Source organism: Pseudomonas sp. NPDC089395, from assembly GCF_044749525.1.
GTDB lineage: Bacteria > Pseudomonadota > Gammaproteobacteria > Pseudomonadales > Pseudomonadaceae > Aquipseudomonas.
The window spans coordinates 1-85,622 of sequence record NZ_JBIVID010000017.1; the positions used below are offsets into that span (position 1 = coordinate 1).

Sequence of the window (85,622 nt, forward strand, 5' to 3'; positions counted from 1 at the left end):
CACTCCGGTCTTGCTCCCGGGAGGACCGCGCTGCAGGCCCCATCCTGGGGCCCAGCGCTCGACGGGCATCCATGCCCGTCGCCTCCCTCCGCAAGCCCTCCGTTCGGCCTCCTGAAGTCGCACTCTGCGGCGCCTGGACTATCGCGCGCTTAGAAGCAAAAGCCGAAGCAAAAGCCGAAGCAAGAGCTGGAGCTGGAGCTGGAGCTGGAGCTGGAGCTAAAACACTGATTCAGGAGTCAGGGTTGCGATGCAATCGCCTTTTCGATCGCCGACCGGAACTCCGGATCATCAGGCTTGGTCAGGCTGGAGAAGTTGCCGATCACCTTGCCCTTGCGATCCACCACATACTTGTAGAAATTCCACTTCGGCGCGCTGCTTTGCTGCGCCAGCTCCACAAACAGCGGAATCGCATCCTTGCCCCTCACCGCCTGCGTCTTGGTCATGGTGAACGTCACACCATAATTGGCATAACAGACCTTGGCAGTCTTCTCCGCGTCAGCATCTTCCTGCTTGAAGTCATTCGAAGGCACGCCGAGCATTTCCAAACCCTGCTCGTGATATTCCTTGTACGTCGCCTCAAGCCCCTCGAACTGCGGCGCAAAACCGCAATAGCTGGCCGTGTTGACCACCACCAACGGCTTGCCGGCAAAGCGCTGGCACAGGTCGACCTGCTCCTTGCCGCGCAGCTCGGGCAAGCTACCCTGCAACAGCGCCGGGCAATCGGCGGCCCAGCTCGAAGTGGCGGTAAGCAAAACCAGCAATGGCATCGTCAACCAGTGGGTACGCATCAAAGGTTTCTCCTGCAAGACAGTCCTTGAACTTGCAGGGTAGCGCTTAACAAACACCCATGCCCAGCTGCATCAACGCCAACCCACCCCGGTGCCAGCCCCACCCCACAAGCACCAAGGCCATCACCGCGGCCGCCAGCAGCAGCCCGCGGGCCAGGTAGCGGTTCATGCGGCTTGCGCCTGCAGGCGAGCGACCGGGCGCTCGCGCACCGGCCAGTTGAGGGCAGCAGCCAGTAGACTGAGCAGGATCGAGATCTGCCAGACCAGGTCGTAGTTGCCGGCCTGGTCATACACCACACCACCCAGCCAGCCGCCCAGGAAGGCGCCCAACTGGTGGAACAGGAACACGATGCCACCCAGCATGGACAAGTTGCGCACGCCAAATACCGTGGCCACCGTGCCGTTGGTCAAAGGCACGGTCGACAGCCACAGCAGGCCCATCGCAATGCCGAAGAGGTAGGCACTGACCTCACTCACCGGTGCCCACAAGAACAAGCCGATCACCACCGCCCGCAGCAGGTACAAGGCGGTCAGCAGGCGGGGCTTGGACATCCGCCCGCCCAGCCAACCGGCGGTGTAGGTGCCAACGATGTTGAACAGCCCGACCAGCGCCAGCACCGTGGTGCCGGTGGTCGCCGGCAAATGCTGGTCGACCAGGTAGGCCGGCAGGTGTACGCCGATGAACACCACCTGAAAACCACAGACGAAGAAGCCCAGGGCCAGCAGCCAGAAGCCGGAATGCGAACAGGCCTCGCGCAGGGCCTGGCCCAGCGTCTGCTCGGCACCGTGGCTCGGCAGTGGGCGATCACGCAGCAGGCCGACAAAAGGTACGATCAACGCCACCATCAGACCCAGCACCAGCAACGCGGCCGACCAACCCAGCCATTCGATCAGTCCGAGGGTGCCTGGCAGCATGGCGAACTGGCCAAACGAACCGGCGGCGCTGGCGATGCCCATGGCCATGCTGCGTTTTTCTGCCGGTACGGCGCGGCCGACCACACCCAGAATGACCGAGAACGACGTGCCGGACAGGCCAATACCAATCAGCAGGCCTGCACTGAGCGACAGCGACCAGGCCGAATCGGCCGTACTCATCAACAACAAGCCAGCGGCATAGAGGATGCCACCGATGATGACCACCCGCGCCGCACCAAGGCGATCGGCCAGGGCGCCGGCAAAGGGTTGAGCCAGGCCCCAGATCAGGTTCTGCAGGGCAATGGCGAAGGCGAACACCTCGCGGCCCCAGCCAAAATCGGCGCTCATCGGCGCCAGAAAGAGGCCGAAGCCGTGCCGGACACCCAGTGACAGCGCCAGGATCAATGCCGCCCCTACCAGAATCCACCCGCTGGTTCGCCACACCGAAGTCATTGTCGTTATCTCCAGCACATCGCAAGGTTATGCGGGTATATACCCGCGTTCAATCGAAGCCGATCAGGCCAACCGCTCCAGCAAGCGCACCAATTCATCCCGCTGCCCTTCGCCCAAGTGCTCCACCAACGACGCCTGCGCGTGCTCCCATGCCGGATGGGCGAGCCGCAGGCGCGCCGCCCCCGCCTCGGTCAACAGCACCACGCGGTTACGCTGGTCGTCACCGTCAGCCAAGGCCACCAAGCCCTCCGCCTCCAGCACCCGCAGGTTGCGGCCCAGGGTGCTGCGCTCCAGGCCCATGGCCTCGGCCAGCGTGGTGATACTGGGGCGATCGAGCCGCTGTAGATGGCGCAACAGGGAAAACTGGGCAACGTTGATGCCGAAGCCCGACAGGGCCTCGTCGTAGTGTCGGCTCACCCCGCGGGCGGCGCGACGCAAATGGGTGCAGATGCATTCACTGGTCAACATGATTACGTGTATATACCCGTAACCTGGGTGTTGCAAGAAATTTCATGGTGCCAACCGCTGCCGAATAGGCTCGAACTCCGCCGTGGCGCGCCGGGGCAAAGTGTCCGGGATGCCCTGCTCGATGGCCTGCCAATAACGCCACGGCACCTTTGCCGAGCCGAGTTCGTAATCCATGCCGTCCCAGCTGTCTTCACGAAAGCTGTAGAAGGCCCAATGCAGCCGGTTACGCTCCAGTACCGTGAGGACGTCTTCCAGGTACTGCCGACACCCTGGCAAGCGCCGCATGCACCCGAACTCGCCGACAACCAGTCGTGAGCGTGGCACCTTCATCGCCTCCACCCATGCCAGCGGCTGGGCAAGGTAATGCGCGACACGCTGGCCATCCCAGTGCTGACGCTCCCCCGCGAATGGCGCCGGGCCAGGATAGGCAAGCGGCTGCTTGCGCGCCATGTTCGGCGCACTGGTGGCAGCATAGGGCTCGTACATGTGTACGCTGTAGAGCACGCGCTCGTCCGGCAGCGGTTCAGGCCAATAGCTGAAAGCATCGGCGCCCGCATACCAACCCGCGTCGACCATGACAGGCGTGCGCGCATCCACTTCGCGGATGGCCGCGAGCAGTTCGCGATACAGCGCTGGCAGGTCACGTGCGCCGCCTTTTGCCTGCGCATACCACTGCTGCATCTGCTGCGCAGGGGCATGCTCGGCCAGGCCGCCCTGCTTCTCCGGGGCCGGTTCATTGATGAGGTTGTAGGCGGCAATGGCCGGATGGTCCTTCAACTCGCGGGCCAGGTCTCGCCAGAACGCGGCGGCCTGAGTCCAGAAGCGTTTGTTCTGCCACAAGCGGTCGTCGAACTGGCCTTGGTTGTTCTGCGACCAGCGCATGCCCGGCAATGACAGCGGCGTGATGACTACCTTGAGCCCGGCCTGATGGGCGCGATCAAGGGTGGCACGCAGGCGATCCAGGTCCGCTTCGGGCAGGCCCTGGTAGTGGTCGGCATCGCCCAGCAGAAAGTCGCGCTGCGCCGGCTGCCATTTATCGTAGGAAAGCCGCACCCAAGTGGCGCCATAGCCGCGCAAGGCCTCGAAGTAGGGCTGATCGGGCGGCAGGCGATTGAAACTGTTGCCGCCGTGGCGGGGGACATTCCAGAAGTCGATGAGGTCGGCGGCGGTGGCGAGCGGAGCAAACAACGCCAGCAGGCTGGCAAGGATCCAGCGATACATGGAAGGCCTCCCTGGCCGATTGGACAGGAGGCCGAAGATACTCCGCCTGAGTGAGAAAAGTGGTGCTCATACGTTGCTGGAAATGACTGCCCATCGGACCGGCCCGTTCCTGGTCCAGCCCCGCTTCAAAACGTGAGCGCCAGCCCCAACAGCACCGTGAGCTCCAGCAACTCCAGCAGAGCCCCGGCGGTGTCCCCGGTCGTCCCGCCCAAGCGTTGGCACATCAGCCGTCGCAACCAGCAGAACACCCCAAGCGCCGCCAGCATCGCCCAGACCGAGCCCCACCCAGCAAAGACAAGGCACCCCAACACGCTGGCCAGCAGCACCCAAGCGCCTGCATGCCGTGGCAGGTGCTCGGCCAAGGCCTGCCCCAGGCCGCCCGGGCGCACGTAGGGCGTGCAAAGGAACAAGCCTAGCATCGCCGCCCGCCCCACCACCGGAGCCAGCACCAGCAATGCACCTGCGTCGCGCTCGACCAGCACCCACAAGGCGCAGAATTTCAGCAGCAACACCAGCACCAGGGTGACCACGGCAATCGGCCCGCTGCGTGGGTCTTTCATGATCTGCAGCGTGCGTTCCCGGTCGCCGAACCCGCCCAGCCAGGCATCGGCGCTGTCAGCCAGACCATCCAGGTGCAAGGCCCCACTGAGCAATACCCACAGCGTCAGCAGCAAGGCCGCCTGCAGCGGCGCCGGCGCCCCCTGCAGCAGGTGACTGGCGAACCACAGCAGCAGGCCGAACAGCAGCCCCACCAAGGGGTAGTACAGCAACGAGCGCCCCATTTGTTGCGGCTCGGGCATACCCGGCAAACGTACCGGCAGGCTGCTGAGGAACTGCAAGGCGATCCAGAAAGGCAGCATCTCAGCACACCTCCAGCAGCAGGTCGCCCGTCAAATCCAGCTGCACCAGCGCCCCATGCCCAACCTCGACCTGCAACAGCTGCTCCTTGGGCAAACCCCGGGCCCTCGCCAGCAACAGGCGCATGACGCCGCCATGGGTGACCAGCAACACGCGCTTGCCTGAATGCTCCCGGCGCAGGCGTTCGATGCCCGCCAGGACACGCTCGGCGAACGCGCTGACCGGCTCGCCAGCAGGCGGCGTATAAGCATAAGGGTCAGCCCAGAAACGCCCGAGCTCATCTGCCTGGGTTTCCATGATCTGCAGGGCGCTGCGCCCTTCCCACTCGCCGAAATGCAGCTCTTGCAAGTCAGCTTCACGCTGCACCGGCAGGCCCAGGCGCGCGCCCAGCTCGTCGGCAAAGCGTGCACAGCGCTGCAACGGCGAGCTGACCAGCACTTGCCAAGGCCCACCCGCGACCACCGCCGCGCGCATCTGCGCCCAGCCTTTATCGGTCAGGGCATCGTCGAGGCTGCCGCGCAGGCCGCCTTGCTCGGTTTCACCGTGGCGCAGCAGGTCGAGGATCATGCCGGGCGGTCCGCCACCGCCGCTTCGGCGAAGGTCGCCATCTGCCCGTGCAGGGCGCAGGCCAGGCGCAGCAGTGGCACGGCCAGCGCCGCACCGCTGCCCTCGCCCAGGCGCAGGCCCAGGGCCAGCAGCGGTTCGGCGTCCAGTGCGGCAAGCAGGGCCTTGTGCCCAGGCTCGGCGCCTTGGTGGGCGAACAGCAGCCAGGCACGACATTGCGGGTTGAGGTGCACCGCCACCAGCGCAGCGACACTGCAGATGAAACCGTCCACCAGCACCGCGATGCCCTGCTGCGCGCAGGCCAGGTAAGCACCGGCCAACGCGGCGATCTCGAAGCCACCGACGCAGGCCAGGGCCTCCAGGGGCTGGTCGGCGCGCAAGCCATGCAGCACCAGGGCACGCTCGATCACTTCGGCCTTGTGCCGCACGCCGGCGGTGTCCAGTCCGGTGCCTGGGCCGCTGAGGTCACGGGCCGGGCAGCCCAGCAGGATGCAGGCCAGGGCCGCAGCGGCCGTGGTGTTGCCGATGCCCATCTCGCCGCCGATGAACAGTTGCGCGCCGTTTTCAGCCGCGCGTCGGGCGCTGTCACGGCCCGCCTGCAGGGCCGCCTGCAACTGGCCATCGGTCATCGCCGGCTGGCGCGCGAAGTTGGCCGTGCTGGCGCCCAGGCGCAGGTGGCGTACCCCCGCCAGCTCCAGGTGCGGGTCGACCGTCCCCAGGTCGATCACTTCAAGGCTGGCTTGCAGCTGGCGCGCCAATACGCTGATCGCCGCGCCACCGCCCACAAAGTTGCGCAGCATCTGCCCGGTCACCGCCTGCGGGTAGGCCGAAATGCCCTCCTCGACCACGCCATGGTCACCGGCAAAGATCGTGATCGCGACCCGCTCCAGGGTCGGCCGCTCACGCCCTTGCAAACCGGCCAGCGTCACCGCGAGCCCTTCCAGCTGGCCGAGCGAACCGGTGGGTTTGGTCAGTTGCTGCTGGCGGGCGCGGGCCTGCTCCATGGCGGCGTTGTCGAGCGGTTGGCAGGCGTCACGCCACCAGGGTTGGTTCATAGTGCAGGTCCTTTGAGCATGAGAGGCAGGCCGGCGACGGTCAGTACCACGCGCTGGCAACGTTCGGCCACGGCCTGATGCAGCCAACCGGCCAGATCGACGTAGCGTCGTGTGAGTTCGCCCATGGGCACGACGCCCAGGCCCGTTTCGTTACTGACCAGAATGAGCGTGCCGGGCAACTGCGCCAGGCAGTCGAGCAGTGCATCTCGCTCTTCGGCCAGGCGTTGCTCGTCTTCGAGCATCAGCAGGTTGGTCAGCCACAGGGTCAGGCAATCCACCAGCAGGCAGCGCCCTTCGGCGGCTTCGGCACGCAGCACGGCGGCCAGCGCCAGCGGCTCTTCGATCAGCCCCCACTCGGCAGGCCGGCGTTGTCGGTGCAGTTGCACCCGCTCATTCATTTCGCCGTCCAGCGCCTGGCTGGTGGCGATGTAGGTCACTGGCAGGCCGCTGTCGCTCGCTAGCTGTTCGGCCAGGCGGCTCTTGCCTGAGCGGGCACCGCCAAGGATGAGATTGAGCATGTCAGGCGACTCCACACAATTGGCGCAGCCGGGCGTTATTCAGATGCTGTTCCACCAGGTCGGCCAGGCGCTCGATGTCGCGTTCGCGCAGGGCTTCGTAATCGATGGTCTGCACCGCTTCAAGACCGGCCCAGCGCAGCAGTGCGGCGCACGACTGGCTGCCTTCGAACAGGCCATGCAGATAGGTGGCGAGGATTTGCCCGTCGGCACTGACAGCACCGTCACTGCGGCCATCGGCAAGCTGCACGGCGGGCTGTTGCAGCGCTGCGCCTGTGGTGACACCGGCATGAATCTCATAGCCTGCCACCGGCGAGCCTTCGAGGTTCAAGGTGCCAGCCACATTGCGCAGCTGCTTCTCGGCTTCAAGCACCGTGGCGTAGTCGAGCAGCCCCAGCCCCGGACTTGAGCCGGCCGGCCCTTCCAGACCAAGCGGGTCGTGCACTTCGCGGCCGAGCATCTGCAGGCCGCCGCAAATCCCGATCAGCTTGCCGCCGTAGCGCAGGTGCCGGGCGATGGCCGTGTCCCAGCCGCGCTCGCGCAGGTGCGCCAGGTCGCTGCGCACGCTCTTGGAGCCGGGCAGGATGATCAGGTCCGCCGGCGGAATCGGTTGGCCGGGGCCGATGAATTGCAGGTCCACCTGCGGGTGCAGGCGCAGCGGGTCGAGATCGGTGTGGTTACTGATGCGCGGCAGCACCGGGACGATCACCTTGAGCACGCGCGCTTGCTTGCTGCCCTGGCGCACGTCGATGCCGTCTTCCGCCTCCAGGTGCAGGTCGGTGACGTACGGCAGCACGCCCAGCACCGGTTTGCCGGTGCGCGCCTCCAGCCAGTCCAGGCCGGGCTGCAGCAGGGCAATGTCACCGCGGAAGCGGTTGATGACGAAGCCCTTGATTCGCGCCTGTTCGCTGGGCGACAGCAGCTCCAGGGTGCCGACCAGGTGGGCGAAGACGCCGCCGCGATTGATGTCGGCGATCAGGATCACCGGGCAGTCGACCGCTTCGGCAAAGCCCATGTTGGCGATGTCGCCGGCGCGCAGGTTGATTTCGGCTGGCGAACCCGCCCCTTCCACCATCACCACCGGATAGGCCGCCTTCAGCCGCTGGTGCGAGGCCAGCACCGCCTGCATGGCAACGACTTTGTAGTCGTGATAGGCCACCGCATTCATGCTGGTGACCGCGCGGCCATGGATGATTACCTGGGCGCCGGTGTCGCTGTTGGGCTTGAGCAGCACCGGGTTCATGTCGGTGTGAGGCGCCAACCGACAAGCCTGGGCCTGAACCGCCTGGGCCCGGCCGATCTCGCCACCGTCGGCGGTCACCGCGCTGTTGAGCGCCATGTTCTGGGGTTTGAACGGCACCACACCGATGCCCTGGCGCAGCAGCCAGCGGCACAGGGCGGTGACCAGCGTGCTTTTGCCGGCATCGGAGGTGGTGCCTTGCACCATGAGCGTGGTCATGCCGTTTCCTTCTGATAAGCGGCCAGCGCCTGGGCCAGGCGCTGTTCATCGGCTTCGCCGGCAGGCAGGCCCAGGCGCACGGCAGCAGGCTGCTCGAACAGACGGACCAGAATGCCGCGGCGGGCGAGAAAATCGTAAAAGTGCGAAGCACGTTCGCTACGCACGTACTGGAACAGGTCGCAGCCGCCGCTGGGCGCCAGGCCGCAGTGCTTGAGTAGCGTGGCCAAGCGTTGGCTGGCCTGGGCGCAGCGCTCGATCTGCGCCTGATGCGCGGCCTCATCGGCGAAGCACGCCTGGGCCAGCACGCGAGTCGGGCCGCTGACGGTCCACGGCCCAAGGCTGTCGGCCAGGCGCTGCAACAGCGGCAGCTCGGCTGCCACGCAGCCCAGCCGCACCCCGGCCAGGCCGAAGAACTTGCCAAACGAGCGCAGCACGATCAGGCCGGGGCGCTCGGCGCAGTCGACCACGCTGTGCGCGGGGGTGTTGTCCATGAAGGCCTCGTCGACCAGCAGCCAGCTGCCGCGCGCGGCCAGGCGGGCGTGCCAGTGCAGCAGGCGCTCGCGGGGCACGCGCTGGCCGGTCGGGTTGTTGGGGTTGACCAGCACCAGCACGTCAAGGCTGTCGAGGGTCGCCTCGACCTGGTCCTGTTGCAGTTCGATCAGCGTATGCCCGGCGCGTTGCCAGGCGTGCGGATGCTCGGCGTAGCACGGCGACAGCACACCGACGCGCCCGCGCGGGCGCAAGTGTGGCAAGGCCTGGATCGCCGCCTGCGAACCGGCCACCGCCAGCACCTGGTGTGCGCCGTAGTAACGGCATGCCGCGGCCTCAAGGCCGTCGTCCGTTTCCGGCAAACGCGCCCAGGCATCCTTCGGGATCACCGGGATCGGATAAGGCCAGGGCGCGATCCCACTGGACAGGTCGAGCCAGTCTTCACGCGCAATCCCGTATTGGCGTATCGCCCGCAACAGGCGGCCACCATGTTCAAGCATCGAGGTACGCTCCCAGGCAAATCAGCAGCAGCCATAGCCACACGCCGCGCTGTACCAGGCTCCAGCCGCGCTCGATGGCGTCGGCATCGGCCATTGGACCTTCACCCAGGCGGGGCCGCTCATGCAGCTCGCCGTGGTACACCGCCGGGCCACCGAGCTCGACCGCCAGGGCCCCGGCGCCGGCCGCCATGACCGGGCCAGCATTAGGGCTATCCCACAAAGGGGCTTGCTTGCGCCAGCAGGCCAGCGCCAGACGGGTCTTGCCAAGCAGTGCGTAGGTCAAGGCCACCAACCTGGCAGGAATATAGTTGAGCCCGTCGTCGATGCGCGCCGCGCACCAGCCAAAACGCTCGAAGCGTTCGTTGCGATAGCCCCACATCGCATCCAGGGTATTGCTCAGGCGATACAGCACCACCCCGGGCGCGCCGGCGACGATGAACCAGAACAACGCGGCGAATACCGCATCGCTGCCGTTCTCCAGCACCGACTCAGTGGCCGCCCGGGCCACAGCCGGCTCATCCAGCTCGCGCGTCTCGCGGCTGACCAGGTAGCCAACACGCCGCCGCGCCTCCTCCAGGTCGCCCTGGCGCAAGGCACTGGCCACCGGCAGCACATGCTCGCCAAGGCTGCGCAGGCCCAGCGCGCAATACAGCGCCAGCACATCCACCAGCCAGCCGATATAGGGCAGCCAGGACAGAATCAACGCCACCAGGGTCAGTGGCACCACGGCCAGGAACCAGGCGCTCACGCCATGGCTGCGCCAGCCGCGGCCCCCCGCATTCAGGCGCTGCTCAAGGCTCGACGCCAGGTTACCGAAGGCCACCAGCGGGTGGCGCCGCTGCGGCTCGCCCAGCAAGGCATCCAGGGCCACGCCGGCCACGGTCAGCAAGGCCACGCTCATGGGCGCTCTCCCCATTGGTTCTCAAAGAGCATTTCACTCAACGGCTGTTCCTCGGCCCAGTGTTCCAGGGCCAGCATGGGTGCCGGGTAGAACGCGGTCACCGGCCCCAGGCACAGCACCGCCACTGGCTTCGCCCCAGCGGGCATGCTCAGTAGCTCGGCCAGCGCCTGCGGATCGAACAGCGACACCCAACCCATGCCCAGGCCCTCGGCCCGGGCCGCCAGCCAGAGGTTCTGGATGGCGCAGGCCAGCGAGGCCAGGTCCATCTCGGGCAGGGTGCGGCGGCCGAAAACATGGGGCTCGCGATTGTCCATCAAGGCGGCCACCAGCACTTCGGCACAGTCATTGATGCCTTCGACCTTGAGCTTCATGAAATCGTCGGCACGTTCGCCCAAGGCCTCGGCCGTGCGCACCCGCTCCTGCTCGACCAGTGCCTGAATGCGTTGGCGCAGGGCACGCTGGCTGATACGGATGAAGCGCCAGGGCTGCATCAGGCCGACACTGGGCGCCTGATGCGCGGCAGCGAGCAAGCGGCCAAGCAGTTCAGGGGCTACGGTGCCGCCAGCGAAGTGGCGCATGTCACGGCGTTCACCGATCGCCCGGTAGATCGCGGCGCGCTCGGCGGCGCTGTATGCGTGTTCGCTCATGGTTGCAAGAGCGCCGCCGTCGCATCAGGGTTGGAGGGGAAATAGAAGTGTACGTAAGAGGCCGTCAGGCGGCCCAGGCGATACACCGCTTCGTTGCCGCGCCCGCCATTGGGGCTCAGGCCACGGGCAATCGGCTCGAGTTCGGTGCTGGTCAGCGAATGATGGTAGGTGTGGCCGCGCAGGGTCCCTTCCGGCAATTCCACTGATTGCAGGGCCAGGGCCGCCAGACGCTTCTGCATGGTCGCTTCGCCCGGCAGCAGGCCGAGCAACTCGGCGCGTTCGCCCGCCACATCGGTCAAGGCATCGAGCAGGTAAAGCATGCCGCCACATTCGGCCAGCAAGGGCTTGCCGGCGCCATGGTGGGCACGGATCGCCTCGCACATCGGTGTGTTGGCAGCCAGCGCGTGGTGGTGCAGCTCCGGATAACCGCCTGGCAGGTACAGGCTGTCCACCTCCGGCAGCTCACGGTCGTGCAGGGGCGAGAAGAATTCGAGCTGCGCGCCAAGCGTGCGCAGCAAATCGAGGTTGGCACCGTAGGTGAAGGCAAACGCTTCATCCTGCGCCACGCCGATGCGCACGCCGGCCAGCGATGCAGCGCACGCTAGCGGCTCGGGCTCGGCGAAGGCCACCGGCGGTGGCAAGGCGGCGTCGCAGCTGGCGCCCAAGGCTTCGGCGGCGGCGTCCAGGCGCGCATCCAGGTCATTCAGTTCGCTGGCCTGCACCAGGCCCAGGTGGCGGCTGGGCAGCTCGATGCCGCGCTCGCGCGAAAGGCCGCCATACCAGCGCAGGCCCTCGGTCAAGCTGCCTTCCAGCAGCTGTGCGTGGCGTAGGCTACCGACCCGGTTGGCCAACACGCCGGCGAATGGCAGGTCCGCCTGGTAACGCGCCAGGCCCAGGGCCAGGGCACCAAAGGTCTGGGCCATGGCCGTACCATCGATCACGGCCAGTACCGGCACGCCGAAGTGGCGCGCCAGGTCGGCGCTCGAGGGCGTGCCGTCGAACAGGCCCATCACCCCTTCGATGAGGATCAGGTCGGCCTCGCCTGCCGCTTCCCACAGCAGGCGGCGGCTTTCCTGCGCACCGATCATCCACAGGTCGAGCTGGTACACCGGCGCACCGCTGGCCCGGTCGAGGATCATCGGGTCGAGAAAGTCTGGCCCGCACTTGAACACCCGTACCTTGCGCCCGAGGTTGCGGTGCAGGCGTGCCAAGGCGGCGGTGACAGTGGTCTTGCCCTGGCCAGAGGCGGGTGCCGCGATCAATACGGCCGGGCAATGGCGGCTCTGACTCACAGTTCCACGCCCTTCTGGGCGCGGATACCGGCCTGGAAGGCGTGCTTGAGCATGCCCATCTCGGTGACGGTATCGGCCAGTTCGATCATTTCGGGCTTGGCCGCGCGGCCGGTGACGATCACGTGCTGCATCGGTGGCCGGGCCTGGATGTCGCCGAGCACCTGATCAAGGTCGAGGTAGCCATGCTTGAGGGCGATGTTCAGCTCATCGAGCACGACGAACTGCACCGACGGGTCCTGCAGCAACTGGCGGGAAACAGCCCAGGCCGCTTCGGCCGCGGCGATGTCGCGCTGGCGGTCCTGGGTTTCCCAGGTGAAGCCCTCGCCCATCACGTGGTAGCGCACCTGCTCGGGGAAGCGCCGGAAGAACAGCTCCTCTCCGGTGCTGTTGCGGCCCTTGATGAACTGCACCACGCCACACTGCATGCCGTGGCCAAGAGCGCGGGCGAGCATGCCGAAGGCCGAGCTGCTCTTGCCCTTGCCATTGCCGGTCAGCACCAGCAGCAGGCCGCATTCGTTAGGGGAATTGGCGATGCGCTCGTCGATGATCGCCTTCTTGCGCTGCATGCGCGCGAGGTGGCGTTCGTCGCGGTCGGTGGGTTCGCTCATCAGGGTTCTCCGCAGGCTGACGCCACGAAAGAGCGGCGACAGGTCGATAGACAGGCAGACGGAGAACGCGCAGGGGCCGTGGCCGGACGCCACAGTGCACCGCGCATCACCCTCCGTGATGCCGTTGGCAGTGACAGGCCGGTCTCCGGGCTCGTGAGCGGGCCTTGGCCCAAGCCTGCGCGCCTTCCCGGATGCTGGCATCCAGTGGCCCTGCGCGGCCTGCTACTCACTTACCGTTGCGGGGGCAGCGCCGGAATCGCGCCTTGCTGGCGCCCACCGGCTTCCCAGTTTCACCCTGCCCAGTCGAGGCTGGCAGGGCACCTGAAACACGCCGCGAAGGTTAGAGGGTTGCACCGGGAGCGTCAATCGACCGGGACGATTTGCTCATGGGCGCCTGCAGCCTCGCCCGAATGAACCACCGGCAACGGGGCAAGCTCAGAATAGTCATGGACCAAACTCCGAGGGTGGTGACCATGAAGCGCATGTACATAGTCTTACCGTGGGTGCTCGGCGCCTGCCTGGCAGGTTGTGGCGACACCGCCCACCTGGAGGTAATCGACGGCACAGGCCCTGCGCCGCAGCTGCCCGCCCCCAACAAGACGCTGATCCCGACCGTCAACATCGCCCCCGCCATCGGCTGGCCGGAAGGACGCAAACCCATGGCGGCAACGGGCACACAGGTCACCGCGTTCGCCGACGGGCTCGATCATCCTCGCTGGCTTTACGTATTGCCCAATGGCGACGTGCTCGTGGCCGAAACCAACGCCCCGCCCAAGCCGGAAGACGGCAAGGGCATCCGTGGTTGGGTCATGGGCAAGGCGATGAAACGTGCAGGCGCGGCCGTGCCCAGCCCCAACCGCATCACCCTGCTGCGCGATGCCGACCACGACGGTGTCGCGGAAATGCGCAGCACGTTCATAGAGGGCCTCAATTCACCCTTTGGCATGGTGCTGGTGGGCAGGGATTTCTACGTTGCCGACACCGATCAGCTGCTGCGTTTCCATTACGAACCCGGCGCCATGAAGATCCGCGAGCAAGGCCAGAAGGTCATCGACCTGCCGGGTGGCCCGCTCAACCACCACTGGACCAAGAATGTGATCGCCAACCCTGCTGGCACCAAGCTGTACGTCACCGTCGGGTCGAACAGCAACGTCGGTGAGAACGGCATGGATCAGGAGCAAGGCCGCGCAGCGATCTGGGAAGTGGACCCGGCCAGCGGCCAGCACCGGATCTATGCCTCAGGGCTGCGCAACCCCAATGGTTTGGCCTGGGAGCCCCACAGCGGCGCCTTGTGGACGGCAGTCAACGAGCGAGACGAGATCGGCAGCGACCTGGTGCCTGACTACATCACATCGGTCAAGGACGGTGGTTTCTATGGCTGGCCGTACAGCTACTACGGGCAGCACGTGGACGAGCGGGTAAAGCCTCAGGATCCGCAAAAGGTCGCGCAGGCCCTGGCGCCGGACTATGCCGTGGGGCCGCACACCGCGTCACTGGGGCTGATGTTCATCGAGCCGGGAGCCCTGCCATCGCCCTTTGGGCAAGGCGCGATCATTGGCCAGCATGGGTCGTGGAACCGCAAGCCGCACAGTGGCTACAAGGTGATCTTCGTGCCGTTTGACAGCACCGGGAAGCCGGCAGGCAAACCGCAAGACTTGCTGAGCGGCTTCCTCGATGACCAGGGCAAGGCCATGGGGCGGCCGGTCGGGGTGGCCAGCGATCAGCACGGTGGGGTGCTGGTGGCTGATGATGTGGGCAATGTGGTCTGGCGGGTGAGCAAAGTGCGATAGCCACCCGCTACGGTCAAGGGTTCTGCGCCAGGTGCCCCGGTGGAATCACTCGCTTGGCTTGCAGGTAGGCCTTGGCCCAGTAGCTGTTGGACAGGTAGTCCAGACGCACCGTGCCACCTGCCGAAGGCGCATGAACGAAGCGCCCCTCACCCACGTAGATGCCCGCATGGCTGACCTGCGAACCACCACCGGTGGCGAAGAACACCAGGTCGCCCGATTGCAGCGCATTGGATGCAACGGTGGGCGCTCGCATGACGATCATCTCGCGGGTCGTGCGCGGCAGGCTGATGGCCGCGGCATCGCGGTAGACATAGCCGATCAGACCACTGCAATCGAAACCGGAATCGGGGGTATTGCCGCCCCAGCGATAAGGGGTGCCCACCAGGCCAATGGCGCGGATGAGCACGTCATCGGCTATCGGCGAGGTGGCGGCAGGGGCGTAGGTGACCTGTGGCTTGGCCACGGGGACCGGTGCCGGGGCACGGCTGGAACAGGCAGCAAGCAATGCCACCAGGGAAAAGAATGCGAAGCGCGCCATTATCGCCATGGCCAGAACATCCTGTCTGAGACCGCAGGGCCGCAGCCGAAAAGTGTTGAGAATTTAGATTAGACGCTTTTTGTAAACGCGCACGGCGGCGAGCTTTTAAGCATCGCCGCCGTGGCAGGATATAGCATTTTGATATCAGTTGCGCGCGATATTGCTGGCCGGCGCCATGGCCAAGGCACGCTTGGCTTCGATGAAGGTCTTGCTCCAGTAGCGGTCACCGAGATTATCGATGCGCACGCCACCGCTGCGGCGGCTGCTGGAGTGGATGAACTGATTGTCACCCAGGTAGATGCCGGCGTGGCTGACGCGCCCACGGCCATTGGTGCTGAAGAACAGCAGGTCGCCTGGCTTGAGCTTGTTGCGGGCTACCTTGGGCGCGTCGACGTTGATCATTTCGCGGGTCGAACGTGGCAGGTTCATGCCAGCTTCTTCGCGGAACAGGTAGCCGATGAAACCGCTGCAATCGAAACCGGCCTCGGTGGTGCCGCCGAAGCGGTAGCGGGTGCCGATCAGCGACATGCCGCGTTCGAGGATGCTGTCGGCCAGGACCGGCAGTTGGTAAGGCTTGCTGCTGGAGAAGGCCTCCAGGTCATCTTCGGTAGCCTGCATCTCTTCACCGAATACCGACGAAGGAGAAGCCTTGGCATCGATCGCCGCTTGGCGGGCGATCGAGGTGTGATCCTGTGGCTGGGAAACTGGGGCTTGGGCCGCGCAGCCAATCAGCAGGGTCACGAGTGCGAGTGGCACGAGGGGTGCAAAGCGCTTGAGCATGGGCACGACCGTGTCTGTAATCCTTTAGAAGGGGGAAACTATGCCTTCTATCGGGACCATTTGCAAATTTTATCGAAAAACATGTGACTTTTTTGTTTTTCGCTCGCAGCCCAGCAAACACGGGGCTTACCAGCCGAGGGTCTCTTTCAGGAACGGGATCGTCAGCTTGCGTTGCGCCTGCAACGAGGCCTGATCGAGGCGTTCGAGCAGGTCGAAAAGCGCACTCATGCTGCGGGTGCCGCGGGTGAGGATGAAATGGCCGACCTCATCGGTCAGGTGCAGGCCACGGCGAGAAGCACGCAGCTGCAGGGCTCGCAGCTTGTCTTCATCGGAAAGACCGCGCATCTGGAACACCAGGGCCAAGGTCAGGCGCGACTTGAGGTCAGGCAGCTTGATCGGCAGTTCCCGGGGCGAAGCCGACGCCGCCAGCAGCAGGCGCCGACCGCTGTCGCGCAGGCGATTGAACAGATGGAACATCGCCTCTTCCCAGTCCGCCTTGCCAGCGATCACATGCAGGTCATCGATGCACACCAGCTCGTACTGGGCCAGGTAGTCGAGCAGCTCCACGCCACGGTCGAGCAATTGTGCCAGCGGCAAGTACACGGCAGGTTCGCCGCGCTGCTGGAAACGGTGGGTGGCGGCCTGCAACAGGTGGCTGCGGCCAACGCCCTGCTTACCCCACAGGTAGATGAGGCTTTCGGTCCAGCCGGCGTCGGCTTCGCATAACCGCTCGACATAGCCCAATGCCGCGGCATTGGCGCCCGGGTAATAGTTGATGAAGGTGGCGTCATCACGCAGACGCACACCCAAGGGCAACTGGATCGGTGGTTTCATGCTGGCGGGCGGTCGAGAGGACCACAGGGGGCCTTAAATGAACGGTGTGCAAAGTCTATACCCGCAACGCGGGGGGCACAATCGCCCAGGCAAATAGCATAAGCAAAATCAACAAGTTGCACTGTCTGGGGCTGCTGTTCAGCCCTTTCGCCGGCAAGCCGGCTTGCGCAGTGGGAGCACCACTGTACCCTGCGGGAGCCAGCTTGCCGGCGAAAGGGCCGCAGCGCGGCCCTGCTGTCACAACTCAGGATCGATGTCACCGGCATACATGCCCGACTCTTTGTAGACATCATGCACATGCCGTAACAGCACCATGATCACCGCCGCGACGGGCAATGCCAGCAACACTCCCGTGAACCCGAACAGCTCGCCGCCGGCGAGAATGGCGAAGATTACTGCCACCGGATGCAGGCCAATCCTGTCGCCAACCAGCAGCGGCGTCAGCACCATGCCTTCCAGCGCCTGTCCGACCATGAACACCGCGACGATACCCAGCATCGGGTACAGATCGCCGCCAAACTGGAACAACCCGGCGACCAGTGCCGCACCGATACCGATGATGAAGCCCATGTACGGGACGATGGCTGCCAAGCCTGCCAGCATGCCGATCAGCAGCCCCAGCTCCAGCCCCACCAACATCAAGCCTGCGGAATAGATGACCCCCAGGGCCAGCATCACCATCAATTGGCCTCGCACGAACGCCCCCAGCACTTCATGGCATTCCGCCGCCAGCCCCACCACCTGCGACTCACGCTGACGCGGCAGCAGGCCGCGCAGCTTGGCCATCATCACGTCCCAGTCGCGCAGCAGGTAGAAGCCCACTACCGGGATCAGCACCAGGTTGGCCAGCCAGGCCAGCAGCGCCAGGCTCGACGCGGTGGCCTGGGACAGCAGGACGCCGACGATATCGGTGGTCTGGCCCATGTGTTCGCCAATCGCCGCCTTGATCTTGTCGAACTTCCAGAAGCCATCGGCCAGTCCCAGGCGGTGCTGTACCCAGGGCAGCGCCTCGTGCTGCAACCAGTCGAGCATCTGTGGCGCCAGCTCATAGAGGCGCAACAGCTGCTTGGCCAGCATGGGCACCAGGACCAAGAGCAAGGCCAGCAGGATGAGGGTGAACAGGCTGAACACCACCACCACGCCCCAAGTGCGTGAAAGCCCCAGACGCTCCAGGCGGTCGACCAGAGGGTCAGCCAGGTAGGCCAGCAGAATGCCCACCAAAAACGGCGAGAGAATGTTGTGCAAGCTATATAGAAGCACGGCGATCAGCAGGGCCGCGCCCAGCCAGATCCAGCGACGGGTATCGAGCATCTTTGCCTCTCCTTACCAGCGGAAGCGCAAGCCGTCGAACGGCTTGGCTACAGGCGGGCTGGCGGCGGGCTGGCCCGTCGGTGAGGTTGTGTCAGGTGCGGGCGCTGGCGGCGTGACGGGTGCCTGCTCGGCCGGCAATTCCTGCAGCTTGACCAGGCCGAGCTGGGCGCGCAGTTGCTCGCGGTCGGCGGTAACGACGTAGGTCAGGGTCTTGCCATCGGCCATCTTCAGCCGTGGTCCGTAGGGTTCGAGCACACGGCCCAGTTCGGCATAGCGCTGCAGGTTCATGCCCTGCACCTGCAGCTGCATTCGGCTGCTGGCGCCAGGCCGGGTCACGTAGCGCGGTGCCAGGCGGCTGCTGACCGCCAGCATCACCGCGTCGGCCAGGGCGGCCTCGTCGGCACCTTCGGCGCTGCCTTGCTCGTGTTGCTTGCCCAGCCACAGCTGCCACTTGCCTTGCCATTTACCGTCGGCTTCCTGGGCGTGCACCGCCAGCAGGGCATCGGCGCCGTAGCGCTCGGCGGCCTGGAGCAGCGGCGCGGGGTCGTTGCCTTCCAGTTGCTTGGCATTGGCCACCAGTTGCTCCTGCAGGTCGGCCAGCGGCAGGCGCAGCGGCAGGCCACGGTGCTGGGCTGCACGGCGCAGGGGCTGGGCGCTGGCCTGGCCATCGCCCACCAGATTGCTGCCCTCGGCACTGTCGTTGAGCCACCAACCGAGCATCGAAGGCCGGTTGCTGCCCCACAGCGCCAGTCCGGCCTTGCGCAGGGCCCGCTCAGTGCTGCCTGGGTCGAACTCGACCATCACCGACTCGGGCGGGCCCGCCTCGCTGCCGACCTGGTTGATGATTTGTTGCGGGTCCTTGCGCAGCTCGGCCAGCGCCGGGCTCTGCGCCGCCTTGGGGTCGCCGGTCAGGCGCTGCACCAAGGTATCGAGGGCTTTGACGGTGGCGGCGGCACGGGCCTCGGCGCCCTGCCCTTCGACCGGCTCACGCACCTGATACAGGCTGGAGACGGTTTCGGCCTGCGTGGTGAGCGAGACCAGCGCCAGGCAGGTGGCGGCCAGAATGTAGGAAAGACGCATGGGGGATTCCTGTCCAGATAACACAGAGCAACGTGAGCGTAGCGCAGGGTGGGACCATTGCTGAGGGCAAAGTGCTCCCTTTACTTTATATAGGCTTGGGCGTGGCCCCTACAAACCCTGTAGCGCCGATGAGACCGCTTGCGCGATCCGTGTGGGAGCCGGCTTGCCGGCGCCCACAGAGTGCTCGGCTTTGCCATGATTTTCACCATTTCCTGCCCTGCCCGTCGGCCTGAGGATGGCCGCTGCCCGGCAACCCTGATAAAATCGCGCGCCTTCACAGACCTCTGACGTTTCAGGCAGCCGTGCCTCCCAGCCGGCCTTGGCCGTCACGGTCGTTTTTACGAATCCCTCCCTCTTAAAGGCCTGGATCAATGAGCAAGCAACCCTCCCTGAGCTACAAGGACGCCGGTGTAGACATCGACGCCGGCGAAGCACTGGTCGAACGCATCAAGGGCGTGGCAAAACGCACCGCACGCCCTGAAGTCATGGGTGGCCTGGGTGGCTTCGGCGCCCTCTGCGAGATCCCGGCCGGCTACAAACAGCCTGTGCTGGTCTCCGGCACCGACGGCGTCGGCACCAAGCTGCGCCTGGCGCTGAACCTGAACAAGCATGACAGCATCGGCCAGGACCTGGTCGCCATGTGCGTCAACGACCTGGTGGTCTGCGGCGCCGAGCCGCTGTTCTTCCTCGACTACTACGCCACCGGCAAGCTCAACGTCGACGTGGCCGCCACCGTGGTCACCGGCATCGGCGCCGGCTGTGAACTGGCTGGCTGCTCCCTGGTCGGCGGCGAAACCGCCGAAATGCCAGGCATGTACGAAGGCGAAGACTACGACCTGGCCGGCTTCTGCGTCGGCGTAGTGGAAAAAGCCGAGATCATCGACGGCTCCAAAGTCGCCACAGGCGATGCGCTGATCGCCCTGCCCTCTTCCGGCCCGCACTCCAACGGTTACTCGCTGATCCGCAAGATCCTCGAAGTGTCCGGCACCGACATCGAGAACACCCAGCTCGACGGCAAGCCGCTGACCGACCTGCTGATGGCGCCGACCCGCATCTACGTCAAGCCGCTGCTGCAACTGATCAAGCAGACCGGCGCGGTCAAGGCCATGGCCCACATCACCGGTGGCGGCCTGCTGGACAACATCCCGCGTGTCCTGCCGAAAAACGCCCAGGCCGTGGTTGACGTGGCCAGCTGGCAGCGCCCGGTAGTGTTCGACTTCCTGCAGGAAAAAGGCAACGTCGATGAACACGAAATGCACCGCGTGCTGAACTGCGGTGTCGGCATGGTCATCTGCGTAGCCCAGGACCAGGTCGAAGCCGCCCTCAACGTCCTGCGCGCCGAAGGCGAGCAGCCGTGGGTCATCGGCCGTATCGAACAGGCCGCCGAAGGCGCTGCCCAGGTCGAGCTGCTGAACCTCAAGGCACACTGATGCCAAGTTCGCCCTGCAATGTCGTGGTACTGCTGTCGGGTTCCGGCAGCAACCTGCAAGCCCTGATCGACAGCTGCCGCGGTGAAACCAGCCCAGTACGCATCGCCGCGGTGATTTCCAACCGCGCCGATGCCTACGGCCTGCAACGGGCTGCGGCGGCCGGCATCGCCACCGCCGTGCTGGACCACACCGCTTTCGACGGCCGCGAAGCCTTCGATGATGCACTGATGGCGCGCATCGACGGTTTCGCCCCGGACCTGGTGGTACTGGCCGGTTTCATGCGCATCCTCAGTGGTGGCTTCGCGCGCCACTACCAAGGCCGCCTGCTCAATATCCACCCGTCGCTGCTGCCCAAGTACAAGGGCCTGCATACCCACCGACGGGCGCTGGAAGCGGGCGACACCGAGCATGGCTGCAGCGTACACTTCGTCACCGAGGAACTCGATGGCGGCCCTCTGGTCGTACAGGCAGTGGTACCGGTCGCGCCAGCTGATACAGCTGAAAGCCTGGCACAACGGGTACACCACCAGGAACACCAGATCTACCCGCTGGCAGTGCACTGGTTTGCCGAGGGGCGCTTGCGCCTGGGTGAACAGGGTGCATTACTGGATGGCCAGCCCCTGCCGGCCAGTGGTCATTTGATTCGACCCTAGGAGAAATTATGCGTCGCGCCCTGCTCTTGGCTCTCGCCGTGCTTGCCCTGCCACTCCAGGCAGCTGACCTGAAGCCTTTCTCGGCCAGCTACACCGCCGACTGGAAGCAATTGCCCATGAGCGGGACTGCCGAGCGCAGCCTGGTCAAAAACGCCAACGGCACCTGGGACCTTAACTTCAAGGCTTCCATGATGATCGCCAGCCTGACCGAGCAAAGCACCCTGCGCCTGGACAACGACACCCTGCTGCCGCAGAAGTATCACTTCGAACGCGGTGGCCTGGGCAAGGCCAAGAAGGTCGACCTGAACTTCGACTGGGACGCCAAGAAAGTGACCGGCAGCGACCGCGGCGACGCCGTCAGCCTGCCGCTCAACCGTGGCGTGCTGGACAAGTCCTCCTACCAGCTGGCACTGCAGCATGACGTGGCCGCTGGCAAGAAAAGCATGACCTACCAGGTGGTCGACGGTGACGAGATCGACACCTATGACTTCCGCGTCCTGGGCACCGAGAAAGTCACCACCAAGACCGGCCAGGTCGATGCCGTGAAGGTCGAGCGCGTGCGCGACCCGAGCCAGAGCAAGCGCATCACCGAACTGTGGTTCGCCAAGGAATGGGACTACCTGCTGGTGCAATTGCGTCAGGTCGAAACCGATGGCAAGGAGTATGTGATCGTGCTGCAGGATGGCACGGTCGACGGCAAGTCGGTGAAAGGCAACTGATCCGCTGCAGCCTATTTTGCTCGAAACCCCGCCTTGTGCGGGGTTTCTTTTTAATGGGCACCCGGTGCTTGTAGGAGCGGCCTTGTGTCGCGAAAGGGTGCGCAGCGCCCCGGGATCTCAGTCATGCCGCGATGTTGCAGGGGCTGCTGCGCAGCCCTTTCGCGACACAAGGCCGCTCCTACAGGCGCTCGCGACCATACATGAAACTTGTTTCATGGCAGTTTTATTTACTTAGCCTGCTAACAAACTCTATAAAAGGGGTGTGCGACACAGTGTCGCAACCAACCAAGAAGTGGAGTTTACCGATGACAGTCCAAGTAACCGAACGCGACGAATCGAGAATGTCCCACGAAGGCCTGGCCGCTGGCGTGCGGATCTGGGATGTGCACCAGCAGGGTCAACTGGTGGGCATGTTCCACCATGAACATGAAGCTCACCAGTACCGTGTTGAGCTCGAAGAGCTGGAAATCCAGCGCGACACGCAGTGACCCGTCTTCCATGAAAAAGCCCCGCCTAGGCGGGGCTTTTCAGTCTTACCACATCAGATCGTCCGGGATCTTGTAGGCCGCATACGGATCATCCTCGTCCGCTTCCTCCACATGGGTATTGAGCAGCAGGATGCGGTTAGGGTCGCGCTCCTGGATCTTCACCGCCGCTTCGCGCGGAATCACTTCGTAACCACCACCATGGGCAACGATCGCCAGCGCGCCGTTGCTCAGCTTGCTGCGCATCAAGGCGTTGACGGCAATGCGCTTGACCTTCTTGTCATCGACGAAGTTGTAGTAATCCTCGGTGTTCAGCTTGGGCAGGCGGGTCGCTTCGATCAACTGCTTGACCTGTGCGGCACGGGCTTTCTGCTCGGCCTTCTCCTGCTGCTGGCGGTTCAGTTCCTGGTCACGCTTGGCCTTCTCGGCCATGGCTTCCTTGGCCATGCGCTGCTGACTGTCGTCAACTTCGACCTGGCCCTTGTGCTCCAGGCGTTTCTGTTTCTTTTCAGCCTTGTTGGCCTGGGAGACCTGTTTCTGGTTGACCAGACCGGCCTTGAGCAATTGATCGCGAAGGGAAATACTCATGGATGTTCACTCACTTATGCAGCCACTCAGCCGCAGCTGGGCAGGTTCTTTTCCTGACGCTTGGCTTCTCCCCAAAGGGCGTCCAGTTCGTCAAGGTTACAATCTTCGATGGGTCGACCGCTGTCGCGCAATGCCTGTTCGATGAAGCGGAAACGCCGTTCGAACTTGCGGTTGGCGCGGCGCAGGGCGTTTTCCGGGTCTTGCTTGAGGTGGCGGGCCAGGTTGACGGCGGCAAACAGCAGGTCACCTACTTCGTTTTCCAGGGCCTGGGCATCACCATCGGCCATGGCCTGCAGCACTTCGTCGAGCTCCTCGCGGACCTTGTCGAGCACTGGCAAGGCATCGGGCCAGTCGAAACCGACAGTGGCCGCACGCTTCTGCAGTTTGGCCGCCCGTGACAGGGCCGGCAAGGCTGCAGGCACGTCATCGAGCAACGACAGTTGTTGCGGGTCACTCTTCTCGGCGCGTTCCTCGGCCTTGATCTCCTCCCAGCGCGACTTGACCTGGGCCTCGCTCAGGCTGGGGGTATCCAGCGGCGCGTAGAGCTCGCCGGTGGGGAAGACATGGGGATGACGACGGATGAGCTTGCGGGTGATGGCATCGACCACGCCGTCGAACTCGAAACGCCCCTCCTCCCGGGCCAACTGGCTGTAGTAGACCACCTGGAACAGCAGGTCGCCGAGCTCGCCCTGCAGGTGCTCGAAGTCGCCACGTTCGATGGTGTCGGCGACCTCGTAGGCTTCTTCGATCGTATGCGGAACGATGCTGGCGTAGTTCTGCTTGAGGTCCCATGGGCAACCGTACTGCGGGTCGCGCAGGCGGGCCATGAGGTGCAGCAGGTCTTCGAGGGTGTAGGTCATTTAAGCAGGTCCTTCAGTGGCGCCTGTATCGCGGATAAATCCGCTCCTACCGGGTAGGAGCGGATTTATCCGCGATACAGGCACCGCAGCCTCAAGGGGTACGATTACGCCGCGTCTCGATGATGTTCGGCAACTGCGAGATCCTGCCCAGCAGGCGCCCCAGCGCATCCAGGCCAGGAATCTCGATGGTCAGCGACATCAGCGCAGTATTGTCTTCCTTGTTCGAGCGGGTGTTCACCGCCAGCACGTTGATCTTCTCGTTGAGCAGCACCTGCGACACGTCGCGCAGCAAGCCCGGCCGGTCGTAGGCACGGATGACGATATCGACCGGGTAGGTCTGTACCGGTATCGGCCCCCAACTCACCTGGATCATCCGCTCCGGCTCACGCCCGGCCAGCTGCAGCACCGAGGCGCAGTCCTGGCGGTGAATGCTCACGCCGCGGCCCTGGGTGATGTAGCCGACGATGGCATCGCCCGGCAGCGGCTGGCAGCAGCCGGCCATCTGCGTCAGCAGGTTGCCCACGCCCTGGATCTGGATATCACCACGCTTGCCGGTACGCGGCCCGGTAGGCTTGCGCGGCACCAGCTCGATCTGTTCGATGCGATCGGGTTCGAGCAACTGCTGAGCGGCGTTGACCAGGTGTGCCAGGCGCAGGTCGCCGGCACCGAGCGAGGCGAACATGTCCTCGGCGGTCTTGACGTTGGTTTTCTCGGCCAGGCGCTCGAAGTCCACCTGGGGCAGGCCCAGACGGCTGAGTTCGCGTTCGAGCAGGGTCTTGCCGGCGGCGACGTTCTGGTCGCGCGCCTGCAGCTTGAACCAGTGGACGATCTTGGCCCGCGCCCGCGAGGTGGTGACATAGCCGAGGTTGGAGTTCAGCCAGTCGCGGCTCGGGTTGCCGTGCTTGCTGGTGATGATCTCCACCTGCTCGCCGGTCTGCAGGCTGTAGTTGAGCGGCACGATGCGCCCGTTGATCTTGGCGCCTCGGCAGTTGTGGCCGATCTCGGTGTGTACGCGGTAGGCGAAGTCTAGCGGGGTGGCGCCCTTGGGCAGGTCGATGGCATGGCCGTCCGGGGTGAATACATAGACCCGGTCCGGTTCGATATCGACCCGCAGCTGCTCGGCCAGACCACCGATGTCGCCCAGCTCTTCGTGCCATTCGAGCACCTGGCGCAGCCAGGAGATCTTCTCTTCGTAGTGGTTGGAGCTGGGCTTGACGTCGGTGCCCTTGTAACGCCAGTGGGCGCACACGCCGAGCTCGGCCTCCTCGTGCATGCCGTGGGTACGGATCTGCACTTCCAGCACTTTGCCCTCGGGGCCGATCACCGCCGTGTGCAGCGAGCGGTAGCCGTTTTCCTTGGGGTTGGCGATGTAGTCGTCGAACTCCTTGGGGATGTGCCGCCAGAGGGTGTGCACGATACCCAGCGCGGTGTAGCAGTCGCGCACCTCGGGCACCAGCACGCGCACCGCGCGCACGTCGTAGATCTGGCTGAACTCCAGGCCTTTGCGCTGCATCTTGCGCCAGATCGAATAGATGTGTTTCGCCCGGCCGCTGATATCGGCATTGACGCCAGTGGCCAGCAGTTCGTTCTGCAGTTGGTTCATCACATCGCTGATGAAGCGCTCGCGGTCCAGCCGGCGCTCATGCAGCAGCTTGGCGATCTGTTTGTACTGATCGGGTTCGAGGTAGCGGAAGGACAGATCTTCCAGCTCCCACTTGATATGGCCGATGCCCAGGCGGTGGGCCAGCGGCGCATAGATGTCGAACACTTCGCGGGCCACGCGCAGGCGCTTTTCGTCATCGGCGGATTTCACTGCACGGATCGCGCAGGTGCGCTCGGCCAGCTTGATCAGTGCCACGCGCACGTCGTCGACCATCGCCACGAGCATCTTGCGCAGGTTCTCGACCTGCGCCTGGGAACCGAGCACCAGCGATTGGCGCGGGCTGAGGCTGGCGCTGATGGCGGCCATGCGCAGCACGCCGTCGATCAGCTTGGACACTACCGGGCCGAAACGCTGGCCGACTTCAGCCAGGGTCACCTTGCCCTCACGCACCGAACGATAGATGACTGCCGCCACCAGGGAATCCTGGTCGAGCTTGAGGTCGGCGAGGATTTCGGCGATCTCAAGACCTGCCTGGAAACTGGAGGTACCATCGGCCCATGAATGCTTGGCCGGGTTGCCCTTCTTCTCGATTTCCTGGGCGAACTCGCAGGCCTCTTTGAGTGCCACGCGATCCAATGCCGAATCGACGCTCACCACATGATCCAGCCATGCTTCGAGATTGATACTGCCGTCGGTGTTGACCGGCTGGTGCACTCTCACCTGTACCATCTTTCTTTTACCTTTCCATACAGCGCACCCCATGGGTGCACTGGCTATCACCGTGCGACCCCCAGTCCATGGAGGCCGCACCAAGGGGCCAGTTCGCTAGCCCGCTTCGAATAACGCCATGGCTTCGACATGCGCCGTCTGAGGAAACATGTCGAGAATCCCGGCCCTTTTTAACCGGTACCCCTGGCCGACCAGCACCTGGGCGTCTCGCGCCAGCGTGGCCGGGTTGCACGATACGTAGACCAGCCGTCTGGCCTTGAGGCGGGCGATGCCTTGCACCACCTCGAACGCACCGTCGCGCGGTGGATCCAAGAGTACCGCAGAAAAGCCCTCGGCGGCCCATCCGGCGCCTGCCAAAGGCTGCGATAAATCGGCCTGAAAAAACCGTGCGTTATGCACATTGTTGTTTCGGGCATTGGCCGCGGCACGGTCGACCATGGCCTGTACACCTTCCACCGCCACCACTTCACGTGCCTGACGGGCCAGCGGCAAGGCGAAGTTGCCCAGGCCGCAGAACAGGTCCAGCACACGCTCGTCGGCCTGCGGCGCGAGCCAGGCCAGCGCTTGCTCGATCATGGCCGTGTTGACCTGGGCATTGACCTGGACAAAATCGCCCGGGCGCCATGCCAGCTCAAGCTGCCAGGGCTCCAGGGCAAAGCCCAGTTTCGCCTCGGCATCCACCGGCGCCGGCTCACCTTCGCCTTGCAGCCAGAGCTGCGCGTTGGCTTCGCTGCAGAATGCCTGCAGTCGCGTCAGGTCTTCCGCCGACAACGGCGCCACATGTCGAACCAGTACAGCTTCGGCGGTGCCGCTGAACAACTCCACATGGCCGATCGACTGTGGCTTGCTCAGCGAGCGCAGCACGGTCGGTAAGTGACGAAGAATAGATTGCAAAGGCTGTACCAGCACTGCGCAGTCATCTATGGAGACAATTTCCTGACTGGCTTCGGCGCGAAAGCCTACATCCAGCTGGCGCGCTTTCACATCCCAGCGCACCGCTACCCGCGCCCGCCGCCGGTAGCCGAACTCCGGGCCGCTCAAGGGTTCAGCCCACGCTTCGGGCTGTACGCCGGCAACCCGCTGCAACTGTTCGGCCAGGGTGCGCTGCTTGAGCGCCAGTTGGGCGTCGTGCGGCAGGTGCTGCAGGTTGCAGCCACCGCAGCGTTGGTAGTGACGGCACGGTGCCTGGCGTCGCTCCGGGCTGGCTTGCAGTACCCGCTCCAGGCGCGCTTCGACCACCTTGCCGCGGGCATTGAGTACCCGCGCCTCGACCGCTTCACCGGCCAGGGCGCCACTGACGAACCAGGTGCGCCCATCAAGGAAGGCGATGCCGCGGCCGTCACCGGCCAGGCGCTCGATTTCCAGGCGCTGCTTCTTGCCCACGGGGACCTGAGGGGTACGGTTGCCGCCGGCCGGCTGGAAGCGCAGGCCGCTGTTGCTTTTCTTTCTGGACATTTAGCTCGGGTCGAACAGGCCGGTGGACAGGTAACGGTCGCCGCGGTCACAGATGATCGCAACCATCACCGCGTTTTCCACTTCTTGGGACAGGCGCAGCATGGCTGCCACCGCACCACCGGAAGACACGCCGCAGAAAATGCCCTCTTCGCGGGCAAGGCGGCGAGTGGTTTCCTCGGCTTCCTGCTGGGACATGTCGACCACGCGGTCGACGCGGGTGGCGTCGAAGATTTTCGGCAGGTACTCCTCGGGCCAGCGGCGAATGCCCGGGATCGCCGAGCCTTCCATCGGTTGCAGGCCAACGATCTGCACCGCCGGGTTCTGCTCCTTGAGGTACTGCGAGCAGCCCATGATGGTACCGGTGGTGCCCATGGAGCTGACGAAATGGGTGATGGTGCCTTGGGTCTGCTGCCAGATCTCCGGGCCGGTGCTGGTGTAATGGGCGATCGGGTTGTCGCCATTGGCGAACTGGTCGAGGACCAGGCCGCGGCCTTCGGCCTGCAGCTTCTCGGCCAGGTCGCGGGCGCCTTCCATGCCCTCTTCCTTGGTCACCAGAATCAGCTCGGCGCCGTAGGCGGTCATGGCAGCCTTGCGCTCGGCGGTGGAGTTGTCGGGCATGATCAGGATCATCTTGTAACCCTTGATCGCCGCCGCCATGGCCAAGGCGATGCCGGTGTTGCCGGAGGTGGCTTCGATCAGGGTATCGCCGGGCTTGATCTGGCCGCGCAATTCGGCGCGGGTGATCATCGACAGTGCCGGGCGGTCCTTCACGGAACCGGCGGGATTGTTACCTTCGAGCTTGAGCAGGAGCGTGTTGCTGGTTTCTCCAGCGATGCGCTGCAGGCGAACCAGGGGCGTATTGCCGACGCAATCGGCGATGGTTGGGTACTGCAAGGTCATGGTGTATTTCACAATCCGGACGGCAGGGGTGCCTATCATACCGGCAAACCCTTCGCCGCCATATCACGCAATCTGTGGTCGGTATAGCTACAAGCTATATGGCCTTGTGTTGTCCGTGCGGGCCCCATCGCCGGCAAGCCGGCTCCCACAGGGTTAGTGCTGTACCTGTGGGAGCCGGCTTGCCGGCGATGGGGCCTGTGCAGCCGGCACATGAACCGGCAGGCGCATGCACAAGCGCAGCCCGCGCTTGCCATTCTCCGCCCACAAGGTACCGCCCTGACGCTGGATCGCGCTGCGGGCAATGCTCAACCCCAGACCGAACCCACCATCCCCCGGGCGCGAGCCGTCGAGGCGGGAAAACGGCGCGAAGATCCGCTCCAGGTCGCCCTCGGCCACACCACCGCCCTCATCTCCCAGCCACAACCGCCAATAGCTCCCCTCACGCTGCCCACCCAAACGCACCAGGCCGTTTTCCGGCGAATGGCGGATGGCATTGCGCAGCATGTTTTCGACGGCCTGGGCCAGGTGGTTGAGGTTGCCCTGCACCCAGCAATGGGGCGGCAGCTCGCAACGCAAGCGCTCAGGCGACCAACCGCTTTCATAACAGGCATCCTCGACCAACAGCTCCCACAACGCCTGCACCTGGATCGGCTCAAGGTTCATCGGTGCCCGTTCGGCGTCCTGCCAGGCCAGCTGCAGCGTGTCCTCGACCAGCTGCTGCATGCAGTCCACTTCACGGTCCAGCCGCTCGCGCAAGCGCTCAAGGTCGGTTTCACCGTCACAGGCCACGCGCAACCGGCTCAGTGGCGTGCGCATCTCGTGGGACAAATCGCGCAGCAGTTGCTGCTGCATGGCCACCGTGCCCTGCAGCCGCTCTGCCATCTGGTCGAAGGCACGGGCCAGTTCGCCCAGCTCGTCATGCCGGGCGATGGTGCGTGAGTCCAGACGTGCCGAGAGCTGGTCGGCGCGCCAGGCATTGGCCTGCTCGCGCAGCTGGTTGAGCGGCACGATCAGCATGCGGTACAGGCCGATGCACAGCAGCAAGGTGAACAGGCCAGGAATGATGCCGTTGGTGACGACGCGCCAGGCCATCTGGTACTGACCGGGGGTGAAGCGTGTCGGCAACTCGATCACCAGCATGCCTTGCTCCGGCGCCCCAGGGAACGGAATGCGCAGCCAGGGCTGGTCGATGCTGCGCCGGCTCATGGGCCAGTCGACCCCGCGCAGACGAGTCAGGCGTTGCATGATCTCCGGGCCCAGGGTGGCACTGTTCAAGGGCCGCAGTTGGGTGTCGAGCACGCCGAGCCAGCCCTGCTCGCGCTGCTGCATGGCCGCGACCCATTGGTCCAGCCCGGCCTGCCCGCCGCTGCGCCAGGCCTGCTCGGCCTCGCTGGCATAGCCGCGCAACACCTGGCGGGCGGGCTCGTCGAGAAAGGCATTCTGGGTTTCCATGTGGCGGCCCCAAGTGTAGCTCAGGCCGATCATCAGCAGGCAGAAACCCACCAGCAGGATAGCCAGCTTCCAGAACAGCGAATGACGGTCGAGCATCGCTCACTCCGCCTCGCCGACACTGAGCACGTAGCCCTTGCCCCAGACGGTGCGGATCTGCCGCTCGTGGTAGCCGATACCCTTGAGCTTGCGGCGAATCTGGCTGACATGCATGTCCAGGCTGCGGTCGTGGCGCGAATAGCCGCGCTGCAACACCTGCTGATAAAGGAAGGGCTTGCTCAGCACCTCGTCGAAGTTGCGGTTGAGGATGTCGAACAGGCGGTACTCGCTGGGGGTGAGGCCCGCATGTTGGCCGCCCAGGCTGACATCGCACAGGCCATCGTCGAAGCGAAGCTCGCCCGTGGCGAGTTCCTGCGCTGGCTGGTGGCGACGTTCGAGGGCGACGCGGCGCAGGATCGCCTCGATGCGCACCTGCAACTCGGCCATGCTGAAAGGTTTGGGGAGATAGTCGTCGGCCCCTCGCTGGAAGCCACAGATACGATCGGCTTCAGCGCCCAGTGCCGACATCAGGATCACCGGCGTGGCGCTGCGCCGACGCAACTGAGCCAAGGCGTCCAGGCCGTTCAGCCCTGGCAGGAGGATATCCAGCAGTACCACGTCGAAGGCCTGCCGACTGGCCGTTTCCAGGCCTTCGAGCCCGTTACGGCACCAGGTCACCTGAAAACCACCACGCTGCAATTCCTCATGCAGGTAGGCGCCCAGTACCGGATCGTCCTCGATGGCCAGGATGCTGGATGAGTGAATAGCTACGGGATTCATTGGCAACTGCCATGCATTCTCAATTGCGTGCAATTATTGAGCATGCTACCGATCTAGGCAACCGCCCCGCGACCAATGCGGTGACAGGCCAGCGAAAACATCGCAAAGAGGTGCATTCATGCGGCAGGCAGAGTAACTTTCCGCTTTGGCTCGCGGCTCCGGCCGCGGCGTACAGGCACATGACAGGAGGCTGGTGTGCTCGATCGTTTGGGAATCCGCAGCCGGGTTCTGCTACTGGCACTGTTACCGGCCAGCCTGATGGCCTTGGTGCTGGGCTGCTACTTCACCTGGTTGCAGCAAAATGAGTTGCGCACCCAACTGCTGCAGCGCGGCAAGATGATCGCCGAGCAACTGGCTCCGCTGGCCGCCCCTGCCCTGGCCCGACTAACGCCCGCGCAGCTTGAACGCATCGCTGCGCAAACCCTGGAACAGGCCGATGTGCGCGCCGTGGCGTTCCTTGCCCCGGACCGTAGCCGCCTGGCCCATGCCGGCCCCAGCATGATCAACCAGGCGCCCAGCGGCGGCACCGGCACCCAGCTGCTGGAGCGCAGCGGCAACGACGCCACCCGCTACTTGATGCCGGTGTTCGGTCATCACCGCGACCTGGCCACCGATGCCGTCCCTGCCGAAGCCGAGCGTCTGCTGGGCTGGGTCGAAATTGAACTGTCCCACGACGGCACACTGCTGCGTGGCTACCGCAATCTGTTCACTACCGTGCTGCTGATCCTGGCCTGCCTTGGCCTCAGTGGCCTGCTGGCGATGCGCATGAGCCGCACCATCAATGACCCTATCGCGCGCATCAAGCATGCGGTCAACCAGCTCAAGGACGGCCATCTCGAAGAGCGCCTGCCCGCCATGGGCAGCCACGAGCTGGACGAACTGGCACGCGGTATCAACCGCATGGCCGAGACCCTGCACAGCGCCCACGAAGAGCTGCAGCACAGCATCGACCAGGCCACCGAGGACGTGCGCCAGAACCTGGAAACCATCGAAATCCAGAACATCGAGTTGGACATGGCGCGCAAGGAGGCCCTGGAGGCCAGCCGCATCAAGTCGGAGTTCCTGGCCAACATGAGCCACGAGATCCGCACGCCGCTCAACGGTATACTCGGGTTCACCCACCTGCTGCAGAAAAGCGAGCTGACCCCGCGCCAGCTGGATTACCTGAGCACCATCGAAAAGTCTGCCGACAACCTGCTGGGGATCATCAACGAGATCCTCGACTTCTCCAAGATCGAGGCTGGCAAACTGGTGCTCGACAGCATCCCGTTCAACCTGCGCGACCTGATTCAGGACACCCTGACCATCCTCGCCCCCGCCGCCCACGCCAAGCAGCTCGAACTGCTCAGCCTGATCTACCGCGACACACCGTCGTCGCTGGTCGGTGACCCGTTGCGGCTCAAGCAGATCCTCACCAACCTGGTGAGCAACGCGATCAAGTTCACCCGCGAAGGCACCATCGTCGTGCGGGCCATGCTCGAAGACGAACACGAAGACAGCGCGCAACTGCGCATCAGCGTGCAGGACACCGGTATCGGCCTGTCGCCCCAGGACGTGCGCACGCTGTTCCAGGCATTCAGCCAGGCGGACAACTCGCTGGCACGGCAACCGGGCGGCACCGGCCTGGGCCTGGTGATCTCCAAGCGCCTGATCGAACAGATGGGTGGCGAGATCGGGGTCGACAGCACGCCGGGCGAAGGTTCGCAGTTCTGGATCAGCCTGAGCCTGCCCAAGGCGCACGACGACATGGAGGAGCAGCCGCTGCAACCACTGCTGGGCCGTCGCGCGGCGATCGTCGATGGCCATGAGCTGGCGCGCCAGGCCCTCGAACACCAGTTGGAGGACTGTGGCCTGAGCGTGAGCCTGTTCGCCTCCTACGATCATCTGCTGCAGGGTGTGCAGGCTGCGCACCAGGCCGGCCTGCCGTTCGAATTCGCCGTACTGGGCGCCAACCTGGGCAGTTTGTCGCCCGAGCAACTGGGCCACTACCACCAGCAACTGGAACGTTTCCAGTGCCTGTGCGTGGTGTTGTGCCCGACCACCGAACAGGCGCTTTACCACCCGTTCCTGCCCAATGGCCACGGTCAGCTGCTGTCCAAGCCAACCTGCACGCGCAAGCTGCGCCGCCTGCTGCTGGAGCTGCTGCAACCGCGTCGCCCATTCGCCGAAGCGAACGCGGGCAACCGCGCCGAGCGCCGGGCAAAGATCCTCTGTGTCGACGACAATCCCGCCAACCTGCTGCTGGTGCAGACCCTGCTCGAAGACCTGGGGGCCGATGTGCTGGCGGTCGACAACGGTCAGGCCGCACTGCAGGCGGTGCAGAGCGAAACCTTCGACCTGGTGCTGATGGACGTACAGATGCCCGGCATGGATGGGCGTGCCTGCACCGAGCAGATCCGCCTGTGGGAAAACACCCAGAGTGGCAGTCCGCTGCCGGTCGTCGCCCTCACCGCCCATGCCATGGCCAACGAAAAACGCGCCTTGCTGCACAGCGGCATGGACGACTACCTGACCAAACCGATCAGCGAACGCCAGCTGGTCCAGGTCGTGATGAAGTGGACCGGGTTGAGCCTGGGCGCCGCGCCTCTGGAGCGCCTGGATGAGCCGCAGGCCGATAGCCGTGACCTGCGCGTGCTCGACCCTGACGAAGGCCTGCGCCTGGCAGCCGGCAAGCCGGACCTGGCCGCCGACATGCTGACCATGCTGCTGGCATCGCTGGACAGCGACCGCGAAGCGATCCGCGCCGCGCGCGAGGCCGAGGACCACACCGCGCTGATCGAGCAGGTGCATCGACTCAATGGGGCATCGCGTTATTGCGGCGTGCCGCAGCTGCGCGCGGCGTGCCAACGCAGTGAGACCTTGCTCAAGCAGAATCATCCGCAGGCGCAGCAGGCACTGGATGAGCTGGACGGGGCGATCTGCCGGCTGGCGGCGCAGGCGCGGCTCAGCGCCTGAACTCAGGGGCCCTATCGCCGGCAAGCCGGCTCCCACCCTGTCCGCGTTGCCACCGACGCCTGTGGGAGCTGGCTTGCCGGCGATAGGGCCGGTGCAGATCAACACTTCTGCCCTGGCAGCTGGCTACAATCCCCACTACCTCGAAATAGGAAGCCCGACCATGCGCGCCCTGTTGTTCAGCAGCCAGCACTATGACCAGGAAAGCTTCACCCAGGCCAGCCAAAACCTGCCCCTGGAGCTGCACTTCCAGCCCGCCCGCCTGACCCTCGACACCGCCGCCCTGGCCCAGGGCTTTGATGTGGTGTGCGCCTTCATCAACGATGAACTCGACGCCCAGGTGCTGCAGCGACTGGCCGCCGGCGGCACGCGCCTGATCGCCCTGCGTTCGGCCGGCTACAACCATGTCGACCTGGCCGCCGCCCAGCGCCTGGGCCTGGCGGTGGTGCGTGTGCCGGCCTACTCGCCGCATGCGGTGGCCGAACATGCCGTCGCGCTGATCCTGGCGCTGAATCGCCGCCTGCACCGTGCCTACAACCGCACCCGCGAAGGCGACTTCACCCTGCACGGCCTGACCGGCTTCGACCTGCACGGCAAGACCGTCGGCGTGGTCGGCACCGGCCAGATCGGCGCTGCCTTCGCCCGCATCATGGCCGGTTTCGGCTGCCAGCTGCTGGCCTACGACCCCTACCCCAACCCCGAGCTGCTGGCGCTGGGGGCCCGCTACCTGGAGCTGCCCGAACTGCTGCGCGAGGCGCGAATCATCAGCCTGCACTGCCCGTTGACCGAGCACACCAAACACCTGATCAACTCCCAGAGCCTGGCCCAGCTGCAGCCCGGCGCCATGCTGATCAACACCGGCCGTGGCGCGCTGGTGGACACGCCGGCCCTGATCGATGCACTGAAAAGCGGCCAGCTCGGCTACCTGGGCCTGGACGTGTATGAAGAGGAAGCACAGCTGTTCTTCGAGGACCGCTCGGACCTGCCGCTGCAGGACGATGTACTGGCGCGCCTGCTGACCTTCCCCAACGTGATCGTCACCGCGCACCAGGCCTTCCTGACCCGCGAAGCCCTGGACGCCATCGCCGCGACCACGCTGGACAACATCATCCGCTGGGCGGCTGGCAAACCGCAGAATCAGGTCACAGGTTAATGCTAGGATACGCGGCATTTCTGGAGGACCCATGGTCGAGCACGATTTCCGCTACACCCTTTTCAACCCGCAACACACCCTGATCGAATGCCGCGCCCTGGTACCTGGCCGTTACCAGGTGACCGGCAACGGTGGTTCGATGCACAAAGGCGACACCCTGCTGGTCACCCTCAAGGGCAGCAAGGACCTGGCCATGCGCCTGACAGTGGAAAGCGTGCGTCACCTGATCAACCCGCGCGGCCAGTGGGTTGCCGTGACCAGCGGCCCGGTGTTCAACGAGCTGGAGATCCTCACCTGGCAGGTCGAGTGCGACAGCTGCGACGCGGTGCTGGACTTCGAGTTCGCCGTGGACGCCAAGCTGGGCAAGAAAGCCCGCCAGCCGGCCGCCACCGCGCGCGTCACCGAGCTGGGCTGGGCCAGCCGTGGCGACAAGCACCTGTGCCCGAAATGCCAGGAGAGCGCCGCGTGAAGAATGTGCTGACCGGCGTGCTGGTTGCCAGCGGCCTGCTTGGCTGCGCCGCCGAACCGTCGAAGCTGCAGCAGGAACGCAGCTATGTGCTGGAGTGGATCGGTGAACGCCCGCTGATCGACTACAGCCACCTGACCCTGACCCTGGCCAGCGATGGCCGCGCCTATGGCAATGCCGGCTGCAACCATTGGTTCGCGCCGTATACCCTGGACGGCGAGCACCTGAGCTTTGGCAAGGTCGGCAAGACCCGCAAGCTTTGCGCGCCGGCTTTGATGGAGCAGGAAAAGCGCTTTTTGCAGGCGCTGGAGACGGTGCAGCGCTGGGATGTGTCGCCGGTCGAGCAGATGCGGTTCTGGCCGGCTGAGGGGAAGCCTTTGCGCTTCTGGCCTGAGGAAGGCTGAAGATTGTTGGGGCCGCTTTGCGGCCCTTTCGCGACACAAGGCCGCTCCTACAGGGAATCGCGTAACCCCTGTAGGAGCGGCCTTGTGTCGCGAAAGGGCTGCAAAGCAGCCCCAGAACATCAAGCGCCTTTCAGGGCCTTGATCTTGGCCTGCAGCCCTTCCAGGGTCTGCTCGCCCAGCAGCTGCTCGCGCACCTTGCCCTTGTCATCGATGATGTAGGTCACCGGCAGCGCCTCGCTGCGCGGCAGGTCATAGCGCTCGGCCGGATCCTGGGCCAGCACGGTGAAGCCAATACCCAAGGTATCGGTCGCCTGTTTCAATTCCTGCCCCTGCAAGCCGTCGAAGTTCACCCCGACCACCTTGATACCGTCGGCCGCCCACTGCTTGGCCGCTGTGTTCAGTTCTGGAATCTCGGTACGGCACGGGCCGCACCATTCGGCCCAGTAGTTGAGCACCAGCCAGTGCCCGTCGAGCTGCTCGGCCTTTACCGTATTACCGTGTTGGTCCACGCCGTAGTCGGCACCGCAACCACCGAGCAACAGGCTCGCGGTGATGGCCAGTACTGCTGCCAAACGCCTTGCCATGGGTCAATCCTTCTCAAGTTTTCGAGCAAATGGGTCAGTCGCTGCGGTTAGAATAGCCGCCACACCCAGCTGGATGCGACCCGACATGACTGACCTGACGCTCTATCATAACCCGCGCTGCTCGAAATCCCGCGGCGCGCTGGAACTGCTCGAACAACGGGGCCTGGCACCGACCATCGTACGTTACCTGGAAACCCCGCCAGATGCTGCCACCCTCAAGGCCCTGCTCGGCAAGCTGGGCATTGCCCCGCGCCAGCTGCTGCGTACCGGCGAAGACGAATACAAGGCACTCGACCTGGCCAACCCGGCCCTGAGCGACGCGCAACTGATCGACGCCATGACCCAGCACCCCAAGCTGATCGAACGGCCGATCCTGATCGCCGGTGACAAGGCGGTGATCGGCCGTCCACCGGAGAAGGTGCTGGAGATTCTGCCGTGAGTGCGCCGTTTATCCTGGTGCTCTATTACAGCCGCCACGGCTCGACCAGCGAAATGGCCCGGCACATTGCCCGCGGCATCGAGCTGGCCGGCATGGAGGCACGCCTGCGCACGGTGCCGGCGATTTCCACCGAATGCGAAGCCGTGGCCCCGGACATTCCGGCCAGCGGCGCGCTGTACGCCACCCTCGACGACCTGCGCCACTGCGCAGGCCTGGTGCTGGGCAGCCCGACCCGCTTTGGCAACATGGCCGCGCCGTTGAAGTACTTCCTCGATGGCACCAGCAGCCTGTGGCTGGGGGGCGAACTGGTCGGCAAGCCCGCCGCGGTGTTCACCTCCACCGCCAGCCTGCACGGCGGCCAGGAAACCACCTTGCTGTCGATGATGCTGCCGCTGATGCACCACGGCATGCTGGTGATGGGCCTGCCCTACAGCGAATCGGCACTGCTGGAGACCCGCGGTGGCGGCACGCCTTACGGCGCCAGCCACCATGCCGGTGCCGATGGCAAGCGTGAACTCGATCAGCACGAGATCACCCTGTGCCGCGCCCTTGGCCAACGCCTGGCGACCACGGCCAAGGCACTGGAGGCCGCGCGTGGCTAGAAAGCCCAAGGTGTTGCCGTCGCTGGCATGGCTGGCACCGCGTGTGCGCCTGACGCGGGCGCTGAGCCTGGCCTTCTTTTTTGGCCTGATCGCCTTGCTGGTGGTGAACAACCTGTGGTTCGCCAACCTGCATGGGGCGCGGGTCGGGGTGATTCTGGCGATCGAGCTGGTGCCACTGCTGTTGCTGGTGCCGGGCATGCTGATGGGCAGTGCCCGGGCGCATGCCTGGACCTGCTTTGTGGTGAATATCTATTTCATCAAGGGCGTGCTGGCGGCGTTCGACCCGGCGCGGGCGGTGTTTGGCTGGGTTGAGGTGCTGGTAAGCCTGGGGTTATTTGTCAGTGGGCTGCTTTTTGTGCGCTGGAAGTTTCAGCAGGAGCGGCGCTTGGCGGGCGAAGGGAGTTGAAGTCTGGGGCTGCTTTGCAGCCCTTTCGCGACACAAGGCCGCTCCTACAGGGGAATGCGTATCCCTGTAGGAGCGGCCTTGTGTCGCGAAAGGGCCGCTAAGCGGCCCCGACGGTCTCAATGATTGACGGTATGCGCCAGCATCACCGACAACTGGCACAGCGGCCGCCCGCTCTCTTCGTGCCATTGATTGAACGCTTGCTGCACCAGCGCCAGATCCCGCTGGCTGGTCGGCGCCTTGTCGATGATCTTCTGGGCAATCAGCGCAGCCGCCATGTCATCGGTCGGGATGAACGTGTCCTTGCCGACCATGCGCAGGAAGCGCGGCGCCGATAGCCCGCCCATCTGGTTGCCCTGCTTGGCCAAGTACTTCCACAAGCCGACGATATCGGTCACCGGCCAGTCGGCGATGAATGCGCCGAAACTGCCCTTCTCCTTCGCCACGTCGAGGATCATCTGCGCATTGCGCGGCACGCTCTTGAGCTTGCCGAGATGGCGGATGATGCGCTCGTCGTGCATCAGTCGCTCCAGGTGCTCAGCCCCCATCAGCACCACTTTCTCCGGGTCGAAGCCGAAGAACACCTGCTCGAACGCCGGCCACTTGGCGTCCACCAGACTGTGCTTGAGGCCCGCGCGGAACACGCGCAGGGCCAGGGTCGACAGGTAGCGGTCATCGCTGATGTCGCGCAGCTGCGCTGGCGTGCGCGGCTGCGGCAGGAAGGCTTCGAGGGCCTGGGCCGAGCCGAAGCGGTTCAGGCTGTATTCGTGCAGCCACTGGTAATCGCGCATGGGCTCAGATGTTCAGCACATCAAGGAAGCGCGGGGTGGCGCTCTCGTCGATCTTCAGGCTGGTGAAATCGAACAGGTTGCGGTCGGCCAGCTGCGACGGGGCAACGTTCTGCAGGGCGCGGAAGATGCTCTCGGTACGGCCCGGGTGCTTGCGCTCCCACTCCACCAGCATGTCCTTGACCACCTGGCGCTGCAGGTTCTCCTGGGAACCGCACAGGTTGCACGGAATGATCGGGAATTCCTTCATGTCCGAGTAGGCCTGGATGTCTTTCTCGTTGCAGTAGGCCAGCGGGCGGATCACCACGTTGCGCCCGTCATCGGCGCGCAGCTTCGGCGGCATGCCCTTGAGCGCGCCGTTGAAGAACATGTTGAGGAAGAAGGTTTCGACGATGTCGTCGCGGTGGTGCCCCAGGGCCATCTTGGTCGCGCCGATCTCGTCGGCGAAGGTGTACAAGGTGCCACGGCGCAGGCGCGAGCACAGCGAGCAGGTGGTCTTGCCCTCGGGCACCAGCTCCTTGACCACCGAGTAGGTGTCTTTCTCGACGATGTGGTACTCGACGCCCAGTTCCTTGAGGTAGGCCGGCAGCACATGCTCGGGGAAGCCCGGCTGCTTCTGGTCCATGTTCACCGCGACGATCTCGAACGTGATCGGTGCCACCTTCTGCAGGTGCAACAGAACGTCGAGCATGGTGTAGCTGTCCTTGCCGCCAGACAGGCAGACCATGACCTTGTCGCCATCCTCGATCATGTTGTAGTCGGTGATGGCTTCGCCAGCGAGGCGACGCAGGCGTTTTTGCAGTTTGTTCTGGTTGACCGAGAGGGTGCCCATAGCGCTTGAATCCGCGAGGTGTGACAAAAGGCGGCTATTTTACGCACAAACCTGACGCGGCTGTAGGGCTAACCGATAAAGACTTCAATGTAATCAGCAGCACTACCGACAGCGCAATTTGCTCTAAAAAGCCGGTTTTATGCTGACAACGGCTTCCTATACTGCGACATAAGGCCACATTACCGCTTGCATCGGTTGTCTTGGCCTCGGGCCGCTTGCGCTCCACCTGGGGGGCGGTTGGCAACATAGAGAGGAGTGACCGGCATGATTCATCACGTTGTGGGCCTTTTTACCCATCCTGATCAGGAATGGCGCGAGATTCGCGGGGAAGAAGAAAGCATCAGTCACATGTACCTGACACACACGCTGATCCTGGCGGCAATCCCCGCCATTTCGGCATTCATCGGCACCACCCAGGTCGGCTGGGTGATCGGTGGCCGTCCGGCGGTCATGTTGACCGTGGAAAGCGCGCTATGGATGAGCATCATGTCCTACCTGGCGATGCTCGCCGGGGTAGCGGTGATGGGCGCGTTCATTCACTGGATGGCTCGCACCTACGATGCCAACCCGTCCCTGGCCCAGTGCATCGCATTTGCCACCTACACTGCCACCCCACTGTTCCTCGGCGGCCTGGTGGCGCTCTACCCGCACCTGTGGCTGGGCATGCTGGTGGGCACTGCCGCCATCTGCTACACCGTGTACCTGCTCTATGTCGGCTTGCCGACGTTCATGAACATTCCATCGGATGAAGGCTTCCTGTTCTCCAGCTCGGTGCTGGCAGTGGGCCTGGTGGTACTGGTGGCGATCATGGCTGCTACCGTGATCATCTGGGGCCTGGGCGTAGGGCCCGTCTATACCAACTAGATCCAACCAACACTGGGGCATCAAGCCAGGGGCCGCCGCAAGGCGGCCTTTGTCTGCCTGCTGACCAGTGGGCTCGGCACCTTCACCGCGCTGCGGCATAATGACCGGTCAGGAGAATTACCCCGCCATGCCCGAGCTGCTCAAACAACGCGTCGAAACCTGTTACCAGCAAGCCGAAGCCTTCTTCAAACGCCCTTTCCCGCGCCCACACGTGAGCTTCAAGCTGCGCGGCCAGAAGGCCGGCGTCGCCCACCTGCACGAGAACCTGCTGCGCTTCAACCTGCAGCTGTACCGCGAAAACCAGCAAGACTTCCTGCGTCAGACCGTCGCCCATGAGGTGGCGCACCTGGTTGCCCATCAACTGTTCGGTGAGCGCATTCAGGCCCATGGCGAGGAGTGGCAGCTGATCATGCGCGGGGTCTATGAGCTGCCGCCGAACCGTTGCCACAACTATGAGGTGCAGCGACGGGTGGTGACCCGGTACATCTATCGGTGCCCTTGTCCGGAGAGTGATTTTCCGTTTACTGCGCAGCGGCACAGGCTGGTGCATCAGGGGCGGCGGTATCTGTGTCGGCGGTGTAGAGAGATTCTGATTTACAGCGGCGAGACGCGTGTTGAATGAACCGGCCCTTTCGCGGGATAAGCCCGCTCCCACAGGATTCCCGCTGATTCAGAAATCTGTGGGGTACTTGTGGGAGCGGGCTTGTCCCGCGAAAGGGCCGGCAATGACGCAGCTGAAACAGCAGACACAAAAAAGGCGACCCTAGGGTCGCCTTCTTCATGACTGCATCACACTCAGCGAGCCGGGCCTTCCGCTACGCCCAGGTCGTCGGTCGGGCGAGTGTCGATCAGCGGTGCACCACCGGAAGCCAGTTCCGACGCCAGCTTGTCGTTGTCCATTTCATTGACCCACTTGGCCACCACCACAGTGGCAACGGCGTTGCCGATCAGGTTGGTCAGGGCGCGGGCTTCGGACATGAAGCGGTCGATACCGAGGATCAGCGCCAGGCCGGCAACCGGCAGGTGGCCAACGGCGGAGAGGGTGGCGGCGAGGACGATGAAGCCCGAACCGGTCACGCCTGCGGCACCTTTGGACGCTACCAGCAACACCAGCAGCAGGGTGATCTGGTGGGTGATGTCCATGTGGGTGTCGGTGGCCTGGGCGATGAACACGGCGGCCATGGTCAGGTAGATCGAGGTGCCGTCCAGGTTGAACGAGTAGCCGGTCGGGATCACCAGGCCAACCACCGATTTCTTCGCGCCCAGGCGCTCCATCTTGGCCAGCATGCGTGGCAGCGCCGACTCCGAGGAGGAGGTGCCCAGCACGATCAGCAGCTCTTCACGAATGTAGCGGATCAGCTTGAGGACACTGAAGCCGTGGGCGCGGCAGATACCGCCGAGGACGATGAGGATGAACGCCAGGCAGGTGATGTAGAAGCAGGCCATCAGGTAGCCCAGCTGCACCAGCGAACCGACGCCGTACTGGCCGATGGTGAACGCCATGGCGCCAAAGGCACCGACCGGCGCGAGCTTCATGATCATGTTGATGATATTGAACATGACATGGGCGAAGCGGTCGATCAGGTCCAGCACTGGCTTGCCATAGCTGCCCAGGCGGTGCAGGGCGAAACCGAACAGCACCGAGAACATCAACACCTGCAGGATATCGCCGTTGGCGAAGGCGCCGACGATGGTGTTGGGAATGATGTTGAGCAGGAAGCCGACAGTGGTCTGCTGCGCGCCGGCGGCGGCGTAGGCGGCCACGCTGCTGGCGTTCAGGGTGCTGACGTCGATGTGCATGCCAGCGCCCGGCTTGACCACGTTGACCACCACCAGGCCAATGATCAGGGCGATGGTGGAGACGACTTCGAAGTACATCAGCGCGTAGCCGCCGGTCTTGCCGACCGACTTCATGCTCTGCATGCCAGCGATGCCGCTGACCACGGTACAGAAGATGATCGGGGCGATGACCATCTTGATCAGTTTGACGAAGCCATCACCCAAGGGTTTGAGGGCAACGCCGGTTTCCGGGTAGAAGTGGCCGAGCAGGATGCCGATGGTGATGGCGATGATCACCTGGACATACAGGGATTTGTACAGCGGCTGACGTGTCGTCATGGCTCATTTTCCTCAAGTGTGCTGGCTTCACCCTTCCCAGGGTGGTTGGGCACCTGAATCGCTAACCCTCCTGCACCTGGAGGGATTTGTCGTTGTGTTCGAGCTGCCTGGGCAGGCCTCTGCCAACGGAGATAGCAAGGGCGATGCCAAAATGCTCGCGAACTGTGCGAAGGCCGCAATTGCTTGAGGAAAATGCCCAGCGACGGGGCGAAATGGCGGATAAGAAGTGGCGGATTTCCGCCCGGTGGCGGAATTTGAACAGGGAGGATGGCGGGAATCCGCCCGCAGATCACTGGCCTCATCGCCGGCAAGCCGGCTCCCACACGGGAGCGGTGAAGTATCTGTGGGAGCCGGCTTGCCGGCGATGAGGCCGGTACTGCCTGCCCTTCACTCCAGGTGAAAGGTGAGCCTGAAAGCCGCCCCACCCAACGGCGAATCCTCCAGGCTCAACGCCGCGTCATAGCTGTCGACGATGTCCTTGACCACCGCCAGGCCAATCCCCTGCCCGGGATGCTGCCGGTCCAGCCGCTCGCCACGCTCGAGAATTCGCTCCCGCTGGTCTGCCGGCACCCCAGGGCCATCATCCTCGACGCACAAGGTCAGCTGCCCAGGCGCCTCCTGCAGGCTCACCCGTATCAGGCCCAGGCTCAGCCGGTAGGCGTTCTCCAGCAGGTTGCCGAGCAACTCCAGCAAGGCGCCCTGCTCCATCGGCACCTCTGCCTGCGCCGACACATCGAGCATGACCTCGACACGCTTGTCGCGGTAGACCTTGTCCAGGGTGCTGCACAGGCTTTCCAGCACCGGTCGCAGTTGCACACGGTGACGCACCAGGCCGCTCTTGCGCAGGCTGGCACGCTGCAGTTGATAGTCGATCTGCTGGCTCATGCGCTCGACCTGGCTCTGCAGCACCCGCGCCTGCTCACGTTCGCCGGTGCGCTGCTGCAGGTTTTCGCCTACGCCCTGCAGCACCGCCAGTGGGGTTTTCAGGCTGTGCGCCAAATCGCCCAGCGAATCGCGGTAGCGCTGGCGCTGTTCACGTTCGCTGCGCAGCAAGCGGTTCAGCGAACCGGTCAGGCGCAGCAGCTCACGGGGGTGTTCGGCGCTCAGTCCGTCGCGTGCGCCGGACTCCACTTCGTCCAACTCACGGCTCAACCGCCGCAGCGACCGCAGGCCCCAGGTCAGGCCGGCCCACAGCAAGGCCAACAAGGCCAGCAAGGCAGCGCCAAAACCGAGGTAGAGCTTTTCACGCAGGCCAGCCAGGGTTTGCTGGTACTCGCGCACCGGCTGCAAGGCGACGATGCTGTACGCCGCGCTCTGCCCACCGAGCAGCTTGATCTCGACGTCATAGACGAAGAACTCTTCGCCATCGTTCTGGTGGATGCGGGCAAATTCGTTGCCACGCCCATCGTAGCGCGGCTGATAGTTGATGTTCTGGTCGGCGGTGGCCCGCGAGCGCCAGACCAGTTGGCCGTCGCGGTCGAAGATGTAGCCGAGCAAGCCGGTGTACGGCAGGTTGAAGCGTTCGTCCGGCAGCAACTCTGGCATCTGCAGCCGGCCATGTTCGATGCGTGCCGCCGAGATCAACGTGGTGACGTCGGAGGCCAGACGCTGCTCGATCGACTCCTGCAGCGCCAGGCTGAAGGCCTTCTGCAAGGCCGGCAGCAGCGCCAGCATGAACAGCAACGCCAGCACGGCCGCCGCCAGCATCAACCGCACCCGCAGCGAGCGGATCACCGGCAGCGCTCGGTGAACAGGTAGCCCAGGCCACGTACCGTGTCGATCGGCTTGAACCCGTGTTCGCCTTCAAGCTTGCGGCGCAGGCGGCCGACCAGCACTTCGATGACGTTGGGGTCACGCTCTTCGTCGCCCGGGTAGAGCTGCTCCATCAACCGCTCCTTGGCCACTACCTGCTGGTGATGGCGCATGAGGTATTCGAGGATGCGGTACTCGTAGGCGGTCAAGGCCAGGGGCTGCTCATCCAGGGTCGCCTGCTTGCGGTTGAGGTCAAGCACCAGCGGGCCTGCGGCGATGGTCGACTGGGTAAAGCCGCTGGAGCGACGCAGCAGGGCATTGAGCCGTGCTTCAAGCTCTTCGAACTGGAAAGGTTTGACCAGGTAATCATCGGCACCGGCGGCCAGGCCTTCGACCTTGTCCTGCCAGTTGCCACGCGCGGTGAGGATGAGGATGGGGAAGGCCTTGGCCTGGCTGCGCAGCCGACCGATCAGCTCCAGCCCGCTCATGCCCGGAAGACCGAGGTCGATAATGGCCAGGTCGAAATGGAACTGTTCGGTCTGGTACAGCGCTTCTTCGGCATTGGCAACGGCTTCGACCACATGGCCGCTTTCGCCCAGGCGGGTATTGAGGTGGTGCCTCAGCAGGGCTTCGTCCTCGACCACCAGAAGTTTCATCTAGCTCTCCTTTTTCGTCTGTTGCCTGCCCCGGCCCTTTCGCGGGACAAGCCCGCTCCCACAAGTAACGCCAGGATACCTGTGGGAGCGGGCTTGTCCCGCGAAAGGGCCGGTACAGGATAACGCGAGTCCTCAGAACTTGTAGTTCGCCGACAGGTAAGTCTGTGCACTGCTGGTCAGACGCAGGGTACCCGCCTTAGGCCCACCGCTGGGCGCCACTTCGGTCGAGGCGTTGCTTTGCAGGTAACGGTAGCCCAGCTCTACCGAAGCCTTGTCGGTCAGCTCCTGGATCACGCCCGCCTGCAGCCCTACCGCGTAGCCATAATCGCTGTCACGACTTGCCCCCGGCGAATCCTGGGTCAACTTGGTCACGCCGAGGCTGCCGCCGCCGAACAGCTTGGTGGTATCCCCTACCGGAAGGAACAGGTCATAGCTGCCCAGCAGGTTCTCCTGGCGCAGCTTGAGGCCGCTGTGATCGCCCGAGACGTTGTCGTAGGTCACGTAGTAGCGGCCCTGGTCATTGATGCGGCCCAGGCGCACACCCCAGGTATTGTCCTTGCCGATGATGCCGTCGGCGTTGAGGTTGTCGGTATTGCTTTGCAACAGGCCAGACTTGCGAACCTTGTCGCTGGTCTGGCCGTAGGTGAGGCTGGCGAAGTTTTCATCGGCGGCCTGGGCGGTGGTCATGCCAGCGGCACACACGGCGATGGCGGCGAGCAGGGTGTTGAAGGTTTTCATGGCTTCTTGCTCCAGTTGAAGGCGCTGTTTCGGTCTGGAAGCTAGAGTAAGCAGGGTGCCCTGAACCGCGGCTGAACCTTGGCTGAACCTCGGCTGAACGAACCGTTTGCCAAACAAGGAGTAGTGAACATGCGTGCTCTGCTGGCCTTGACCCTGATGTGCAGTGCCGTGCTTGCCCAAGCGGCAGTAGTGACCCGTGAAATCCCTTACCAGGACGCCGAGGGCAAACGCTTGATCGGCTACTACGCCTATGACGATGCCAGCAAGAAAGAACGCCCGGGCATCGTCGTGGTGCATGAGTGGTGGGGGCTGAATGACTACGCCAAGCGCCGCGCGCGTGATCTCGCAGCCCTTGGCTACAGCGCGCTGGCCATCGACATGTATGGTGATGGCAAGCACACCGAGCATCCGCAGGACGCCCAGGCATTCATGGCCGAAGCCATGAAAGACCCGGATGAGGCGGCCAAACGTTTTGATGCCGGCTTGAAATTGCTGGCACGACAACCCTACACCGACAAGAGCAGCCTGGGCGCCGTCGGTTACTGCTTCGGCGGCAAGGTGGTGCTCGATGCGGCACGGCGCGGCGTGAGAAAGCTCGATGCCGTGGTGAGCTTCCATGGCGCGCTGGCGACACAGACACCGGCCAAACCCGGCGAGGTGAAGGCCTACGTACTGGTCGAGCACGGTGCCGACGACAGCATGGTCACCCAGGAGCAGGTCGCGGCGTTCAAGGCGGAGATGGATGCCGCCAAGGTCAACTACCAGTTCGTCAGTATTCCCGGGGCCAAGCATGGTTTCACCAACCCGGATGCGGATCGGTTGAGCCATGGCGAGCATGGTGGTCCGGACATCGGCTACAACAAGGCGGCGGATGAAAGTTCGTGGGCGGATATGCAAGCGTTCTTCAAGCAAGTGTTCAAGTAGAGGGCCCAATCGCCGGCAAGCCGGCTCCCACAGGTATTCCACCGTTCTCAGGCTCTGCGGGGTACCTGTGGGAGCCGGCTTGCCGGCGATAGGGCTGCAAAGCAGCCCATCTCCCACACAACGCCGTCGGCTGGCACAATACCTGCCATGAACACATTGCCTTCCTGCTGCGCCCCGCTCCAGTACCACTGGCCCTTGCCCCGCCCACTCCCTGGCGCGGTACTGGTCAGCTGCGCCTTCGACCCGGCCCTGCTGGCCGCCGAAGACTTCCTGCGCGCCGGTATCGTGCCCAGCGCCAGCCTGCAACGCTCGGTGGCCAAGCGCCAGGCCGAGTACCTGGCCGGTCGCGTCTGCGCGCGGGCCGCACTGCAGCGTCTGGATGGCCGCGATCATGTGCCGGGCAGCCACGAAGATCGCTCGCCGATCTGGCCTACCGGGATCCATGGCTCGATCACCCACGGCAAAGGCTGGGCGGCCGCGGTGGTTGCCGCCGATGCCGCCTGTCGAGGCGTCGGCCTGGATCAGGAAGCGCTGCTCGACGACGACCGCGCTGAACGGCTGATGGGCGAAATTCTCACACCGGCGGAGCTCGAGCGCCTGGACCGCAGCCAACTTGGCCTGGCGGTCACCCTGACCTTCTCGCTCAAGGAAAGCCTGTTCAAGACCCTCTACCCGTTGACCCGCCAGCGTTTCTACTTCGAGCACGCCGAGGTGCTGGAATGGTCAAACGATGGCTTGGCCCGCCTGCGCCTGCTCACTGACCTGTCGTCAGACTGGCAGCACGGCTGCGAGCTTGAAGGGCAGTTCTGCCTGCAAGACGGGCACCTGCTCAGCCTGATCAGCGTCTGACCCCTACTGCGGCGCCTGCTCACGCGGCCAGTTGAGGCTGAAGCATGCCCCACCCAGCGCCTCGCTGCGCCCCACCGTAGCGCGGCCTGCATGCCAGTAGATGATCCGCCGCACGATCGACAGGCCCAGGCCATGCCCGCCTGAAGCCCGGGTACGGCTGTCGTCGAGCCGGGTGAAGGGGGTGAAGATGCGGTCCCAAAAGCCTTCGGGAATGCCGGGGCCATCATCCTCCACATCGATACGGCAGCGCTGCTGGCCCAGCTGGTAGCTCAAACGCACCTCGCCAGCGGCATGGCGCAGGGCATTGCCGACCAGATTCTGCAGGGCGCGGTGCAGGTAGCGCGGCTCGGCTTCGACCCAGGCGCCGTCGGTGTCATGCACCTGGCACACGCCGCGCACCAGCCTCACTTGAGCGTTCAGTGGCGCCAGTTCCTCGATCACCCGGTCGAGCAAGGCATCCAGGTCGACCCGTTGGAACTTGAGCGCCGGCGCCCCCTGCTCCAGTCGTGCATAGGTCAGCATCTCGTCGACCAGCTTGTCAAGGTCCTGGATGTCGCCATCCATACCGGCCAGGTGCTTGGCGCGCGCTTGCTCGGTCGGCGCACTTTCGATCATTTCCAGGCCGAAGCGCAGGCGCGCCACCGGCGTGCGCAATTCGTGGGATACCGCGCGCACCAATTCACGCTGCATGTTCAGCGAGCGCTGCAGGTGCTCGGCCATGCCGTTGAAGGCCGCCGCCAGACGCCCTACCGAGTCGGCATCGCCCGCCGGTACGCGGGTCTCCAGACTGCCCTGGGCGATGTGCGTGGCGGCCATTTCCAGGCCCGACACGCGCCGCTCCAACTGGCGCACCAGCAAGTAGACCACCAGGCCGATAAGGCACAAGCCGAGGAAGGTGATCAGCACCAGCAACTGCGGTGGATAGGGGTTGAGCTGGTACAGCGGGCCGATTTCCAGCACCCAGGGCGAACCCGGCAGGCCGGCGAACACGCGGATCGAATCACCATCACTGCCCAGCGCCATGACCGTGTCACCCTCTTCCACCCGCCGCCGCTGGTCATCGTCGAGACCGACCCGCTCCAGGCGCTGCAGGGCGACACCGAAACCAAAGCCCTTGCTCTGCTTGAGCTCCGCCAGGCGCTGCTGCTGCTCGGTCACCGGATAGCGCACCAGTTCATCGGTCAGCAGATAAAGGGTGGCCCGGGCCAGCTGTTCGCTGACCTGCTTGACCTCGGCCACCAGCAGCAGGTCCTCCCGGCCGACCTTGCGCAGCACCTGCGCGGCATGTGGCCCGGTCTTGTTCACCACCACCAGGCCGCGATACAGGCGCGCGCGCTGGCCACCATCCAGCGTGCGTGCCGACATCGGCTGCAGCGCCAGTGGTACGCCAAGCAGGCGTTCCCACATCAGTAGCGAACGCTTGCGTTCGGTTTCGTTCTGTTGCGCCAGGTTGTCGGCCATCAGGCTGAACGTGCCCTGGGCCAGGCCCTCGCGGTGCTGGGCAGCGCGCACTTCGTTGACCAGGTGCAGGCTGAGCACGCCAAGCAAGGCGACCAGCACCAGCACGGCAAGCATGCCTCCGTAGATACGGAGGAAAATCGAGTTGTTCATGGCGCATCGCCAACGAACAGGTAGCCCTTGCTGCGCAGGGTCTTGATCAGCCGTGGCTGGATCGGGTCGTCGCCGATCTTGGGACGGATCTTGGAGATACGCACATCGATGGAGCGGTCCTGGCCGTCATAGCCGACGCCCCGTAGCGCCGTGAAGATCTGTTCGCGCGTCAGTACCCGTCCGGCGTTGCTGGCCAACAGCCAGAGCAGGTCGAATTCGGCGCCGGTAAGCTCGATCAACTGTTCGCCAAGCCTGGCTTCGCGCAAGCGGTTGTCGATGCGCAGCTTGCCGAAGGCCAGCTCCTGGCTCTTGTTCAGGGTCGGTTCGCTACGCCGCAGCAGCGCCTGGATGCGCGCCAGCAACAGGCGGGGGCGTACCGGCTTGCAGACATAGTCGTCGGCGCCCAGGTCCAGGCCCTGTACCTGGTCGAGTTCGTCGCTGCGGGCGGTGAGCATGAGGATCGGGCCGGGGTACTGGCTGCGTACCCGCCGGCAAATGCTCAGGCCATCCTCGCCGGGCAGCATCAGGTCGAGGATCACCAGGTCTGGCTGGCTGTCGACGATGCGCCGTGCAGCACGGGCGCCATCGCCCTCCACGGCGACCTCGTAGCCGTTGGCCTGGAGGTATTCGGCGGTGAGCTCGGCGAGGCGCTGGTCGTCCTCGACGATCAGGATGCGGTGTACGGGTTGGTCCATGGCCTTGCCTTCGATTGTTGTTGTTTTTTTTGCCAGCGCCAAACCTGTGGGAGCCGGCTTGCCGGCGATGAGGCCGGAACTGTCACCGTTTAACCAAAAGGCAACATCAGCCCCGGATACTACGTCCCGCACCAGGCACTGCCAACCTCAGCCAGAGCGCCCTCGACTGAACCGTTTTTTGTGCTAGTGTTCGCCCCCGAAAAATTCCACCTTGGGGCAGCAGGACGCAGAAAAATAGTGCAAACCTCTTGGCACAAGGCCTACAGCGAATACCCACTATTCACACACAAAGTACGCACAAGTTATCCACAGGCGCTCGCCTTGCAAAGACCCCCAGACCGCATTATCTTGTATCCCCATTGCAGCAAACCACTAGATATTGGGTTTGAGCCGAAATCTCAAACACAACTCGGCCCGGAAATTCAAGCGCTTTTTCCTGCTGAACTTACGGTGGTTTCACCAGCCAAACCGCTCCAGCGGAAGATTGGAGAACAACAGCTTTCGGGCCTGCTTGCCGGCATGGCCCTATAGCCTTTGACTTCGGCCAGGGAGCGGCAAGCTTATTGCCCCCATTTCCTGAGTCTGTCCCGAAGTCGGTACCCCCGAGCGGTCGGATGCGCGCGCATGACGCATCCCCAGTCGGGTCATCGAACACGTGGACGGAACGGTGGGCGCCCCAAAGGCGCCTGAACAATATAGAAACTGTGGAGACACCCACCCATGCAAACCGACACAACTCGCGAGAACCCGCAGGCCATGGCGCCGCAGGCCGATTCCAACCAGGATCTGGCTGCCACCGCTCCGGGCCAACTGCGTGTGATCAAGCGTAACGGCACTGTCGTCCCCTACACCGACGACAAGATCACCGTGGCCATCACCAAGGCGTTCCTCGCAGTTGAAGGCGGCACTGCCGCCGCTTCGTCGCGCATCCACGACACCGTCGCGCGCCTGACCGAGCAGGTCACCGCCACGTTCAAGCGTCGCATGCCATCGGGTGGCACCATCCACATCGAAGAAATCCAGGACCAGGTCGAACTGGCCCTGATGCGTGCAGGCGAACAGAAAGTCGCCCGTGACTACGTGATCTACCGCGACCAGCGCGCGAAAGAGCGTGCCACCCGCGCCAACACCGACGCCGTGGTCGAGCCGCACCCAAGCATCCGCATCACCCTGGCCGACGGCAGCCTGGCGCCGCTGGACATGGCGCGCCTGAACACCATCATCAGCGAAGCTTGCGAAGGCCTGGCCGAAGTCGATGGCGACCTGATCCAGCGTGAGACCCTGAAGAACCTGTACGACGGCGTGGCCATCAAGGACGTCAACACCGCCCTGGTGATGACCGCCCGTACCCTGGTCGAGCGTGAGCCGAACTACTCGTTCGTCACCGCCCGCCTGCTGATGGATACCCTGCGCGCCGAAGGCCTGGGCTTCCTCAACGTAGCCGACAGCGCCACCCACCACGAGATGGCCGACCTGTACGCCAAAGCCCTGCCGGCCTATGTCGCCAAAGGCATCGAGTTCGAACTGCTGAACCCGGCCCTGGCCGACTTCGACCTGGAAAAACTGGGCAAGGCGATCAACCACGAGCGCGACCAGCAGTTCACCTACCTGGGCCTGCAGACCCTGTACGACCGCTACTTCATCCACAAGGATGGCGTGCGCTTCGAGCTGCCGCAGGTGTTCTTCATGCGTGTGGCCATGGGCCTGGCGCTGGAAGAGAAAGACAAGGAAGCCCGCGCGATTGAGTTCTACAACCTGTTGTCGTCCTTCGACTACATGGCCTCGACCCCGACCCTGTTCAACGCCGGTACCCTGCGCCCGCAGCTGTCGAGCTGCTACCTGACCACCGTGCCGGACGACCTGTCGGGCATCTACCACGCGATCCACGACAACGCCATGCTGTCGAAATTCGCCGGTGGCCTGGGTAACGACTGGACCCCTGTGCGTGCACTGGGCTCCTACATCAAGGGCACCAACGGCAAGTCCCAGGGCGTCGTACCCTTCCTGAAAGTGGTCAACGACACCGCCGTCGCGGTCAACCAGGGCGGCAAGCGCAAGGGCGCGGTCTGCGCCTACCTGGAAACCTGGCACCTGGACATCGAAGAGTTCATCGAGCTGCGCAAGAACACCGGTGATGACCGTCGTCGTACCCACGACATGAACACCGCCAACTGGATCCCTGACCTGTTCATGAAGCGCGTCTTCGATGACGGCAAGTGGACCCTGTTCTCGCCTTCGGAAGTGCCTGATCTGCACGACCTGACCGGCAAGGCCTTCGAAGAGCGCTACGAGTACTACGAAGCCCTGACCGAGTACAACAAGATCAAGGTCTTCAAGACCATCCAGGCCAAAGACCTGTGGCGCAAGATGCTGTCGATGCTGTTCGAGACCGGCCACCCGTGGCTGACCTTCAAGGACCCGTGCAACCTGCGTTCGCCGCAGCAGCACGTGGGCGTGGTCCACAGCTCGAACCTGTGCACCGAGATCACCTTGAACACCAACAAGGACGAGATCGCCGTCTGCAACCTGGGCTCGATCAACCTGCCGAACCACATCAATGATGGCAAGCTGGACACCGCCAAGCTGCAACGCACCGTGAACACCGCCGTGCGCATGCTCGACAACGTGATCGACATCAACTACTACTCGGTGCCGCAAGCGCGCAACTCGAACTTCAAGCACCGTCCGGTCGGCCTGGGCATCATGGGCTTCCAGGACGCGCTGTACCTGCAGCACATCCCGTACGGCTCCGATGCCGCCGTGGAGTTCGCCGACAAGTCGATGGAAGCGGTCAGCTACTTCGCCATCCAGGCTTCCTGTGACCTGGCCGACGAGCGTGGCGCCTACGAGACCTTCCAGGGCTCGCTGTGGTCCAAAGGCATCCTGCCGCTGGATTCGCAACAGATCCTGATCGAAGCCCGTGGCCAGAAGTACATCGACGTCGACCTGAACGAAACCCTGGACTGGGCACCGGTACGTGCTCGCGTACAGAAAGGTATTCGTAACTCGAACATCATGGCCATCGCGCCGACCGCGACCATCGCCAACATCACCGGCGTGTCGCAGTCCATCGAGCCGACCTACCAGAACCTGTACGTGAAATCGAACCTGTCGGGCGAGTTCACCGTGATCAACCCGTACCTGGTCCGCGACCTGAAGGCCCGCGGCCTGTGGGACTCGGTCATGATCAACGACCTGAAGTACTACGACGGCTCCGTCCAGCAGATCGAGCGTATCCCGCAAGAGCTGAAGGACCTGTACGCCACTGCGTTCGAAGTCGAGACCAAGTGGATCGTCGATGCCGCCTCCCGTCGCCAGAAGTGGATCGACCAGGCCCAGTCGCTGAACCTGTACATCGCCGGCGCTTCGGGCAAGAAGCTGGACGTGACCTACCGCATGGCCTGGTACCGTGGTCTGAAGACCACCTACTACCTCCGTGCCCTGGCCGCGACCAGCACCGAGAAGTCGACCATCAACACCGGCAAGCTCAACGCCGTGTCCAGCGGTGGCGACAGCGCTCCGGTGCAGGCCGCAGGCCCAGCGCCGGTGCCGAAGGCTTGCGCCATCGACGAGCCGGATTGCGAAGCCTGCCAGTAACCTTGATATACCTTAAAACGTATACTTTGTGACAACCAGAGCCCTCCAACCCCCTGAATCATAAGGGGTTGGAGGGTTTACTTCGTGTATACCCCCTCCTATACTCGCCGCCCTATCCAGCTCATAGGTCGGAATCGTATACATTGCTTAGTTTCTCTATCAGATCCTTCACTGCGTCAGACGGCCTACCTATGGCGGTGCTCGTTGACCAAGAGGGTCGCCCTCCTTTCCTTCCAAATGTCTACGCCACCCTTCGTTACCGCGATACTGGCTTCGCCGTAGCCACCATTGAAAAGGTGCTTCGCTCAATCGGCATGACGTACCTGTGGGCGTCTACCAGAGGGCTCGATCTAGACCGGGCGTTGCGATCCGAGTCTTTCCTATCGGTTGAACAGTGCGAAGACCTTGCGTTTTTCCTACGCCTTGACCGTGGCTCACAAGATCAGATCATTCGAGAATCGTTGAGTGCTAGGCAAAGAAAGGTGGTGCGACTAGAGCAGGTTCGCTGCCCTGGCACGCCTCATCCTTCCAGAACGCTGATATCTGCAACGGAAGGCGGATACCGCATCCGCACTGTCGCGAACTTTCTGGAGTTCAACCACCAGCGCATTAGCCCAAAGGCATCAGAGAAGCCCCGCCCTGACCTCACCAAAGCGCGAGAGAGGGCGCTATCAGCGCTGAGAGCTCAAGAGCCCAGGGCAATCGCTGCGGACGAGGGGGATGCGCCTGAGGGGCTTGCTGAAGACGTGATGGACGCTCTTGACGAGGCATTCAAGCCGGGATCAGCAAACAATCCTTTCCAATCGGATTTTCATCAGTTTCGCAACCATCTGATGTATAGAATTTTCACTGAAACAGCGGTGAGGCGCAGTGAGCTTCGATATTTGAAAGTTGAGGATATTGATCACGCGAGCCGTCGCGTCAAGGTGCGGGTTTCAAAGACCATTGCGCGTACCCTCCCGATCTCCGAGAAAACGGCATATGAGTTCCATACTTTCGTCATCGACCACTGGGCGAAAATCCCTCCCAGAGCACGAAAGCATGGATACCTGTTCACCACGACCACTGGTGACCATCTATCTGTAGACGCTATCAATCTAGCGTTCAGAGAACTTCGCCGGAAAAACAGCCTACCAACAAGTGTTGCCCCTCATGCGCTTCGCCGGACTTGGAATGATCGATTGAGCAGGAAGATTGACAGCCTTCCCCCTGAGCAGCGAATGAAGCCTGACGAAGAACGCCAGGTGCGGAACCGCCTGAACGGCTGGTCGAAAAAATCAAAAATGGAAGAACGCTATGCCAGGCGACACATTCGCGAGAAAGCAGACAAAATTGCTGAGGATCTGGCGAATGGATTGAGAGATGGCAAAAATGATTAAAGTCAATCCTACGCAAGACTTCAGTCAGAATGGGAATGTTAGTAGCAGAACAGTTCGCGAAATCGTACTGCTAGACGGTCGCATACGACAGATAGAAATAGGTACATCGCTGAGTATTCAAGACCTTGATGGCAATACTACGCCCATCGCACTTGGAAACTTAGACCGAGAAAATAGCTTTCATCGGTGTATTTTCTCTTGCTTGGCTACCACGCTGTCGACCCATAGCCTTCGTTACAACTCAACTGTTTGCTATGCAGTCCAAAAATGGCTTTCGGTCGCCGAAATTGCGAACAAGGACTTTATTGGAATTCCAGAGATCAATGGCATATCTCAAATCCCCGTGAGCTATCGCCCTTTTATCATGCCACTTCTTCGCCGCATTAAAGAATCAGATGCGAAAGTCTTCAGTGACGAAGTCTTAGATTTCCTGGATAACACTCACAGCTGGGAAGAGAAATCAAACGGCTCATACTACAACCTGATAACAAACGATCCTGAAAAAGGCGCATTGACCGAACAGGAAATTCACAATGCGAATGCAGAGCTAAACAAAGCATATGCCAGAGGTCTCGTAAATCAGACCCTGTTCACCCTCTGCTGGTTCTTTGTTGGAACTGGCGTGCGTCCAGTACAAGCTCGACGCATGAGGAAAAAAGATGTAGTAATACATGACCGAGAAGGTCTTGATGTAACTTTGAGAATACCTTTGGTGAAAGGGGAAAAAAGCGCGACCGATGAATACTGGATTCGACGCGCTCCGACCGTCCTAGCGGAATGTCTCATCACATACCTTGACTCACCTATGATGGCTGAGCTTGCAGAGGACGACCCCCTATTTCCAGCTCGCTCCACACGTGAACTAAGCATGAAGTTGATGATAACTTTCATGAGCCTTGATACATATTCCGAGAGGCTGGGTGGTCAAATTCCAATCACGCCTTATAGATTCAGATATACACTCGCTACAAGAGCCTTGGCCCAAGGTGCTTCTGATTACGAAGTAGCACGCCTGCTGACACACCGGAGCACCTCTTGCATTCAATTCTACCGAGCATCCATGCCAGAGCTTCAGAGGCCCATCCGTGATGCACTTGGAAAGGAGATGGACTACTTCGCAAGGGCATTTCAAGGAAAGGCAATCACCGGCCTCCATGAGGCGACTAGGGCGGGCGATCCCGACGCCGTGATTAGCGACTTTCTGCGCCTCATGGGCAAGACTGTGGGGGCGTGTGGAACGGGTGCGGAATGCCACCAGAATGCGCCTATCGCCTGCCTCGCGGGCTGCGCTCACTTCGAGCCATTGCTGAGCGCCCCTTGGGAGATGCTGATGAAGTCGCTGGTTGAGGATCAGGAAGCTGAAACTGAGCCAAGGATTCGTCAGATCAATCACAACGCGATGTCAGCCATTACTCAAATCATCGCGATTCGAGATAAGTCGGAAGAAGAACTCTAATGGGCGACATCATCCACTTCGTTGGCAGGAATGAATTGAGCGCCCGAGAAAATCTTGGGCTGTTTATTTCGCATGCCAGAGCAAACCTTCCTTTCGCGGACGTCAACTGGGAAGATAACAGTTGGGATATCTCAACATTTCAAATTGGGCGTGCTCAAGGCAAAATTAAAAAAGTAGCCCACTTCAAATCCATGCGCGACCCTTCTGCCAACAAGCCAATTGTTCAGATTCCGTTCGAAGGCGAATTTCTGGATTTTGCAAAAGCAACATTCAGCGAGGTGATGCGTCGCCTTCGACTCTCTGAATTCAAACGACACCTTTATGCATTACAAGCAATCGAACAGGCATTGGTTAACTTCAAACTAAAGCCTTGCATTACCCAGGTCACACCTATTGTTCTTGATGCCGCAGCCGATATCTTAAAGAGCCGTTTTGCGGACGCTTGGTCATGCTCAAGGGTTCTTGAACGAGTTGTCACGGAAATTGTAAATCCAGCTAAATTAACTCCAAATTTCCTGGAGTGGACAAGCCCGATTCGATATACACAGCCAGTCAGAAACGACCGTGTTGCAGTCAAAGAGTCGGAAGCCAAAATCGCTAGATTACCGTCACTAGAATCAATCCTGGCGCTTGCAGATATCCACCACAAAAGTAATGGTTACGCGGATCGAATTACCACTTCATTCGTCTCTCTGGCCATGTATGCACCAAGCAGGGCCTCTGAAATATTGTCACTGCCTGTCGACTGCATCCGTACAGCTGATTCCGTCGACGGCCCCGTCTTGGGTATAGCGTGGGCTCCGGCCAAAGGCGCGGGAGTTCTGACAAAGTTTTCAGTCTCGGATGAGTTTGAGGCTGTAGTGGTAGACACCGTAAAGTATCTTACCGACCTTGGCGCGTCAGCCAGAAAGGCTGCTGCCTGGTATGCTGTGAACCCTGCAGAAGTTTACCTGCCTCCTGGTACAGAGCACTTACGAAATCAGCCAATCACGCTATATGAAGCGGCAATCATTCTAGGAAAGACCACTCCAATTAAGGGGTGTCACTCCCCTCGATACAAATTGGTCAAACGCACAGATCGCACTACAGATCGGTCTCGCATGGGGCCTGACTCCCAGCAAGCTCACTGGGTCGCACTGTATGAATTTTCATCACTCGAACGCTTCATTTTGGCCAAGCTTCCCAAGGTATTTCCGATTTTGGATGGCCACACCGGACTTAGGTGGCATGAAGCGCTATTCATGTTCCCGGAAAACATCTTGAATCCGAGGGCTGAGCCGCTATGGCACGTCCCGTCACCAATGACGACGAATCAGTTCAATAATCAACTAGGTGCGAACCCTGGCGGAGTAACAGTCTTCAGTAGAAACGAAAAGACAAACCCTGACGGGAGCTCGATTGCGATTACAACTCATGACTTTCGCCACCTGTTAAATACTCTTGCTCAGAGCAAGCACCTCAGCGAAGCTCTCATCGCATTTTGGTCTGGGCGGAAGAGCGCTAGGCAGAACGAATGGTATGACCATGTTCCTCAGGAAGCATTCATTGATGCTTACCTCAAGCTAGGCGTCAAGGAGCGTCCTCTCAACGTTGAAGGGCAGCTGGAAGCCAAGGTTGACTCGATAGCAATCACTCACGGTCTCACCCGAGAACAAGCTCTTAGGATTGAGCTTGGTGCGACTCATCGCACCAGATTTGGTATATGCCGCCATGATCATGCACTCACTCCTTGTCCTAAGGATAAGGACTGCGTGAGTTGTGGCGAGCATACGTTTGTAAAAGGAGATCAGCGCCATCAGGATGAAGCCGAGTTTCAGTTCAAGCTGCATGAGAAAGCAGTCGCAGACGCCCAGGCAGCGCTTGCTAGAGGTGAAGCTGGCGCATCTCGGTGGCTCAAGCTCAACGTACCTAAGGCTGAACGGTGGCGATTGGTTCTTGAAAAACTGAATGACCCAACAATTGCTAAGGGAACCCTCATCACCTTGCCCCCTCCCGAACACCCGCAATCAAAAGCTGGCTTGGCTGAGGCTGTGAGAATCATTGACCAGATAGGTCGGCATGCTGAGGCGTCGAAGGCCCTCAGTGATGAGGGTGCTGACGAGGATGAGAAACTGCTACTGGACATGGGATTTTTCTAAATGGGTGCGCCAAAACTCGCAGATAGTGGGATTGAGAAAGCCGTAAGACTCCTAGACGGCTGGGCCGGAAAACTGACCTGGGAGCGCTATCTGGCGATGCTGGAGGTTGAGATCGGGCACAAGTACACGAAAGCAGCGATGCTCAGGCATCCTCGTATCAAGGCGGCCTGGGATCATGCGAAAGAGCTGGCTCGCGATGGAGATACTGCTGGGAGCTCTCGCAGCGCCATAGAGACAGAGAAGGCGATTGAGCGGGTACGCCTCCTAGAAGCGCGTGTTGAGCGCCTGACACGTGAAAACAACGCACTGCTGGAGCAATTCGTCCGCTGGAGCCATAACGCTGTGCGGCGGGGCCTGACCATCGATGACCTCGACCATCCACTGCCTTATGCCAAACCGAAGGAGATCAGCTAGCGCCCCTTTTTCTGACATGGGCGAAGCCTGCTAGACGGGTCGCCCAGAGCCAAAATTGCACCAGAACACAGAAATTTTGGGGTCGTAATCTCGTCTAACTAGCGTATACTTCCGCCACTCCGAAGCAGGCTAAATCCTGCAAATGTATACGTTTTTTGGCATTGGCCTAGCTTGAAATTCTGCGAAGCCCTTATGTATACGGCGCGGTATCGATGTATACGCCCCTATATATAAAGCTTTTGCCAGTAAGGCACTGATGCCGCAAAGGGGTGCCCTCGGGTTCCCCTTTTGCGGCATTTTTGTATCCGCGCCACTGAGAAGCCCCGACCTTTGTCCACCGCTCGCGCGGCTTGGTACACAGACAGGACCTCTCAACAGGGACCTAGCCCATGGCACGGAAAAAAGTGATCACTCGCAAGATTGGCCGCAATGCGGAAACCGGCCGCTTCACTTCGGTGGAAGAAGCCCGCAAGCATCCCAAGACCCATGTGGTCGAGACGCTGCGCAAGCGGTGCGGTTAGTGGCCGCCTGAGCGGGCCTGATCGCCGGCAAGCCGGCTCCCACAGGTACTGCACCAGCGCGGTCTCTGTGGGAGCCGGCTTGCCTGCGATCAGGCCCGTTCAACCAACACAGCGCCTAACGGCCAAACCCATCAAAACCCCACATGATGTGCCTGAAAATTTAAACTGGCACAACATATAGGTTGGCGCTACACTCTCCCCCCATGCAAGACCACCCGAACCAGCTGAACGGAAGCGCACAGAACCGGTCGAAATATTACCTTCGCCCGCAGGACTCCTGCCCCCGATCGATAGCGAATTCCGGTATACTTCGCCCCCTCTGAAAAGGGCACACCCTTCAAGTCCCTGGCCCCTCCCCCGAGGCCTGGCCAGGCACGAATCCAGATGTAACGAGAGTCAGCCTCTCGAGCTGTCCATTCGCCGTAACGGCCTTGCGTCAGGCATCACATTCTTAAAATCCAACGGGTTGCCCCAGGGCAACCCTCAAGCAGGAGCCAATCACCATGCTGAGCTGGGACGAATTCGACAAGGAAGACGGTGAAGTCGCCGCCAAAGGCGCCACCCCTGCACAGGCCAACGCCGCTGCAACCCTGGACAAACTGGACAGCGCTGGCGGTGCCGCCGCCTTGGAAGCCCGTGCTGCCACCGCTTCCGACTCCGAAGCCGTGAAACGTGCCAAGGCCGCCCTCGACGCCCTGGACATCGCCGAAGGCCTGGCCGAGCTGGAAGGCTCCTCGGCCCGCGTCGCGGTCGACGAAAAGCGCATGATCAACTGCCGCGCCGACCTCAACCAGCTGGTACCGTTCAAGTACGACTGGGCCTGGCAGAAGTACCTCGACGGCTGCGCCAACCACTGGATGCCGCAAGAGGTCAACATGACCGCCGACATCGCCCTGTGGAAGAGCCAAGACGGCCTGACCGAAGACGAGCGTCGCATCGTGATGCGCAACCTCGGCTTCTTCTCCACCGCCGACTCGCTGGTTGCCAACAACCTGGCCCTGGCCGTGTACCGCCTGATCACCAACCCGGAGTGCCGCCAGTACATCCTGCGCCAGGCCTTCGAAGAGGCGATCCACACCCACGCCTACCAGTACTGCATCGAGTCGCTGGGCATGGATGAAGGCGAGATCTTCAACATGTACCACGAGATCCCGTCGGTCGCGAAGAAAGCCGCCTGGGGCCTGAAGTACACCCGCGCCATCTCCGACCCGGAATTCAACACCGGCACCGTCGAGACCGACAAAGAGCTGCTGCGCAACCTGATCGCCTACTACTGCGTACTGGAAGGCATCTTCTTCTACTGCGGCTTCACCCAGATCCTGTCCATGGGCCGCCGCAACAAGATGACCGGCGTCGCCGAGCAGTTCCAGTACATCCTGCGTGACGAGTCGATGCACCTGAACTTCGGTATCGACGTGATCAACCAGATCAAGATCGAGAACCCACACCTGTGGGACGCCGCGATGAAGGAAGAAGCGACCCAGATGATCCTGCAAGGGACCCAGCTGGAGATCGAATACGCACGCGACACCATGCCACGCGGCGTATTGGGCATGAACGCGGCGATGATGGAGGATTACCTCAAGTTCATTGCCAACCGTCGTCTGACTCAGATTGGTCTGAAGGAAGAGTATCCAGGGACTACCAACCCGTTCCCTTGGATGAGCGAGATCATGGACTTGAAGAAGGAGAAGAACTTCTTCGAGACGCGAGTGATCGAGTACCAGACTGGTGGGGCTTTGAGCTGGGACTGATGGTCCGGGCTATTGTCGAGAAGGCTGCCGATTGGCAGCCTTTTTTATTGGCAAGTAACCTGTGGGAGCCGGCTTGCCGGCGATAGGGCTCGAACAGGCAATTCAAGTCGAGCGTCTTTTGCCTGCTGCGGCCACATCGCCGGCAAGCCGGCTCCCACAGGGGGCGCTCAAGGCCTTTGGATTTTGAGCAAGACTGTCGCTTTCGCAGGAAATGCGCCGCGCATGCCGCTTTAACCAGACTGTATTGAAAATCCCCCAAACGCTGTATCTATTCCAGCAGATGCCCAAGCTTCACCCTTCACCTCACCCTTGAATGGTTGAAGGATCCCGCATCATGGCTGCCCTGCTCCTGCAAATCTCCCCCCTCGGCCTTGTGATCACGCTGATCCTTTTGCTGCGCCGCCCACCCGTGCAAGCAGCCCTTGCCGGCGTGGCCGGCGTTCTGCTGCTGTGGGGCCTCGGCGCTGCGCAGCCGCTGTCGGGCGCAGTGTCGGCGGCGATCGTGCAGGATACGGTGATCCTTTTCCTCAACACGGGCAGCGTCATCGCTCCGGGCCTGGCCTTCGCCATCCTGGTCGAGCGCGCCGGCGCGCCGCAGGCGATCGGGGCGTGGGTGCGGGAGCTGGGGTGGACGCCGCCGATGCAGGTGATCTTCATCGTGCTGGGCCTGGCGCCGATGCTGGAGGCCATGACCGGGTTCGGGGTGTCGCTGATCGCGACCGTGCCGTTGCTGATGGGGCTGTTTTCGCGTCAGCAGGGCATGAAGATGGCCTTGGCTGGGATGGTAGTGATGCCTTGGGGCACGCTGGGGCTGGCCACGGTGATCGGCGCGCTGCTGGCCCATGTGCCTGCACAGGACTTGGGCAGCCATTCGGCACTGGTCAGTGCACCCGTATTTCTCTGCCTGGCCTGCGTGGCGCTGGCCGTGGCAGGGGTTCGCAGCCTTCGGGCGTGGTTGGGGCTGGCGCTGACCTCGCTGCTGTTCAGCGCGGTGCTGTATGCGATCAACCGCTGGACCGGGCCGGAGGCTTCCGGCGTGCTGGCGGGGCTGGCGGTGGCCTGCGTGGGGCTGGGGATCTCCTGGGCGCGGCGGGGGGCGCTGATGCGTTGGCCGCAGGCAGCGTGGCCGTACCTGGCGCTGCTGGTGGTGATCATTGCATCGCGGGGGCTGTTTCTGTTGACTGGCTGGGATGGGCTGTGGGTGGTGCAAGGGTTGAGTGTGTCATGGAAGCCGCTGGCGTCGCCGGGACTGGCATTGCTGCTGGTGGTGCTGTTGATGGTCGGGCGTCAGGGCACAGGTTTTCCGTGGCGGGCGCTGTTGCTCCGAGCGCGGTTCCCTTTGGCCACGGTGTTCCTGTTCCTGCTGCTGTCCCAGGTGATGGTCAAGGCGGGCTTCCTGGTCGAGGCACAGCGGGCATTGCAGGCGCTGTCCGGGGTATCGCTGGCGGCGATGGTTTCGCTGCTGGCCGGGCTGGCCGGGTATGTCACCAGCTCCAACGTCGGCGGCACCACGCTGGTCATGCCCTCCATCGCCGCGCTGTCCGGCACCCATGGCCCTTGGCTGGCCGCCATGGCCAACAGCGCGGCAGGGCATGGGGCGTTGGGCTCGCTGTCGATCCTGTCACTGGTCATCGGGCTGGCCGGGGCCAACCGTGAGGAAGAGCACGGGCTGATCCGCTTCGGCTTTGCCCTGGTGCTGCTGAACATCGTCATCGTGGCTGCAACCGGGGTGATTTTGCTCTACCTTTCGGGAGCCTCCGCCTGACTCGACACAAGGCCCCCATGGATCTGAACCGCAAGCCCGACAAACGCTGGCAAACCGTCTACGCCTGGCTGCTGCGCCAGATCGACAGCGGCGAGTGGCCCAATGGCACGCAACTGCCCTCGGTGCGCGAACTGGCGCGGCTGTTCGACAGCAGCATCGCCACCGTGCAACGGGGCCTGGCCGAGCTCGAGGCCAACGCCTTTGTTCAGGCCACGCCACGTGTGGGCTATTTCGTGGCCAACGGCGCGGCCCAGGTGCAAGGCTTCGACCTGGCCAGCGTCAGTGTCAACGTCGACCATGCGGTGGTCGCCATGCTCGCCCAGGCGGCCAGCACCACCCATCTGTCGTTGAGTTCGGCAGTGCTGCATGACGAGCTCGCGCCCCAGGTGCTGCTGAGCAAATGCCTGGCGACACTGGCCAGCAAGGCCGATCAGCCATTGGCCGGGTTGATCGCCCCGCCCGGCCTGGCCTCGTTGCGCCGGCGTATCGCCGGGCTGATGCTGCAACGCGGCGTGGCATGCAGCCCGGACGATATCCTGGTGACTTCGGGCGACACCGTGGCCCTGGAGCTGGCTCTCGAAGCCGTTGCAACGCCAGGTGCAACCGTGGCCATCGAGACGCCCACCTACTACGGCATCCTGCAAACCATCGAACGCCTGGGGATGCGTGCCCTGCCCATCCGTACCCAGGCCGGCAGCGGCATAGACCTCGAGCACCTGGAATGGGCGCTCAGGCAGGAAAAGGTCGATGTGATCTTCCTCAACCCGACGTTGCAAAACCCGCAGGGCTTCACAATGCCCGATACAGCGCGGGCTCGGCTTGTTCGCCTGGCGCAGGCGGCGGATGTGCCGATCATCGAGGACGATATCTTCTTCGACCTGCTGGACGAGGCGCAGCGCCCCAAGGCGATCAAGCATTTCGACACGACCGGGCAGACCATCTACTGCTCGTCGTTTTCCAAGACCGTGGCGCCGGGTTACCGGGTGGGCTGGTGTGTGGCCGGCCGCTATCGGGACGCGATCCTGGCGCAGATGTTTTCACGCAACCTGGCGGTGTCGAGCCTGGCGCAACGGGTGCTGGATGAGTTCATCGGCCGCGGGTACATGGAAGAGCACTGCGCGAAACTGCGCGGGCGGCTGGCAGCCCAGACCGAGGTGATGGATGCGCTGGTGCACTCGGCGTTTCCGGCGGGAACGCGGTACGTACCGCCTCAGGGAGGATTCATTCACTGGCTCGTGTTGCCCGAAGGGACGGACATGGCTGCGCTGCAACAGCTGGCGAGTGAGCGTGGATGCAACGTGAGCGCCAGCGGGATGTTCTTCGCCGATGGCGAATGTGGTACCGGCTTGCGTGTGTGCCTGGGACGGCTGATCACGCCAGAAGTGATGCACGGGCTGAAGGTGCTGGCAGCCTGTGCACTGCTGACACAGCGCAGTACCTGATAGGCCCAGGCGTGCCTGAGTCGTAGTATGTCTCCGATAATGGCGCGCTGCCCGCGCTAGAGCTTCTACGGCTCGAAATGAATGATGAACCAACGGAAATTGAGGAACTCACTCCCTTCGTAAGCGTTGACAGCGCTGCCAGTGCTTGATAAAAATTGCTGACGTTGTACGACAACATATAACAAAAACAACAATCAGCGGACGACCCCATGTCGACATCCATCACCATCACGCCACACCCAATCCTCTCGCCTCCCCTCCTCTTGCTACCCACGGTCACCTAGCGCCGTAACCCTGTTTCACCCTTTCCGGCCCTGACCGGCCCATTACCTACCCGCCCCTGCCGCAGGCCGCTCGCGCGTGCCCGGTGGACGGGCTGCCACACCCTTTTGTGGAGCACAACAATAATGAAAATCTGCCAAACCCTTCCCTTTGCCCTGCTCGGGGCCGGCGTGATTGCCGGCCTGCCAGGTACCAGCATGGCCGCAGGCTTTGTCGACGACAGCAAGGCCACCCTGGGCCTGCGCAACTTCTACATCAACCGCAACTTCACCAACCCGAGCAACCCGCAGAGCAAGGCCGAGGAATGGACGCAGAGCTTCATCCTCGACGCGCGTTCGGGCTTCACTCAAGGGCCGATCGGGTTTGGCGCGGATGTGCTGGGGCTGTGGTCGGTGAAGCTCGATGGCGGTGGCGGCACCTACGGCACGGCGCTGTTGCCGCGGCATGACGATGGCCGGCCGGCGGATGACTACGGGCGCCTGGCAGTGGCGGGCAAGGCGCGGATCTCGAAGACCGAACTGAAGATCGGCGAGTGGATGCCGGTACTGCCTATCCTGCGCTCGGACGATGGCCGCTCGCTGCCGCAGACCTTCCGCGGTGGGCAGGTGACGTCCAGCGAGATGGCCGGGTTGACGCTGTATGGCGGGCAGTTCCGCGGCAACAGCCCGCGCAACGATGCCAGCATGGAGGACATGAGCTACGGCGGTGGGGTGTCGGACCGGTTCAATTTCGTCGGTGGCGAGTACAAGTTCAACCAGGACCGTACCCTGGTCGGGCTGTGGAACGCGGAGCTCAAGGACGTCTACGAGCAGCAGTACCTGCAACTGAGCCACAGCCAGCCGGTGGGCAACTGGACCTTGGGCGCCAACCTGGGTTACTTCCACGGTGGCGAAGACGGCTCGGAAAAGGCCGGCAAGCTGGACAACGATACGTACTCGGGCATGTTCTCGGCCAAGTATGGCGGCAACACCTTCTGGGTCGGGCTGCAGAAAGTCGATGGCGACACCTGGATGCGGGTCAACGGCACCAGCGGCGGAACCTTGGCCAACGACAGCTACAACTCCAGCTTCGACAATGCCAACGAACGCTCTTGGCAGGTGCGCCATGACTTCAACTTCGTCACCCTCGGCGTGCCGGGGCTGACCCTGATGAACCGCTACATCAGCGGCCGCGACGTCCATACCGGGGCGGTGACCGATGGCAAGGAGTGGGTGCGTGAGTCGGAGCTGGCCTACGTGATTCAAAGCGGTCCCTTCAAGGACCTGAGCGTGAAGTGGCGCAACTCGTCGATTCGGCGGGACTACAGCAACAACGAGTTCGATGAGAACCGGTTGATCTTCAACTATCCGTTGTCGTTGCTGTGACGGGCGCCCCGACGTGGCCGGCAAGGTCACAGAAATACCATTGACAACCGCGGAATACGCTGTCGATAATCGACCGCAGTCATACGACAACCTACAACAATTAACAAATAGAGCCGGCCATGACCACTACCCCCCTCAATCGCCTGCTGCTCACCGGAGCCGCAGGCGGCCTGGGCAAGGTCCTTCGCGAACGCCTGCAAGGCTTCGCCGAGGTATTGCGCCTTTCCGATATCAGCCCGATGGCGCCTGCCGCAGGCCCGCATGAAGAGGTGGTGACCTGCGACCTCGCCGACAAGGCCGCCGTGCATGCACTGGTCGAAGGTGTCGACGCCATCATCCACTTCGGCGGCGTGTCGACCGAGCATGCCTTCGAAGACATCCTCGGCCCCAACATCTGCGGCGTGTTTCACGTCTACGAGGCGGCGCGCAAGCATGGCGTCAAGCGCATCATCTTCGCCAGCTCCAACCACACCATCGGCTTCTACCGCCAGGACGAGCGTATCGACGCCCACTCGCCGCGCCGGCCCGACAGCTATTACGGCCTGTCCAAATGCTACGGCGAAGATGTCGCCAGCTTCTACTTCGACCGCTATGGCATAGAAACCGTCAGCATCCGCATCGGCTCGTCCTTCCCGCAGCCGCAGAACCCGCGGATGCTCTGCACCTGGCTGAGCTACGACGACCTGGTGCAACTCATCGAACGCGGGCTGTTCACGCCCAACGTCGGCCATACCATCGTCTACGGTGCCTCCGCCAACCGCACCGTGTGGTGGGACAACCGCCATGCCGAACACCTGGGCTATGTGCCCAAGGACACTTCCGAGGTGTTCCGCGAAGCGGTGCAGGCCCAGCCGGCACCTGCTGCCGATGACCCGAGCATGGTCTATCAGGGCGGCGCCTTCGCCGTGGCCGGACCGTTCAACTGACCCGTAGCACGCCAGGAGGCAGCGCCATGAACTGCGAACTGATCGTCGACGCCCGCAACGGCACCGGCGAAAGCCCCGTCTGGCACCCCATCGAACAGGCTTTGTACTGGGTCGACATTCCCGCTCGCCAGTTGCACCGCTGGCAGGATGGCGCCCACCGGAGCTGGCAAGGCGACCAGATGCTCGCCTGCATCGCCCGTACCGAAGGGGGCTGGGTCGCCGGCATGGAAAGCGGCATTTTCCGCCTCGAGGCCAAGCCCGATGGCCGCCTCGACAGCCGTCTGCTCACTGCCGCCGAGCACGCCCAGGCCGGCATGCGCTTCAACGACGGGCGCTGTGACCGCCAGGGCCGCTTCTGGGCCGGCAGCATGTTGATGGACATGTCCCAAGGCGCACACGTCGGTGCGCTTTACCGGCACGACGGCGAAGGGCAACTTCACCTGCAGCAGGACGGCATGATCGTACCCAATGGCCTGGCCTTCAGCCCCGACGGCACGCGCATGTACCTGTCCGACTCGCACCCCAACGTGCAGAAGATCTGGGTGTTCGACTACGACATCGACAGCGGCACACCGCACGACAAGCGACTGTTCGTCGACATGCGCGCCTTCCCGGGCCGCCCGGACGGTGCCGCGATCGACCAGGATGGCTGCTACTGGATCTGCGGCAACGACGCCGGGCAAATCCACCGCTTCACCCCGGACGGGCGTCTCGACCGCTCCCTGGATGTGCCGGTGAAGAAGCCTGCCATGTGCGCCTTTGGCGGCGCCAACCTGGACATCCTGTTCGTCACCTCGATCCGCCCTGAAGGGATCGACCTCTCCGACCAACCCCTGGCCGGCGGCGTATTTGCCTTGGAGCCAGGCGTCAAGGGCCTGGAGGAGCCTGCCTACCGGGGCTGAACACCCCACTGCCGCACCTGTACCGACACGACCGAAACCAGATAATAAAAACCACGGAGTTTCATCATGACGTTCAAACGCAAGCTGCTTCTAGCCGCACTCCCGTTCGCCTTCAGCCTCGCCCTGCCAGCTCACGCGCTGGACATCAAGTTCGCCGAGATCCACCCGGCCGGCTACCCCACGGTGGTCGCCGAACAAAACATGGGCAAAAAGCTCGAAGCCGCCAGCAATGGCGAAATCACGTTCAAGATGTTCGCCGGTGGCGTGCTGGGCTCGGAAAAGGAAGTGATCGAGCAGGCGCAGATCGGCGCCGTGCAGATGACCCGCGTCAGCCTCGGCATCGTCGGCCCGGTGGTGCCGGACGTCAACGTGTTCAACATGCCGTTCGTGTTCCGCGACCATGAGCACATGCGCAAGATCATCGACGGCGACATCGGCCAGGAAATCCTCGACAAGATCACCCACTCCGAATTCAACCTGGTGGCCCTGGCCTGGATGGACGGCGGCTCGCGCAGCATCTACACCAAGAAGCCGGTGCGCAGCCTGGAAGACCTCAAGGGCATGAAGATTCGCGTGCAGGGCAACCCGTTGTTCATCGACATGATGAACGCGATGGGGGGCAACGGTATCGCCATGGACACCGGCGAAATCTTCAGCGCACTGCAGACCGGCGTGATCGACGGCGCCGAGAACAACCCGCCGACCCTGCTCGAACACAACCACTTCCAGAGTGCCAAGTACTACACCCTCACCGGGCACCTGATCCTGCCCGAGCCGGTGGTGATGTCCAAGACCACCTGGAACAGCCTCACCCCTGAGCAGCAGGCGTTGGTGAAAAAGGTCGCCCGCGAAGCGCAGATGGAAGAGCGTGCGCTGTGGGATGCCAAGTCCGCCGCCAGCGAAGAGAAGCTCAAGGCAGCTGGCGTGGAGTTCATCACCGTCGACAAGAAGCCGTTCTACGACGCCACCGCCTCGGTACGCGAGAAGTACGGCGCGCAGTACGCCGACCTGATGAAGCGTATCGACGCGGTCCAGTAACACCAGCCCCCTTCCAAGAAGACCTCGGCAGCGCGGCGACCGTCGCCCTGCCGCTTTGGTGATGCCTATGAAAACACTTTTCCTGCGCGCGAACGACAGGCTGTACAGCGCCTGCATCTGGGTCGCTGGCCTGGCGGTGCTCGCCATGTCGCTGATCATCCCCTGGGGCATCTTCGCCCGTTATGTGCTTGGCACCGGCTCCAGCTGGCCGGAGCCGGTAGCGATCCTGCTGATGGTGCTTTTCACCTTCGTCGGCGCTGCCGCCAGCTACCGCGCAGGCGCGCACATGGCCGTCGCGATGCTCACCGACCGCCTGCCTGCGCCCCTGCGCCGACTGATCGGGCTGTTGGTCCAGCTGTTGATGATCCTGGTGTGCGTGTTCATGACCTGGTATGGCGCCAAGCTGTGCATCACCACCTGGAACCAGTTCATGGCGTCGCTGCCCGGCGTGCGGGTGGGCATGAGCTACGCACCGATCCCGCTCGGTGGCGTTCTGACCCTGATCTTCGTGATCGAGAAACTCGTCCTGGGTGACCAGAGCAATCGCCCGGTGGTGCGCTTCGACCTGGTCGAAGAAAACGAAGGAGCTGCGTAAATGGATGCTGTGATTCTTCTGGGCAGTTTCATCCTGCTCATCCTGATCGGCATGCCGGTGGCCTACGCCCTGGGCCTGGCAGCGTTGATCGGCGCCTGGTGGATCGACATCCCGCTGCAGGCGATGATGATCCAGGTGGCCAGCGGGGTTAACAAATTTTCGCTGCTGGCGATACCGTTCTTCGTGCTGGCCGGAGCGATCATGGCCGAGGGTGGCATGTCGCGCCGGCTGGTGGCGTTCGCCGGGGTGCTGGTGGGCTTCGTGCGGGGCGGCCTGTCGCTGGTCAACATCACCGCCTCGACCTTTTTCGGTGCCATTTCCGGCTCGTCGGTGGCCGACACCGCATCGGTCGGTTCGGTGCTGATCCCGGAGATGGAGCGCAAGGGCTACCCGCGCGAGTTCTCCACCGCCGTGACCGTCAGCGGCTCGGTACAGGCGCTGCTGACCCCGCCCAGCCACAACTCGGTGCTGTACTCGCTGGCGGCCGGTGGCACGGTGTCGATCGCTTCGCTGTTCATGGCCGGAGTCATGCCCGGGCTGCTGCTCAGCGCGGTGATGATGGGGCTGTGCCTGATCTTCGCCAAACGGCGCAACTACCCCAAGGGCGAAGTAATCCCGCTGCGCCAGGCGCTGAAGATCGCCGGTGAGGCGCTGTGGGGGCTGATGGCCATGGTGATCATCCTCGGCGGCATCCTGTCGGGCGTGTTCACGGCCACCGAGTCGGCGGCAGTGGCGGTCGTGTGGTCGTTCTTCGTGACCATGTTCATCTACCGCGACTACAAGTGGCGCGACCTGCCAAAGCTGATGCACCGCACGGTGCGCACCATCTCGATCGTGATGATCCTGATCGCCTTCGCCGCCAGCTTCGGCTACGTGATGACCCTGATGCAGATCCCGTCGAAGATCACCACGGCGTTCCTGACCCTGTCGGACAACCGCTACGTGATCCTCATGTGCATCAACTTCATGCTCCTGCTGCTGGGCACGGTGATGGACATGGCGCCGCTGATTCTGATCCTCACGCCGATCCTGCTGCCGGTGATCACCGGCATCGGCGTGGACCCGGTGCACTTCGGCATGATCATGCTGGTCAACCTGGGTATCGGGCTGGTCACGCCGCCGGTAGGTGCAGTGCTGTTCGTGGGGGCGGCAATCGGCAAGGTGAGTATCGAGGCCACGGTAAAGGCACTGCTGCCGTTCTATATGGCGCTGCTCCTGGTGCTGATGGCCGTGACCTACATCCCGGCGATTTCGCTGTGGCTGCCGAGCGTCGTGCTGTAACCCCCTCACCCGGCGGGCCCTGGCGGCCCGCCCTTCCCTGCAAAATGGACGCTGCACATGGCTGTCGCTGCTTCTGACTCTCTCTTTCCGCGCAGGCTGGCAGTCGCACTGCTGGCGCTGCTGGCATGCTCGTTCGCCGGCAACCACATTGCCGCACGCATTGCCTTCGATGACGACACCGGCGTACTGCTGGCTATCCTCTGCCGCTCCGGCATCACCTTTTTGGTGCTGGCCAGCCTGGTGCTGTGGCAGCGCCAGCCACTGAGCCTGCCGGTCGGCACGCGGCGCTGGCAGTTGCTGCTCGGGCTGCTGATCGCCAGCCAGAGCCTGTGCCTCTACTCGGCGGTGGCGCGCATCCCGGTAGCCCTGGCGCTGCTGGTGGGCAATACCTTCCCGATGCTGCTGGCCCTGCTGACCTGGGCGCTCGGCGGTCCCCGCCCGACCCGCCGCACCGTGCTGTTCATGGGCCTGATCTTGTGTGGCCTGGTACTGGCTCTGGACGTGCCCGCGCACCTGGCCGGCAAGGCCAACCCGCACTGGCTGCTGGGCGTGAGCCTGGCGTTCTGCGCCGCCTGCGTGTTCGCCTGCGCGTTGTGGATCACCGACCACAAACTGGCCGCCGTGCGCGGCCCGGTGCGCAGCCTGCTGACCTTGCTGATCGTATTCGCCAGCATGCTGGTGGCCGGGGCCAGCGGGGTGATGCCTGCCGGCCTGGCGCTGCCTGCCAGCGGCAATGGCTGGATAGCCTTGGCCAGCCTGGTGGTCCTGTACGGTGTGGCCTTCACGTTGCTGTTCGTCTGCGTGCCGCGACTGAACATGGCACAGAATGCACCGGTGATGAACGTCGAACCGATCGCCACCCTGCTGCTGGGCTGGGCGTTACTGGACCAGCGCCTGTCGACTTGGCAACTGGTCGGTGGGGCCGTGGTGGTATGCGGCATCGTGTTGCTCACCTACCGCAGGGCGAGCTGATTCCATTCTCCGAGGAGCCGTTGATGGCTGTCACCGAACTGCACCTGCAAGACCACCTGACCCACCTGAGCATCGCCCCTGAACTGGGCGCCAGCTTGGTCAACTGGGTGGTGAAAGCGACCGGTCAACCGCTGCTGCGCCATGCCGATCAGGCCGCCCTGGCCAGCGGTACACCGCGGCAGCTGGGATGCTACCCCTTGGCGCCCTGGTCCAACCGCATTGCCGAGGGAGGTTTCGCCCGGCCCGAAGGGTGGCTGCCCTTGGCGCCGAACACTGCACACGACCCCTACCCTATTCATGGCACTGCCTGGCAGCAGGCATGGGAGGTGGACCACCACAGTGAGCGACGTGCCCGGCTGACGCTGGACAGTGCGGCGCCATTTGCCTATCGGGCAGTACTGGATGTGCACTTGCACGAAGGGTGCCTGCAACTGGACCTGCATGTGATGCACATGGATGAAGCCGCTACCTGGTACGGGCTGGGCTTTCATCCTTATTTCCCGCGTTATCCCGACACGCTGCTGCGAGCGGCGGCGCGGCATGTGTGGCTGGCCGAAGAGGGACAGTTGCCATCGTACTCGGTAGACGTTCCCCAAGACTGGTGCTTCGAGGCTCCAGGCCCTTTGCCGGCGCACGTGGTCGACCATGCGTTCGGCGGGTGGCCTGGGGACTGTGTGATCGAGCAGCCCAGCGCGGGTTATCAACTCAAATGCAGCGCCAGCGGCACTGAACATTTCCTGTTGTTCTGCCCGCAGGACAAGCCGTTCTTCTGTTTTGAACCCGTCAGCCACCCGATCAATGCACACCATCTGCCTGGGCGACCGGGCTTGCGTTTGCTGCAGCAGGGTCAGGAGATGAGCCTGGGTTTCAGCATGGCGTATCATGCGCTGTAAGGGCTTGCCGATAGGGGCCGCTGCGCGGCCCCACCGTCCCATGCGTTAAACCAGCACTCCACCGGAGGTCTCGGCCTGGCGCTCCTGCGGCGCCCCGCGCACCTCTCGCGCCACCTTCCACACCAGCACTGCCGCAACGATATCGAACGCCGCCAGCACGACGAACAGCGGGCTGTAGCCGATCTGCGTCACCAGGATCCCGAACACCAGGGTAAACACCGCCGCGCCCAGGTACCCGCACATGCCACCCATGCCGGTAGCCGTCGCCACCTGATCCTTGCTGAACGAATCCGAGGTGATCGAGTACAACGCGCCCGACAGTGTCTGGTGCGCAAAGCCGCCGATGCACAGCAACAGGATCGCGGTATATGGGCTCTCCACCAGGCCGATGCAGGCCGGGCCGATCATGCAGCTGGCGCCGAACACCAGCACCATCTTGCGCGAGGTGAACAACGACACCTTGAAGTAACGGTGGAACAGCGGGCTCAAGTAACCGCCGAGCACGCAACCGATGTCGGCCGCGAGAAACGGCAGCCAGGCGAACATCGCCACTTCCTTGATGTTCATGTGCCGCTCGGTCATCAGGTACAGCGGGATCCAGGCGTTGAAGGTCTGCCAGGCAGGCTCCGACAGGATGCGTGCCGAAGCGATGGCGTAGAAGTTGCGGGTCTTGAAGATACGCTTCCAGGCACCTTTCTCGCGTTTCTCTTCCTTGAAGTGCGCTTCCTGGCCTGCAAGGATGTAGTCGCGCTCCTCGGCACTCAGGTGCTTCTGGTCACGCGGGTGCTTGTAGAACAGTATCCAAAGCAGCGTCCAGACGATGCCGGAACCCCCGACAATCACAAAGGCCAGTTGCCAGCCGCTGTGCAGGATTGCCCAGACCACCAGCGGCGGCGCCAGCAAGGCACCCAGCGAAGAGCCAATGTTGAACCAGCCAATGGCCACCGAGCGCTCCTTGGCCGGAAACCACTCGGTGGTGGCCTTGACCCCAGCCGGCAAGCCGGCCGCCTCGGTCATGCCCAGCAGGCCGCGCATGAACGCCATGCTCTGCCAGCCGGTAGCCAGAGCCGCACCCGCGCAAGCCACCGACCAGGCCATGGCGAAGACGGCAAAACCCAGCTTGGTGCCGATGAAGTCGATGAACCAGCCGGCGATCGGCTGCATGAGGGCGTAGCACACCTGCCAGGCCGCGACGATCTTGGCGTATTGCTCGGTACTGATGGACAGGTCGGTCATCAAGGTGGGGGCAGCCACCGAGAGGGTGTTGCGGGCGAGGTAGTTGACGACGAGGCCAGCTGTGACAAGGCTGACCATCCACCAACGGATGCCTTTCATCTTCATGGTTCACCTGAATATTATTTTTAGAGGTGCGGGTGATTGCCTCGCCGCCGGCAGGGCGAATTGAGACAAATTATTTCAGACGAAAGAGTGACAGGTCATAGGTCGTCGTACAACAAAATTATTTTTCTCAAAAAGCCAGAACAACCGACCGAAAATCCTAGGATCAGCCAGATCAGTTGTAGTACGACATCAATCCAATCCTTGAGCCCGAAGGGTGGCGACCAACAGATCGACAAACGATCGCACCTTGGCAGAGCCGTACTTGCTCTCACGATGCAGCACATGAATAGGCCACGGCGCCTCTTCGTATTCGGCGAGGATCACCTGCAGCTGCCCGCTGGCGATCTCGTCGACCACTTGATAGGACAACAGCCGGGCAATCCCCAACCCGCCCACCGCCGCTGCGATCGCACCGTCATTGCTGGTCACGGTAAGCCGCGGTTTCATGCGTACCAGGGTGGGTTCGTCGGTCACGCCGAAGCGCCAGCCAGCCCGTGGCGACAGGTTGGTGGTGGCGATCACTGCATGCTCCGGCAAGTCCGACGGGTGCTGCGGTATGCCATACCGCGCCAGGTAATCGGGTGAGGCGCAAAGCATGCGCCGTACCCTGCCCACGCGCAGGGCCTTGAGGCCGGAATCAGGCAGCGGGCCGATGCGCACGGCCACGTCCATGCCCTCCTCCACCATGTTGACGATACGGTCGAGGAAGTAGGCCGACACGTCCACCTCGGGGTACTGCTGCAGGTAGCGCACGATGCAGGGCATGACGAACTTCTTGCCGAACAGGATCGGGGCGGTCACCGCCAGCTCGCCCTTGGGCGTGGCGTTGATGCCGGCGGCGGCTTCATTGGCCTCGTTGATGCTGGCGAGGATGTGCCGCGAGTCTTCCAGGTAGCGGCTGCCGGCCTCGGTCACCCGCACGCTGCGGGTGGTGCGCAGCAGCAGCTTGACCCCGAGCTGGTCTTCGAGGGCGCTGACGGCGCGGGTGACTGCGGCGGGCGAGATGTCCAGGCGGCGGGCGGCGGCGGCGAAGCTTTCCAGCTCGCCGACGGCGACGAACACCTTCATCAGGTGGATCTGATCCATGCCGGCTCCTGGGCATCGGGGGTGGTGGGATTATCGGTTATCTGGAAATGTTGTGCTGACTGGACTGGCCCTATCGCCGGCAAGCCGGCGATAGGGCCGCACAGACCACATCAAAGCTCCAGCACCAACGCCTGCGTGCCCTCCTCCAGCTTGGCAGGCACGGCACAGCAAATCAGCACCGTACCGTTCTCCGGCAGCTCGGCTGGCGGGTTGGGGTAATGCACTTGCCCGCTCACCAGCTTGGTCTTGCAGGTGCCACATGACCCACCTCGGCAACTGAATTCCGGCGATAGCCCACGCGCCTCGGCCAGTTCCAGCAAGGTGCCGCCGGACGGCGCCCAACGGGCCTCCTTGGCCGAGCTGGCGAAGTACACCGGCACAGGTTCCGTGGCCGCCGGTGGCTGTTGCAATACCGGTTGGTTGTTGTCGCCATGGCGCCTGAGCGTCGAAGGGCCGAAGGCTTCGGCATGGATGCGGATATCCGGCACATGTACCGCGCGCAAGCCTTCGTACAGGTCTTGGGTGAAGCTGGGCGGGCCACACAGGTAGAAGTCGTAATCGCCCAGCGGCAGCGCTGCCTTGACCTGCTCAATCCCGAGGCGACCGGCATGCTCGTAGTCACGACCAGCCAGTGCTTCGTCTTCCGGCTGGCTCAATGCGCGGTGCACGCTCAACAGGGCACCGGCTTGCTGTCGCAACTCGGCCAGTTCTCGCTGGAACGGCAGTTCGACGAGGCTGCGGGCGCCTTGGAACAGGTGAATCCGCCGCCCCCTCTGCATGGCAAGCTGTTCACGCAGCATGGCCATCAGCGGGGTAATACCTACACCTGCGCCAATCAGTACCAGGGGCCGGTCACTGTCGCCTTCCAGTGTGAAGCTGCCCATGGGCAGGCGCACTTGCAACGGGTCACCGACAGCGACCTGCTCATGCAAGTAACGCGATGCCGGGCCCTGGGCCTTGACGCTGATGCGCAGGTGGCCATCGGACGGTGCGCTGGACAAGCTGTAGGTGCGAATCAGCGGGGCATCGCCAGCCAGGGGAATACGCACGGGAACATGTTGCCCCGGGGCGAAGTCTACCGGGCCATCGGCAGCCAGATAGAACGAACGGATATCGCGGCTTTCCTGCTCTACCCGTTGCACTCGCCACGTCAGCCACTGGCGTTGCCGCTCTTGCTGCTGCAGGCGTTGCTCGGCTTCGGCCCAGGTACCCGTCATCAAGCTGGTCGGTGCATATTCCTGAAAAGCCCAGCGTAAGGAAATGGCAGCGCGGCGCAGCACCACTTGCTCGACTGTCAGTGTCCACAGCCGCTCGGCGCCTTCGAAGGCCTTGATCGACGGGCCGTCGAGCATGACCTCGGTGCGCCCGGTCAGTTGCAGCACGTTGCCGTTGCTGAAGTCGACGAACAAGAGTCCCGCTTGCGGGTTTTCCAGCAGGTTGCCCAAGGTGTTGAAGTGCAGGTTGCCGGCGTAGTCGGGGACGGTCAGGCGGTTGCCTTCGACTTTGACGAACCCTGCACGCCCGCCGCGATGGGAGACGTCCACGGCGCGATGGCCATCGGGATGTTCGATGTAGCTTGCGACGAAGAAGGTGTCAGCGTTCTCGATCATTGCCACCGCCTGTGCATCCAGTACGGTTGAATCAAACCTGCCCTGCGTGGGCTCATCGACACGGCGGTAGTCGCGCAATTGGATGTACTGCGGGCAGTTGCCGAACGACTGCTCCACCGCAACCGCCAGCTGGCCGCTGGAGGCGCGGTGAATCAGCCCGTTCATGCGGTTGCGCCGGCGAGTGTGCAGCTCGATGCCGAGCAGGCCGATGGCCTCGCCTGCCGCCAAGCCCGGGGTTGCCGGGTCGTCGCTGGCGGGTTGGGTATCGATCAGCAATTGCCGTGGGTCGGGTGAGCTGATGAACCCTTCCGAGCCCTCCAGCAGCGTCGCCCATGGCTTGCCGTCGGCATCCACAGCGCCCACGACGAGGAATGGCAGTTGATGGTAGAACGTGCGGTGCTGGTCGGGCATGTAGTCACGAATGACCTTCTGCCCGAACGCCTCCATGCGCTGCGCTACTCCCACCTGCTCCTGCAGGCGTTTCTCACCGGCGTGCCAAGGTGAGCCGTGTTGGTCAGGGCGTTGCGACATGGCGGCATTCCTCGCGTTATCCGCGGATCAAACGGTGGTTTGCAAACCCACGACGGTGCGCGGCATGGCGACGAAACCAGGCAGGGCTTCGACCCGAGCCAGCCAGGCACGCACATGCGGGTACGGCTCCAGCGACACATTGCCCTCGGGGGCGTGGGCGATGTACGAGTAGTTGGCGACATCAGCGATGGTCGCTTCGTTGCCCACCAGGAACGGTGTCTTGGCCAGTTCGGCATCCATGACTTTGAGCAGGGTGTGGGCCCGGCCAATCACTTCGTCCGTGTTGAACGAGGCACCGAACACCGTGACCAGGCGAGCGGCGGCAGGGCCAAAGGCGACCGGCCCGGCGGCGACCGACAGCCAGCGTTGCACACGGGCGGCGCCGACCGGGTCGTGGGGCAGCCAGCGGCCTTGCTTGTCGTAGGTGCTGGCCAGGTAGACCAGGATGGCGTTGGAATCGGCGATGACGGTGCCGTTGTCATCGATCACCGGCACTTGGCCGAACGGGTTGAGTGCGAGGAATTCCGGCTGCTTGTGGGCGCCCTTGGCCAGGTCGACGAAGACCCGTTCGGCAGGCAGGTTCAGCAGGGAGAGCATCAGCTCGATGCGGTGGGCGTGGCCGGACTTGGGGAAGTTGTAGAGTTTGATCACGGTGAAGGCTCCAGGGTCGGCACCGGTGTGGTGCGGCTGGAGCTCATGCTGCGCTGAATCGGCGGACAACAGAATCAGTGCCGTGGGGAAACCATAATTTCGCCAGGCGAAATAATCAGGGGTAACGGGCTACGGCACTGACGGTTCAGCTCAATGGCGCTGCTGTCGCTGATAGCGATACAAGCCCTTGGCCGCCGCGACCACGTGCGGCACACAGGCCTGCAGCTCGCTGAAGCTCATGGCATCGAGCACTTCGAAGTTGTCTTCCAGGCCATGCAGCGAGATGGCCTTGAGCAGCGCATCCTGTTCGGCTGGCAGCTCGCCCCAGCCGGCGACCTGAGTGCCGCGCATATAGCCGAAGCACCACTCCTCCATGATGATCGCGGTACCTTCCTCGGCTTCGCTTTCTTCGAACACAGGCTCGAAGCCTTCGAGGTCGTCCGCCAACTGCTCCGCCACTTGATGGGCGTAGCGCAGCATCAGCGCCGTGTAGGCTTCTTCGTGGGCGGGTTTCTTGAACTTCGGCACCTTGCCGCCCGCCACTGCTGGCAGCCATTGCTCGGGAATGACTTGGGTCGGGGAACTGGCCAAGGCAGTGAAGAAGCCGTTGAGTTCGACCAGGTTGAGCACTGAATAGTCGTTGCCGTAGGTAATCAGCAGGTCTTCGAGGCGGTCGAGTTCTTTTTCGCTGAGCGCGGGGAGCATGGGTAATCGTCCTGGAAAGCAAATTTGTGTGCACCCTAGCACAGGACTTCTCAAAGGTTGCCCGCCGTCTCTCTTCGGCGGGCATTTTCCCTAGTGTGGCAACCAGCCGGGCAGCGCCGACTGGTTATCTAGACCGATCAGCAACCAGAGCAACATGCGGCACTTTCTCGGACACAGATCGCCGGCCATATGCACGCCCTTGCTCTGTAGATCGATTTCTCCACCCTCAAAACCGTAAGAAGCCCTCGCAGTCGGTCCACTGCCGGTCCGGGTAGCCATGATAACGGGCATGTCCTGGGCAATCCGCGCCAGCGCTTGAGCCCAGGCAATGGACACATGACCTGCACCGAAACCCGCAACGACCAATCCCTCGTAGCCCAATGCCGGTATGGCCTGCAGCAGTGTGCTGTCGGCGTCCAAGCACGCCTCGAGCAAGGCGACGCGATGCTCCCTACGTTGAGGCTGCTGCAACACCTTGCGTGCCACTGCCGGCCGACGATAGATCGCCTTCCCCTCCACCACGACGCCCTCAGGGCCTGCGCCGGGCGATTCGAAGGCAGCCATTGCCAGACTGGCAGTCTTGCGTACCCGTGTGGCGGCGTGAATCTGGTCGTTGAGCACGACCTGTACGCCACGCCCACGGCTTTCATCCGCGAGAGCCACCTGCACTGCCGCCAACAGGTTCCCCGGCCCATCATTGCCTGGCTGATCGGCATCACGCATCGCACCGGTCATTACTAGCGGCGTCTCGAAAGGCCAGAGCAAGTGAAGAAAATAGGCTGACTCCTCGAGTGTGTCAGTGCCCTGCGTCAGGACTACGGCGTGCGCCCCCTGCGCCACCTCGCCACGCGCCCAAGCCAGCACCTCGAGCATGATCGGGAAGGTAAGCGACGCGCTGGGTAACAGGCAAAGTGTCGAAGCTCTGAGTTGTGCGAGTGAGCCTAGATGCGGCAGATCGGCCAGCAGCTCGTTGCACCCCAGCCTCGGCGTCACCCCGTGGCCCGGCAACTGCCTTTGCATGCTGACTGTTCCCCCCAGGCAGCCGATCGAAAGTCGAGGCAAGCAGACGTTCTCCTTCATCCGGCACCTCCGATGACCAGCCCCAGTATCGGCACAATACTCATCGTGCAGACAGCCATCGACACAACGTTGCCGATGTAACCGTGCATGTAGTCCGGTAGGCGTTGACTGATGGCTACTGCCAGTGGCGGCGCGAATAGTGCCCCCAAGGCAGCGCTGCTGACCACCACCTGCCAACTGCCGCCCAACGTTAGCACCGAGGCTGGCACGATCGACACGATAGGAATGTAAGTGGGATACCACCCCCTCTCCCGCCATTGACGCAACCACAGCAGTACACCAAGCAGCGAAGCCAGTGCCTGGCCCGCGATCAGTGGCACCAGCAACTGCGAACCATAGGCGGGAGCCGAAGGCGACAACGCATAGGCGAGCATTACCCCCAGCAGCAACCCAAGGCTGGCCAGTTCATTGCCGAAGAAAGGCGCTTCGCTGAAATCGGCAAGAACACGGCGCAAGATCCACACCAGGCCGTAGTCCGGTTTGCCAGAGGCGGGCTTGGCCAAGCGTGGACGCAGGCCGCCACGCACCAACGCCGGAACACGCTGACACAGCACAAACGCCACCACGCTGGCCAGGGCCATGCCGCTCACATTGCCGATCACCACCGGCAGTTGCAGCGGATAACACAGGTAGTTGACCAGCAGCAGGCTTGCAGGCGTGACCAGCAGCGCGCCCAACAGTGCGCCGGTCAGGCTGACGCGCCAACCGCCACCGAACAACAGCACCATGGCCGCAGGCAGCGAGACGAACGCCACGAAGGTGGGTTGCCAGGTACCGCTGGCCAGCATCCAGCCCCACAGCACATGGCTGAGCAGCAGCCCGAGCAGCGAGCTGGCGAACAGCCAGAGCCACAGGCCACTGCCATAGCAGATGGAAAAACCCTGCCAGCGATACCCCTGCACATGGGCCCAGTGGGCCAGGCAAGCCCCCAATAGCATGCCCAGGGCCGGCAGCTCATGCTTGTAGAAAGCGACTTCGCTGATATCGCCGATGATCCAGCGTAGCCGACTCAATGGCTGATCCAGTGTCGCCATCAGCTGCGCATAATCCGGCCATTGGCCGAACGCCAGGCTGACTGCCAGCAGTGCCACGAGGCCAGTCATCAACAACAAGGTGAAGCGCTGCCGCGCAACAAAAAGAGACTGTTCCATGCGCCTTCCTCAACGTGGCATTGCTGGATGCAGGCGATACCCCAGCGCAGCATCGTAGAGGTCGGTGCGTCGATCACGCTGCAAGTCGTTGAGGCTGTTCCAGATCGGCGCCGGGCGTGCCGCGCTCAAGTCGACATCGGCGTAGACGATGCATTCGTCGTCGGCACTGGCGACCTCGCCAATCGGCCAGCCATGGGGGCCTGCGATCAGTGAACAGCCGAGGAAGCGCCCGCCCCGTTCACTGCCGATGCGGTTCGCCGCAGCGATGTAGAGGGTGTTGACGTGGGCGGCGGTCATGGTCAGGTAGGACGCCATGCAGCGCCCCGCCTGATCGAACAGCGGAGGCGGTGTCCACACCCAGTTGTTCAGGCTGCAAATGATGTCGGCCCCCTGGCTGGCCATCAACCGTGGCACTTCCGGAAACCAGATATCCCAACAGATCAGCAGGCCTACCCGGCCGATCGGCGTTTCGAAAACCGGAAATCCCAGGTCGCCTGGGGTGAACCAGAGCTTCTCCCGATTCCACAGGTGCGCCTTGCGGTAATGCCCGAGCCGGCCTTCAGGGCCGAACAGCACGGCACTGTCATAGAGCCTCAACCCATCCCGCTCGGCGAAGCCCGCTGCCAGGTACAGCTGGTGCTCGCGAGCAAAAGCGGCCCAGGCCTGTACACTCGGCCCGCCCTCCAAGGGCTCGGCGTGCGCATAAGCCTCGACCCGCGAATCGAAGGTGTAACCGGTGTTGGCCAGTTCGGGCAGCACGATCAGATTGGCCCCCTCGCTGACGGCACGCCGGGCCATCGCCAATCCCTTGTTCAAGTTGCCATCGGCGTGCTCCAGGCCCACTTGCGGGTCGTACTGAATGACGGCGATACGCACGGGGCTTACCGGTTTGCAATGTTCAGGCATGGCGGCTTCCTTGGTTATGGTTGTTGTGGAAGGGCGCCAGTAGAACGGGACAGGCCTGGGGAGCAACAGTCAGGAGACTCCCACAGGCTTGTAGGAATATGCGAAACAAATGGTATGAGGTGGCCTACAGATCTATTTCAAACATCAGCTTTTATCGCATTTGGTAATGCGGGTAGTGCGCAAGGTCGAAGTCACCGCGGAAATGAGCAGAGGTGTGCTGGCAAAGATTGATGACCACATCGATGGCCGTGCGAAAGCAAGGCTCTGTCCAGCCAGCGTCGACAGAGAAAGACTCGCCGGCCAGGTAGAGCCCCGAAGCACCACTGAAGTCACGGTTGTATTTCATCAGGCTGATGGCGTCATTGTAGGTGCCTGCTCGATACAACTTCGCACAACCCAGTGCATTTCGGTCTGTCATCCAGCGTTGTACGTGGATGTTTCGAGTATCGACATAGGGGGAGATGGCCTCTTTGATATTGCTGCAACGCAACAATATGCGGTCAAGCTCGCCAATGCATTTCTCAGCCAGCTCACTGTCGGAAAACAACGCCAGCTTCGTTGCATCATCTTCCCAAGTGTAGCTGAGCAGAATGCAGTCTTCGGGGTAACTGTCGTTATAGCGGTAGGCATAGACATCGTGCACGAAGCTGTCAGTCACCAGTATCTGCGGCAGCTGAGGATTACGGTCAAGGAAGCTTTTGTGCAATGGTGCGTAGACCTTGCAGCTGGTCTCCCAATGAGCGTGCTTCCAGGCATCAATGACTGACTGCGGCAAAACCTCACGATCAAAGCCTTCCACACGGATACTGGTTTCGATAAGCCAGGAGGGCGTGGTGAGGATGACGCTGTCGAAATACTCGCTGTGCAACTGAGCTTGTAGGGGGTGGCTGTGTTTCCAGCGGTACTCCACGCGGATGCGCCCATCAGCCTGTTTGTACAGACCGCAGACCGAACTGTCGGTGAGCAGCCCGTCCTCCCGGGTCAACAGATGGTTGTACAAGGATGAGCCCGATGCTTCGATATCCATGAACAGCAGGCATTCATCCAAGGCAGCCAAGCCAATGTAGGCAGGTGCCTGGAATTCCAATCCCTTGCTGTCACGTACACCGCTGGCGCCCAAGTAGGGCGCGGCCAACGGAACGCCATGTTGATCGACCCGACCGTGTACCAGCTGCAGATGACTACTGAATCCGAAGATGGCGGTACGTAGCGGGTAGAGGCAGCACACATCGTAGAAGGCCCCCCAGCTGCCATCCCCTATGCCGATTTGCATAGAAGATGGCCGATTCCTCGTGGCTCATGCCGAGCCCGCCAAAGTCACCAGGTACCTGTGGGTTCCAAGACTCCAGAACAGGCAGATGAACCAGATCGCGGAAAGACAACCGCTGATAGCGCTCGACAATGGCAGACCACATCGCCTGCCAAGCAGGCGTCCCGTACACCGCAGCCACTCGTTCAGCAAATTGCTCGGCGAAGCGCCGCCATTTGCCATGAACCGCCTGCAGTACCTCGCTCGGTGGTGGTGTATCTCCTTCTGGATTACGCCATATCAGAAGTTTCGGTTCACCCTCACCGTCGAGCCGCCCCTCACGTAAATAGATTCCCGTGGCATTGACCCACTGTGAACCGGGGTTAGGGAAGTCGGAGATGCGCAGGTCATACAAGTCGGAGTAATGAGCCATGAGCGACCGCCCAGCTTTGGGAGCCTCACCGCTTCTATTGAAGAATGGCATGCGCATGGCACCCATTTCGAAAGGTGTCGAGGGCTGCTTGTGATTGGCTCGATTGTTCACCACAGTCAGATGGCGACCGCCCACACGTTGCGCTTGCTCTATCAGCGTGATCTGGGTAAAGCCGCAGCGCAATAGCTCATGGGCGGCAGTCAATCCCGTGATGCCGGCGCCGACAATGCAGATGCGATGTTGCGGCCGTGTAGCACGCGCAATACCGCCCTCCTGCTCAACCAGCCGACGGTAATCGAAACAGAGGTCGGGCGGATTGGGAAAGCGAGCAGCCCAAGGCTGGATGGGGGTTTGGGGCTGAATGGCCAAATCGGCCGGATGGTTGTGCGTCGATCCTATGGTCATGATCTCGTGCTCGCGGGAAATGGAGCATGAGAATGATCAGTCGATAGCGCTGCAGGGCGGTGATTATCTAATGCAGTTTTCTATCTGGATCGCAGGCGCAAAAGCAATCGCCGGCAAGCCGGCTCCCACAGGTACGCCACTGGTTCTGAATACAGTGGAGTGCCGGTGGAAGCCGGCTTGCCGGCGATTTGGCCTTCAGCTATTACACCGCCAGCGCGCGCTCACGCAGCTCGCTGTTGAGGATGCGGTCGTTCTCGCTGTAGTCGACCGGGCAGTCGATCACGTGCACGCCTGGGGTCTTGATGCAGTGCTCGAGCAGCGGCAGCAAGCCTTCTGCGCTTTCCACACGGTGGCCATTGGCACCATAGGCTTCGGCGTACTTGACGAAGTCCGGGTTGCCGTAGTCCAGGCCGAAATCGGTGAAGCCCATGTTGGCCTGCTTCCAGCGGATCATGCCGTAGCCGTCGTCACGCAGGATCACGACAGTAATGTGCATGCCCAGACGTACCGCAGTTTCCAGCTCCTGGCTGTTCATCATGAAGCCGCCGTCACCGCACACCGAGATCACTGGACGATCCGGGTACACCAGGTGCGCCGCCATGGCCGATGGCAAGCCGGCGCCCATGGTCGCCAGAGCGTTGTCCAGCAGCACGGTGTTGGGCTTGTGGGCCTTGTAGTTGCGGGCGAACCAGATCTTGTAGATGCCGTTGTCCAGGGCCACGATGCCTTCGGACGGCAGGGCACGGCGCACGTCGGCGACCAGACGCTGCGGGTAGACCGGGAAGCGGTCGTCGTCCTTGCCTTCGGCGATCTGCGCTTCGTTGGCTTCACGGATGGCCATCAGGCGAGTGAAGTCCCAGTGCGAGGTGTCGCCCAGGCCTTCAGCGATCTGCCAGACGGCGTTGGCGATGTCGCCGATCACTTCGATCTGCGGGAAGTACACGGCATCGACTTCGGCGGAGCGGAAGTTGATGTGAATGACTTCGGTGCCACCACGGACCATGAAGAATGGCGGCTTCTCGATCACGTCGTGGCCGATGTTGACGATCAGGTCGGCGGCTTCGACGGCACGGTGGACGAAGTCACCGGACGACAGCGCAGCGTTGCCCAGGAAACGCGGGCTGCGTTCATCGACCACGCCCTTGCCGAGCTGGGTGGTGACGAACGGGATACCGGTCTGGTCGATCAACTGCTTGAGGACCTTGGCGGTCATCTTGCGGTTGGCGCCGGCACCGATCACCAGGATCGGGCTGCGGGCGTTGCGCAGTTTTTCGATGGCGGCTTCGATAGCCACATGCTCGGCCAGCGGACGACGGTGCAGGCTCGGTGGAATCGGCATGGCGTCGGTCTGCTCGGCGGCGATGTCTTCCGGCAGTTCCAGGTGCACTGCGCCCGGCTTTTCTTCTTCAGCCAGACGGAAGGCTTCACGCATGCGCGACGGGATATTGTCGGCCGAGGCGAACTGGTGGGTGTACTTGGTGATGGGGTCCATCATGCCGCACACGTCGATGATCTGGAAGCGGCCCTGTTTGGACTTCTTGATCGGCTTCTGGCCGGTAATCATCATCATCGGCATGCCGCCCAGGTAGGCGTATGCACTGGCGGTTACCAGGTTGGTTGCGCCAGGGCCGAGGGTCGACAGGCTGACGCCGGTCTTGCCGGTGAGACGGCCATAGGTGGCGGCCATGAAACCTGCGGACTGCTCGTGGCGGGTCAGTACCAGCTTGATCTTCGACTTGCGCAGGGATTCCAGCAGGTCGAGGTTTTCCTCACCAGGAATGCCGAACACATACTCGACACCTTCGTTTTCCAGGCATTGCACAACGACATCGGCGGCCTTGGCCATCTTGCTTGTAACCTCAGTTGTATAGGACGGTGGAGGTCCAGAAATGCGCAGCACGGTACGCTGGCATCGCTCTGTCCGGGCGCGAGGATGCCCCGAACCTAAGCCTTGACGCAGACCAGGCAGGGAAAAGTCACGTTAACGAACAGGATTAATTGTCGCACCGTTTAGTGCATTTGAAGAGGTAGCAGACGGACAAAACATCTTTGATTACGGAGGTAATGACGCCGGAAAGACAAAACCCCTACCTGCTCGCGCAGATAGGGGTTTTGCGAAATGAATCTTGACGATGACCTACTCTCACATGGGGAAACCCCACACTACCA

Annotated in this window: 78 protein-coding genes, 1 pseudogene and 1 riboswitch; of the genes and pseudogenes, 33 read left to right on the forward strand and 46 right to left on the reverse strand. The window is 62.9% G+C overall.

Features of this window, described 5'->3' with window-relative positions; genetic code table 11:
- Positions 1–236: 236 nt before the first annotated feature.
- The 15 genes from ACIPZG_RS24840 to cobO form a co-directional block, all read right to left on the reverse strand.
- On the reverse strand, positions 237–788 hold the full coding sequence (locus ACIPZG_RS24840; RefSeq protein WP_400717821.1) for a glutathione peroxidase: 552 nt from the start codon (positions 786–788) through the stop codon (positions 237–239).
- A 46-nt stretch (positions 789–834) separates the two neighbouring features.
- Positions 835–957 (reverse strand): hypothetical protein, encoded by a 123-nt coding sequence (locus tag ACIPZG_RS24845; RefSeq protein WP_400717823.1) that lies wholly within the window; start codon positions 955–957, stop codon positions 835–837.
- Positions 954–2,156, reverse strand: coding sequence for an MFS transporter (locus ACIPZG_RS24850; RefSeq protein WP_400717826.1), 1,203 nt, complete (start codon positions 2,154–2,156; stop codon positions 954–956). Before ACIPZG_RS24850 ends, ACIPZG_RS24845 begins: the two co-directional genes overlap by 4 nt.
- 63 nt (positions 2,157–2,219) lie before the next feature.
- A complete protein-coding gene (locus ACIPZG_RS24855) occupies positions 2,220–2,624 on the reverse strand; it encodes a MarR family winged helix-turn-helix transcriptional regulator (protein WP_400717828.1) in 405 nt (134 codons plus the stop codon).
- Positions 2,625–2,666: 42 nt separating this feature from the next.
- Positions 2,667–3,779, reverse strand: coding sequence for a glycoside hydrolase family 5 protein (locus ACIPZG_RS24860; RefSeq protein WP_400717969.1), 1,113 nt, complete (start codon positions 3,777–3,779; stop codon positions 2,667–2,669).
- 191 nt (positions 3,780–3,970) lie between these two features.
- The gene (locus tag ACIPZG_RS24865; RefSeq protein WP_400717831.1) at positions 3,971–4,705 is read right to left on the reverse strand and encodes an adenosylcobinamide-GDP ribazoletransferase; all 735 of its coding nucleotides are present in this window, start codon (positions 4,703–4,705) and stop codon (positions 3,971–3,973) included.
- A gap of 1 nt (position 4,706) precedes the next feature.
- Positions 4,707–5,270, reverse strand: coding sequence for a histidine phosphatase family protein (locus ACIPZG_RS24870; RefSeq protein ID WP_400717833.1), 564 nt, complete (start codon positions 5,268–5,270; stop codon positions 4,707–4,709).
- Entirely contained in the window at positions 5,267–6,322 is a 1,056-nt protein-coding gene (gene cobT / locus ACIPZG_RS24875; protein WP_400717836.1) for a nicotinate-nucleotide--dimethylbenzimidazole phosphoribosyltransferase, read from the reverse strand. Before cobT ends, ACIPZG_RS24870 begins: the two co-directional genes overlap by 4 nt.
- Positions 6,319–6,840 carry a bifunctional adenosylcobinamide kinase/adenosylcobinamide-phosphate guanylyltransferase gene (cobU, locus tag ACIPZG_RS24880; protein ID WP_400717839.1) on the reverse strand — a complete coding sequence of 174 codons (522 nt, stop codon included), beginning with the start codon at positions 6,838–6,840 and terminating at the stop codon, positions 6,319–6,321. The genes cobT and cobU overlap by 4 nt, the downstream gene beginning before the upstream one ends.
- A 1-nt stretch (position 6,841) precedes the next feature.
- Positions 6,842–8,296, reverse strand: a complete 1,455-nt coding sequence (locus ACIPZG_RS24885; protein WP_400717841.1) for a cobyric acid synthase — start codon at positions 8,294–8,296, stop codon at positions 6,842–6,844.
- Positions 8,293–9,285 (reverse strand): threonine-phosphate decarboxylase CobD, encoded by a 993-nt coding sequence (gene cobD / locus ACIPZG_RS24890; RefSeq protein ID WP_400717844.1) that lies wholly within the window; start codon positions 9,283–9,285, stop codon positions 8,293–8,295. Before cobD ends, ACIPZG_RS24885 begins: the two co-directional genes overlap by 4 nt.
- Positions 9,278–10,186, reverse strand: a complete 909-nt coding sequence (gene cbiB, locus ACIPZG_RS24895; RefSeq protein WP_400717846.1) for an adenosylcobinamide-phosphate synthase CbiB — start codon at positions 10,184–10,186, stop codon at positions 9,278–9,280. The genes cobD and cbiB overlap by 8 nt, the downstream gene beginning before the upstream one ends.
- The gene (bluB, locus tag ACIPZG_RS24900) at positions 10,183–10,833 is read right to left on the reverse strand and encodes a 5,6-dimethylbenzimidazole synthase (protein ID WP_400717849.1); all 651 of its coding nucleotides are present in this window, start codon (positions 10,831–10,833) and stop codon (positions 10,183–10,185) included. The genes cbiB and bluB overlap by 4 nt, the downstream gene beginning before the upstream one ends.
- The gene (locus ACIPZG_RS24905) at positions 10,830–12,125 is read right to left on the reverse strand and encodes a cobyrinate a,c-diamide synthase (RefSeq protein ID WP_400717851.1); all 1,296 of its coding nucleotides are present in this window, start codon (positions 12,123–12,125) and stop codon (positions 10,830–10,832) included. Before ACIPZG_RS24905 ends, bluB begins: the two co-directional genes overlap by 4 nt.
- Positions 12,122–12,733, reverse strand: coding sequence for a cob(I)yrinic acid a,c-diamide adenosyltransferase (cobO, locus tag ACIPZG_RS24910; protein WP_008092160.1), 612 nt, complete (start codon positions 12,731–12,733; stop codon positions 12,122–12,124). The genes ACIPZG_RS24905 and cobO overlap by 4 nt, the downstream gene beginning before the upstream one ends.
- Positions 12,734–12,851: 118 nt before the next feature.
- Positions 12,852–13,073: riboswitch (cobalamin riboswitch) on the reverse strand.
- A gap of 133 nt (positions 13,074–13,206) precedes the next feature.
- On the opposite strand from cobO, the gene ACIPZG_RS24915 reads away from it, so the two are divergent.
- A complete protein-coding gene (locus ACIPZG_RS24915; protein WP_400717853.1) occupies positions 13,207–14,523 on the forward strand; it encodes a PQQ-dependent sugar dehydrogenase in 1,317 nt (438 codons plus the stop codon).
- Between the two features lie 13 nt (positions 14,524–14,536).
- Here the strand turns inward: ACIPZG_RS24915 and ACIPZG_RS24920 are convergent, their stop codons facing one another.
- The 5 genes from ACIPZG_RS24920 to ACIPZG_RS24940 form a co-directional block, all read right to left on the reverse strand.
- Positions 14,537–15,070, reverse strand: coding sequence for a C40 family peptidase (locus tag ACIPZG_RS24920; protein ID WP_400717856.1), 534 nt, complete (start codon positions 15,068–15,070; stop codon positions 14,537–14,539).
- Positions 15,071–15,205: 135 nt separating this feature from the next.
- The gene (locus tag ACIPZG_RS24925; protein ID WP_400717859.1) at positions 15,206–15,841 is read right to left on the reverse strand and encodes a C40 family peptidase; all 636 of its coding nucleotides are present in this window, start codon (positions 15,839–15,841) and stop codon (positions 15,206–15,208) included.
- Between the two features lie 126 nt (positions 15,842–15,967).
- The gene (gene hda / locus ACIPZG_RS24930; protein ID WP_008092169.1) at positions 15,968–16,675 is read right to left on the reverse strand and encodes a DnaA regulatory inactivator Hda; all 708 of its coding nucleotides are present in this window, start codon (positions 16,673–16,675) and stop codon (positions 15,968–15,970) included.
- 237 nt (positions 16,676–16,912) lie between these two features.
- Positions 16,913–17,986, reverse strand: a complete 1,074-nt coding sequence (locus ACIPZG_RS24935; RefSeq protein ID WP_400717861.1) for an AI-2E family transporter — start codon at positions 17,984–17,986, stop codon at positions 16,913–16,915.
- A 12-nt stretch (positions 17,987–17,998) separates the two neighbouring features.
- A complete protein-coding gene (locus ACIPZG_RS24940) occupies positions 17,999–19,066 on the reverse strand; it encodes a DUF2066 domain-containing protein (RefSeq protein WP_400717863.1) in 1,068 nt (355 codons plus the stop codon).
- Positions 19,067–19,437: 371 nt separating this feature from the next.
- Between ACIPZG_RS24940 and purM the strand changes: the two genes are divergently transcribed.
- The 4 genes from purM to ACIPZG_RS24960 all read left to right on the forward strand — a co-directional run bounded on the left by purM (position 19,438) and on the right by ACIPZG_RS24960 (position 22,356).
- Positions 19,438–20,496 (forward strand): phosphoribosylformylglycinamidine cyclo-ligase, encoded by a 1,059-nt coding sequence (purM, locus tag ACIPZG_RS24945; protein WP_400717865.1) that lies wholly within the window; start codon positions 19,438–19,440, stop codon positions 20,494–20,496.
- On the forward strand, positions 20,496–21,149 hold the full coding sequence (gene purN / locus ACIPZG_RS24950) for a phosphoribosylglycinamide formyltransferase (RefSeq protein ID WP_008092174.1): 654 nt from the start codon (positions 20,496–20,498) through the stop codon (positions 21,147–21,149). The genes purM and purN overlap by 1 nt, the downstream gene beginning before the upstream one ends.
- An 8-nt stretch (positions 21,150–21,157) precedes the next feature.
- Positions 21,158–21,868: a DUF3108 domain-containing protein gene (locus ACIPZG_RS24955; RefSeq protein WP_400717867.1), complete on the forward strand. Its 711-nt coding sequence runs from the start codon at positions 21,158–21,160 to the stop codon at positions 21,866–21,868.
- A 305-nt stretch (positions 21,869–22,173) separates the two neighbouring features.
- Positions 22,174–22,356: a hypothetical protein gene (locus ACIPZG_RS24960; protein WP_400717870.1), complete on the forward strand. Its 183-nt coding sequence runs from the start codon at positions 22,174–22,176 to the stop codon at positions 22,354–22,356.
- A gap of 45 nt (positions 22,357–22,401) precedes the next feature.
- Here the strand turns inward: ACIPZG_RS24960 and ACIPZG_RS24965 are convergent, their stop codons facing one another.
- The 7 genes from ACIPZG_RS24965 to ACIPZG_RS24995 form a co-directional block, all read right to left on the reverse strand.
- Positions 22,402–22,941: a DUF2058 domain-containing protein gene (locus ACIPZG_RS24965; protein ID WP_008092178.1), complete on the reverse strand. Its 540-nt coding sequence runs from the start codon at positions 22,939–22,941 to the stop codon at positions 22,402–22,404.
- A gap of 26 nt (positions 22,942–22,967) precedes the next feature.
- A complete protein-coding gene (gene mazG, locus ACIPZG_RS24970; protein WP_400717873.1) occupies positions 22,968–23,801 on the reverse strand; it encodes a nucleoside triphosphate pyrophosphohydrolase in 834 nt (277 codons plus the stop codon).
- 91 nt (positions 23,802–23,892) lie between these two features.
- On the reverse strand, positions 23,893–26,133 hold the full coding sequence (relA, locus tag ACIPZG_RS24975) for a GTP diphosphokinase (RefSeq protein WP_008092181.1): 2,241 nt from the start codon (positions 26,131–26,133) through the stop codon (positions 23,893–23,895).
- A gap of 96 nt (positions 26,134–26,229) precedes the next feature.
- On the reverse strand, positions 26,230–27,588 hold the full coding sequence (gene rlmD / locus ACIPZG_RS24980; protein ID WP_400717876.1) for a 23S rRNA (uracil(1939)-C(5))-methyltransferase RlmD: 1,359 nt from the start codon (positions 27,586–27,588) through the stop codon (positions 26,230–26,232).
- Entirely contained in the window at positions 27,589–28,488 is a 900-nt protein-coding gene (gene cysM, locus ACIPZG_RS24985) for a cysteine synthase CysM (protein WP_043273190.1), read from the reverse strand.
- A gap of 153 nt (positions 28,489–28,641) precedes the next feature.
- Positions 28,642–30,036 carry a histidine kinase sensor domain-containing protein gene (locus ACIPZG_RS24990; RefSeq protein WP_400717879.1) on the reverse strand — a complete coding sequence of 465 codons (1,395 nt, stop codon included), beginning with the start codon at positions 30,034–30,036 and terminating at the stop codon, positions 28,642–28,644.
- A gap of 3 nt (positions 30,037–30,039) precedes the next feature.
- Positions 30,040–30,756: a response regulator transcription factor gene (locus ACIPZG_RS24995; protein ID WP_400717881.1), complete on the reverse strand. Its 717-nt coding sequence runs from the start codon at positions 30,754–30,756 to the stop codon at positions 30,040–30,042.
- A gap of 195 nt (positions 30,757–30,951) precedes the next feature.
- Here ACIPZG_RS24995 and ACIPZG_RS25000 point away from each other — a divergent pair, with 195 nt between their 5' ends.
- From ACIPZG_RS25000 to ACIPZG_RS25015, 4 genes are all read left to right on the forward strand, one after another.
- Complete coding sequence (locus ACIPZG_RS25000) at positions 30,952–33,711, forward strand: response regulator (RefSeq protein WP_400717884.1); 2,760 nt, start codon at positions 30,952–30,954, stop codon at positions 33,709–33,711.
- 160 nt (positions 33,712–33,871) lie between these two features.
- Complete coding sequence (locus ACIPZG_RS25005; protein ID WP_400717886.1) at positions 33,872–34,861, forward strand: 2-hydroxyacid dehydrogenase; 990 nt, start codon at positions 33,872–33,874, stop codon at positions 34,859–34,861.
- A 31-nt stretch (positions 34,862–34,892) separates the two neighbouring features.
- Complete coding sequence (locus ACIPZG_RS25010; RefSeq protein ID WP_400717888.1) at positions 34,893–35,330, forward strand: hypothetical protein; 438 nt, start codon at positions 34,893–34,895, stop codon at positions 35,328–35,330.
- On the forward strand, positions 35,327–35,731 hold the full coding sequence (locus tag ACIPZG_RS25015) for an META domain-containing protein (protein ID WP_400717890.1): 405 nt from the start codon (positions 35,327–35,329) through the stop codon (positions 35,729–35,731). Before ACIPZG_RS25010 ends, ACIPZG_RS25015 begins: the two co-directional genes overlap by 4 nt.
- Before the next feature lie 119 nt (positions 35,732–35,850).
- Here ACIPZG_RS25015 and ACIPZG_RS25020 read toward each other — a convergent pair whose 3' ends face one another.
- Positions 35,851–36,315: a TlpA disulfide reductase family protein gene (locus ACIPZG_RS25020; RefSeq protein ID WP_400717892.1), complete on the reverse strand. Its 465-nt coding sequence runs from the start codon at positions 36,313–36,315 to the stop codon at positions 35,851–35,853.
- A gap of 85 nt (positions 36,316–36,400) precedes the next feature.
- On the opposite strand from ACIPZG_RS25020, the gene arsC reads away from it, so the two are divergent.
- Genes arsC through ACIPZG_RS25035 form a run of 3 tightly spaced genes read left to right on the forward strand, consistent with a single transcriptional unit; the run spans position 36,401 to position 37,762 of the window.
- A complete protein-coding gene (gene arsC, locus ACIPZG_RS25025; RefSeq protein ID WP_400641463.1) occupies positions 36,401–36,754 on the forward strand; it encodes an arsenate reductase (glutaredoxin) in 354 nt (117 codons plus the stop codon).
- Complete coding sequence (gene wrbA, locus ACIPZG_RS25030; protein WP_008100699.1) at positions 36,751–37,356, forward strand: NAD(P)H:quinone oxidoreductase; 606 nt, start codon at positions 36,751–36,753, stop codon at positions 37,354–37,356. Before arsC ends, wrbA begins: the two co-directional genes overlap by 4 nt.
- On the forward strand, positions 37,349–37,762 hold the full coding sequence (locus ACIPZG_RS25035) for a DUF2069 domain-containing protein (RefSeq protein WP_400717894.1): 414 nt from the start codon (positions 37,349–37,351) through the stop codon (positions 37,760–37,762). Before wrbA ends, ACIPZG_RS25035 begins: the two co-directional genes overlap by 8 nt.
- Positions 37,763–37,878: 116 nt before the next feature.
- On the opposite strand, the gene ACIPZG_RS25040 is transcribed toward ACIPZG_RS25035, so the two are convergent.
- Positions 37,879–38,550, reverse strand: a complete 672-nt coding sequence (locus tag ACIPZG_RS25040; RefSeq protein ID WP_400717897.1) for a DNA-3-methyladenine glycosylase I — start codon at positions 38,548–38,550, stop codon at positions 37,879–37,881.
- A 4-nt stretch (positions 38,551–38,554) separates the two neighbouring features.
- Positions 38,555–39,379: a tRNA 2-thiocytidine(32) synthetase TtcA gene (gene ttcA, locus ACIPZG_RS25045; RefSeq protein WP_008100705.1), complete on the reverse strand. Its 825-nt coding sequence runs from the start codon at positions 39,377–39,379 to the stop codon at positions 38,555–38,557.
- Positions 39,380–39,643: 264 nt separating this feature from the next.
- Between ttcA and ACIPZG_RS25050 the strand changes: the two genes are divergently transcribed.
- Together ACIPZG_RS25050 and ACIPZG_RS25055 are read left to right on the forward strand one after the other, a co-directional pair.
- Positions 39,644–40,243, forward strand: coding sequence for a Yip1 family protein (locus ACIPZG_RS25050; RefSeq protein ID WP_400717899.1), 600 nt, complete (start codon positions 39,644–39,646; stop codon positions 40,241–40,243).
- Between the two features lie 127 nt (positions 40,244–40,370).
- A complete protein-coding gene (locus tag ACIPZG_RS25055; RefSeq protein ID WP_008100711.1) occupies positions 40,371–40,865 on the forward strand; it encodes a SprT family zinc-dependent metalloprotease in 495 nt (164 codons plus the stop codon).
- Between the two features lie 173 nt (positions 40,866–41,038).
- Here the strand turns inward: ACIPZG_RS25055 and ACIPZG_RS25060 are convergent, their stop codons facing one another.
- The 4 genes from ACIPZG_RS25060 to ACIPZG_RS25075 all read right to left on the reverse strand — a co-directional run bounded on the left by ACIPZG_RS25060 (position 41,039) and on the right by ACIPZG_RS25075 (position 45,507).
- Positions 41,039–42,361 carry a dicarboxylate/amino acid:cation symporter gene (locus ACIPZG_RS25060; protein ID WP_400717902.1) on the reverse strand — a complete coding sequence of 441 codons (1,323 nt, stop codon included), beginning with the start codon at positions 42,359–42,361 and terminating at the stop codon, positions 41,039–41,041.
- Between the two features lie 387 nt (positions 42,362–42,748).
- Positions 42,749–44,095 carry an ATP-binding protein gene (locus ACIPZG_RS25065; protein WP_400717905.1) on the reverse strand — a complete coding sequence of 449 codons (1,347 nt, stop codon included), beginning with the start codon at positions 44,093–44,095 and terminating at the stop codon, positions 42,749–42,751.
- Complete coding sequence (locus tag ACIPZG_RS25070; protein ID WP_400717907.1) at positions 44,092–44,769, reverse strand: response regulator; 678 nt, start codon at positions 44,767–44,769, stop codon at positions 44,092–44,094. The genes ACIPZG_RS25065 and ACIPZG_RS25070 overlap by 4 nt, the downstream gene beginning before the upstream one ends.
- A gap of 132 nt (positions 44,770–44,901) precedes the next feature.
- Positions 44,902–45,507, reverse strand: coding sequence for an outer membrane beta-barrel protein (locus ACIPZG_RS25075; protein WP_400717910.1), 606 nt, complete (start codon positions 45,505–45,507; stop codon positions 44,902–44,904).
- Positions 45,508–45,636: 129 nt separating this feature from the next.
- Between ACIPZG_RS25075 and ACIPZG_RS25080 the strand changes: the two genes are divergently transcribed.
- Positions 45,637–46,431 carry a dienelactone hydrolase family protein gene (locus ACIPZG_RS25080; protein ID WP_400717913.1) on the forward strand — a complete coding sequence of 265 codons (795 nt, stop codon included), beginning with the start codon at positions 45,637–45,639 and terminating at the stop codon, positions 46,429–46,431.
- A 147-nt stretch (positions 46,432–46,578) separates the two neighbouring features.
- Positions 46,579–47,280 (forward strand): 4'-phosphopantetheinyl transferase, encoded by a 702-nt coding sequence (locus ACIPZG_RS25085; protein WP_400717916.1) that lies wholly within the window; start codon positions 46,579–46,581, stop codon positions 47,278–47,280.
- Between the two features lie 3 nt (positions 47,281–47,283).
- On the opposite strand, the gene ACIPZG_RS25090 is transcribed toward ACIPZG_RS25085, so the two are convergent.
- Together ACIPZG_RS25090 and ACIPZG_RS25095 are read right to left on the reverse strand one after the other, a co-directional pair.
- On the reverse strand, positions 47,284–48,891 hold the full coding sequence (locus tag ACIPZG_RS25090; protein ID WP_400717919.1) for an ATP-binding protein: 1,608 nt from the start codon (positions 48,889–48,891) through the stop codon (positions 47,284–47,286).
- Positions 48,888–49,586, reverse strand: a complete 699-nt coding sequence (locus ACIPZG_RS25095) for a response regulator (protein ID WP_400717921.1) — start codon at positions 49,584–49,586, stop codon at positions 48,888–48,890. The genes ACIPZG_RS25090 and ACIPZG_RS25095 overlap by 4 nt, the downstream gene beginning before the upstream one ends.
- A gap of 720 nt (positions 49,587–50,306) precedes the next feature.
- Here ACIPZG_RS25095 and ACIPZG_RS25100 point away from each other — a divergent pair.
- The 17 genes from ACIPZG_RS25100 (at position 50,307) to ACIPZG_RS25180 (ending at position 72,305) form a co-directional block, all read left to right on the forward strand.
- Positions 50,307–53,183: a ribonucleoside-diphosphate reductase subunit alpha gene (locus tag ACIPZG_RS25100; protein ID WP_400717924.1), complete on the forward strand. Its 2,877-nt coding sequence runs from the start codon at positions 50,307–50,309 to the stop codon at positions 53,181–53,183.
- A 191-nt stretch (positions 53,184–53,374) separates the two neighbouring features.
- A complete protein-coding gene (locus ACIPZG_RS25105; RefSeq protein WP_400717926.1) occupies positions 53,375–54,562 on the forward strand; it encodes a tyrosine-type recombinase/integrase in 1,188 nt (395 codons plus the stop codon).
- Positions 54,546–56,018: a tyrosine-type recombinase/integrase gene (locus ACIPZG_RS25110; protein WP_400717928.1), complete on the forward strand. Its 1,473-nt coding sequence runs from the start codon at positions 54,546–54,548 to the stop codon at positions 56,016–56,018. The genes ACIPZG_RS25105 and ACIPZG_RS25110 overlap by 17 nt, the downstream gene beginning before the upstream one ends.
- Positions 56,018–58,156 (forward strand): hypothetical protein, encoded by a 2,139-nt coding sequence (locus tag ACIPZG_RS25115; protein WP_400717930.1) that lies wholly within the window; start codon positions 56,018–56,020, stop codon positions 58,154–58,156. The genes ACIPZG_RS25110 and ACIPZG_RS25115 overlap by 1 nt, the downstream gene beginning before the upstream one ends.
- Positions 58,157–58,570, forward strand: a complete 414-nt coding sequence (locus tag ACIPZG_RS25120; protein WP_400717933.1) for a hypothetical protein — start codon at positions 58,157–58,159, stop codon at positions 58,568–58,570. It abuts the gene before it with no gap.
- A 389-nt stretch (positions 58,571–58,959) separates the two neighbouring features.
- Entirely contained in the window at positions 58,960–59,091 is a 132-nt protein-coding gene (locus tag ACIPZG_RS25125) for a hypothetical protein (RefSeq protein ID WP_400717935.1), read from the forward strand.
- Between the two features lie 503 nt (positions 59,092–59,594).
- Positions 59,595–60,845: a ribonucleotide-diphosphate reductase subunit beta gene (locus ACIPZG_RS25130; protein ID WP_016391632.1), complete on the forward strand. Its 1,251-nt coding sequence runs from the start codon at positions 59,595–59,597 to the stop codon at positions 60,843–60,845.
- Between the two features lie 334 nt (positions 60,846–61,179).
- A complete protein-coding gene (locus tag ACIPZG_RS25135) occupies positions 61,180–62,610 on the forward strand; it encodes a transporter (protein ID WP_400717938.1) in 1,431 nt (476 codons plus the stop codon).
- 17 nt (positions 62,611–62,627) lie between these two features.
- Positions 62,628–64,052: a PLP-dependent aminotransferase family protein gene (locus ACIPZG_RS25140; RefSeq protein ID WP_400641495.1), complete on the forward strand. Its 1,425-nt coding sequence runs from the start codon at positions 62,628–62,630 to the stop codon at positions 64,050–64,052.
- Positions 64,053–64,459: 407 nt separating this feature from the next.
- Positions 64,460–65,698 carry an OprD family porin gene (locus tag ACIPZG_RS25145; protein ID WP_400717939.1) on the forward strand — a complete coding sequence of 413 codons (1,239 nt, stop codon included), beginning with the start codon at positions 64,460–64,462 and terminating at the stop codon, positions 65,696–65,698.
- Between the two features lie 119 nt (positions 65,699–65,817).
- Positions 65,818–66,624, forward strand: coding sequence for an NAD-dependent epimerase/dehydratase family protein (locus ACIPZG_RS25150; protein WP_400641499.1), 807 nt, complete (start codon positions 65,818–65,820; stop codon positions 66,622–66,624).
- Positions 66,625–66,650: 26 nt separating this feature from the next.
- Positions 66,651–67,526 carry an SMP-30/gluconolactonase/LRE family protein gene (locus ACIPZG_RS25155; protein WP_400717940.1) on the forward strand — a complete coding sequence of 292 codons (876 nt, stop codon included), beginning with the start codon at positions 66,651–66,653 and terminating at the stop codon, positions 67,524–67,526.
- A gap of 66 nt (positions 67,527–67,592) precedes the next feature.
- Positions 67,593–68,564 carry a TRAP transporter substrate-binding protein gene (locus ACIPZG_RS25160; RefSeq protein ID WP_400717942.1) on the forward strand — a complete coding sequence of 324 codons (972 nt, stop codon included), beginning with the start codon at positions 67,593–67,595 and terminating at the stop codon, positions 68,562–68,564.
- Between the two features lie 67 nt (positions 68,565–68,631).
- The gene (locus tag ACIPZG_RS25165; RefSeq protein WP_400717944.1) at positions 68,632–69,159 is read left to right on the forward strand and encodes a TRAP transporter small permease; all 528 of its coding nucleotides are present in this window, start codon (positions 68,632–68,634) and stop codon (positions 69,157–69,159) included.
- On the forward strand, positions 69,160–70,440 hold the full coding sequence (locus tag ACIPZG_RS25170; RefSeq protein ID WP_317659340.1) for a TRAP transporter large permease: 1,281 nt from the start codon (positions 69,160–69,162) through the stop codon (positions 70,438–70,440).
- A 57-nt stretch (positions 70,441–70,497) separates the two neighbouring features.
- Positions 70,498–71,412: an EamA family transporter gene (locus ACIPZG_RS25175; protein WP_400717946.1), complete on the forward strand. Its 915-nt coding sequence runs from the start codon at positions 70,498–70,500 to the stop codon at positions 71,410–71,412.
- Positions 71,413–71,435: 23 nt separating this feature from the next.
- Positions 71,436–72,305, forward strand: coding sequence for an aldose 1-epimerase (locus tag ACIPZG_RS25180; protein ID WP_400717948.1), 870 nt, complete (start codon positions 71,436–71,438; stop codon positions 72,303–72,305).
- A gap of 45 nt (positions 72,306–72,350) precedes the next feature.
- On the opposite strand, the gene ACIPZG_RS25185 is transcribed toward ACIPZG_RS25180, so the two are convergent.
- From ACIPZG_RS25185 to ACIPZG_RS25230, 10 genes and pseudogenes are all read right to left on the reverse strand, one after another.
- Positions 72,351–73,646, reverse strand: a complete 1,296-nt coding sequence (locus ACIPZG_RS25185; RefSeq protein WP_400717950.1) for an MFS transporter — start codon at positions 73,644–73,646, stop codon at positions 72,351–72,353.
- Positions 73,647–73,835: 189 nt separating this feature from the next.
- Complete coding sequence (locus ACIPZG_RS25190; RefSeq protein WP_400717952.1) at positions 73,836–74,732, reverse strand: LysR family transcriptional regulator; 897 nt, start codon at positions 74,730–74,732, stop codon at positions 73,836–73,838.
- A gap of 110 nt (positions 74,733–74,842) precedes the next feature.
- The gene (locus ACIPZG_RS25195) at positions 74,843–76,873 is read right to left on the reverse strand and encodes a pyridoxamine 5'-phosphate oxidase family protein (RefSeq protein WP_400717954.1); all 2,031 of its coding nucleotides are present in this window, start codon (positions 76,871–76,873) and stop codon (positions 74,843–74,845) included.
- Between the two features lie 27 nt (positions 76,874–76,900).
- Positions 76,901–77,524: a glutathione S-transferase family protein gene (locus ACIPZG_RS25200; RefSeq protein ID WP_400717956.1), complete on the reverse strand. Its 624-nt coding sequence runs from the start codon at positions 77,522–77,524 to the stop codon at positions 76,901–76,903.
- Positions 77,525–77,674: 150 nt separating this feature from the next.
- The gene (locus ACIPZG_RS25205) at positions 77,675–78,229 is read right to left on the reverse strand and encodes a UPF0149 family protein (protein WP_400717959.1); all 555 of its coding nucleotides are present in this window, start codon (positions 78,227–78,229) and stop codon (positions 77,675–77,677) included.
- Positions 78,230–78,319: 90 nt separating this feature from the next.
- Positions 78,320–79,309, reverse strand: coding sequence for an asparaginase (locus ACIPZG_RS25210; RefSeq protein ID WP_400717961.1), 990 nt, complete (start codon positions 79,307–79,309; stop codon positions 78,320–78,322).
- The gene (locus tag ACIPZG_RS25215; protein ID WP_400717963.1) at positions 79,306–80,460 is read right to left on the reverse strand and encodes a hypothetical protein; all 1,155 of its coding nucleotides are present in this window, start codon (positions 80,458–80,460) and stop codon (positions 79,306–79,308) included. The genes ACIPZG_RS25210 and ACIPZG_RS25215 overlap by 4 nt, the downstream gene beginning before the upstream one ends.
- Before the next feature lie 9 nt (positions 80,461–80,469).
- A complete protein-coding gene (locus tag ACIPZG_RS25220) occupies positions 80,470–81,366 on the reverse strand; it encodes a nitrilase family protein (RefSeq protein WP_400717966.1) in 897 nt (298 codons plus the stop codon).
- A gap of 151 nt (positions 81,367–81,517) precedes the next feature.
- Positions 81,518–83,453, reverse strand: a pseudogene (locus ACIPZG_RS25225) (flavin monoamine oxidase family protein).
- A gap of 202 nt (positions 83,454–83,655) precedes the next feature.
- On the reverse strand, positions 83,656–85,299 hold the full coding sequence (locus ACIPZG_RS25230) for an acetolactate synthase large subunit (RefSeq protein WP_400641521.1): 1,644 nt from the start codon (positions 85,297–85,299) through the stop codon (positions 83,656–83,658).
- Positions 85,300–85,622 lie beyond the last annotated feature (323 nt).

What these genes read in the sequence shown, in the direction of transcription:
- ACIPZG_RS24840 (WP_400717821.1), bottom strand. Translation starts at nt 788, where the DNA reads ATGCGTACCCACTGGTTGACGATGCCATTGCTGGTTTTGCTTACCGCC.
- ACIPZG_RS24845 (WP_400717823.1), bottom strand. Translation starts at nt 957, where the DNA reads ATGAACCGCTACCTGGCCCGCGGGCTGCTGCTGGCGGCCGCGGTGATG.
- ACIPZG_RS24850 (WP_400717826.1), bottom strand. Translation starts at nt 2,156, where the DNA reads ATGACTTCGGTGTGGCGAACCAGCGGGTGGATTCTGGTAGGGGCGGCA.
- ACIPZG_RS24855 (WP_400717828.1), bottom strand. Translation starts at nt 2,624, where the DNA reads ATGTTGACCAGTGAATGCATCTGCACCCATTTGCGTCGCGCCGCCCGC.
- ACIPZG_RS24865 (WP_400717831.1), bottom strand. Translation starts at nt 4,705, where the DNA reads ATGCTGCCTTTCTGGATCGCCTTGCAGTTCCTCAGCAGCCTGCCGGTA.
- ACIPZG_RS24870 (WP_400717833.1), bottom strand. Translation starts at nt 5,270, where the DNA reads ATGATCCTCGACCTGCTGCGCCACGGTGAAACCGAGCAAGGCGGCCTG.
- cobT (WP_400717836.1), bottom strand. Translation starts at nt 6,322, where the DNA reads ATGAACCAACCCTGGTGGCGTGACGCCTGCCAACCGCTCGACAACGCC.
- cobU (WP_400717839.1), bottom strand. Translation starts at nt 6,840, where the DNA reads ATGCTCAATCTCATCCTTGGCGGTGCCCGCTCAGGCAAGAGCCGCCTG.
- ACIPZG_RS24885 (WP_400717841.1), bottom strand. Translation starts at nt 8,296, where the DNA reads ATGACCACGCTCATGGTGCAAGGCACCACCTCCGATGCCGGCAAAAGC.
- cobD (WP_400717844.1), bottom strand. Translation starts at nt 9,285, where the DNA reads ATGCTTGAACATGGTGGCCGCCTGTTGCGGGCGATACGCCAATACGGG.
- cbiB (WP_400717846.1), bottom strand. Translation starts at nt 10,186, where the DNA reads ATGAGCGTGGCCTTGCTGACCGTGGCCGGCGTGGCCCTGGATGCCTTG.
- bluB (WP_400717849.1), bottom strand. Translation starts at nt 10,833, where the DNA reads ATGAGCGAACACGCATACAGCGCCGCCGAGCGCGCCGCGATCTACCGG.
- cobO (WP_008092160.1), bottom strand. Translation starts at nt 12,733, where the DNA reads ATGAGCGAACCCACCGACCGCGACGAACGCCACCTCGCGCGCATGCAG.
- ACIPZG_RS24915 (WP_400717853.1), top strand. Translation starts at nt 13,207, where the DNA reads ATGAAGCGCATGTACATAGTCTTACCGTGGGTGCTCGGCGCCTGCCTG.
- ACIPZG_RS24920 (WP_400717856.1), bottom strand. Translation starts at nt 15,070, where the DNA reads ATGGCGATAATGGCGCGCTTCGCATTCTTTTCCCTGGTGGCATTGCTT.
- ACIPZG_RS24925 (WP_400717859.1), bottom strand. Translation starts at nt 15,841, where the DNA reads ATGCTCAAGCGCTTTGCACCCCTCGTGCCACTCGCACTCGTGACCCTG.
- hda (WP_008092169.1), bottom strand. Translation starts at nt 16,675, where the DNA reads ATGAAACCACCGATCCAGTTGCCCTTGGGTGTGCGTCTGCGTGATGAC.
- ACIPZG_RS24935 (WP_400717861.1), bottom strand. Translation starts at nt 17,986, where the DNA reads ATGCTCGATACCCGTCGCTGGATCTGGCTGGGCGCGGCCCTGCTGATC.
- ACIPZG_RS24940 (WP_400717863.1), bottom strand. Translation starts at nt 19,066, where the DNA reads ATGCGTCTTTCCTACATTCTGGCCGCCACCTGCCTGGCGCTGGTCTCG.
- purM (WP_400717865.1), top strand. Translation starts at nt 19,438, where the DNA reads ATGAGCAAGCAACCCTCCCTGAGCTACAAGGACGCCGGTGTAGACATC.
- purN (WP_008092174.1), top strand. Translation starts at nt 20,496, where the DNA reads ATGCCAAGTTCGCCCTGCAATGTCGTGGTACTGCTGTCGGGTTCCGGC.
- ACIPZG_RS24955 (WP_400717867.1), top strand. Translation starts at nt 21,158, where the DNA reads ATGCGTCGCGCCCTGCTCTTGGCTCTCGCCGTGCTTGCCCTGCCACTC.
- ACIPZG_RS24960 (WP_400717870.1), top strand. Translation starts at nt 22,174, where the DNA reads ATGACAGTCCAAGTAACCGAACGCGACGAATCGAGAATGTCCCACGAA.
- ACIPZG_RS24965 (WP_008092178.1), bottom strand. Translation starts at nt 22,941, where the DNA reads ATGAGTATTTCCCTTCGCGATCAATTGCTCAAGGCCGGTCTGGTCAAC.
- mazG (WP_400717873.1), bottom strand. Translation starts at nt 23,801, where the DNA reads ATGACCTACACCCTCGAAGACCTGCTGCACCTCATGGCCCGCCTGCGC.
- relA (WP_008092181.1), bottom strand. Translation starts at nt 26,133, where the DNA reads ATGGTACAGGTGAGAGTGCACCAGCCGGTCAACACCGACGGCAGTATC.
- rlmD (WP_400717876.1), bottom strand. Translation starts at nt 27,588, where the DNA reads ATGTCCAGAAAGAAAAGCAACAGCGGCCTGCGCTTCCAGCCGGCCGGC.
- cysM (WP_043273190.1), bottom strand. Translation starts at nt 28,488, where the DNA reads ATGACCTTGCAGTACCCAACCATCGCCGATTGCGTCGGCAATACGCCC.
- ACIPZG_RS24990 (WP_400717879.1), bottom strand. Translation starts at nt 30,036, where the DNA reads ATGCTCGACCGTCATTCGCTGTTCTGGAAGCTGGCTATCCTGCTGGTG.
- ACIPZG_RS24995 (WP_400717881.1), bottom strand. Translation starts at nt 30,756, where the DNA reads ATGAATCCCGTAGCTATTCACTCATCCAGCATCCTGGCCATCGAGGAC.
- ACIPZG_RS25005 (WP_400717886.1), top strand. Translation starts at nt 33,872, where the DNA reads ATGCGCGCCCTGTTGTTCAGCAGCCAGCACTATGACCAGGAAAGCTTC.
- ACIPZG_RS25010 (WP_400717888.1), top strand. Translation starts at nt 34,893, where the DNA reads ATGGTCGAGCACGATTTCCGCTACACCCTTTTCAACCCGCAACACACC.
- ACIPZG_RS25020 (WP_400717892.1), bottom strand. Translation starts at nt 36,315, where the DNA reads ATGGCAAGGCGTTTGGCAGCAGTACTGGCCATCACCGCGAGCCTGTTG.
- arsC (WP_400641463.1), top strand. Translation starts at nt 36,401, where the DNA reads ATGACTGACCTGACGCTCTATCATAACCCGCGCTGCTCGAAATCCCGC.
- ACIPZG_RS25040 (WP_400717897.1), bottom strand. Translation starts at nt 38,550, where the DNA reads ATGCGCGATTACCAGTGGCTGCACGAATACAGCCTGAACCGCTTCGGC.
- ttcA (WP_008100705.1), bottom strand. Translation starts at nt 39,379, where the DNA reads ATGGGCACCCTCTCGGTCAACCAGAACAAACTGCAAAAACGCCTGCGT.
- ACIPZG_RS25050 (WP_400717899.1), top strand. Translation starts at nt 39,644, where the DNA reads ATGATTCATCACGTTGTGGGCCTTTTTACCCATCCTGATCAGGAATGG.
- ACIPZG_RS25055 (WP_008100711.1), top strand. Translation starts at nt 40,371, where the DNA reads ATGCCCGAGCTGCTCAAACAACGCGTCGAAACCTGTTACCAGCAAGCC.
- ACIPZG_RS25060 (WP_400717902.1), bottom strand. Translation starts at nt 42,361, where the DNA reads ATGACGACACGTCAGCCGCTGTACAAATCCCTGTATGTCCAGGTGATC.
- ACIPZG_RS25070 (WP_400717907.1), bottom strand. Translation starts at nt 44,769, where the DNA reads ATGAAACTTCTGGTGGTCGAGGACGAAGCCCTGCTGAGGCACCACCTC.
- ACIPZG_RS25075 (WP_400717910.1), bottom strand. Translation starts at nt 45,507, where the DNA reads ATGAAAACCTTCAACACCCTGCTCGCCGCCATCGCCGTGTGTGCCGCT.
- ACIPZG_RS25080 (WP_400717913.1), top strand. Translation starts at nt 45,637, where the DNA reads ATGCGTGCTCTGCTGGCCTTGACCCTGATGTGCAGTGCCGTGCTTGCC.
- ACIPZG_RS25085 (WP_400717916.1), top strand. Translation starts at nt 46,579, where the DNA reads ATGAACACATTGCCTTCCTGCTGCGCCCCGCTCCAGTACCACTGGCCC.
- ACIPZG_RS25090 (WP_400717919.1), bottom strand. Translation starts at nt 48,891, where the DNA reads ATGAACAACTCGATTTTCCTCCGTATCTACGGAGGCATGCTTGCCGTG.
- ACIPZG_RS25095 (WP_400717921.1), bottom strand. Translation starts at nt 49,586, where the DNA reads ATGGACCAACCCGTACACCGCATCCTGATCGTCGAGGACGACCAGCGC.
- ACIPZG_RS25100 (WP_400717924.1), top strand. Translation starts at nt 50,307, where the DNA reads ATGCAAACCGACACAACTCGCGAGAACCCGCAGGCCATGGCGCCGCAG.
- ACIPZG_RS25105 (WP_400717926.1), top strand. Translation starts at nt 53,375, where the DNA reads ATGGCGGTGCTCGTTGACCAAGAGGGTCGCCCTCCTTTCCTTCCAAAT.
- ACIPZG_RS25110 (WP_400717928.1), top strand. Translation starts at nt 54,546, where the DNA reads ATGGCAAAAATGATTAAAGTCAATCCTACGCAAGACTTCAGTCAGAAT.
- ACIPZG_RS25115 (WP_400717930.1), top strand. Translation starts at nt 56,018, where the DNA reads ATGGGCGACATCATCCACTTCGTTGGCAGGAATGAATTGAGCGCCCGA.
- ACIPZG_RS25120 (WP_400717933.1), top strand. Translation starts at nt 58,157, where the DNA reads ATGGGTGCGCCAAAACTCGCAGATAGTGGGATTGAGAAAGCCGTAAGA.
- ACIPZG_RS25125 (WP_400717935.1), top strand. Translation starts at nt 58,960, where the DNA reads ATGGCACGGAAAAAAGTGATCACTCGCAAGATTGGCCGCAATGCGGAA.
- ACIPZG_RS25130 (WP_016391632.1), top strand. Translation starts at nt 59,595, where the DNA reads ATGCTGAGCTGGGACGAATTCGACAAGGAAGACGGTGAAGTCGCCGCC.
- ACIPZG_RS25135 (WP_400717938.1), top strand. Translation starts at nt 61,180, where the DNA reads ATGGCTGCCCTGCTCCTGCAAATCTCCCCCCTCGGCCTTGTGATCACG.
- ACIPZG_RS25140 (WP_400641495.1), top strand. Translation starts at nt 62,628, where the DNA reads ATGGATCTGAACCGCAAGCCCGACAAACGCTGGCAAACCGTCTACGCC.
- ACIPZG_RS25145 (WP_400717939.1), top strand. Translation starts at nt 64,460, where the DNA reads ATGAAAATCTGCCAAACCCTTCCCTTTGCCCTGCTCGGGGCCGGCGTG.
- ACIPZG_RS25150 (WP_400641499.1), top strand. Translation starts at nt 65,818, where the DNA reads ATGACCACTACCCCCCTCAATCGCCTGCTGCTCACCGGAGCCGCAGGC.
- ACIPZG_RS25155 (WP_400717940.1), top strand. Translation starts at nt 66,651, where the DNA reads ATGAACTGCGAACTGATCGTCGACGCCCGCAACGGCACCGGCGAAAGC.
- ACIPZG_RS25160 (WP_400717942.1), top strand. Translation starts at nt 67,593, where the DNA reads ATGACGTTCAAACGCAAGCTGCTTCTAGCCGCACTCCCGTTCGCCTTC.
- ACIPZG_RS25165 (WP_400717944.1), top strand. Translation starts at nt 68,632, where the DNA reads ATGAAAACACTTTTCCTGCGCGCGAACGACAGGCTGTACAGCGCCTGC.
- ACIPZG_RS25170 (WP_317659340.1), top strand. Translation starts at nt 69,160, where the DNA reads ATGGATGCTGTGATTCTTCTGGGCAGTTTCATCCTGCTCATCCTGATC.
- ACIPZG_RS25175 (WP_400717946.1), top strand. Translation starts at nt 70,498, where the DNA reads ATGGCTGTCGCTGCTTCTGACTCTCTCTTTCCGCGCAGGCTGGCAGTC.
- ACIPZG_RS25180 (WP_400717948.1), top strand. Translation starts at nt 71,436, where the DNA reads ATGGCTGTCACCGAACTGCACCTGCAAGACCACCTGACCCACCTGAGC.
- ACIPZG_RS25185 (WP_400717950.1), bottom strand. Translation starts at nt 73,646, where the DNA reads ATGAAGATGAAAGGCATCCGTTGGTGGATGGTCAGCCTTGTCACAGCT.
- ACIPZG_RS25190 (WP_400717952.1), bottom strand. Translation starts at nt 74,732, where the DNA reads ATGGATCAGATCCACCTGATGAAGGTGTTCGTCGCCGTCGGCGAGCTG.
- ACIPZG_RS25195 (WP_400717954.1), bottom strand. Translation starts at nt 76,873, where the DNA reads ATGTCGCAACGCCCTGACCAACACGGCTCACCTTGGCACGCCGGTGAG.
- ACIPZG_RS25205 (WP_400717959.1), bottom strand. Translation starts at nt 78,229, where the DNA reads ATGCTCCCCGCGCTCAGCGAAAAAGAACTCGACCGCCTCGAAGACCTG.
- ACIPZG_RS25210 (WP_400717961.1), bottom strand. Translation starts at nt 79,309, where the DNA reads ATGAAGGAGAACGTCTGCTTGCCTCGACTTTCGATCGGCTGCCTGGGG.
- ACIPZG_RS25215 (WP_400717963.1), bottom strand. Translation starts at nt 80,460, where the DNA reads ATGGAACAGTCTCTTTTTGTTGCGCGGCAGCGCTTCACCTTGTTGTTG.
- ACIPZG_RS25220 (WP_400717966.1), bottom strand. Translation starts at nt 81,366, where the DNA reads ATGCCTGAACATTGCAAACCGGTAAGCCCCGTGCGTATCGCCGTCATT.
- ACIPZG_RS25230 (WP_400641521.1), bottom strand. Translation starts at nt 85,299, where the DNA reads ATGGCCAAGGCCGCCGATGTCGTTGTGCAATGCCTGGAAAACGAAGGT.